Raw genomic sequence first — 115,343 nt, 5'->3', positions numbered from 1 at the left:
GTATGACGGGCGACTGGAGTACTTCGCCGCCTACCTTGAACAGCTGGAAATGGAGTCTAACGGTAAGTCTGTGACGCGCCAGGGCCAAGCAATTGATTACGCCACCTGCCCGGTATTGTGGGGACAGCTCGGCCCTAACGCGCAACACGCGTTTTATCAATTGTTGCACCAAGGTACGCAACCGGTGGAGTGCGATTTCATCGCCCCGTTGAAGCGTTACGATGACGTGGTAGACCCCGAAACCCGCCGCCATTTGAAAGCGCAGCATAAGCTCGCGCTGGCCAACTGTTTTGCCCAGTCGCGGGTGCTGATGTTGGGGGACGACGCGATAGACGACGATGGCCCACGCCCGTCGCACAAACGCTATCGTGGCAATCAGCCGTCTTCCACGGTGCTGCTTGACCAGCTTACGCCCGCTACGCTTGGCGCGCTGATTGCGCTTTACGAGCACAAAGTCTTTGTGCAAGCGGTAATTTGGGACATCAATCCGTTCGACCAATGGGGCGTGGAGCTGGGTAAGAAAATCGCAACCGATACGCAAAAAATTCTTGACCACGAAAGTAGCCTTGATTCCATGGATGTCTCCACGCGCGGCTTGATCGAGGCGTTTTGGGCAGCGGAGCGGGAAAGTTAATTGCCTTGGTTGATAGCCCAAGTTGATAAGGTGGCTGGATATACAGCTGTTGGCTTTTCCGCTATCCTATTCGCCTTTTGCTCGCTTTGACCCTTCAGGAAACGACGCGACATGACCCAGTTTGATGCCTCTCAGTATGGCGCCAGTTCCATTGAAGTCTTGTCGGGGCTTGAACCGGTGCGTAAACGACCCGGCATGTATACCGACACCTCGCGGCCTAACCACCTCGCCCAAGAGGTAATCGATAATAGCGTCGATGAGGCGCTAGCTGGCCACGCCAATGCCATTTCCGTGGTGCTGTTAAGCGACGGTGCGATTGAAGTGGAGGATAACGGCCGAGGGATGCCGATTGACCTTCACCCAGAGCACGGCGTGTCGGGCGTGGAGTTGATCTTTACCAAGCTTCACTCGGGGGGGAAGTTCTCCTCCACCAGTTACCGTTTCTCGGGTGGCCTACACGGGGTCGGGGTGTCGGTCGTTAATGCACTATCACGCCGGCTAGACGTCGAAGTCACCCGCGACGGTGCGCGTCATGGCATGGCGTTTGAGTTTGGTGAAAAAGTCGAAGAGTTGCACCCGATTGGCAAGGCCGCTAAGCGAGCAACCGGAACAAAAGTGCGCTTCTGGCCCGATGAAAGCTATTTTGATAACCCTAAACTCTCGATTAGCCGCTTAAAACACCTGCTACGCGCCAAAGCGGTGCTGTGCCCCGGGCTTGCCGTCACGCTGGTAGAGACCGACGGCACCAAGACCGAATGGGCTTACGCTGATGGCTTACGCGATTACCTGACTGAATCGACCGATGGTTACGAGGTGCTGCCTAGCGAGCCGTTTGTTGGCCACTTTAGCGACGATGAACACGGCGTTGACTGGGCCATTCAGTGGCTCCCCGAAGGCGGTGAAGCGCTGATGGAAAGCTACGTTAACCTGATTCCCACGCCGCAAGGCGGAACCCACGTCAACGGCTTTCGCGCCGGGCTTTTAGATGCGCTGCGCGAGTTTTGCGAATACAGAAGCCTTTTGCCCCGTGGTATCAAACTCACCGCTGATGATCTCTGGGAGCGGGTATCGTTTGTGCTTTCGGTGAAAATGCTCGACCCGCAATTTGCTGGGCAAACCAAAGAACGCCTTTCTTCGCGCACCATTGCCGGCTTTGTTTCCGGCGTGGTAAAAGACGCATTCTCTTTGTGGCTCAATCATCATATCGACCAGGCCGAAGCGCTGGCTGAGCTGGTGATTAGCTCGGCCCAGCAGCGCCAGAAAAAAGCCAAAAAAGTCGCCCGCAAGAAAGTAACCTCGGGGCCTGCGCTACCCGGTAAGCTCGCTGACTGCTCGGGTCAAGACCCAGCGCTGAGCGAGCTATTCCTCGTGGAAGGGGACTCGGCAGGCGGCAGCGCCAAACAGGCGCGTAACCGCGAAACCCAAGCGATTTTGCCTCTGCGCGGTAAGATTCTAAACACCTGGGAGGTCGACTCCCACGATATCTATAGCTCCCAAGAAGTTCACGATATCGCCGTGGCGATTGGCGCCGACCCCGGCATTGCGGATTTGGAAAAATTACGCTACCACAAGCTTTGTATTCTCGCCGATGCCGACTCCGACGGTCTGCATATTGCCACGCTCTTGTGTGCGCTGTTCGTTAAGCATTTCCCAAGTCTGGTCGACGCGGGCCACGTGTATGTCGCCATGCCGCCGCTTTATCGCATCGACCTGGGTAAGGACGTGCACTATGCCCTGGACGAGAGCGAGAAAGCGGCGATTCTTAAGCAGCTGGCCAAAAAACGCGGCACTCCGAACGTTCAACGTTTCAAAGGTTTGGGTGAAATGAGCCCGCTGCAGCTGCGTGAAACCACCATGGCGGTGGAAACCCGCCGACTGGTGCAGTTAACGCGTGATGAAGGCGATGGCACCCAAGAAATGATGGACATGTTGCTGGCTAAAAAACGCGCCGGTGATCGTAAAAAGTGGCTGGAAGATTACGGCAATCTCGCGGATATCGAGGTGTAAGCCTAGAGGCCACATTCTCATTGAAAAAACGTTTACTGTGTGTAGTTAACTTTTAACGCTACCTAGTTACTATCATTGAGACGGTGCGATGCGTTTAAAACGTTTTCTATTTGGAGAAACGATTTTGTTTAAGACAATATCTCGACAGCTAACGCTGTCTGCGGTGGTGCTAACGCTCTTAATGGGCATGGGTATTTACGGGGTAATGGCCTGGAGAGGCCAGCCACTTGTTATTGATGCAAGCCAGGCTTTTATAGAGCGCACGGGGGACTCGATTGTGAATGCGCTCAATGGCCAATTAGCCAGAGTCGAGGGCAATACGTCGAGTTTGGCAGCCTTGGCTGAGTCGTTGCCGCGCGAAGAAGCCATTTACCACGAGGCTTTGCCCAATGTGGTTGATGATAATGGCAATGCAACGATTGCGGGTGGCGGTATTTGGCCTGAACCCGGTGCATTTTCACCCAATGTCGAGCGCTTTAGCTTCTTCTGGGCACGCAATGCCGAGGGCGAGCTGGATTTCTTGGATGATTATAACGCAAGCAATATCGCGCCTTATCATGATGAGGCATGGTATAGCAGTGCTCGCGATGCGACGCCTGGGCAGTGCGTATGGTCTGCTGCCTACCGTGATCCGACGACCGGCGTTGCGATGGTGACCTGTAGCGTGCCTTACTACATTGATAATGCCTTTGCAGGCGTGGCCACGATTGATATGCAGTTGGATGGCGTTGCCTCGTTTCTCGCTGAAAACGGCGGCAGCACGGGTGGCTATGCCTTCGTGCTTGATAAAGACAACAACGTGATCGACTTGCCAGGCGTGGAGCAAGCGTCGGATGAGATGCAGGGCCTAGGTGATGCCGCACGTGATATGCCCTGGCTGCAGCCTGTTGTAGAGGCCGTTGAAGCTGGTCGAGAACAGGCTAGCGTAGAAACGGCAGGCATATTAGACAAACCTGCGGCAGTACGGTTGTTCGACATGCAGGACACCGGCTGGACGCTTGGTTTGGTAACGCCGAGCGAACAAGTCACGGCCTTGGCGCGTACCTTAACGCGTGATTTGCTGGTCTTCATCCTGCCGCTGCTGGTGCTGTTGCTCGCGCTTGGCTGGTGGGGCGGACGTATGTTGTTGCGCCAGATTCGTAGTACTACCACGCAAATTGACCAACTGGGCCAGGGGGGGTCCAGCCGTGAACTGACCATTTACCGTGACGATGAAATCGGTGAGCTACGCCGGGCTGTCAACCGCTATGCAGATAAGTTACAGCGCCTGTTTGGCGACGTGCGTGGTGTGGCGGAAGCGATCGCCAGCGAATCAACCGAAATTGCGGCGGGCAATACCGAGCTTTCTAGCCGTACCGAGCAGCAAGCGGCCTCTTTGCAGGAAACCTCTTCGACGATGGAAGAGATGGCGACGACGGTGAAGCAGAATGCTGATAACGCTCAAGAGGCAGAGCAGCGGGTGAAAGAGTCAGCGGAAAAAGTGAGGCAAGGCGGAACGCAGGTATCGCAACTCGCTCAATCCATGGAAGCGATCAACGAAAGTTCTGTTGAGGTCTCATCGATTGTCGATGTGATTGAAAATATCGCTTTTCAAACCAATATTCTGGCGCTCAATGCCTCGGTAGAAGCGGCGCGTGCAGGTGAGCATGGGCGGGGTTTTGCCGTAGTGGCAAGCGAAGTGCGTGAGTTGGCGTCACGAAGCGCCACTTCTGCTAGAAACATTAATGGGCTGATTAAAACCACCTCTGAGCAGATTAAGACAGGCAGTGGCTATGCCCAAGAGGCTGAATCCGCTATGAAAGATATTGTGGTGGCGATAGAAGAAGTGACCGCGCGTATTAGCGAAATCAGCCAAGCGTCTAGCGAGCAGACCAACGGTATTGACGAGATTAACCAGGCGGTAACGCAGATGGATTCGGTGACGCAACAAAATGCCGGCTTGGTCAGTGAAGCGGCGAGTGCCACCAAGGAACTGTCGTTGCAAGCTCAGCGCCTAAAAAGCTTGATTGATGAGTTTCATGGTAGTGGGCAGGAAGTATCCAACGCGCCGCCTAAAATTTCCAATGACTCTCATGACGAGTTTTAATTAATATCGCGTGCCATGTGACGTGGTAGCGTGTCTGCTTATTAGCCGCCCCAAATGGGGCGGTTTTGTTGTTAAGGTAGGATATGATCGACATGGATATTCAAGTCGCGGAGGGCGATGTCGAACGCCTCTCCCTGCGTGACTACACCGAAAAAGCGTACCTCGACTACTCGATGTATGTGATTTTAGACCGCGCTTTGCCCAACATTGGCGATGGCATGAAACCCGTGCAGCGACGCATTGTTTACGCTATGCGTGAGCTCGCGCTGAACGCCAATGCCAAGTACAAAAAGTCGGCGCGCACCGTCGGCGACGTGCTGGGTAAGTTCCATCCTCACGGCGATAGCGCCTGCTATGAAGCCATGGTGCTTATGGCGCAGCCGTTTAGTTATCGCTACCCGTTAGTGGACGGACAAGGCAACTGGGGCAGCCCCGATGACCCTAAATCGTTTGCGGCCATGCGCTACACCGAGGCGAAACTCTCGAAGTTTGCCGAGGTACTGTTAAGCGAGCTGGGCCAAGGTACCGTCGACTGGACGCCCAACTTTGACGGCACCATGCAAGAGCCCGTCGTGCTGCCTGCACGCCTGCCGCATGTGTTACTCAACGGCGGCAGCGGTATTGCCGTGGGTATGGCCACCGATATTCCGCCCCACAACGTGGTGGAAGTGGTTGAGGCAACCTGCCATCTTCTCAGAAACCCCCATGCCACCACGGCTGATTTGATGGCATTTGTGCCCGCGCCGGATTTCCCTACAGCGGCGGAAATTATCACGCCGCGTGCCGATCTGAGAAAGCTTTATGAGGCCGGGCGCGGTTCAGTTAAACTGCGCGCCCGCTACGTACGCGAAGACGCCAGTATCGTGATTACCGCGCTGCCGTATCAGGTCAGCGGCGCCAAAGTGCTGGAGCAGGTCGCCGCCCAAATGCAGGCTAAGAAGCTGCCCATGGTAGCCGATCTTCGCGATGAGTCGACCCACGAAGAGCCTACGCGCCTCGTGATTGAGCCGCGTTCTAGCCGTGTGGATGTGGAATCGCTGATGGCGCACCTGTTCGCCACTACGGATTTAGAGAAAAGTGCGCGCGTGAACATGAACGTGATCGGCCTGGACGGCCGTCCGCGTGTTATGCCGCTGCCCGACATGCTTAGCGAGTGGTTACGTTTTCGCCGCGCGACGGTGCGCCGCCGTCTAGAACATAGGCTAGGCAACGTTGAAGACCGCCTGCATATCCTGGAAGGCCTGCTGATCGCCTACCTTGATCTTGACGAAGTGATCCGCATTATTCGCGAAGAGGACGAGCCCAAGCCAGCGTTGATCCAGGCCTTTGGGCTGTCTGATCGTCAAGCTGAGGCGATTTTAGAGCTGCGCCTGCGCCACCTTGCCAAGCTCGAAGAAATGAAAATTCGCGGTGAGCAGGACGAGCTGGAGAAAGAGCGCAAGCAGCTGCAAAGTCTATTAAGCAGTGAAGCGAAGCTCACCACCTTGATCGAGAAAGAGCTTCGCGCGGCAGGTAAAGCGCACGGCGATGAGCGGCGCTCCCCGCTGGTCGAACGCCGAGAGTCCAAAGCGCTTTCCGAAGTAGAGCTTCTGGGCGCTGACCCGATTACCGTGGTGTTATCGGAAAAAGGTTGGGTACGCGCCGCTAAAGGCCACGATATCGACCCCGAAGGGCTTTCCTATAAAGCCGGAGATTGCTTCCACCTCGCGACTCGGGGTAAAACCAACCAGCCGTTGGTGCTTTTAGACGACACCGGGCGCGCTTATACACTGAGCGCGCACAATCTACCCAGCGCCAGGGGGCAGGGCGAGCCAGTCACCGGGCGCGTCAATGTGGCCGCCGGTGCGAAAATGGCGGGGGTGATGCTAGCTCCGCCTGAGAGCCGTTTTGTGCTTGCCTCAGACGGCGGCTACGGCTTTGTCGCCACACTCGGCGAGCTGACGGGTAAGAATAAAGCCGGTAAAGCCGTGCTCTCGGTGCCCAAAGGGTGCAGCGTAATGGCGCCGGTGGCCGTGCCCGATGGCGATGATCGTTGGGTGGCCACGGTGTCCAACGAGGGGCGCCTGCTGCTTTTTGCCCTTGATCAACTGCCCGAAATGGCTAAGGGTAAAGGGAACAAAATGCTCGATATACCCGGCCCACGAGCGGCCCAGCGAGAAGAATTTGTCCGCGATATTACCGTGTTAAGCGGCGACAGCGCGCTGGTGATTTACTCGGGCAAGCGCAAACTCACCCTCAAAGCGAGCGATCTTGCGTACTATCGCAGCGAGCGCGGGCGGCGTGGTAGCAAACTGCCCCGCGGCTTCCAAAAAGTTGACCGATTAGAGGCGGGAGAGTAATCCATGAAACGCTGTTTAATTCGCACCACCGGCGTGGCACGCCCAGGGCAGCTTGCTGAGCTTGGAAAAGCGCTAGCGAAAAGCGGTGCACGCCTTTTGGATATCAACCAGAGCGTGACATTCGGCATGTTGTCGCTGGAAGCGCTGGTGGGGCTGGATCACGACAGCGCATTGGAAACTACGCTTTCAGAGGCGGGCGATGCTCTGGGGCTAGATGTCCAGGCGATCACTGTCAGCGCCGAGGATTACCACCGCTGGAGCGTTGAGGCGAGCCAGCCGCGTTTCATTTTGACGCTCTTGGCGCCGCGCCTGCCCGCCGGCATTCTCGCCGAAGTGGGCGGGCTAACCGCTGAATTTGGTTTGACCGTGGAACTGATTCATCGCCTTTCCGGACGTGAGCCCCTGGACGGCGAGGCACCTGTTCACGGTGCCTGCGTGGAGTGCTGGCTACGCGGTGAAGAAACCAACCTGGAAGCACTGCGCGAAAAAGCACTGGCGCTAGGTGTGCAGCACGGGGTGGATATCGCCCTGCAGGAAGACTCCATATGGCGCCGTCACCGCCGCTTAGTCTGCTTCGATATGGATTCGACGCTGATTCAAACCGAAGTGATTGACGAGCTGGCGCGTCGCCACGGCGTGGGCGAGGAAGTGGCCGAGGTGACGGAGCGGGCTATGCGCGGCGAACTCTATTTTCAGGAGAGCTTCCGCGAACGCATGAGTAAACTGGCAGGGCTAGATGAATCGGTACTGGCGGATATCGCCGCGAACCTACCGCTGATGGAGGGCGTTGAGCGGCTGATGGTGAACCTCAAACACCTGGGGTATCGCACGGCGATTATTTCTGGTGGCTTCACCTACTTTGCCCGCCATCTGCAGGAAACGCTGGGCTTTGATGAAATTCACGCCAATGAGTTGGTGATCGAGAATGGCAAGGTGAGCGGCGAGGTGCAGACACCAATTATCGATGCGGAACGCAAAGCTGAGCTGCTGGAGCAAATCGCCCTGCGTGAAGGGCTCACGCTGGATCAAACCATTGCCGTGGGCGATGGGGCCAACGATTTGAAAATGCTGGCCCAGGCAGGGCTTGGCATTGCCTTTCGCGCCAAGCCAATGGTGCGTGCCCAGGCGCGGCAAGCGATCTCCACGCTGGGCATTGATGCAGTGCTGTATTTGATTGGCTATCGGCAGATCGATTTGCTGGATTAAATACATAACCAGGCGCTTGAGCTACCTTTGCTCAGGCGCTCATTTCAGGCCTCAGCGGGTTCATCCGTGGCCTTTGTCGGGGTGCGGTACCGGCTTTTGGGCCACTTCCTCATCGCGCAGCTCCACCGGGTCACCTTCGGTGATGTCGATATGATTCAACTGCATGTGCAGTCCGGCCTTGGAGAGCAGGTGCGCGCTCACTGGGGCGGTGATAAAGAGAAATAGCGTGATCAATAATTCCTGAATATCGGGCTTGCCGTCCTGGCTCCAAAAGAAGAGCGTTGAGGCAATCAGCATGCACCCGATCCCTAGCGTGGTAGCCTTTGTTGGGCCGTGAAGACGCATATAAAAATCGCGCAGGTGCACCATCCCCATCGAGCCAATAAACAGAAAAATTCCGCCAGCGATAAGCAGTACGGATGCCAGCACTTCAACGATCCAAGACATAGTCACTCCTGCGTTTACTCGATGATGTCACCGCGCAAAATGTATTTGCATACCGCTACCGTGCTGATAAAGCCCAGCATGGCGATTAAAAGCGCCGACTCAAAGTAGGTTTTGGTGTTTAGCCATAGCCCTAACAGTACGATAAGGGCGATGGCGTTGATGTACATGGTATCAAGCGCCAGTACTCGGTCGGGCAAATCAGGCCCTACCATGAGCCGGTAAAGGTTAAACAGCAGCGCCATGATGACAAGTGCTAGCGTGATATAAAGCGCAACGGTCAGCATTCGTAAATCTCCTTGAGCGGTTGCTCATAGCGCTGACGGATATGCTGGATCAACGCCTCTTCGTCGCCCACATCGAGGGCATGAATCAGTAGTGATTTGCCGTCCATGCGCAAGTTGGCTGACACGGTGCCCGGCGTTAAGCTGATGGTGCTGGCGAGTAGCGTGATCGTGAAACGGTCTTCCACCATCAGCGGATACTCAATAAAGTGGGGGCGTAGTTTGCGCCACGGATTGGCGATTAAATAGGCGACTTCAAAATTGGCAATCACAATATCTTTGAGGACGCGTAGCGCAAAACGCAGCAGCAATAATGGCTTGCGAATGTGAGGTCTTGCGTCCCAAAAACGGTGAGTGAGAAGAGGAATTGCAATCGCCAGCGCAGCGCCGAGTACGATTTGGCCAAATGCAGTGCTGCGCACCAAAAGCAGCCAAACGAAAAGCAGTAGCAGAGATAAAACCGGCGTAGGTAACCACGGGCGCGGTGCAATCATGGGGTATCTCCTGCGTCATGCAACAGCGTTTGAATCATTGGCTGCGGGTCGGCTAGTTGAGCGGCAGTGGCTTGAGTGTATTCGCTCACTGGCCCGGCAAAAATAACCATCAGTGGCGCTGCACTCATTAGCCAGATCACCGCAAACCATTGCTGGCGTGGGAGTATCTTGCCGCTTGCGCTGCCGCGATGACTGCGCCAAAAAAGCGTTGAGCCTGCGCGGGAAAGGGCAATTAACGAGCTCAATCCTGCCAGCAGTAATAGCGGCCACAGCCATAGTTGTTGGCTGCCTTCTGCTGCATTGAGCATCAAGGCTTTACCCAACGCACCCGAAAGCGGCGGAAGCCCTGCCACCGCAATAGCGCCGATGAAAAACATAAGCACAAGCCCGTTGCCCTGTACCATCGGGCGTCCACGCACGAGGCGAGTACCTGTTTTGCCTCGCTGCAGGCCGATCATCTCCGCGAGCAGAAAGAGGCCACCGGTAATCAGTGTGGTATGGATCAGGTAATAAAGTAGTGCTGATACCGCTTGAGGGGTGCGCATGCCGATACCAACAAGTAGGGTGCCTACTGAGACTAGGACAAGATACGCTACCAACAAACGCAAATCTCGTGCGGCGAGGACACTTATGCCAGCAATGGCAAGCGTTGCCAGTCCAAGCCACCATACCCATGGCTGCTCTAGTGCGGCGAGATTTCCCGCTTGATCGCTGAAAATTAGCGAGTAGACGCGCAAAATGGCGTAAATACCAACTTTTGTCATGATAGCAAAGAGGGCAGCTACCGGCGCAGGGGCAGATGCGTAGGCGCGTGGCAGCCAGAAATAGAGTGGCAAAATGGCGGCTTTCAAACCAAATACGACCAGTAGCATCAACGCGCCCGCTGTAACGAGCCCTTCACGCTCGGCAGGCAGGTCACCCAAACGCTGAGCCATATCGGCCATGTTGAGTGTTCCGGTAGCGCCGTACAAAATACCCACCGCAATCAAAAAGAGCGATGAGCCCGCCAGGTTTAAGACCACGTAATGCACGCTGGCTTGAATTCTGGCTTTGCCACCGCCGTGCAGCAGCAGCGCGTAAGAGGCCAGTAACAGCACTTCAAAAAAAACAAACAGGTTAAACAAATCACCGGTCAGAAAGGCGCCGTTGATGCCCATCAGCTGCCACTGAAATAGGCCGTGAAAATTGCTGCCCTTTTCATCGTCACCCGCGCAGGCAAAGATGACGGCGCCAATGGCAAGAATCGAGGTAACCAGCAGCATTAAAGCGGATAAGCGATCAAGCACTAAAGCAATGCCAAACGGCGGTTGCCAATCACCCAGTGCATAGTAGGTGATCTCGTCGTCGGCCGCTTTGGTAATCAGAACCATTGAGACGAGTAGTAAAAGTACAGTGGCCACAACGCTGACCCAACGCTTGTAGCGCACTAAACCTTGGCGTTGATAGAGCAATAGAATGCCCGCGATTAGTGGTAGGACCACAGGGAAAACAATGAGGTGTTGAGTCATTCGCGAACTTCCTTTTTGCCGTCCACATGGTCATTGCCCGCTTCACTGCGCGCACGCATGGCTAAAATCACCACAAAAGCGGTCATGGCGAAGCCAATCACAATGGCGGTGAGCACGAGCGCTTGTGGCAGGGGGTCGGCAAAGTGCCCGTCTCGGTTAGCGAGGGCCGCACCATCGGTGGTTAAGCCGCCCATGGAAAAGAGAAACAGGTTCACGGCATACGAGAGTAGCGTAAGGCCGACAACGACGGGGAAAGTACGCCCGCGCAAGGTGAGGTAAAGTCCGCAGGCGGTTAACACCCCAGTGGTTATGGCGTAAAGCATCTCCATTAGCGTGTGTCCTTTTTGGGCGCGGGTGTGTCTGTTTCTTGTTCCGATGACTCAAGCATGGGGCGGTGGGACGTGGTGACCTTTCCGAGGTTGGCGAGAATCATCAGCGTGGCACCGACCACCGCGAGATACACCCCAAGATCAAATAGTAGCGCGCTCGCTAGCTCGAACCTACCAATCAACGGCAAGGTGAAGTAGCTAAACGTCGAGGTTAGGAACGGATACCCAAACAGCCAGCTGCCCAGGCCGGTGAGCGTGGCAACGGCCACCCCGACAATTGCCACGGGTTGGAAGGGGAAGTTCAACCTGTCTTGTGCCCATTCCACGCCGCGCGCCATGTAGAGCAAAATGAGCGCCACGGCCGTGATAAGCCCGGCAATAAAGCCACCCCCCGGCATATTATGCCCGCGCAGGAAGATAAATGCTGACACGAGCAGTGCCAAAGGCAGTAGCGCCATGGAAATCGACGTTAAAATTGCCGGGTAGCGATCAGGCGACCAAACGCGGCCTTCGCCATCACTGTGCGGAATGAATAGCCGTAAGCGGTTGAGTAGTTTGAAAATCGCAAGGCCTGCCAGGGCCAGTACCGTAATCTCGCCCAACGTATCGAAACCACGGAAATCGACCAGGATAACGTTAACGACGTTATAGCCGCCGCCACCTGGCTTGCTATTTTCGATAAAGAAATCAGAGATCGATAGCGTCTCACGAGTTAATACCGCGTAGTTCAGGCTCGCGACCACAAGCCCAAGCGCGCTTGCGAGCAAAATATCGCGTACGTTGCGCAGTGGGCTCGATTCCTGCGGAGTTTTTTGCGGCAAGAAAAAGAGCGCTAGCATCAGCAAAATCATCGTGACCACCTCCACCGAGAGCTGTGTCAGCGCCAGATCGGGCGCCGAGAAGCGGGCAAAGGTCAGTGCGACAAAAAGGCCAACGACCGAGAGCATGAGCAGTGATACCAAGCGATAACGATGCGTCGCTGCGGTGGCGACGCCACCAAATATCAGCATGCCAGCGCCAAGCAATGCCATGGCGTCAACGGGTTGATTACCCAATGCGCCGGTGAGGTCAGTGATTTGGGCAAGGCCGATCACGCCCATCACAAAGGCTGCAAACAGCAAGAGCCCCATGTAGCGCTGAAGGGAGTTACCCTCGACGACGGCGACACATCGCTCGGCCCAGTAGCCTAATGCCACAACTGCGCGTTCAAATGTACGCCGTGCATCGACGCCGACAAAATGTTGCGTAAATTGGCGTAAATCGCTGTGGCGCCAGTACATGACGGTGCCGAACACCAGCGCCGCGACGCTCATCATCAGCGGCAGATTAACGCCGTGCCAAATAGAGAGATAAAAATCAAACTGCTCGCCTAGCACGGCTTGAGTCGCAAGCTTGAGAAGCCCTGTGGCCATTAGGCCGGGGAATATCCCAACAATGACACACAGTACCACCAAGATTTCGACCGGCAGGCGCATCAGGTGCGGCGGTTCGTGAGGCGTTTTTGGCGGCGCTTTGCGCGCGGGCTTGTAGAAAATGGCGTGAACCAAGCGCAGCGAATAGGCAACTGACAGAATGCCGCCAAGAGTTGCTAGGGCGGGTAGCAGCCAGCTTAGCCCGCCGAGAACCGGCGTAGCCACTGTCTCGGTAAAGAACATCTCTTTCGACAAAAAGCCATTAAATAGCGGTACCCCCGCCATAGCAGCCGCGGCAAGCGTGGTTAAAAGGGCCGTGACGGGCATGGTTTTTTTCAAGCCGCCGAGCTGTTTTAGTTCGCGTGTGCCTGTTTCATGGTCGATGATACCCGCACTCATAAAAAGGGCTGCTTTGAACGTGGCATGATTCAAAATATGAAACAGCGCGGCGACCACCGCCATGGGGCTTCCAATGCCGAGCAGCACGGTGATTAGCCCTAAATGACTGACGGTGGAAAAGGCCAAAATGCCTTTAAGGTCGGTTTTAAATAGGGCAAACCAAGCCCCGTAAAGCAGCGTCGCCGTACCCACCAGGGATACAATCACGACCCAAAGCTCGCTGCCGGCAATAGCCGGATGTAGGCGCGCCATTAAGAAAATACCGGCTTTCACCATGGTGGCAGAATGCAGGTACGCGGAAACAGGCGTGGGCGCTGCCATGGCGTGGGGCAGCCAGAATTGAAAGGGGAACTGTGCCGATTTGGTAAAAGCCCCCAGCAGTACCAGAACAAGCATGACAGGGTAGCGCGGGTCGGCGAGAACAGTGTCGCCACTGGCCAGTACCACGTTAAGGTCGAAACTCCCCACGATATTGCCGAGCAGCAAAAAACCGGCGAGTAGAGCAAGGCCTCCCGCGCCAGTGACGGTGAGCGCCATCCGTGCGCCTTTACGGGCATCGCTTCGGTGCGACCAAAAGCCAATTAACAAGAATGAGGAGAGGCTGGTCAGCTCCCAGAAAAGCCAAAGCAGAATCAAGTTGTCGGACATCGCAATGCCGACCATGGACGCCATGAATAGCAGCAAGTACGCGTAGAATCGCCCGTATGGCTCTTCAGGGCTCAAGTAGAAGTGGGCATAGAGTAAAATAAGTAGCCCAATCCCTAATATCAGTAGATTGAAGAGCAGCGTGAGCCCATCAAGCCGCAAGGCAAGTTCGAGCCCGAGTTCAGGTAGCCAAGCGGCCGAGAACCGCAGCGTTTCGCTGTCTAGCAGGGCCGGCACTTGGCTTAGCGTTAGCAGCAGGGCAATCGCAGGTACAATGGCGGTCAGGCGAGTGCACAATGCGCGCTCACGCCGTCCGAGTAGCGCCGGCACCACAACGCCCAGCAGAGGCAGTAAGGCTATCCACAGCAGTATCATGGGAGGCATCCAATGGAAATATCTAAAATCGCATTGCACCGCTTTCAAAAGCGATGCAGCGACGTAGGATACAGCAGTCAGGCTAAGAGAGTATCAGCTCTGTAGAGATTTTGAAGATTTCGCTATTTAACGCCGTTCCCCGGAGAAGAGACGTAAAAACGCATGAAACGCCAAACACAGGGCTCCCGAATAATCGGTTTCGTATAGACAGATAGTTACGTAACCTACCTCATCTTCAACAAGGTGAGGTGTGATATGTCTTCGGATCTGATTTCCCATCTATCGGTCATCAAGGACCCTCGCGCCGACAAAAACAAGCTATACCCCTTGGAAGAGATTCTACTGCTGTGTATCTGTGCTGTCGTGAGTGGCGCCGATGGGTGGGCCGCCATTGCCGACTTCGGGCGCGACAAGCTGGATTGGCTACGGCAATTTCTTCCCTATGACCACGGCATTCCCTCCGAAGATTGCCTCGGCTGGGTGATGGCGCGACTGCCCGCCCACACGTTCCAGGAGGCGTTTGCGGCCTGGACGCAGGCCGTGGCACAGATCCAGGACGGCGATGTAGTCGCTATTGACGGCAAACGCCTGCGTCGCTCGCACGATCGTCGTAACGGCCGAGCCGCCCTGCATGTCGTGAGCGCATGGGCGAACGAGCAGCAGTTGGCTCTGGGGCAGGTGGCTACCACGGAGAAATCCAACGAGATCACCGCCATCCCCGAGTTGCTGCGCTTGCTGGAGATCCGCGGTGCCATCGTAACCCTCGATGCGATGGGCTGACAGACGGTCATCGCGGAACAGGTCGTAAGCCAGGGAGCCGACTACATTCTTGCGGTCAAAGACAACCAGCCCACTCTGTACGAGGCGCTGCGCGACTACTTCACCACGGCGCATGGGGGTGGCTTTGCCGGTGTTCCTATGACGTATTATGAGGAAACCGATACAGGCCACGGCCGCTGTGAAGTCCGGCGTTGTTGGCTTGTCGAAGATCTTCGGACCCTACCTGATCCTACGCAGTGGTCCGGTCTCCGGCGCATTGTCTGGGTTCAAGCCGAGCGTCATGTCGGTGATCAGATCAGCCGCGAAGACCGCTACTACATCACCACCCTGAGCGGTTCGGCCCAGGCCGTCGGCCGTGCTGTGCGCAGCCACTGGGGCATAGAGAACCAACTACACTGGGTTCTGGATGTCACCTTCCGCGAAGACGACAGCCGCATCCGCTGCAATCATTCGCCGGCCAACTTCAACACCCTGCGCCAGTTCGCCCTGAATCTACTCAAACGCCATCCGGATCGTCGTAGCATCAAACGCAAACGCCTCAGCGCTGCCGCCAACGATGAGTTCCGCGCTAACCTCGTGTTCCAACAGGAATGATTATCCGGGAGCCCTGACGCCAAACAGCATTGACAAACAGAGCACAGACTGATTCTCTAGAGGTATGGAAATACCAATGATTCATCTCGCACTAGACCTACGACTACTTAGCGCCCGCCTCTGATATTTCAGGGTCGGGCAATGCTGAATGCTTCTGGCATTGTCGTACGTTTAATTTTGCGAGGTCGTCATGGTTTCAAACGTTATCTACCCCCAACCATCTCAGCGCTGCTGCCGTTCCGCCTTTGACGCGGTTCGAAGCTGTGCGAGTATTATTTACGCCCCTTGGCCGTTCGCGGCAAAGGGGCGTTTTTTGTTCCAGGAGAGCCGCTATGATGTTGTCTGATCCCGCCCAAAAATACCGTCCTTTTGTCGCCGTTGACCTGCCTGATCGCCAATGGCCCAATCGTCGTATCGAGAAAGCGCCGATATGGACCAGCGTTGACCTGCGCGACGGTAACCAGTCGTTGATTGATCCGATGGATCACGAGCGCAAACAGCGTCTTTTCGACCTGTTGGTTGACGTTGGTTTCAAACAGATTGAAGTGGGCTTTCCTTCGGCTTCGCAAACCGATTTTGACTTTGTGCGCGCGCTGATAGAGCAGGATAAAATTCCCGACGATGTGACCATTCAAGTGTTGACCCAAGCGCGTCCACACTTGATTGAGCGTACCTTCGAAGCACTAAAGGGCGCCAAAAACGCGATTGTCCACGTTTACAACGCCACTGATCCGATGTTTCGCCGCGTGGTTTTCCAAGTGAGCAAGGACGAATGTGTCCAGATTGCGATGGATGCCACGCGTCAAATTCGTAAGCTGATGGAAGCCAGCCCAGAGACTAACTGGACATTCCAGTACTCGCCGGAGCTTTTTACCACCACGGAGATGGATTTTGCCGTGGAAATTGTCGAAGCGGTGATGGATACCTATTCACCGAGTGTTGATAACCGCATGATCGTTAACTTGCCCGCGACGGTCGAGGTGGCAACGCCCAATAACTATGCCGACCAGATCGAGTGGTTCTGCCGTCACGTCAAAAATCGCGATACCTTGATTGTCAGTGTTCATCCGCATAATGATCGAGGTACTGGCGTAGCCGCGGCAGAACTGACCCTGATGGCTGGCGCTGATCGGGTAGAAGGCACCCTTTTTGGCAATGGCGAGCGTACGGGGAACGTGGATATCGTCACCTTGGCGATGAATTTGTATACCCAAGGCGTGCATCCGGAACTCGATTTCTCCAACATTACGCCGGTTATGCGCGAAGTGGAGTATTGTAACCAGCTGCCGGTGCATCCGCGCCATCCTTACGTGGGTGATTTGGTGTTTACCGCCTTTTCCGGCTCTCACCAAGATGCGATTAAAAAAGGCATGGCGGATCGCCGCGCCAACCCCGACGCAGTGTGGGATGTGCCTTACCTTCCCATTGATCCGCTTGATGTAGGCCGCAGCTATGAGGCGGTGATTCGAGTGAATAGTCAGTCGGGTAAAGGGGGTGTTTCCTACCTGCTAGAGCAAGAGCACGGCATTGAGCTGCCGCGTCGCCTGTCGATCGAATTCAGCCAAGTAGTGCAAGAGGTCGCTGATCGCACGGGGAAAGAGATTACCTCGCAGATGATCTACCAGGCGTTTGCTGATGAGTACCTGGAGCAGACCTCGCCGTTTGCGCTGATTAATCACCGCCTTTCATCCGAACCGGATAGCCCCAAGGTGACCCTAGAAGCGGTAATTGAAGAGAATAGCGAGCGCCAAACGCTGCAAAGTGAGGGTAATGGCCCGTTAGCGGCGTTTATTAAAGCGCTGGCGGCTGCTGGCCACGATGTGGAAATAATCGACTACCACGAGCACTCCCGCGGCCAAGGGGCGGATGCGGAAGCCATCGCCTATGTGGAAGTGCGCATCAATGGCGAAGCTATCTTTGGTGTGGGCACCGATGAGAGTATTACCAGCGCCTCAATGAAGGGCGTGCTTAGCGCTATTAATCGTCATCACTCTACACAGGCGCCCGCAGCGAACGTAACGGCGGAGACGTTGGTTTAGGCGAAGCAATAATACGCAACTAGCGTAGGTATTAATATGACCCGCTTAGATATCAATATGGCCAGCTAAGGTAACAATGAATAATAGCCCCCAGCAACGCACGCGCCACTACATCGCTGCTCGCAAGCAGCACCCCGCTTGGCTGTTGCTGGCCTCGCCCCGTGCACCTCTGGTGCTGGGCTGTTTGACCTCGCTGTTTGAGTTCAGCGAAGACGGTATTGCTGAGGCGAATGCCCTAGAGGCATTGGCGAAGATGCTAAGTAGCTATGCGGCTCAGGAAGAATACGCCATCGACCCAGATAATACGCGTCTACAGGCCGGGCGAGAACTGCGGGAGTGGATTCGGCGTGGTTTGGTCATTGAACGTGGTCAGCGCTTGTATGCCACGGACGCTTTGTCATCGGCGATTCAGTTCATCGACTCGCTGGATAATCGCATTATGACCTCCACCGCATCGCGGTTGTCGGTGGTGCAGCGCGAAATCGAAAACCTGGAAGTGGGCCTCAACCCCAACCCCGAGAGCCGTAAGGCGTCGATCCGGCGCAAAATCCAACAGTTGGAGAGTGAGCTGGCCGACGCCGAAGCCGGGCATGTGCCGGTGCTTTCCGAGGCGGGGGCTATTGAACGTATCCGCGAGGTGTTTAATTTAGCCACCGGGCTACGGGCCGATTTTCGCCGGGTGGAAGGCTCCTGGCGCGAGGCTGATCGCCTGTTGCGCCAGTCGATCATGTCCGAGCACTATCACCGTGGCGACATTGTTGACCGTTTGCTGGATGGTCAGGAAGCGCTGCTGGATACCCCAGAAGGGCGCGTGTTCGATAGTTTCCTACAGCAGCTACGCCAGACCGCCGCGCTGGATATGATGCGCCAGCAACTACGCACTATTCTCGTTCATCCCGCCGCCGAAAAAGCGTTGAATAGATTACAGCGACAGGACCTTAAGCTGCTGCGCATGCGGCTGATACTGGAAAGCCAGGCGGTATTACAGGCGCGTTCGCGAAGTGAAAAGGACGTCAAAGGGTTTATTAAGACCGGCCTAGCAGCCGAGCATCACCGCGTTGGTCAATTGCTCAACGACATTCTCAATACAGCCCAGGATCTCGACTGGCAGAGCCAGAAGGTACGCCGGTCAGAGGTTTTATCGCTACCGCCGTTGGGCTTTGCCTTGGGTAACTTGTCGGTGGTCGAGCGGGTGCGGTTTAAATCGTTGGAAAATGAGAAGGACGAGGTGCTGGATCTTGCCCAACAGGCAAGTGACTTAAGCAGCCTTGAGGCCGAATTCTGGGACTCTCTAGACGGTCTGGATCGCGAGGCCCTGGTGCAGGAGACGCTGGCACTGCTCGCAGCAGAAGGGCGCCCGCTCACCCTGGCGGAGCTGGCCGAGCGCCTGCCGCCTAGCCACGACCTGGAGACCCTGGCGCTATGGCTGGGTATGGCCCGGGAAGCGGGCATTGAGATAACCGAGCAGGATGTTCAAGAACTGGTCATCAGCGACGATGAACACTGCGACTGGCTGTTCCGAGTACCTGTGGTCGCTTTGAGTGAACAAGCCTTGAGCGATATTGAGTGGGAGTTTTAAGCATGGCAGGCGTGTTTGACCGAATTGTCCGGCAGCCGGAGACGGATGAGACCAACGAAGAGCAGTCGCCTGATCCGTTTGATGGACAAGCGGATCAAGCGCATAGCGGTTCAGCCATCGACGCCGCGGGCGACACGGGGTGGGAGCATCAGGAGCAGAGCAGCCGTGATGCCCCCGCCCGAACCGACGTTAAGCTGCGTGAAGTGGCTCAGGCGCTGCTCCGCATGGGGCTCTTGGAGGAGAGCCAACGGCCGTATCACTACCGTGCGGCTCTTGTTGCCATGGAGCGGCTCAATGCCACGCTTGAGCCGCTGGATTTATGCGCCCGCGCTGATGAAATCCGGGGGCTGGTATTTCTGGCGGTACGTCATGGGGATGCCGATGAGTCCCAGGACGACTGGTCGCACCCGCTGGTGCGCAAGCAGCGGCTGAATCTGGAACAGACGCTGCTGGTAGCGATTTTGCGTCAGTACTTTATTGCCCACGAGCAGGAAGCGGGCACCGGCGCCGAAGACGCCATGGTGGCGGTAGACGAGTTGATTCCACAAATGCAGGTTTACCTCGGCGAGAGTGGCAGCGAGGCCCGTGAGCGTACCCGAGTGCTTCAGCTACTGGATCAACTCAAAGGCCACGGCCTGGTGTCGGCGCCGGATAGCCACGAGCGAATCGCCATACGCCCGATGATTGCCCACTTGGCCAATCCGGAAAACCTGACCGCCTTGTTGTATGAGTTAAAGGCAAGAGTGGCAGCCGAGAGTAGTGACCAAGGGGAGAGCGCGTAATGGCCACCACCACGCTTACCCAGCCTTCTCTACTGGAGGAGAACCAAGAGAGCGGTTGGCAACTGGCGCCTACCTATATTTTGCAAGCGTTGGAACTGTTCAACTGGGGCGGCTTCAGCGGCATGCACCGGGCCGATATTGACGCCCAGGGCAGTGCCATCATTGGCCCCACCGGTAGTGGCAAGACTACTCTGGTGGATGCCCTGATGACCTTGCTAACGGCCAACCCAAAATACAATCTTGCCTCCACCGGTGGCCATGAAAGCGACCGGGATCTGGTCTCCTATGTGCGCGGGGTGAGTGGCCCGGGGGATGGCGGCGAGGGCCAGTCGCATATCGCCCGACCCGGCAAGACCGTGACCGGCCTGGTGGCGACGCTCAGCAACGGCGAAAGCCTGGTGCGCATCGGCGCACTGCTGTGGTTTGACGGTACCAGCATGTCCCCGTCGGATATGAAAAAGCTATGGCTGTTCAGTACCACCCCCGAGCACACCTTGCAACGCTGGCTGACGCTACAGCAGGAAGGTGGTATGCGCGCCTTGCGGCAACAGGATAAAACCGACACCGGGATTTGGACGTACCCCAGCAAAAAGGGCTTTCTGGCGCGTCTGCGCGACTTTTTTGAAGTGCGTGATAACGCCTTTAACCTGCTTAATCGAGCGGCAGGGCTGAAGCAGCTCAACAGTATCGATGAGATTTTTCGCGAGCTGGTGCTGGATGATAACGCCCAGTTTCAGCGCGCCCGGGAAGTGGCTGATAGCTTCGATGATCTCACCGCTATCCATGAAGAGCTTGAAATCGCCCGCCGCCAGCAGCGCTCCCTGGAACCCATTAAAACCGGTTGGGAGAAGTACCAGCGCAACCAAACGCTGCTTGATGATCAGGAGACGCTTAGCCGGGTACTACCGGTATGGTTTGGCGAGCAGGCTCACCGGCTGTGGAAGGGCGAGGTCGAGCGTCTCCAGCAACAAACCCAGCAGGCCGAGGCCGAGTTGGCGTCGGCCGAAGAGCAGCACGCCCATCAACTTCAAAGCTGCGAGCGATTAAATGAGGCGTATCTGCGCCTTGGCGGTTCCGATATTAAGACGTTGGAAGCGTTGGTCAGCGAGAAACACGCCAACCTGGAGCGCTGTCAGCGCCATGCAGCAGAGTACCAGCGGTTGGCGCGTTATCTATCGTTTGATGATGGCATAGACCGTGAAGCGGTAGCGACCAACCAGATGCTGGCCGCCGAGCAGCGGCAGCTAAGTACCCAAGAACTCGAGGACGCCAAGCAGGCCGCCTTTGAACAGGGCAGCCAACGTTACCAGATCAAGCGTGAATGCACTGAGCTGCAAGAAGAACTGGCCGAGGTAAAAGCGCGCCCAGGGTCTAATATTCCGGGCCGCTTTCAACAGTTCCGCGCCTTGCTGGCCGATGCCTTGGCGCTCACTGAAGATGAGCTGCCCTTTGTGGCCGAGCTAGTGCAGGTGAAAGAGGGCGAGCAGGCCTGGCGCGGCGCGATTGAGCGGGCAATCGGCAGCCACCGGCTGCGTATTCTGGTACCGCCTGATGCCAGCCGCCAAGCGCTAAGCTGGATCAACAGCCGCCATAACGCCCTACATGTGCGCATCCTGGAAGTGAAGACTCCACAAGGTCAAGCGCGCTTTTTTGAGGATGGCTTTACCCGCAAACTCGACTATAAAGAGCATCCCTACCGGGAGGCGGTCAAAGAGCTGTTAGCCGGGCTGGATAGGCACTGCGTTACCTCCCCAGAGATCCTGCAGGAAACGCCCCACGCCATGACGGTAGAAGGGCTGATGTCGGGCAAGGCGCGCTTTTTTGACAAGCAGGATCAAAAGCGGCTCAGTGACGACTGGCAAACCGGCTTTGATAACCGCGACCGGCTGGCGGCGTTAAGCGTGCAAATCACCCAAGCACAAGAGCGATTGCGTCGCGCCAAGGCGGCAGAGGAGCAGGCGAAGGCCACACAGTCCGAGCTTGAACAGCAGGTGGTGGTGTTAACAAAGCTGTCAGAATTGGACTATGAGAAGATCAACACGCCCCACGCAGAGCGTGAATGGCAGCAGCAGCAGGATAAACTGGCCGCTTTGACCTCACCAGATTCCGATGCAGCGTCAGCCAAACGCCAACTGGAGCAAGCCCGGGATGAGTTGGCCGCGCTGGAGCAGCAAAAAACGCAATGCATCAAGCATAGCGCTCAGTTAAATAATCGGCTGGAAACAGCCCAAAAAGAGCAGAACCGAGCGTTTCGAAAAAGTGAAGTGAGGCTGAAGGAGCAAGAACGGACGCTTGCCGATGGCCATTTTTCTCCCGTTTATCAAAAGCAGCTGGTGGACGTAGATGAGCTAGAGCGGCAGGCTGCCGCGCAGTTGCAACAGCAGCTAACCACCTTGCGCGCTACCCAAAGCCGCTTGGAAAAGGAATTGGTAAAAGCCATGTCGGACGCTCAGCGCGAAGACCGCGGGGCGCTATCTGAGGTCGGGCGGGAGCTTGACGATGTACCCGACTACCTGGCGCGGCTCAACGTGCTAACTGAAGAAGCGCTGCCCGATAAGCAGAAGCGTTTTCAGGCGTACCTGACCGACTCTTCCGACCAAGGCGTTTCGCAGCTGCTGGCCACCATTGATGGGGAGGTGGAGCGGATCGAAGAGCGGCTGGAAGATCTCAATAACACCCTGCGGCGGGTGGATTTCCAACGCGGGCGTTACCTGCAGCTGGTCGCCAACAAGGTCGTCCACGAAAGCCTGCGCACCTTTACCTGGGCCAATACGGCACTTGCCTCGTCGCGGTTTGTAGAGGATGGCGGCGAAAGCCAATACAAAGCATTGCAGCATATCATCGACCTGCTGCGCGATGCCTGTGAACGTCAGCGTACCTTAGGCGCGCGGGCGCTATTGGATCCGCGTTTTAGGCTTGAGTTTAAAGTCGCCATGATCGACCGCGCCGATGGCCATGTGATTGAAACCCGCTCGGGCTCCCAGGGCGGTAGCGGTGGTGAAAAAGAAATCATCGCCTCCTATGTGCTTACCGCATCGCTCAGTTATGCGCTGTGCCCGGATGGCAGTCCCCGGCCGCTGTTTGGCACTATCGTCCTGGATGAAGCCTTTTCGCGCAGTTCGAATGCGGTGGCTGGACGCATCATTGCCGCGCTCAGCGAATTTCATCTCCACGCGCTGTTTATTACCCCCAATAAAGAGATGCGCTTACTGCGTAAGCACACCCGCTCGGCGGTGGTGGTTCACCGGCGTGGCAATGCCTCCAACCTGACGCTGATCAGTTGGCAGGCGCTGGATGCCGTGCGTGAAAAACGGCGTAAGAGGCTTGATGAAGTCCCCCAGTGATATTTCTGTTCGCCTGGCTAAGCAGTGGCAGCAGCCTTTTTGGCGGGTACAGCGGCTGTTGTCCTCCGAGAGCTGGCCGCTGGTGGTCTCTATCGGTAAGCCAACCAGCCGCCAGTTCGCCGATCAAACCGCCATGGTGCAAGCTCACGCGCAACGTTGGCGGCAAGTAACCGTTGGCCAGGTGGTGTTTCAAGACATCAACTTTCGGGCTGCTGCTGACCCGGTGTCACTCCCAGTGCAGTGGCTATTGCACACGCCCACTGAATGGGCCGCCGCCACGGCGGATGCCGAGGTGCAACAGGAGTTTGCGCAGTTGGAAACGCTGGTGGGGAGCGTCAACCCCGTCTACCGGGAAGCGCTGGTTCGCGAGCGTGCGCTATGGCGCAACAAAGATATTGGCGAGCTTATTGACGCCGCCCGCCTAGCGGATTTACTGCAGCCGGGCATCGCCGAAGGCCGCCCACTAAGGCTGCTCAAAGGGCTGGGGGTGGACACCAAGTTTATCGAGCGCAATGCGGTTTTACTGACACGCCTACTTGATGAGCGCTACGACGGGATGGTTAGCCAACAAGGGTTAAGCGGCTTTCTCGATGCTCCCGACGATAAAGATCACTGGCTGCTGGTGGTGCCATTGGAGCAGGGGCTGCTGCCCTTTCAGCGCCAGCGCATTACCGCCAGAGAGCTGGCGGATACTTGCCTGCCAGGCTCGCGGGTCGTAGTGGTCGAGAATGAGCAGTGTGAGCACCTGCTACCCACTATACCCGCCACCGTGGCGATTCTTGGCGCAGGGCTGGATGTGCACTGGCTGGCAGGTGTGGCACTGCAACATAAAGCGGTCGCCTATTGGGGCGATATGGATACCTGGGGGCTATTGATGCTGGCCAGAGCTAGGCAGTCTTTACCCTCTATTACCCCATTAATGATGAGCGAGACACACTTCAAAGCATCTTGCCGCGACAGCGCAGTGCCTGAGCCGGTACCCGCCGAATTGCCTGCAGCCGGCCTGAACGAGCGCGAAGAGGCTTTTTTCCATTTTCTCAAAGCCCAGCCCCAGGGGCGCTTGGAGCAGGAGTATCTGCCAGTGGAAGAGGTACAGCGTGAGCTGCTGGGGTGGCTGAATGATTGAAAAAAATGCTATCTAAACTACGCCTAGTTGACAAAGTCGTGCCTATAGCCTTCAGAGAATGCTATGAAAGCTAGCAATATCCATGAACCCAAAACACGCTTGTTGCTCAGGCGGAAGCAGAAGATTTTTTATTGCTTACGGCCGATGAAAGGGTGGCTAAGTACGCTGGCCCAAGTAGACGGATATAAGCACGGCGGTCTCAATGATCGATACATAACTTGTTAAAGTGGCGTTTTACTCGCTTCGCCTGGAATTTCACGCACTAAACGCGGCAACAAAAAACCCGGTAGTACGTTACGCAAGTCGGCAAGAAGTTCGCGGGCCTGCTCATCGGTGACATCAAAGTGTGCCGCCCCTTGCACCGGGTCGAGTACATGCAAATAGTAGGGCAAAATACCGGCATCGAATAAGCGCTCGGAAAGTTCGGCGAGGGCGCTAACACTGTCGTTTACGCCACGCAGCAACACGCTTTGGTTGAGCAGTGTTGCACCAGCCTGTTTAAGGCGCGCGCAGGCGTCGACCACCGCTTGGTTGATTTCGTTGGCGTGATTGATATGCAGCACCACGACCTTTTGCAGCCGCGTGCTTTCCAGCCAGTCGAGCAGCGCGTCATCGACACGGTCGGGAATCACCACTGGTAGCCGGGTATGAATGCGTAGCCGCTTCAGGTGCGGGATTTGCGCTAACTCGCCGACAAGCCAGGCCAGCTGGCGGTCGTTAGCCGCAAGCGGGTCGCCGCCGGAGAAAATGGCTTCTTGAAGGGAGGCGTCAGCCCGCAAGTAGTCGAGCGCCTCTTGCCACTGCGCGCGAGAAGGGGCGTGATCGCCATAAGGAAAGTGACGGCGGAAACAGTAGCGGCAGTTCACTGCGCAGGTGGGGCTGGCGATTAAAAGCACACGCCCGGCGTATTTGTGAATTAATCCTTTGGCTGGCTGGTGGTCAGCCTCCGCAAGCGGGTCGGTGACAAAACCTGATGGCGTCACGGTTTCCTCGCCTAAGGGAAGGACTTGGCGCAGCAGGGGATCGCTAGGATCGCTGTGCGCCATTCGGCGTATAAAGGCGTCAGGCACGCAGATATCAAACAGCGCATGCCCGGCGCTGGCACCTGGCAGCCATGCTTCGGGCAAACCCAGTCGAGTGCAGAGTGCAGCCGGATCGCGGATAGCGTTTGAGAGCTGCCGCTGCCAGGAGGCCTGTTGGGCCGCCGGGCCTGACGGTGAGGTGGCTAAAATGATCTTATCCTGCAAAAGTACCCTCCTTCGGGTTATCATGCGGCACACTTTCTTGCATGTTTGTACATTAATCGAGAGACAGTATGGCCAATTATTCTACCAATGAATTCAAGGGCGGTTTGAAAGTAATGCTCGACGGTGATCCTTGCTCGATCATAGAGAACGAGCTGGTCAAGCCGGGCAAAGGCCAAGCCTTTAACCGCGTCAAGCTGCGTAACCTGATGACCGGCCGCGTAGGGGAGCGTACCTTTAAATCGGGTGATTCGTTAGAGGGTGCCGACGTTATGGAGTTGGAGATGGAATATCTCTATAACGATAGCGAAATGTGGTACTTCATGAAAACCGACGGCTCCTTTGAGCAGTATGCGGTGGAAAAGAAAGCGCTCGGCGAGACCGAAAAGTGGTTGAAGGAGCAGGTACCTTATACCGTTACCTTGTGGAACGATAACGCGATCCAGGTATCAGCCCCTAATTTTATTGAGCTGGAAGTGGTCGAAACCGACCCCGGTTTGAAAGGCGATACCGCCCAGGGCGGTTCCAAGCCTGCGACCTTGTCTTCTGGGGCGGTGGTGCGTGTGCCGCTGTTTATCAATGAGGGGGAAGTCCTCAAGATTGATACGCGTAGTGGTGAATACGTCTCGCGTGCCTAAGAAGGCGCCAAAAACGCAACATAGTGACAGCCACGCCCCTGGGCGTGGCTTTGTTTTTTGGAGAAAAGCCAATGACGGAAAGTTGGCGACCGACGGCAATGATCGAGACGCTGCGTGAGCGAGCCCGTTTACTGGCGAGCGTGCGCCGCTTTTTTGCGGCGCGCGATGTGCTTGAGGTGGAAACGCCGGTTTTAGGGCAGGGGGGCAGCACCGATGTTCATCTGGTCTCGCTTTCCACGATGGCGCGTACTGATAGAGGTCAACGTCGGCTGTGGCTGCAAACCTCGCCGGAATTTCATATGAAGCGGTTGCTGGCAGCAGGTAGCGGGCCCATTTTTCAGCTCGCAAAGAGCTTCCGCGATGGCGAGGTGGGCGCCCGGCACAACCTCGAATTCACTATGCTGGAATGGTACCGCCCAGAATTTAGCCTGGCAGATCTGATTGAGGAAACGACCACCCTGGTCGATAATATGTTGCCCCGTTTTCACGGGCCGGTGGTGCATTACCGCTATCGTCAGCTTTTTCATACCTATTTGGCGGTCGACCCGTTCACGACGTCACTTGAGGTGTTGCGCAGGCTCGCGGCTGAGCGCGGTCAGATGCCGACCGGGGCGATGGCGAAGGAGGGACGCGATACGTGCCTCGATTTGTTGATGGGGCTGGTGATTGAGCCTCAATTGGGAAACAACGAGCTGAGTGTGGTGATGGATTACCCAGCAAGCCAGGCGGCACTGGCCCGCCGCCATCAAGACACGGACGGTGAGTGGGTCGCCTCACGCTTTGAGCTTTATCTAAACGGCATTGAATTGGCCAATGGTTACGATGAACTGACCGATGCGGCTGAGCAGCGTGCCCGCTTCATTGAAGATAATGCCGAGCGCCGACGCTTGGGCTTGCCCGAGGTGGACGTGGATGAACGCCTGCTGGCCGCCCTTGAGCATGGCATGCCGGATGGGGCTGGGGTGGCGCTGGGTATTGACCGCCTGGTTCAACTGGCGCTTGGCAAAGCACGCCTGGAAGACGTGCTGGCGTTCTCGACGCCTAATTGTTAAACATCACCGCTATCAGCTATCAATAATTCCCAGCGACTCCCCCATGCTGACCATCGTGGCGAGGGGGCGCTCTTCGAAATAGACCGGTTTGGCAAAGCACATCACCACTGTGGAGCCGAGCTTGAAGCGGCCCATTTCAGCGCCTTTTTCCAGGGTGATGGGTTGGCCAAACTGCATGCGCTGAGGGTGGCCGGAAAGCGGCGTGACCTGGCCCAACCAGACGGTTTCAATCGCCGCGACAATCATGGCCCCTACCAGCACCATGGCCATTGGCCCCTGTTCGGTATCAAAAATGCATACCAGGCGTTCGTTGCGGGCAAAGAGGCCCGGCACATAGTTGGCCGTGGCCTGGTTGACCGAGAATAGCCTTCCCGGCACGTAAATCATTTCGCGCAACGTGCCGGTCATCGGCATGTGTACGCGGTGATAATCCTTAGGCGACAGATACACCGTGGCAAAACTGCCACCGAGAAATTCTTCTGCCAGTGCCGTATCGCCACCGAGCAGGGTTTGCGCGGAGTAGGTATGCCCTTTAGCTTGCACGAGCTGGCCAGCCTGGAGGCGGCCGTACTGGGAAAGCGTGCCGTCGGCGGGGCTGATGATGCCTTCGTGAATCGGGCGGGCATTGGCTTTGAGCGCGCGAGTAAAAAAGTCGTTAAAGGTGGTATAAGCCGCCGAGTCTGGCTCCAGCGCTTGGCTCATATCCACGTTAAAACGCTGGATAAAAGTTTTGATTAACGCATTTTTAAGCCACGGGGTGTCGCACTCGGCAAATTTACCCACCAGACGGGAAAGTCCGTGGTGGGGTAGCGGGTATTGCATCAACGCAAAGGCTTTTTGGGAAACGGTCACGGTCGTGTTATCGCTTTTTGATTGGATCACTTCTCGATCGGCGTGTCGTCGCGGTTGCCCCACTCGCCCCAGGAGCCAGCATAGCCGCGCATGTTATAGCCCAGCGCCTTGCCAACCAACCAGGTGAAGCTGCTGCGGTGGTGGCTCTGGCAGTGGGTGGCAATTTCCATCTCTGCGGTTAACCCCATTGCCTCAAGCTCGGTGACAAGCTCGGCGTAGTCGCGGATACGCAGATTGCGTTCGCGGTCCATCGCGTTGAGCCAATCCATGTTGACTGCGCCCGGGATATGACCTAAATGCTTGTTGTTGCCCAATTCGCCGTTGTACTCGCCGCTTGAGCGTGCATCCCAGATGGCGAACTGCTTGTCATCTAGCCGCTCTTTGATCTCATCGCAGGTAATGCGCACCTGGGGATTGAGAATCTCAGCGTGGTACTCGCTCGGGGTCGGAGCGCTGGGGGGCGTGCTTTCAGGCAGGCCCTTACCGCGCCACGCGTGAATGCCGCCATTTAAATAAGAGTAGCGGGTATGCCCGATCAGCTCTAATGTCCACAAAAGCCGTGCCGCCCAGCCGCCGCCTTCGTCGTCGTAGGCGACGACATGGGTATCGCGGGTAAGGCCGAGCGTGCTGAATAGCCGCGAAAGTGCCTCAATGCTAGGAACGTCGTTGGGAACAGGCCCTTCGCCGTGCATCAAGTAGCGGAAGTCTAGGAAAATGGCGCCGGGCACATGGCCCTGGCGATAGCTGTCAGCGCTTGCCGGTACATCGATGACGAGTAGCTGGGGATCGTCCAGGCACGCCTGAAGCTGTTCGGGCTCAACAATCAGCGGCAGCACGTTGGTTTCAGACGAATGGCTCTCGGTGCTCATGGGCGACTCCTTAGGGGTTCAGCGTTCAAGCTATCAACAATACGCCTGTAGCTGGCAAATCGTTCTGGATGGATATTGCCTGCCTCGACCGCTTCAAGTAAAGCACATCCCGGCTCAGCACGGTGGCGGCAGTCGCGAAAACGGCAGTGACCGATAAACGGCCGGAACTCAATGAAACCGTCGGTGACCGCCTTTTCATCAAGATGAATCAGGCCAAATTCACGAATCCCTGGCGAGTCGATCAATTCACCGTCGATGACTTCATCCGTACGCATGGCATAAAGCCGTGCCGTTGTCGTCGTATGGGTGCCTTTGCGCGAATCTTCAGACAGCGCCCCGATGCGCAGGGTTTCATCGGGCAGCAGCAGGTCGATGAGCGATGACTTGCCCACGCCGCTTTGGCCGACAAATACCGACGTGCGTCCTTCAAGCTGGCGACGCAGTGCATCCAATCCTGAATCTGTCGCGGTCGTCGCGCGTACCACGGTGTAGCCTAAATGGCGGTAGCGCTCCAGTAGCTGCCCCAACTCGCCACCATCGTCCGGTAGTAAGTCGGTTTTATTGAGCACCAGCACGGGTGCAATACCGGTGGCTTCGGCAGCGACTAAATAACGGTCGATCAAATTGGGATGAGGCGCGGGTTCGACAGCAAAAACGATGAGTATCTGGTCAATATTGGCCGCTACCGGTTTGAGCAAGCCGCGTGCATCAGGGCGCTTGAGCACGCTTGCGCGTTCGTCGCGGGCCACCACTACCCCGGAGCCTTCCTGACCGGCCCGCCAGATGACGCGGTCGCCGGTCACCAGTCCGTCCAGATTGGCACGCAAGTGGCAGCGCACAGGCACACCATCGGCATTGCGCACCTCTAGCGTGCGCCCAAAATGTGCCATCACGCGACCCGGCTGTTCGGCCCCGTATTCGCCAGCGGCAAGCTTCTCGGCATCCTGTGTATCGCGCTTTTCAGCGCGTTGGGCACGTTCTGACTGAACCTTCTCGACCCGCCAGCGCTGCTGTCGGCTTAATTTACGTTTGCTCATGGCCACCTGATCGTCGGTACCGCTTATCAGCACGTGTCGATGAACACGTATCCAAAAGGGTATTCATAGGTACAATAGTGCGTATTGTACGGATTTTTTTTGTCGGTGGGGCTATTTGGCCGCTACCGCGTGAAAGGGGAATTGAGCATGAGCGAAACGCGCGCGCCACGCAAAGATTTGCTGGTCTGGATTGATTTGGAAATGACCGGTCTTGACCCAGAGAAAGAGCGCATCATTGAGGTGGCTACGCTGATCACCGATGCTGATTTAAACGTTGTGGCAGAAGGCCCGGTCATCGCGGTGAAGCAGCCCGACAGCCTTCTCGATGGCATGGATGAGTGGTGCACCAAGACGCACGGAGAGTCGGGACTCACGGCGCGCGTTAAGGCGAGCCAAACCGATACGGCTAGTGCTGAACGTGAAACGTTGGCGTTTTTGCAGCACTATTCGGTGGCAGGCTCATCGCCAATGTGCGGTAACAGCATCCATCAGGATCGGCGCTTTTTAGAGCGTGAGATGCCCGAGCTTTTGGCCTTTTTTCACTACCGTAATTTGGATGTGTCGACTCTCAAGGAGCTTGCTAAGCGCTGGAATCCCGGCGCCACGGCTGGCTTTAAAAAACGTAATGCGCACTTGGCGATGGATGATATAAAAGAATCTATCGATGAACTAGCGCATTATCGCAATACTTTCTTGCGCGTGGACGTTACCTCCGACGAGGAGGAGGAGTGAGTGCTAGGCTAGTAGTGCGCGACTGTGGCGATGCGCGCGTGACGTTTTTGGCGCTGCTCGGCCAGCGCCCAGGCGACGTGTTCGCGCACTAAGGCATTGGGGAAGCTTCGGCGTGCCCAGAGGGCGGCGTTCACTGCCTCGCTCCATGGTGCATTTCCCAGTGCCACGGCAATGTTGCGCAGCCAGCGGGGATAGCCGATGCGGCGGATTGCGCTGCCGGCGGTTTTGTCCAAAAATTCTTCTTCGCTCCAGGCAAAAAGGGTGAGTAGCTCAGCGCGGTCAAGATCGTGGCGCGGGTGAAAGTCCGCTTCTTGCGTTGGCTGGGCAAAGCGAGTGAAGGGGCAAAAAAGTTGGCAGTCGTCGCAGCCGTAGATGCGATTGCCCATGGCGCGGCGATATTCGAGCGGAATCGCGCCGTGAAGCTCAATGGTGAGATACGAGATGCACTTGCGCGAATCGACGACTTTATCCGCCACGATGGCCCCGGTAGGACAAACGCGTTGGCAGGCATCGCAGCTGCCGCAGTGTTCGTGCGCGAAAGGTGAATCAGTCGGTAGCGGTAGATCGGTGTAGAGCTCGCCGAGGAAAAATAGCGACCCCGCTTTTGGGGTAAGCAGCATGGCGTTTTTACCAAACCAGCCGAGTCCGGCTTTTTGCGCTAAAGCGCGTTCCATCACCGGGGCAGAATCGACAAAGGCGCGGTAACCGAAGGAGCCGACCGCATGTTCAATCTTTTTGGCCAGTTGCGCCAGGCGTTTACGCATCAGTTTGTGATAATCGCGCCCTAGGGCATAGCGTGAAATATAGGCACGCTCGGGCGTTTGTAGCTGTTTGACGTTGTCGACCTCAGTCGGGAGATAGTCCATGCGCACGCTGATCACGCGCTGTGTGCCAGGTTCCAACTCAGCAGGGCGGGTTCGCTTAGTACCATGTTTGGCCATAAACCCCATGTCACCGTGGTAGCCGTGATCCAGCCACGTATTTAGGTGCTGCTCGTGGTCGGCAAGCTCGGTGTCGGTAATGCCGACCTGCTGAAAACCCAGTTCACCACCCCAGCGTTTGATGTCATCGGCAAGACCTGCAAGCGTCGCGGTGGAAAGCACCTCAGGCTGGCTTGCCAAAGAAGGTTGATTGGCACTGTGTGCGGGCTTAGCAGGATGGGATGCGCTAGGGTTGGGCATAATAGCAGTACAGCCGTAAACATGAGCACGCTATGCTAACGCTAACGTCACAGCATGCGAAAGGAGATTCCGTGAGCTTATTAAGATCTTCAGCGCTCAGGCCGCTCTACACGGCCGAGCAGGTAGGCGAGTTAGATCGTCGTACCATTGCCAGCGGTATCGATGGTTTTGCCCTGATGCAGCGCGCAGCATCGAGTGCCTGGCACAGTTTTCGCGCTCGCTGGCCGCAAGCGCGCACAGTCAGCGTGCTTTGTGGTGGTGGTAATAACGGGGGCGATGGTCATGTGTTTGCCGCACTTGCCGCACAGTCGGGGCTAAAGGTGCAGCGCGTCACGCTCAAGCCGATAAGTGAGCTCAAAAACGATGCGCTAAAAGCCGCTGAGCTCGCCACTGCTGCCGGTGTGTGTGATGAACCTTGGCGGCCAGATCTCGTGCTAAGCGGGGAAGTGGTTGTTGATGCGCTCTTAGGCACTGGCTTGAATGGCGAAGTGGCCGGGCGTTTTCGTGATGCCATTAAGGCTTTGAATGCTGCCGCAAAGCCGGTGTTGGCGATTGATATCCCGTCAGGGCTTGCCGCTGATACCGGGGCGGTGCTTGGAGTGGCCGTACAGGCCGCGTGCACGGTGACCTTTATCGGCGACAAAATCGGCTTACATACGGGCGAGGCACCGGCGTATATTGGCGAGATTGACTTTCGCCCGCTGGGAGTGAAGTCGCAGGCCTATTTTGATATCCCACCGACGGCTTGGCGCTTAAGCGAAACGCTGCTGGCAGAGGCGTTTACGCCGCGCAAGCGTACAGCGCACAAGGGCGACATGGGGCATGTGTTGGTGCTGGGCGGCGCACCGGGCTTTGGCGGTGCGGGGCTCTTAGCCTCTCAGGCGGCCGCGCGGCTTGGGGCGGGTAAAATCAGCCTGGCGACAGCACCTGAGCACGTGGTGGCGAGCCTTATGCGCTGCCCAGAGGTGATGGCCCACGGCGTACGGGGCGCGGCAGAGTTAGGCGAGTTGCCTGAGCAAAGCGATGTGGTGGTGGTAGGGCCCGGCCTTGGCCAAGGGGCATGGGGGCAGGCGATGTTGCAAAGCGCACTGAATACCGATAAGCCACTTGTGATTGATGCCGATGGGCTCAATCTTTTAGCCAGTCACTGGGCTGATACCCGTCGTGATAACTGGGTGTTAACGCCGCATCCCGGCGAGGCCGCGCGGCTGCTCGGAATTAGCCCCAAAGAGGTGCAGGCTGATCGGCCCGCCGCAGCACTCGCACTGCAGCAACAGCGTGGCGGCACGGTTATCTTAAAAGGCGCCGGTACGCTGATCGCAGGGTCGAGAGGTCTGTTGATTTGTCCGTACGGTAACCCAGGAATGGCCAGTGGCGGCATGGGCGATGTGCTAAGCGGTATGCTGGGGGCGCTAATAGCGCAACGACACGAGAGTGAAGAAAGTGCTTGGCTTGCGACGGTGGTACATGCATTAGCTGCCGATATGGGTGCCACAAAACACGGTGAACGTGGCTTGCTTGCCAGTGATCTGGCATCCTATGCACGTTCATTAATCAATTCGTGAGGTCTGCTCTCATGCAGGTGCCGCTGCCCAATGAAGATCTTCAGGTTGCCTTTGGTGAAGCGCTTGGTCGCGTGCTTCAAGGGCGTGGGCGCGTTTACCTAGAAGGCGAGTTGGGGACGGGAAAAACCACGCTCGCCCGGGGGGTATTGAGGGCGCATGGCTATCATGGAGCGGTCAAAAGCCCGACGTATACTTTGATTGAGCCTTATGAGCTTAACGACCAGCGGCTTTATCACCTGGATTTATACCGCCTCGGGGACCCTGAGGAGCTGGAGTTTATCGGTGGACGCGATGTGCTAGACGACGAGGCCTTGTGTTTGGTTGAGTGGCCGAGCCGAGGCGAGGGATGGCTCCCCACGGAAGATCTGCGTATTCACTTGTCAGTGGCAGATAGTGGCCGCGTGGCTAGCATTAATGCCGAAACCAAGCGAGGGGAGCAGTGGCTTTCTGCGTTGGAAAAAGCATGGGAGTCATCGGTTGGCACAAAATAGCGAGCAGTTATGACAAGGCGACTTGCAGATAGCCCAGCCCATGTATGGCGAAAGGTGGTAGCCGTTGCGGTGCTTTTTACCGTTAGTGTCGCAAGCGATAGCGTAAAGGCGGCCAACGTTGAAAGTATGCGCCTTTGGGCGGCACCCGACCACGCGCGGCTTGTGTTTGATCTTTCTGGAGCCGTTGACGCGAATGTCTTTAGCCTCGATTCGCCCTCGCGGCTGGTGATCGATATAGATACAAGCAAACTGGCTACCGATGTTAGCACGTTGCCGCTAGATGGCAGTGCCATTTCTACCGTGAGGACGGGGAGGCGTAACGGCGATGATTTACGTGTTGTGCTTGAGCTTAATCGGAAGGTAGAACCACGCCACTTTACGCTGCCTCCCAACGATCAGTACGGCCACCGTTTGGTGGTGGATTTGGAGTACCCGGGTGAAAACGCGATTGAAAACCCGATTGACCCGATCGAGTCGATGATTCGCGAACAGGAGATTGCGGCTCAACGTGCCAGCGCCCAGCGCGATATAGGTGGTAACTCGTCGACCGCACCTGAAGATACCACGGTGCAAAAAGCACAACCGCATCCTAAGCGCGATATTATTATTGCCGTCGACGCTGGCCACGGAGGTGAAGATCCCGGGGCGATTGGGCCTAGCGGCACCCGCGAAAAAGATATCGTGCTGGAAATCAGCCGACGCTTGGCCGATAAGGTCAATGCAACGCCTGGCTTTAAAGCGGTACTGATTCGCGACGGTGACTACTATATTGGTTTGCGTCAGCGCACCCAACTTGCTCGCGAGCAAAAAGCCGACTTTTTTGTTTCCATTCATGCCGATGCATTTTCCAGCCCACGCCCACAAGGGAGTTCCGTGTACGCGCTGTCTCAGCGCGGGGCGACTTCCGAGACAGCTCAGTGGCTGGCTAACAGTGAAAACCGCGCTGACCTAATCGGGGGTGTCGATGGTAACCTTTCACTGCGTGATAAAGACCAGGTGCTTCGCGGCGTATTGCTTGATTTGACGATGACCGCCACGCTTAACGATTCGCTATCGATTGGTGGTCAAGTGCTTGATCAACTCAGCCGGGTGAACCGGTTGCATAAATCGCGCGTTGAGCAGGCGGGCTTTATGGTGTTGAAATCGCCCGACATCCCTTCGTTATTGGTGGAAACAGGGTTTATTTCCAACCCGGACGAAGAGCGTCGGTTGAAAAGTGCGAGCCATCAAGAGCGTATCGCCACGGCGCTACTTAACGGCGTGAAAGGGCATTTTGAGCGTCATCCACCGCCGTCGAGCCTGCTCGCTTGGCAGCGCGACCATCAGCGCGGCCCGCTCGGCGATGAGTATCGTATTCAGTCCGGTGATACGCTTTCAGCGATTGCGGTGCAACACGGCGTGCCAGTGAACCATCTAAAGCAGGCCAACGACCTCAATGGCGATGTGATTCGTGTTGGTCAGGTGTTACGTATCCCCAACTCTTAGGGGGTCCGCGTTTTTTGTTAACCGTTTTGAGGTAACTGTGTCCGAAACGATCGCTACTCACGCGTCCCGTATCCATGTGCTTGATCCACGTTTGGCCAACCAAATTGCTGCTGGCGAAGTGGTCGAGCGTCCTGCATCGGTAACCAAAGAATTGCTGGAAAATGCCATTGACGCGGGTAGCCGACGTATTGAGCTAGACGTAGAGCAGGGCGGCACACGGTTGATTAAAGTACGTGATGACGGCGTGGGTATTGGGGAGGAGGATTTGCCCTTGGCGCTTGCTCGTCATGCGACCAGTAAAATTGAAAGCCTGGAAGATTTAGAAGGCGTCAGTTCGCTGGGTTTTCGTGGCGAGGCACTGGCGTCCATTAGCTCGGTGTCGCGCTTGGAATTGATTTCCAACGCCTCAGACGACCCACGTGATGGCTGGCGCGTCGTGGCGGAAGGGCGCGGTATGGAGTCGCGGGTTAGCCCCGCACCACATCCGCGAGGGACCAGCGTGAGCGTGCGGGATCTTTTCTTCAATACGCCCGCAAGGCGCAAGTTTTTGCGGACGGAAAAGACTGAATTCGCCCATGTTGAAGAAGCTTTTCGACGTCAGGCGCTCTCCCGCTACGATATTGCCTGGGTATTGCGACATAATCAGAAAACCGTGCACCAGCTTCCTCCAGGTGATTCACCGGCGGCCCGCGAACGGCGTATTGCGTCACTGTTAGGTAAAAACTTTATTGAGCATGCCCGTTTTATCGAGCGCGAGGCGGGGGCGCTGCGACTTTCTGGCTGGGTGGGCTTACCCACACACTCGCGCGCCCAGGCGGATCAGCAGTACTTTTTTGTTAATGGTCGCGTGGTGCGTGATCGCTTAGTGGCGCACGCGGTACGCCAGGCTTACCGCGATGTCCTCTATAATGGGCGCCATCCGGTGTTTGTGCTCTATTTGGATTTAGATCCCGATGTGGTCGACGTTAACGTACACCCGACTAAGCATGAAGTGCGCTTTCGCGATGGGCGCATGGTGCACGATTTTTTATATTCCAGTTTGCACCACTGTTTGGCGCATACGCAGCCGGTTGCTGAGAATTCAGTAGGCGAAGAAAATGCCCTACCTCCCACTGTCGAACAAGTGCAGGAGACCACCACGCTAGCGGATGAGCCATCAGCAGCACCACATCGCTGGGAACAGCAGGGTATCGCGCTAGCGCCTGCGTCAGATCGACATCCGGGGGCGGCGCGGGTTCGCCGTTTTATGCAGGGTTACCAGGCTCTCCATCCCGATCACGAGGAGACACTGCTTACGCCCCAAACAACAGCCGACACCGCTTCTCCCAACGCCGTGCACGAGGTTGCGGTAGCCCCGAGTATGCCGCCGCATGACCCTGCGGCTGCGCCGCCTCTCGGCTACGCGTTAGGGCAGCTGCACGGGGTGTATATTCTGGCGCAAAATCGCGACGGACTGGTATTGGTGGATATGCATGCGGCCCATGAACGCATCGTTTATGAGCGGATGAAACACCAGTGGGCGCAAAACGGCATAGACACCCAGCCGTTGCTTGTGCCGGTGTCGCTAGCGGCTAGTCGTGCGGAGGTGGCAACGGTAGAAAGTGAATACGAAGCCATCACTAAGCTGGGTGTGGAGCTTGATATCGCCGGGCCCGAAACACTGTTGGTGAGGCAGCTTCCAGCGCTTTTGGCACAGGCCGACCCCGAGCCGCTTGTGCGTGAGCTTTTAGAAGAGTTGGCGCACTTTGGTCGCTCTCAGCAGGTAGAGATTCGTATCCATACGTTGCTTTCCACCATGGCGTGCCACGGAAGCGTCAGAGCGAACCGTCGCCTCACGCTTGATGAAATGAATGCATTACTGCGCGATATGGAACGCACTGAGCGTAGTGATCAGTGCAACCATGGCCGCCCCACCTGGACGCAAATGGATATGAGAGCGCTGGATAAACTGTTTTTACGTGGGCAATAAGATGACTCAGAAGCCGTGTTTAGCATGAGTGATTCTCGCCCTTTGGCCGTCTTTCTCATGGGGCCGACCGCCGCGGGTAAAACCGATGCGGCCATTGCGTTACATGAGCGTTTAGGCTGTGAGCTGATCAGCGTCGATTCCGCCATGGTGTATCGCGGCATGGATATTGGCAGTGCTAAGCCTAGCGCTTTGGAACTAAAACGCGCGCCGCATCGTCTGATCAATATCCGTGACCCGGGCAGCCCGTATTCAGCAGCGGACTTTCGACAAGATGCGCTTTGTGAGATGCGGCAAATTAGCGCGGCAGGCAAAGTGCCGCTGCTCGTGGGTGGCACCATGCTCTATTTCAAGCAGCTGGTAGACGGCGTGGCAAACCTGCCGGCTGCATCTCCTGCGATTCGCACTCACCTTGAGCGGCGCTGCAGGGAAGAGGGGCTTTTGGCGCTTCATCGCACCTTGGCAGAAATTGATCCTGAAGCGGGACAACGAATACATCCCAATGATCCGCAGCGTACCATGCGAGCGTTAGAGGTGTATTACGCCAGTGGACGGCCAATGAGTGAGCTCTGGGCTGAGCAAGAGGCCCCATCCTTTTCATGGCGTGTGGTGTCGATTGCTCTGGCGCCAGAAAGCCGTAGGGTGCTGCATCAACGCATTGCGCAGCGCTTCGCCTTAATGCTAGAAGAGGGGTTAATTGACGAAGTGGCCGCCCTTAAGCAGCGTGATGACCTACACTTGGGTTTGCCGGCAATGAAAAGTGTTGGTTACCGCCAAGTGTGGGAGTACTTGGATGGCGACATGGACCGCGCAGCGCTTTTTGAGCGTGGTGTTATCGCCACTCGCCAGCTGGCTAAGCGTCAGCTCACTTGGCTCAGGCGTTGGAAAGAGCTGCACTGGGTTGATTCACAACAAGCCCATGCGTTAGATAACGTACTGAAACTCGTGCGTGAAAGCGGTGCTTAGCGTAAGATAGTCTGTTCATAGAAAATGTTTTCGAGCGGTCGGCTTAGCCGACCTTTCGGGTAACAAGATCAACCAACCCCAACGACAGTTTTAGGGAGAGTAAGATGTCCAAAGGGCAGTCCCTTCAAGACCCATACTTGAATATTTTGCGCAAGGAGCGCATTCCGGTCTCCATCTTTTTGGTGAACGGTATTAAGCTGCAGGGCCAAATTGAGTCGTTTGACCAGTTTGTGATTCTGCTTCGTAACACCGTCAGTCAGATGGTTTACAAACATGCCATTTCGACCGTGGTACCGTCTCGCAATGTACGCCTGCCTGCTCAAGATCCGGTGGCAGCGGATGACGAGGTTTAAAGTCACGTTGAAAAGGCAAAACAGTCCATGAGGTATTGATTGTTTTTTGAGCGCCCCGACGCCGGTGAAACGGCCCTACTTGTGCATGTCGATTTTCATGATGAGCGCGAGCGCGAAGACGCAGGTGAGTTTCTAGAGCTTGTTCGCTCTGCTGGTGCAGTGCCTGCGACGCTGTTAACCGCTAGTCGACAACGCCCTGACTCGAGAACGTTTATCGGCTCAGGCAAGCTTGAAGAGCTGCGAGCAATGCTTGCGGCTCATCAAGCTGAGCTGGTAATTTTTAATCACGGTTTAAGCCCTTCGCAACAGCGCAACCTGGAACACGAACTGAAGTGCCGGGTGTTGGACCGGACGGGATTAATCCTGGATATTTTTGCGCAGCGGGCTCGAACACACGAAGGCAAGCTGCAGGTCGAGCTTGCTCAGTTAGAGTACATGTCCACCCGTCTTGTGCGAGGGTGGACACACCTTGAACGTCAAAAAGGTGGGATTGGCCTTCGCGGCCCGGGTGAGACACAGCTAGAAACTGACCGTCGCTTGTTGCGTGCGCGAATTAAAGCTATCCATAAGCGCCTGGACAAAGTACGTAGCCAGCGCGAGCAAAGTCGCCGAGCCCGTTCCCGTGCCGAAATTCCCAGTATTTCGCTCGTAGGTTATACCAATGCGGGTAAATCAACGCTGTTTAATTCACTGACTGATTCTTCGGTGTATGCAGCAGACCAACTTTTTGCCACGCTAGATCCCACGCTTAGACGCATAGAAATCGACGATGTTGGTTCGGTTGTTATGGCGGATACCGTGGGGTTTATCCGCCACTTACCCCACAAGCTGGTCGAGGCCTTTCAAGCGACGTTGCAGGAAGCTGCAGACGCTACGCTTTTGGTGCATGTGATTGATGCCGCCGACCCTGATCGTGACATGAACGTAGAGCAGGTTGAGCGTGTACTGAAAGAGATCGGCGCCGACGACGTACCAATGCTTAAGGTCATGAACAAAATTGATCAGTTGGACAGCGCGCCACGTATTGAACGCGATGGCAATGGTATGCCAGAAGTGGTATGGGTGTCGGCGCAAGAACAGCGGGGGCTAGATCTGTTAGAGCAAGCCTTTAGTGAGCGTCTCGCCAATGATGTCATTGACTTTTCTATGACGCTGCACCCCGAGCAGGGCAAGCTGCGTGCGGGGTTGCATGAGCTCAATGCTGTTCGTGAAGAATTCTTTGACGAGCAGGGGCGCTCGGTGCTGGAAGTTCGCTTGCCTCGGCGGGATTTTAATCAGCTAATGGCGCAGCTTGGCGAGCGCGCCAACACATATTTACCTAAAATATTACAAGAACCCGCAGAGTGGTAAGCCGCTTTTTATTGTTTTTGTAATGGATTTGTATAGGTTTTTCGGCAACAATAGCTATGTACACAGCGCCTTATTTCGTCGCAGGTACAGCTGAACACCTTAGTGGAGAAAACGTATGGCCTGGAATGAGCCCGGTGGTGGCAACCAGCACGACCCTTGGAGTAGCGGTGGTCGACGCGGTGACGGCAATCGTGGTGGCAACAACGGAGGGAATAACCAAGGACCTCCAGATCTTGATGAGGCGTTGAAGAAATTTCAGGACAAGCTTAACGGCATGTTGGGTGGCAAGGGTAAGAAAGGTAATGGTGGCGGCGGTAAAAAAGGCGGTGGTGGTAACAAACCGCGTAACGTTTTTGCGCTACCAGGCCTTCTTATTATTGTCGCGTTGGCGATTTGGGCGGCGTCGGGTTTCTACTTAGTCGATCAATCCGAGCGTGGTGTGGTGCTGCGTTTTGGTAAGTACCAAGAAACCGTGATGCCCGGTTTGCAGTGGAATCCGCCGTTGGTCGACGACGTGCGCATGGTGAATGTCACCCGTGTTCGTTCGTTAACGCAAACCAAATCGATGCTGACTCGCGATGAAAACATCGTTGAAGTGGAAATTTCAGCACAGTACCGAGTGGCTGATCCACGTAATTATGTTCTCAACGTACGTGACCCGAGTCTCTCTATCGCAAATGCGCTCGATTCCTCGCTTCGCCACGTCGTAGGGGGAACCGATATGATTGAAATACTAACCTCTGGGCGTGAAGTGCTAGGTAGCTCGGTGGCAAGTCGATTGCAAAACTATCTCAACACTTACGGCATCGGCATTGCGCTGCAAACGATCAATATTGAGTCAACGGCAGCGCCTGATCCTGTTATTGATGCCTTTGACGACGTTATTCGTGCGCGTGAAGATAGGCAGCGGATCATCAACGAAGCAATCGCGTATGCCAACTCGGTAATCCCCGAAGCACAAGGTCAAGCGCAGCGCATCATTGAGCAAGGCCAAGGGTATCGTGAATCCGTCGTGGCAGAAGCACAAGGCCAGGCTAACCGCTTTAATTCGCTGCTTAGTGAGTATCAAAATTCCCCTGAGATCATGCGTGAGCGTATGTACCTTGATTCTCTTCAAGAAGTCTATGAAGGAACGCCAAAAGTCCTCATGGACGTAAGCGACAATGCACCGCTGATGTATCTCCCGCTGAATCAAATAAGTGGCGGCAGTAGTGGCGGTTCGTCAAACCAAAACAGCCGTAACAGTCTCGATCCACGTGTACTTGAGCGCTTAAGCAGTGGTCAAAGCAGCCAAAATAGTCGTAGTGGATCATCTTCGAACAGCAGTAACTCTATTCGCAGGGAGGGCCGGTAAATGATTAATAATCGTTCCCTGCTGATCGTTGGTGGCTTGGCTGCGGTCGCCTGGTTAGCCAGCAACAGTTTGTACGTCGTGGATGAAACCGAGCGTGCGGTAAAGTTACGCTTTGGTGAAATCATCGAAGAGAATATCCAGCCGGGTCTGCACGTGAAAGTGCCGATCACACAAACGGTGCGTACATTTGATACGCGCTTGTTGACGCTGGATACGGATACAAGCCGTTATCTCACGCAAGAGCAAAAAGCGGTAATCGTAGACTCCTACGTCAAGTGGCAGATTGTTAATCCGACACGTTACTATGAGGCTACCTCGGGTGACGAAATGGTCGCTGAGCGTCTGATTCAGCCGCGTGTTGATGAAAGCTTGCGTAACGAATTTGGCCGCTTGAAGTTGCAGCAAATTATCGCTGAGCGTCGTGATGACATAATGACTGGGCCGACCGAAGAGCTCGATAAGCTCATGCGTGAGGAACTGGGCGTTGCGATACGCGATATTCGCATCAAACGGATTGACCTGCCCGATGACGTGACTTCTGCGGTTTTCGAGCGGATGCGCTCTGAGCGTGAAAGGGAGGCGCGTGAGTGGCGTGCACAAGGCCGAGAAGAGTCGGAGCGCATTCGCGCTAATGCGGATCGCCGCCGTCAGGTCCTGCTGGCCCAGGCTAATGAGCGTTCTGAGACACTGCGCGGTGAAGGGGATGCACAAGCCGCGTCTATCTTCTCTGAGGCATACAGCCAAGATGGTGAGTTTTTCGCTTTCTGGCGTAGCTTGGAAGCCTATCGTGAAAGCTTCTCGGGTGATGGCAACTTGTTGGTGCTAGAGCCGGATAGTGAGTTCTTCCGCTACCTTCGTAGTGCTTCACCGAGCAATAATGCACAGTAGCATTGCATAGCGTTGTCTGTACCGGGTGGACCTTTATTGCGGGGTTCACCCGAGCGGCAAACATGGTAAACTTCGTTAACCGGGCGATGCCCGGTTTTTTTGTGGCCCGGTTTCCGTGGCTTAGATTTGTCGACTCAGGCTTTTTGTGGCCCGTTTCTTGACGTCTAATTTTTGTCGCTTGTACCGAGGCTTTATATTGTCGTCTCGCAGGATTGTTCATATGACCATCGCTGACCGCTGGCTATTGCCTGATGGCATGGATGAGGTGTTACCGCCTCAGGCAAGCCGTATGGAAGAACTGCGTCGTACGCTGCTGGATCTCTACCACGGTTGGGGTTACGACCAAGTCATGCCACCCCCCGTGGAATTTCTAGATTCGCTGTTAACGGGCACGGGTACTGATCTCGATTTGCAAACGTTTAAGCTCACCGACCAGCTGACTGGCCGGATGATGGGTGCCAGTGCCGATGTGACGCCTCAAGTGGCGCGTATGGACGCCCACTCGTTGCGCCGCCAAGGGCCGGTACGGCTTTGCTACTGCACCAACGTGCTTCGCGCTAAAGCGGATCAGCATCAAGGTGGTCGTAGCCCGGTTCAGGTCGGCGTCGAGCTTTTTGGTCACGCAGGCTTAGAGGCGGACAGTGAGATTATTCACCTTGCATTGACGAGCTTGACCGCCTCGGGCGCGCGTGAAATTCACCTCGCACTGGGCCATATTGGTATCTATCGGAGTTTGGTTGAAGCGGCAGAACTTAACCACGATCAAGAGCGTGCCCTATTTGACGCCCTGGCGTTAAAATCACCTGGGGCGCTTGCCGAACAAGTCAGTGCGAGTGTTACTGACCCGGCGCTGGGCGCCATGTTCAACGCGTTGGGTGAGCTGCATGGGGATGTCAGTATTATACAACAGGCGCGTGATGTCTTTGCCGGCGCACCGGTGTCGGTCAAAACCGCACTTGACGAGTTAGATGCCCTCCACCAGAGCGTGCTGGCGCATTTTGAGGTGGATCTTTACGTGGATCTGGCTGAGCTACGTGGCTACGAATACCACACGGGTATGATGTTTGCCGCTTACGTGCCAGGCTACGGTCAGGCGCTGGCGAAAGGCGGTCGCTATGATGATACAGGCAGAGCCTTTGGGCGTGCACGCCCTGCAACGGGGTTTTCAATGGACCTTAAGCAGCTTGCCTCTCTCGCCCAGGTTTTGCCTAAAAAGGGTGCTATCTGGGCGCCATCACCAGCGGATGAAGCACTTAGTTTAGCGATTGCCTCATTACGTGAGCAGGGTGAACGTGTAGTACAGGCGCTGCCAGGGCAGCGTACCGGGCCGGCGGAGCACGGGTGTGACCGCCGACTTGAGTTTATCGACGGTCGTTGGCTGCCAACGACACTGGCACAAGAGACGAGAGCATAATGGGCAAGAATGTCGTAGTACTTGGTACCCAATGGGGTGACGAAGGTAAGGGAAAAATTGTTGATCTGCTGACAGAGTCAGCATCAGCGGTCGTCCGCTTTCAGGGAGGGCACAATGCCGGTCATACACTGGTGATTGATGGGGAAAAAACCGTTCTCCACTTGATTCCTTCCGGTGTCCTGCGCCCTGATAAAACCTGCGTTATCGGTAATGGTGTCGTGCTCTCACCAGAAGCGCTGATTAAAGAGATCCGTGAGCTGGAAGACAAAGGCGTACCCGTACGCCAGCGCTTACGCCTGTCGCCCGCATGCCCATTGATTTTGCCTTACCACGTGCGTCTTGATCAGGCGCGAGAAAAAGCTCGCGGCGTGGCGAAGATTGGCACTACTGGCCGGGGCATTGGTCCTGCCTATGAAGATAAAGTGGCGCGGCGTGGTCTGCGTTTGGGCGACATGATGCACCGTGAGCGCTTTGCTTCCAAGTTAGGTGAAGTGTTGGATTACCACAACTTCGTGTTGACGAATTATCATGGCGAAGCTGCGGTAGACTTCCAAGAAGTCCTTGATAGCGCCATGCAAATGGCGGAAGAGTTGCGTCCTATGGTGGGCGATACCGTGGGGCTTGTGCATGGCATGCGCAAAGAGGGTGAAAATATCCTGTTTGAGGGCGCTCAAGGCTCGTTACTTGATATCGACCACGGTACTTATCCTTTTGTGACCAGCTCCAACACCACCGCCGGTGGTACTGCGACTGGCTCGGGTGTCGGGCCGCTTTATTTAGATTATGTGCTGGGTATCACCAAGGCGTACACCACGCGCGTGGGGTCTGGCCCGTTCCCAACCGAGCTGTTTGACGAGCATGGTCGCCACTTGGCAGAGAGAGGCCATGAGTTTGGTGCTACCACGGGGCGTCCGCGTCGTTGCGGTTGGTTTGACGCCGTAGCACTGCGTCACGCGGTGCAGATCAACTCAGTCTCTGGGATTTGTCTGACCAAACTTGACGTGCTTGATGGGCTAGAGAACATCCGCGTTTGTATCGGTTATCGCAGTAAAGACGGTGACGTACTGGATACCCCGGTGGATTCCGAAGGTTACGAAGCGATTGAGCCGCTCTACCAAGATTTACCAGGGTGGAAAGAATCCACCCTGGGGGTTAAACGCGTGGAAGATCTGCCCACTAATGCGCGCTCATATATCAGTTTCCTAGAAGAGCAAGTCGGTACTAGTATTGATATAATTTCCACCGGCCCAGATCGTATGGAAACCATCGTGCTTCGCAATCCATTCGACTAGCGCTTGCTTGTCGTACGCTAGCCGAGCCTCAGTAATCGATGCCGCGCCGTGCCTGAATACCGTTATTGAAGGCATGGCGCACTTCCTGCATTTCCGTCACGGTATCCGCCATTGCCATCAGGTCTCGATGAGCGTTTCGCCCGGTAATGATGACCGTTTGCTCGTGTGGGCGATTTTCTAGCGCTTGTTTAACCGTCTCGACATCCAAGTAGCCAAACTTCAGCATGTAGGTGATCTCATCGAGTACCACGAGATAAACGCTGGGATCTGACAACATGCGGGCGGCCTCTTGCCAAACCTCTTGGCAAGCGCGAGTGTCTTCTTCGCGGTTTTGAGTATCCCAGGTAAAGCCGGTTGCCATGATAGCTACCTGAAGGTTGGCGTCGTCTTCCAGGCGGTTGCGCTCACCGCATTCCCATAAGCCTTTAATGAACTGCACTACGCCCACCTTGTAGTCATAACCCAGTGCGCGCGTAACGGTCCCCCACGCGGCAGTAGTTTTGCCCTTTCCGTTGCCGGTATTAATGAGCAGTAATCCGCGCTGCTCGTTAGCATTGGCGACTTTTTCATCGATGTGGGTTTTGAGTTTTTGCATTGACGCTTTGTGGCGCGAATCACGATCACTCATGTTCTGACTCCTAGAGGTGAAAATTGACGGCCAGTATGCATCAGGCTGGGATGGAAATGCATCCAGATAGAGAGGTTTTGTATAGAAAATTCCTCGTTTTTGCTCTGGTTATAAAATATTTGTCTAATAAAACTTTTTCATTATCAAGACAGTGGATGAGAAGATTGGCAGATAAGCGGGTAGCTGCTCTAGAATGGTTGGCTATCTTTATTCAGGAATTGCCATATGCCCTCGTTTGATATTGTGTCCGAGTTCGACCAACACGAAGCTACCAACGCGGTCGACCAAGCTAACCGCGAGGTTCAGTCGCGTTTCGATTTCAAAGGCGTTGATGCCAACTTTCGTCTTGAAGGCGATAGCGTTCACCTTGAAGCCGACGTCGATTTCCAGCTTAAGCAGATGCTTGATGTTCTTCGCAACCGATTGATTGCCCGCGGGATTGATGCACGCTGCATGGATGCCAATGAGCCGGAGCTTTCCGGTGTCAAAGCGCGACAAACGGTGGCGCTTAAGCAAGGGCTAGATGCGGCAGAAGCAAAAGATATCGTTAAACGCATCAAAGCGAGCAAAGCCAAGGTGCAAGCGCAAATTCAAGGCGAAAAAGTTCGTGTGACGGGTAAAAAGCGTGACGACTTGCAAGGCATTATGGCGCTACTTAGAAGTGAAGAGGGACCCGATTTGCCGCTGCAGTTTGATAATTTTCGCGATTAACGCGCTACCAGTACGATTAATTCGTGACTGGCCTGCGCCGCGCTGTCATTTAACGCTTACATCTAAAGCTGCTTTTAACAAGGAGTCATGCATCATGTCCGCCCCCCAGCCGGTTTATCTTAGCGACTACCAGCCGCCCACTTATCGGGTTACCCATACCGAGCTGACGTTTGATCTTGACCCCGCCCAAACGCGTGTCAAAGCGCGCTTATCCCTTGAGCGTCACCCGGACGTTGATGCCGCCACGCCGCTATTCCTTAACGGCGAACAGCTGACGCTAACGTCTCTTGCGATTGACGGTAAAATGCTGGATGAGAGCACCTATCGCGTTGATGGGCAAGGCCTGAGCATTGATAACCCCCCTTCAGCGTTTACCTTGGAGAGTGAGGTCACGCTCGCGCCAGAAGCCAATAAGGCGCTAGAAGGGCTGTACCAATCCAGCGGCATGTACTGCACCCAGTGCGAGGCGGAAGGGTTTCGCCGCATTACCTATTACCCGGATCGTCCTGATGTCATGGCAACATTTCGCGTCACTGTGATCGGCGATAAAACCCGCGAGCCGGTGCTGCTGGCCAATGGCAACCCGGTAGAGCAGGGCGAACTGGAAGGCAATCGTCACTTTGTTACTTGGGAAGACCCGCATCCTAAGCCCTGCTATCTCTTTGCCCTAGTGGCCGGTGATTTAAACAAAATTGAAGATTACTTCACCACCATGAATGGCCGTAAGGTAACGCTGCAGTTATGGGTAGAAGCGGAAAACGTGGCGAAGACCGATCACGCTATGGCCTCGCTCAAGCGCGCAATGACGTGGGACGAAGAGACGTATGGTCGCGAGTATGATCTGGATCTTTTCATGATTGTCGCCGTCAACGACTTCAATATGGGCGCCATGGAAAATAAGGGGCTCAACATTTTTAACTCGGCGGCGGTGCTTACCCACCCTGATACCGCCACCGATGCGGCATATCAGCAGGTGGAAGGCATCGTGGCGCACGAGTACTTTCACAACTGGTCGGGTAATCGCGTGACCTGCCGCGACTGGTTTCAGCTCTCATTAAAAGAGGGCTTTACGGTCTTCCGCGACCAGTGTTTTACTGCGGATACCAACTCGGCGCCAGTCAAACGTATCCAAGACGTGTCGTTCTTTCGTACCGCGCAGTTTGCCGAAGACGCTGGCCCCACCGCACACCCGGTACGGCCGGATCATTACATCGAGATCACCAATTTCTACACGCTCACGATCTATGAAAAAGGCGCCGAGATCGTACGGATGCTTCGCAACCTGGTTGGCTGGGAAGCGTTTCGCCACGGTAGCGATCTTTACTTCTCGCGCTTTGACGGTCAAGCCGTGACGATTGAAGACTTCATCACCTGCATGGAAGAGGGCTCGGGTGTGGACCTCGGCCAGTTTATGCGCTGGTATGAACAGGCCGGTACGCCAGAAATCGATGCCCACGGCGAATACGATTACGCCCAAGCAACATATCACCTAACATTGCGTCAGCGCACGCCGGCGACGCCTGGCCAAACGGATAAAGAGTCACTGCATATCCCGGTGCGCATGGGGCTTGTCGGGACTAAATCAGGGCAAGATCTGACACTGACGCTTGATGGTGAAAAGCAGGGTAAAGATACCGTTGTGCATTTGCGCGAAGATGAGCAGACTTTTGTATTTACTGACGTTGCGGAGGCACCTGTACCATCACTGCTGCGCCATTTCTCCGCGCCCGTGAAGATACACTTCCCATATTCGCGAGAAGATTTGGCCTTTTTGTTGACACACGATAGCGACGGGTTCAACCGTTGGGATGCTGGCCAGCGATTAGCGATGCTTGCTTTGGATGATTTGATTGCGGCCCACCGTAACGGTGTGGAAAAAGTGATGGATAGCCGCGTAACAGACGCCTATCGCGCACTGCTCACCAGTCCAACCGATGACAAAGCGGTGCTTGCGGAGATGTTGGCGTTGCCTACTGAAGCTTATATCGCTGAGCAGCAGCCGCTGGTGGATATCGATGCCATTCATGCCGCCCGAGAATTTGTGCGCCAGTCGCTGGCCATGGCGCTACGCGATGAGTTTATCGCCGTTTATGAGGCGAATCAGTCTAATGAGTGTTATGCGCCAACGCCTGAGCAAATTGGTCAGCGCAGTCTCAAAAACGTGGCGTTGTCATATCTCATGTCGATTGAGGATGAGCAAGCGATTGCGTTCTGCCAGACGCAATTTGAGGCCGAGCACAATATGACCGACGTGCGCCACGCTTTGACCTTGCTGGTGCATAGCGACCGCGATGATCTCGCCTCTCCAGCGCTGAAGGCGTTTGGTGAAAAGTGGGCTACCGACCCGCTGGTGATGGATCAGTGGTTTACCCTTCAGGTTACGCGTCCTCAGGAGGATGCGCTGGAACGGGTGAAGCACCTGATGCAGCATCCTGCCTTTTCTCTCAAGAACCCTAATAAGGTGCGCGCGTTGATCGGGGCTTTTGCCCAAAACCGTATTAACTTTCACCGTCTGGATGGTGCCGGTTATGCGCTATTGGCAGACGTAGTCATTGAGCTTAATCGCTTAAACCCGGAAATCGCCGCTCGCTTGATTACACCGCTAACTCGCTGGCAGCGCTTTGATGAAAAACGTCAGGCGTTGATGCACGAACAGTTAGAACGGATTAAAGCGCAGCCGTTATCGTCAAACGTTTATGAAGTGGTGGAAAAGGCGCTCGCGTAGGCGGCTAGCATCACGGCACCTTGGCGAGCCCCGCTACTGGTTCCACAAAATCTAGAGGGAAAGAGTGCTTGAACATAATGCAGGCAAATAGTGTGACGCGAAAACATCGCGTGACTTAATACGGAAGGAGACAAGCGTAATGGCAAACCGGTTTTGGATCCCTACGCTCATGGCAGCGGCACTGCTGCTAAATGCGTGTGGGGAGAGTGAAGAAGCGTCGAATTCTGTCCCGGAAGATGGCGCAACCGTAAGTGAGAGGGCAGAGCAAGACAATGCCGCAGCGTCGAATAACAAAGAAGTTGAGGAGTCCTCCGAGCAGCCGACGCAAGTTGAGCAGAACACGCAAACTGGGCCCTCGACTCAAGCGGAGCAAGAGAAAGAGGCTCGCGAAGAAACGCAGGCAATGACCGCCGAAGATGTTCAGGCAGATGAAGATACGCTATCCGCTGATCCTTCAGAAACGCTAGAAGAAGATGGGCTGCCAGGTGAGGTAACGTCTTCAGACGTGGATGACGTTATTGCCGAGACGGAACGCCGTTTTAACGAGGCACAACAGCGCTTAGACGAGCAGTTCAAAGAAGTCGAAAACCAGGCAGAGGCGCTGACCGCTGAAGAGTTAGATCTCGATAAGCTAGAGGAGGATGTTTCAACGGATTGGGAAACCGACATGGAACTACCCGATAGTAGTTTTCCTGATTCCATTCAGCAGGAGGGAGAATTAGGCGAAGATGATGTTCAAGCTATGATCGAAGAAACCGAACGCCGCTTTGAAGAGGCGCAGCAGCGCTTAGACGAGCAATTTCAAGAGTTAGAAGAAGAAAACCCGGTAACCCAAGAGTCGATGGTGGAAGAGAATAGCGTTGATACCACGGGTGAGAGCGGGGAAGCCTCTGTCAAAGGCAAGTCGCCATAAAGGGTGAAAGGTGAGTTTAAACGTAAACAGGCCCGCAGATGCGGGCCTGAGCATTTTTTCTTCCGCAGGTTTTACGCAGAATTAGTAACTGCGCTTATTCAGGGCGGATATTGGAGGCCTGAAGGCCTTTTTTGCCTTGGGTGACTTCAAAAGCCACTTTTTGTCCATCTTGTAAAGACTTAAAGCCTTCAGCCTGAATTTCGGAGAAGTGGACAAACAGATCGTCGCCGCCATCATCTGGTGAGATGAAGCCGTAACCTTTCGTATCGTTAAACCACTTAACTGTACCAGTTGCCATTATCGAGTTCCTTACTTGCTTAATAGTAATGCGAACAACGCGTTTGCCTGCTCGCTATTTACAATGTAGATGCAAAAAAAACAGACGTCCAGCACTTACTCCATGAATTTTGCATGAGGAGAAAGCTGCTTTCATCAACCGAAAGCGGTATGTTGGCAGCAGCAAAAAGTAACATCCAATAGTCTATCAAGTGGGGTAGCAAGATGGTTGAGTGGGGCTTTATCGATAGCCAGTTTTGGCCTTTTTTGATCGCAATTACGCTGCTTTCGTTAAGTCCCGGTGTGGATACGTTGCTGGTGATTCGCAATACGGCTCGCGGTGGCGTGGCGGACGGTGTAGCAACAAGCGTAGCCATCTGTTGTGGGTTGTTTGTGCATGCCACGATTTCAGCGCTGGGCATTTCGTTCATTCTGCTGCAATCCGCATGGGCGTTCCAAGTGCTGAAAATGCTGGGGGCGGCGTATTTGATTTGGTTAGGTATCAAAAGTCTGGCGGCGGCGAGGAGCGGACAGAGGTTACCGGTAGAGGGCATGCTGCAGTCACGCTCGCCGGTGCCTCGGTGGCAGCCCATGAAAGAGGGTCTGCTCTCCAATGTGCTCAATCCGAAAACGGTTGTCTTTTATATGGCATTTTTGCCGCAGTTTATCGCCCCGAGCGACCCGGCACTGCTTAAATCGTTGTGGCTTGCCAGTGTCCACTTTGTGGTCGCCAATCTGTGGCAAATCAGCGTGGCGGTGATGGTCGGCGGGGCAAGTAAGTGGCTTGCCTGTACGCGCTTTGCCCAATGGCTTAATGGGCTCACAGGCGGTGTGCTGGTGCTATTTGGTATCAAATTGGCGCTGGAACAGCGCCCGGCTTAGGCGCTGCGGTGAAAGTGCTTAGTGTCTGGCTAGCAGTGAATCGTCGTAACGCACGTGTCGCTCAGCCGGATTGAGTAGCGAAATAGGCGCGGTATCGCCGTCTTTTGCTAGCGCGGAAAAAATCACCCGATAGGCTAGAACGGCCTGAACGTAATCGCGGGTTTCGCGATAAGGAATGCGTTCGACAAAAAGGTCAAAGGCTTCCACACCTTGCTCTTCGAGCCACCGGTCGACACGGCTCGGCCCCGCGTTGTAGGCAGCAGTAGCGGCCAAACGGTTACCGCTATAACGCTTAAGTTTGTCGCGCAAGTAAGTGCTGCCCAGGCGAATATTGAGTTCGGGGTCTAACACGCCATACGGGCCAGGGTCGGAGAGCCCGATCTCTCGGCTGACTTGCGCCGCAGTACCAGGCATTAACTGCATCAACCCTCGCGCGCCAGCCGGGGATAGTGCTTGGGGGTTATATGCGCTCTCGCGGCGCGCAATCGCCATCAATAAGTAAGGATCGACGCCACTTAAACGACCCCAGTGCGAAAACTGCTCCGAATAGGCTTGGGGGAAACGCCACTCAAGAGCATCCCAGAGGCCCCCGGCGATAGTCGTTTGCACAAGCAGTGCGTGCCACTGCTGATGGTCTGCGTAGTCTGCGATGGCAAGAGCCTGCTCACGCGTGGCGTTGCGTACGGCATGTAGCCACTCGCTATTGGCTAAGCCTTTTTCGCCAATACGCATCAGCGCCTCGGCGCGCTTGATGGCAGGCAGTGCTGCCACGGTTTCGCGCGATGCGCTATCAAACCGGTACTGTGCTGAATTCAAGCTAAATGGCTGATTGATACGCTCGGCGGCGGCAAAACCGTAAAAGCTGCGGTCGCTCGCGGCGTTTTGATAATGCGCTTGTGCTGCCTTGTGGTTATCAAGCTGCTCGTTGGCACGGGCAAGCCAGTACTGCCAGCGGCTGGAAGCTTGCTGCTCGCTTGGCATGGCGGCAATCCAGTGCAGTGCATCAGCCCACTGGCGCTGGCCAAGCGCCCGGCGTACACGGAGCTCGAGAACGCGTTCGCTATCAAGCTGGGTAAGCTGGCGGTCAACCCACGTTAATGAGTCGGGCGTTTCTCTTACCAGAACGTAAAACGCAAGCTCTTCTTCTATCGCGTGCTCTACGTCATAGGGTAACGTAAGCGCTGGGGCAATCTCACGCCACGTCTCCAAGGCGGAAGCGGTGTCTTCACGGATCAAACGCCACATAGCCGCGCGGTAAAAACTCGGAGTGGCGGCGCAGCGGGGGCCAAGACAGGCGGGCGCTTGGCGCAACGCCGCGGCATCATCCGTATTGCTTACGGTTTCTTTAGCTGTCTGCCAGTTATCATCGAGTAAGCCACCCAGGTACTTTTTTAAACGTGTCTCGTCGGCCTGCCAAGCGAGCATCTTGCGCTCCCAAATAGCGGTGGCGTCGATATCGCCATTAGCACGTAGCTGGTTGAAAAGCGTGTCGCAGGCACTTGGCTGCGAGTGGTCAACTTTCCATAGTGCTTGGCCACCCTCAGTCGCGCGGATGGGGTTGGTTTCCAAAAGCGCGGTATAGTAGTAACACTGACGCTCACTGCCGTTGGGTTCGCCTTTAGCCACTGCGCGAAGGTCAGCCCACTGTTCGGCCTCTCCGTACTGGGAAATCGTTTGGCCGCGGAGCCACTTGCTCAAGGGCGAATCCCGGTGGGTGTCGATATAGGCGTTGACGCGTTCGGGGGGTACCGCAGGCAGTTGTCCGCGCAGTCGATGGTAGTGGATGTAGCCGCTTAAGATATGATCGTCGACCGCTTCAAGGTCAATACGCTCCCAGCGCTGATCGCGGGCATTGGCGAGTGCCTTGCGCATGTCGTCATCAGAGAGTGCAAAAGCGCTGTTGGGCGCGCCTAGAGCCACGATGCTTAGCACCGTGGTTGCTTGCAGTACCCAGCGATCAAGCCTGAACAGAGAAACTAAACGTGAGCCGCGCATTAAAGTGACCTCAACATGGCGAGTAGATAGTCAGAATGAACGAAAACAGCCGCAGCGTTTCTCATCCGTAAATGACAGAGAGCAAAGAGAGACTATGAACCCATTATCAAGCTGGTGGCTAGTGCGTCGAATAAAATCTCGGGCTTGGGTCGATGGTGCTGGCAGTAAGCGACTTGATATTGCCGCTTGAAAAGCGCTGACTTAGCCCCATATTGGCTTTCACTTAACCCATTTAGCGGCGCGTGAGGCCCCGCTTTTACTCGTCGCATGTGAAACACCCATTTAACACTCCATTTAACCGTTGAGGGCTAAGAAAATGACCACCGCGACCCACGAAGAAACGCTAGGTTTTCAAACGGAAGTGAAGCAGCTTCTTAATTTGATGATCAACTCGCTGTACTCCAACCGGGAAATTTTTCTGCGCGAGCTGATCTCTAACGGCGCTGATGCTTGCGATAAGCTACGTTATGCCGCACTCGATAATGATGCGCTATATGAAGGCGACAGCGAGCTTCGCATCGAGATTGAGCACGATACAAAAGCGGGCACGGTAACCGTACGCGACAACGGTATCGGCATGGACCGTGACGATGTGATCGCCAACTTAGGGACGATTGCGCGCAGTGGCACGGCAGAGTTTCTTAATCAACTTTCCGGCGAGCAGCAAAAAGACGCCAAGTTGATCGGCCAGTTTGGCGTTGGCTTTTATTCTGGCTTTATCGTCGCTGACGAAGTGACGGTGCGTACCCGCAAGGCCGGTACCGCCGCCGATGCCGGTGTAGAGTGGCACTCTAAGGGCGAAGGCGAGTTTACCGTTGCCGATATCGAGCGTGATATGCACGGCACGGAAATTGTCCTGCACCTAAAAGCGGATGCTCAAGAGTTCGCTGACAATTTCCGTCTGCAAAACCTCGTACGCAAGTACTCTGATCACATCGAAGTGCCGGTACGCATGCCCAAGACCGAGACCGCCAAGGATGACGAGGGCAACGAGATCGAGGGAAGCGAAGTCACGACCTGGGAGACTGTCAACGAAGCCACAGCGCTTTGGGTGCGCCCTAAAAGCGAGATTTCCGACGACGAGTATAAGGCGTTCTACAAGCACGTTGCCCATGATTTCTCCGACCCGCTGACGTGGAGCCACAACAAGGTAGAAGGCAAGCTGGAGTATACGAGCCTTCTTTATGTGCCGAGCCGTGCACCGTTTGACCTTTATGAGCGTGATGGGTCGCGTGGGGTAAAACTCTATGTTCAGCGCGTTTTCATCATGGATGACGCAGAACAGTTCTTGCCGCTTTATTTGCGTTTTATTAAGGGCGTGCTGGATACGCGTGACCTGTCGCTTAACGTTTCACGCGAGATTTTGCAGCAGGACCCGAAAGTCGACAAGATCAAGTCTGCGCTCACCAAGCGCGCGCTGGATATGCTCAAAAAGCTCGCCAAGGATAATGAGCAGTACCAGACTTTCTGGAACAACTTCGGCAGTGTGCTGAAAGAAGGCCCAGGTGAAGACGTTGCAAACCGCGAGAAAATCGCCGGGCTTCTGCGCTTTTCGACGACCCACACTGACAGCACGACCCAAGACCAGTCGCTGGCCGAGTATGTCGAGCGCATGAAAGAAGGTCAGCAGAAGATTTACTACATCGTTGCTGAGAGCTTCAATGCGGCGAAAAACAGCCCGCATCTGGAGATTTTCCGCAAGAAAGGCATTGAGGTGCTGCTGCTCAATGATCGCGTCGATGAGTGGTTGATGAATCATCTTACCGAGTTCGACGGCAAGGCATTGGCCGATGTCGCCAAGGGTGAGCTTGACTTGGGCGATGTGGAAGACGAAGAGGAAAAGAAAGCCCAAGAAGAGACCGCCAAAGCGAAAGAAGACCTCGTTAAGCGCGTGCAAGAAGCGCTCGGTGATGGCGTTCAAGAAGTGAAGGTGACGCACCGCCTGACCGATTCGCCCGCTTGCGTTGTGCTTCCCGAGCACGAGATGGGCTTTCAGATGCGCCGTATCATGGAAGCCGCCGGTCAGCCGCTGCCCGAAGTGAAGCCGATTTTAGAGCTTAACCCCGAGCACGCGCTGGTATCGCGCTTAGAGAACGCGGACGGCGATTCCTTTAATGAACTCGCCCATATCTTGCTGGATCAGGCGATTATCGCCGAAGGTGGACACCTGGATGACCCAGCGGCGTACGTTAAGCGCCTAAATAGTGTTTTGACGGCATAAGCACGCTGGCTGTCCGATCCGGCCCGTCAGGTTATCCTGGCGGGCCGTTTGTTTTGGTAAAGTAGCAGTCAGCGAAATAGCAACACACCAATACACGGCTTGAGTCAGGGCATTTTTATGGCAGAACAACAGATAAAAGTGGCGGTGCTGGGTGGCGGCAGCTTCGGGACGGCGCTAGCAAGTATTGCCGCAGATAACGGCGCAAAAGTGCGCCAGTGGATGCGTGATGGGGCACTGGTGGAACAGATCAACCGCGAGCATCGTAACGGTCGCTACCTGCCTAACTACGCCATTAACTCGGCGGTGAAGGCCGCCACCGACATGGCTGAGGTGTTGAAAGAAGCGGAGTTGGTGCTTATTGCCATCCCCTCCAAAGCATTTCGCAGCGTCGTCCAGGCAGCCAAACCATGGCTCACTTCAGAACAGATACTGGTGAGTACCACCAAGGGCATTGAGCAGGAAAGCTTTATGCTAATGAGCGACGTGCTGGCGCAAGAAACCGGCTCTTCACACATTGGCGTGATTGCTGGGCCCAACTTGGCTTCGGAAATTGCCGATAAGCAGCTTACCGCAACCGTGGTGGCGAGTGCCGATGCGCTTACCCGTACTCGCGTTCAACAGGCGCTGGGGTGTCGCTATTTTCGCGTATATGCCAGCGATGATCGCCACGGCGTCGAGCTTGGCGGGGCACTAAAAAATATTTACGCCATTGCGGCGGGCATGGCCGCCGCGCTAGGCATGGGCGAAAACACGCGTAGCATGCTGATGACCCGGGCCTTGGCGGAAATGAGCCGTTTCGCCGTTGCCCATGGCGCCAATCCGATGACGTTTCTTGGCTTGGCGGGGGTGGGCGATTTAATCGTCACCTGCTCGTCGAATCTTTCTCGCAACTACCGCGTCGGCTTCGCCATGGGCGAAGGGCGCACGCTGGAAGAGGCTGTCGATGCCCTAGGCCAAGTGGCTGAGGGCGTGAACACGGTGAAGCTGGTGTGCGCCAAGGCTGCTGATATTGGCGTTTATATGCCGCTGGCCGAAGGGCTTTACCACGTGCTTTTTGACGGTGTGCCGGCAAAAGACATGGCGCGCATGCTGATGATGGGGGAACAAAGCAGCGACGTGGAATTTGTTCTGCCTCGCGAAGCTGTACAGCAAGCTCACCGCGAAACCGGAGGTTGGCATGGCCAGTAGCCTGTTCATCATGCGCCACGGCGAGGCGTCACCAGGCTCGCCGGACAGCGCGCGGCGTTTGACCTCACAAGGCGAGCAAGAGGCTACCATTATGGCAAGCTGGCTTGCCAGCCGCCAAAACCGTGGCCAGCTAGGGGCGCTAAAGGTGGTTGCAAGCCCCTTTGCACGAGCTCAGCAAACCGCCAGCACCGTGGCCAAAGCGCTTGACGTTAGTGTGGAAACTTATCCCGGCATTGCCCCGGAGGATTCGCCACAGGCCGTGTGCGATTGGCTGGTAGAGCAAGAAGGCGATATCTTACTTGTTAGCCATATGCCGTTGGTGGCTGCACTTGCCGGGCTTTTGGTAGAGGGTCGCACGGATCGTGGTGTTGGCTTTCCCACCGCCGCCATCGCCGAGCTGGAAGCCGACGTCTGGGCTGGCGGCTGCGCGCGGCTAACCCGCTTTACAGAACCCCGGCAGGTGGTGGGGTGAAGGTTAAGCGGATGAGAAAGGCTAATGCAACCCCCCCGCTCGCGAAACGCGGCGGGGGCGTCAGGTAACGCTCAAGCGCATTAGAGCTTAGCGTCGAGTTTCTCTTTCAGTAGCTTATTGACCTGCTGCGGATTGGCGGTGCCGCGGGAGGCTTTCATCACTTGGCCAACGAAGTAGCCGATCATCTTGCCGCGTTTTTCGGGCTCGGCGTCGCAGTATTGCGCGACCTGTGCGGGGCTATCGGCAATAACCTCATTGATCATCGCTTCGATTGCGCCGGTGTCGGTCACCTGTTTTAAGCCTTTGGCCTCGATCACCTCATCGGCGTTTTTGCCTTGATGATTCCATAGCGCCTGGAAAACTTCTTTGGCGGCCTTACCGTTGATGGTGTCGTCGATGACGCGACTAATAAGCTCGCCGAGCTGGCGGGCATTGATTGGGCTCTGTTCGATGCTGAGGTTTTCACGGTTTAGGGCGCCGGAAAACTCGCCTTGTACCCAGTTGGCTGCCTGCTTGGCATCGCCGCAGACCCCTTTGACTTCTTCAAAGAATTCAGCCATCGAGCGGCTAGCGGATAGCACGTTGGCATCGTACGCGGAAAGCCCAAGTTCCGTCTGGAAGCGCTCTCGCTTATCGGCGGGTAGCTCCGGTAGTGCCTCACGCAGGTGGTCGACGTAGGCTTGGTCGAGCACCACCGGTAGCAAATCCGGACAGGGGAAGTAGCGGTAGTCGTTGGCTTCCTCTTTGGTGCGCATGCTGCGGGTTTCATCGCGTTCGGGATCAAAGAGCCGTGTTTCTTGCACGACCTTGCCACCGTCTTCGATCAGTTCTATCTGGCGGTCGACTTCAAAGGCAATAGCGCGCTCGACAAAGCGGAAAGAGTTGACGTTTTTGATCTCGGCGCGAGTACCGAACGCTTCCTGACCAACGGGCCGCACTGAGACGTTGACGTCACAACGCATGGAGCCTTCGGCCATATTACCGTCGGAAATACCCAAATAGGTCACGATCGAGTGGATAGCTTTAAGGTAAGCCGCAGCCTCTTTGGCTGAGCGCATATCCGGTTCGGAGACGATCTCCAAAAGCGGCGTGCCAGCGCGGTTTAAATCAATGCCGGTCATGCCGTGAAAATCTTCGTGCAACGATTTCCCCGCATCTTCTTCTAAATGCGCGTGGTGAATGCGCACGCGCTGGATGGTGTCGTCATCCAAGGTTATTTCTACCTCGCCCGGCCCGACAATCGGGTGATACATCTGGCTGGTCTGGTAGCCTTTGGGTAGGTCGGGGTAGAAGTAGTTTTTACGGTCAAATACTGATACGTCAGGGATCTCAGCGTGCACCGCCAGGCCAAATTGCACGGCCATGGCCACCGCTTGTTCGTTCAAAACGGGTAGGACGCCGGGTAGGCCAAGGTCAACAGCACAGGCTTGGCTATTGGGCTCGGCGCCAAAGGCAGTGGAAGCGCCAGAGAAAATTTTCGATTTGGTGGCAAGCTGAACGTGGACTTCCAGCCCGATCACGGTTTCCCATTGCATTAAGCAGTCTCCTCAGCGAAAGCGGGGCGTTTTTGGTGCCAATCGGTGGCTTGCTGGAATTGGTGCGCTACGTTTAAAAGCTGTGCCTCGGCGAAGTGAGTGCCGAGGATCTGAAGACCTACCGGGCGATCGCCGACAAAGCCAGCGGGAACGCTAATACCTGGAATGCCCGCAAGGTTAACCGCGATGGTGTAAATATCCTGCAGGTACATCGAAACCGGGTCCTTCTTGGCGCCGAGGTCAAAGGCGGGTGTCGGCGAGGCAGGGCCCATGAGCACATCCACGTCTTCAAAGGCGGTAAGGAAATCCTGACGAATCAAGCGGCGCACTTGCTGCGCTTTCTTGTAGTAAGCATCGAAGAAACCTTCGGAAAGCGTGTGAGTGCCGATCAAAATGCGGCGCTTGACCTCGTCGCCAAAGCCTTCGTCACGCGAGCGCTTGTAAAGATCGATCAAGTCCTCTGGGTTTTCACAGCGGTGGCCAAAGCGAACACCGTCATAGCGAGAAAGGTTCGAGGAAGCCTCGGCGGGGGCAATGACGTAGTAAGCTGGGATCGCGTAGTGGGTATGTGGCAGGCTAACGTCGCGCACGCTCGCGCCTAGCGATTCATATACCTTGACTGCCTCGCGGACGGCTTTTTCTACGTTGGGGGCAAGGCCATCGCCGAAATATTCGACAGGCAGGCCGATCTTAAGGCCTGAGAGCGGCGCATTGAGCGCTTCCGCGTAATCAGGGACCGCGCGCGCGACACTGGTGGAGTCGCGCGCATCATGTCCGGCGATCACGTTGAGTAGGTGGGCGCAATCTTCGGCGGTGCGTGCCATGGGACCAGCCTGATCAAGGCTCGAGGCATAGGCGATAATGCCGAAGCGCGAGACACGCCCATACGTCGGCTTTAGCCCTGTAATGCCGCAAAAAGAGGCCGGTTGGCGGATTGAGCCGCCGGTGTCGGTGCCGAATGCGGCAGGCGTTAAGCCCGCCGCGACGGCAGCGGCACTGCCACCTGAGCTACCACCGGGTACCGCGCTGAGATCCCAGGGGTTTTTCACCGGGCCGTAGTGGCTGTTTTCGTTGGAAGAGCCCATCGCGAACTCGTCCATGTTGGTTTTACCTAACGTAATACCGCCGGCTTCGTTGAGTTTTTCCACCACGGTAGCGTTATACGGGGCGACGAAATTATCCAGCATTTTGGAGCCGCAGCTGGTCTTTACCCCTTGAGTGCAGAAAATATCCTTTAGTGCGAGGGGAATCCCGTTTAGCAGGCTGGTTTTCCCGTTAGCACGTGCTTCATCAGCCGCATCGGCTTGGGACAACGCTTGCTCGGTGGTCACGCTGATAAAGCTATTGAGCGTTGCACCAACCTTTTCAATGCGCTGAAGATAGTGAGCCGTTAACTCTCGGCTAGAGAGCTCGCCATTTTGTAGTGCGGCGGCGAGTTGCGTTAGCGTTTTGTCATGCATGACCCGGAAGCTCCGTTCGGGTGATGAGTAAAAAGTCAAAAGACGAAATGTGGGCAGGGTTACTCAGCTGCTTTTTACTCGACGACGCGAGGCACTAAGTAGAGGCCGTCTTCAACCGCCGGGGCGCAGCGTTGGAACGCATCGCGCTGATTGGTTTCGGTGACTTCATCCGCGCGTAACCGCTGAGTGGCATCAAGCGGGTGTGCAAGAGGCGCAACACCGTCAGTATCGACACGTTGAAGCTGATCAACCATGTCAAGAATTTGGCTTAAGTCATCGACAAAGCGGCTGGCCTGGTCATCGCTAATGGCGAGCCGGGCTAAATGGGCGGCTCTACGCACATGGGTCTGTTCAAGCACCATGATCGAAAATCCTCTAAAATGAAAAGTGCGCGGGCATCAGCCTGCGCGGTGAACGTAAATAGTCCCAAAAGGTACCATATCTTGGCTTGTGCGGGCAGTGTTAAGCGCGACTCGTGCTTGCTGCCAAGGGGTTGCGGTGATACCGTTTGCACCCGCACAGGGTTCCCGGTCTGCACTAGGTAACAACATCCATGTTCAAACGTTTGAGGGGGCTGTTTTCCAGCGATCTGTCGATCGATCTGGGTACGGCCAATACGCTAATTTATGTCCGCGGTCGCGGTATCGTTCTTGATGAGCCGTCGGTGGTAGCTATTCGCCAGTCAGGCAATATGCGTAGTGTTGCCTCTGTCGGGGCCGATGCCAAGCGAATGCTTGGTCGCACGCCCGGCAATATCACCGCGATTCGTCCGATGAAAGATGGCGTCATTGCCGATTTTACTGTCACCGAGCAGATGCTTCAGCACTTTATCCGTAAAGTACATCAGAGCACCTTCTTGACGCCAAGCCCGCGCGTGCTGGTATGTGTTCCTTGTATGTCAACGCAAGTGGAACGCCGCGCGATTCGCGAATCAGCGGAAGGTGCCGGGGCTCGCGAGGTCTTCTTGATAGAAGAGCCAATGGCTGCCGCTATTGGCGCTGGCTTGCCGGTGGAAGAGGCGCAGGGCTCGATGGTGGTCGATGTCGGTGGTGGTACTAGCGAAATTGCGATTATCTCGCTCAACGGGGTGGTCTACTCCGAATCTATTCGGGTGGGAGGGGATCGCTTCGACGAGGCGATTACCGCCTACGTTCGCCGCCATTATGGAAGTTTAATCGGTGAAGCGACTGCCGAACGTATTAAAGAAGAGATTGGTTGCGCCTATCCCGGTGGTGAACTGCGCGAGATTGATGTGCGCGGACGTAACCTAGCCGAGGGTATTCCCCGCAGCTTTACGCTCAACTCCCACGAGATTTTGGACGCCCTTCAAGATACATTGGGCGCTATTGTGGCCGCCATTAAAAGCGCGCTGGAACAGTCACCGCCTGAGTTGGCGTCAGATATCGCCGAACGTGGCTTAGTGCTTACCGGTGGTGGGGCGCTTCTTCGCGATCTAGATAAGCTGGTTTCAGAAGAAACGGGGTTACCCGTGATTGTGGCAGAAGACCCGCTGACGTGCGTGGCACGTGGTGGCGGCAAAGCGCTGGAAATGATTGATCAGCACACCTTTGAGTTGCTGTCGAGCGACTAACGTCAGCGGTTAATTTGCGGGGTATTGCCTATTAAACCGCTGTTTTCGCACGGTCCGTTGCCTGGGTATCGCCTTTTTTTCTGTGCGGTGGCGGCAAGCATGTTAATGTTTGCCGACCAGCGCTTTACCCGCATGGAGGAGGTGCGTGCGAATCTCTCAATGGTGGTGGCGCCCATTCAATGGGTGGTAAGTTGGCCCAGCGACTTACTGAGTTGGGGGACCGTTGCGCTTTCTGACCAGCAGGCCTTGGTAGATGAAAACCAGCGTCTGCGTGAGCAAATTCTAATGCTCTCGCACCGCGGGCAGCGCATCTTCAGTTTAAGAGCGGAAAACGCCGAATTGCGTGAGCTTCTCAATGCCGCTGCCCGGCGCGATGTGCCGTTTATTAGTGCCGAGCTGCTCTCGCTCGATAACGACCCGTTCAGCCACCAGATGGTAGTGGATCGCGGTCATCGCAACGGTGCCTACGTGGGTCAGCCGGTGATTGATGCGTTCGGCCTTGTCGGACAAATTACCGCGGTTTCGGCTTATTCAAGCCGTGTGCTCTTGGTGGCGGATGCGAGCCACTCTTTACCCGTACAAGTTAATCGCAACGGCTTACGTTTTATCGCGCAAGGCGCCGGAAATTATCAAAGTCTTAACGTGCTACATGTACCCGATACGGCGAACATTCGTGAGGGAGACTTGTTGATGACTTCAGGCCTTGCCGGGCGTTTTCCGTCAGGGTACCCAGTCGCGCAGGTTACTGAGGTTGTGCACGACCCGGGCGAGCCTTTTGCCCAGGTGAGCGCAGAGCCGCTGGCGAGATTACAACGTTCACGCCACTTTTTGTTGCTTTTCCCTCCTCCGCGCGAAGACGTCAATGAAAGCGTGTGGGACGAAAGCTTTGGTCTTTCCTCCAGCGCCTTGCAATGTGTAGAGGAGCTAACAGTGACCCTCCAAGCCTCTTCGTCCTTAAAGCAAGTAAGGGGAGCTCTCTGATGGCTCGTGCACCTTTTGTGCCGCTATTGGTGGTGTGGCTGACCCTTTTGTTTGCCTTGTGTCTACAGGCAATGCCTCTGGCAGAAGGTTGGCAGGTCTATCGCCCTGATTGGTTGGGGTTAATGCTGATCTACTGGTGTATGCGTGTACCTGATCGCGTCGGCGTACTGCATGGTTTTGTGCTCGGTTTGCTCCTTGATCTGCTTGAGGGCGTTCCATTGGGGCAAAATGCGATGACGCTTTCTTTATTGGCGTTTTTATGTGCCTTAGTGTATCCGCGTTTTCGCGCGTATTCGTTGGTTCAGCAGGCCGTTATCGTGTTGGTGCTACTCGGGATTGTGCAATTATTGGAACAGTGGGTGCGCACCTTTTGGGGGGATTTTTCCATTCATTTGGCGTTCTTAATTCCTTCGTTGATCAGCGCGCTGCTATGGCCGTGGCTGGCCACGATGTTTTACGCGCTGGAAAAGCGCTTAGCAGGTTCATAGTGCGTGTATCACTCAGTTGCGCCGCATTTGGCGCTCAACCACACAAACGAACGTCTGTGATAAAGCCTTATGAAGGCAGTGCGATATGAAAAAAGTATCGCCACAGTTGTGCTTGGCGTCGGCCTCACCGCGTCGGCGGGATTTGCTTGCATCGATTGGCGTCAGCGTAGAAGTTCACCCATGTGATATTGACGAAACACCTTACGCGGCCGAATCAGCGCGAGACTACGTTGTGCGCTTGGCACGTGAAAAAGCCTTGGCAGCTGCGCCCGTAACATCGCTGCCAACATTAGGTTCCGATACGGCCGTGGTATTAGACGATGAGATTTTGGGCAAGCCGACTGATCAGCACCATGCGACCAGCATGCTCAAGGCGTTATCCGGGCGGACGCATCAAGTGCTCACAGGGGTGGCCGTGAGTGGCTCGCATGGTGTTTTGGTCCGCTGTGTTGAAACTCGCGTCACCTTTCGCACACTAAGTGATGTGGAAATGACGGCATATTGGCATACCGGTGAGCCGTTAGATAAGGCTGGGGGTTATGCGATCCAGGGGCTTGCCGCGGTATTTGTTGCCTCCCTTCAAGGAAGCTATTCCGCTGTTGTTGGGTTGCCCTTGTATGAAACCGCAGCGCTTTTGCGTCAGCAAGGTGTCGCGCTGTGGGGCGGAAAACTTACGTAAAGCATCCTCGTACAAATCGATAAGGAAATGGGCATGAGTGGTGAGGTTCTCATCAATTTAACACCGATGGAAACTCGCGTGGCGCTGGTCGAAAACGGTGTGCTACAGGAAGCGTTGATTGAGCGTTCTCGACGTCGTGGAATCGTAGGCAATATCTACAAAGGCAAAGTGGTGCGCGTTTTGCCTGGCATGCAGGCTGCCTTTGTCGATATTGGCTTAGAGCGCGCTGCGTTTATCCACGCCCATGAAGTTATGCCCTCGGGAACGCCAAGTGAGGACCAGCAGACCATAGGTCAATTGCTGCACGAAGGGCAGGCACTGGTGGTGCAGGTTACGAAAGATCCCATCGGTAGCAAAGGTGCTCGGCTGACGACGCATTTATCCGTACCTTCCCGCTATCTCGTGTATATGCCGGACTCCCCCCACCACGGCGTTTCCCAGCGTATAGAGGATGAAAACGAACGTGACCGGCTCCGCGTGCTTTTAGAGCACGGCGTGACTCAGCAGACGCTCGATGTCACGGGTGGCTTTATTGTACGCACAGCGGCAGAAGGCGTAGGTGACGAAGAGCTTGCAAGCGACATGTATTTTCTGTTGCGCTTATGGCGCAAGGTTGGCGAGCGTAAAATTACTGCGACCCCGCCAACCGTCATTTATGACGACTTGCCGCTATTTATGCGAACGCTGCGCGACGTGATGCGCGATGATATCGAAAAAGTGCGTATCGACTCGCGGGAAAACTTCGCTAAGCTCGTCGAGTTTGCCGAGGAATTTATGCCAAATGCCGTCGAGCGGATTGAATACTACCCTGGTGAGCGGCCAATTTTTGATCTCTATAGCGTAGAGGATGAGATTCAAAAAGCGCTGGGGCGCAAAGTACAGTTGAAATCCGGTGGCTATTTGGTGATCGACCCCACCGAAGCGATGACTACGATTGACGTTAATACCGGCGGCTATGTGGGGCATCGCAACCTAGAAGAGACGATATTTAAAACCAACCTTGAAGCCGCCACGGCTATTGCGCGTCAGCTGCGGCTGCGCAATTTGGGCGGTATTATTATTATCGATTTCATCGATATGGAAGATGTTGAACACCAGCGCCAAGTACTGCGGGTGTTGGAAAAAGCGCTGGAGCGAGACAACGCTAAAACCAAATGCACTGGCGTCACTGAGCTTGGCTTAGTGCAATTGACTCGCAAACGTACGCGTGAAAGTTTAGAGCAAACGTTGTGTGAAGCTTGCCCTACCTGCTCAGGCCGCGGCACGTTAAAAACGCCAGAAACCGTGTGTTATGAAATTTTCCGGGAAATTCTTCGTGAAGAGCGCGCTTATAGCGCTGAGACATACATGGTGCTCGCGTCTCAGCCGGTAGTGGACCGGTTGCTTGATGAAGAATCGGCGTCGGTGGCCGATTTGGAAACCTTTATTAATAAAACCATTCGCTTTCAAGTCGAGCAGCACTATTCACAAGAGCAGTATGACATCGTACTGATGTGAGCCGATGACCTTTTCGATGCTGCGTAAATGGTTGCTGTTAGTGCTGGCGTTCTGCCTAGGTTCGCTGGCTGTCACCCTACTGCTTTTGCGTCTGCTGATGAGTCAAGCTGACTACCTGACGCCGCGTGTAGAAGCACTGTTAGAAGCTCGAATAGGAGCGCCGGTCAGTATTGATGGGCTCTCTTTGTCATTAGCGCGTAATGATCCGCAGTTGCGCCTTTCGGGCGTCACGGCTACCACGGCAGAAGGGGAGGCGCTTTTTACCCTTGAACGGCTGAACCTGCAGCTGGATAGCTGGGCCACCTTCTCGACCCGTACGCCCGTCTTCAACCATGCCTACGTGCAAAATTTTGTGGTGCACCTTTATCAAGGCAATGGCATGCAATGGCAGTGGCCTGAGCCGGCGACACTGCCGATTGCACCAGAGCCAACGGTAAATCTAGAAAAGCTGGATACGTGGGTGGGATTTTTATTGCGTCAGCGCTTACAGGTGCAAGAAGCCCGCATTATTTTGCACGGTCGCGAGGAGAGTGTAACCCTCCAGGCACCTTCGCTTGTGCTCACTGGCGATGAACGGCGTACGCAATTAGAAGGAGACGTGTCTATTGCCTCGGGTGCCGTAGGGGAGGCATCGGATGCGCTGCCTGCGGCGTATATGCGCGCTGAAGTGCAGCCGGGCAACCAAGGCATGCGAGACTTCTCTGCTGCGTTACAACTCGATATGCAGCTAGATCACCTGGCGACACTGATGGAGATCTTACAGCCGGTGGAGGCGCCGCAGTTTGCCGAGATCGAGGGTGATGTGCGCTTATGGGGGCGTTGGGGTGAGGGTGTGCTGCAGGAGGTACGCCTTGACGCAGATATTCCTGAACTAACGCTGCGCCAATCACATCAGCTAGCGTTACTGCGCGGTATTAGCGCCCAAGGAATCTGGCAGCGTAGTGGCGATGGCGGGCAAGCATGGCTGAGTGGGGATGCCGAAAATATCGAGTGGTCACGCCCGGAGCAAGTGGGGGATCGGCCAGCGCTGCCACGCCACTGGTATCTCTCCCACCAGCCAGGGGAGTGGGAGATCCGAACCAGTGGGTTTGAGCTAGCATCATTAGCCGCTTGGCATCGCTATATCACGCTACCCGAATCACTCACTCGCGTGTTAAAAACGCTAAACCCGCGCGGCAATGTCACAGGCTTTAGCTTAGGGCAAAGGGCGGGCGAGTGGCGAGTGGATGCAGCCGTGCATGATCTTAAAGCCTCAGCTTGGGAAAGCGCCCCCGGGGGCGGGCCCTTTGACGCTTGGGTCCGGGCTCGCGACCAACGCGGGCGCGTGCTCTTTTCAAGCGCGGGGAAGAGCTCGCTCAATTTTCCTGAGCTGTTTGACGAGCCGTTGTCGCTAGATCATGCCCAGGGGGAAGTGCAATGGGTATATGACGGACCGACCGCGCTGGTAAGTGGCAAGCAGCTAGAAATGGAGTGGAACGGCGCTTCGCTGACAGGTGGCTTTGGCTTGGTTAACGCCAAAGGGGGAGGGCGTTTTGGGTTGGATTTGGCGTTTAGCGATGTCGATGCGCTAAATCACCCATTGAGATCGTGGTTACCGATGGCGCTATTGGGGCCTGATCTGACCAAGTGGCTGAGCCGCGACATCAACGGCTATGTGGACCACGGCAGCCTGACCGTTGGCGTCCCCTATGGTCCGCAAATAGAAGATACGTCCACAACCACTGAACTGGATCTTGCTATTGAGCAAGGCACGATCCCCATTGCCCCCGGCTGGCCCATGTTGACGGACGTCGTAGGGCAGCTCCACTGGGACTCAAGCGAGGGCCTTAGCGCTATGGTAGATCATACCTATAGTGAAGGCGTGGAGGCGAAAAATACCCACATTACCTTGCGTGACGAGGCGCTCCGTGTCGATGGCGATGTAGCAGCGACGGGCGCGTCGCTGCTTCGTTTCTTGCAAGCCTCCCCGCTGATTTCCTCGGCCGTATTGGAACAAATCGAGGCGAGTGGCACTATTGATGCTGCGCTGACGCTCTCTTTACCGCTGAAAAATCCTGAGGCGCTCAGCGTGGATATTGCCGCAACTCCCAACCTCTCTACGTTGCGCTATCAACCTTTGGCGTTGTCGGTTAATGATGTCAACGGGGATCTTCGGTGGCACCAGCAAGGGGCGCGCAGCGATTTACTAGGTAGCGTCACCGGGCGGCTATTCGGTAACGACCTTAGCGCAACATTTCAGCCGAATAAAAACATTGCCTTTGAGGGCGAAGTGGACGTTCGCGAATTGTTAGCGGTTGCCGGTGCCAACAGTAGCGCATTGCCGTTATCCGGGCAGGCGTCCTGGCAGGGCCAGCTTGATTGGAGAGGCATGCCGCATTTACACATCGAAAGTGATTGGCACGGCGTGAGTATCGATTTGCCTCCTCCGTTACGTAAAACGGCGGACGAGCGCTGGCCGTGGTCGCTCAACGCAGATCTTGCCCGCGCGCGAATCGAGAGCTATTTGGGAGAGTTTGCCCATTTGCGTGCTCAGTTGCTAGGGGGAAATATTGCGGGTGCACTGCATCTTGGTGATACAGCCAGCGCTGCGCCGCAATGGCCGGAACAGGCGGGATGGCGCATTGACGTCTTAACTGACGCGCTCAATGGGCAGTTGCGCTATGATGCCGGTGAGCACGGTCCCGTCGATATCACGGTCAGCCAGCTCAACTTGGATGAGCTGTTAGCACTGGTTAACCAACCCAGTCGAATCTCGTCAACGTCAGTGACTGATGAACCGGAGGCTTGGTTGCAACAAGTGCAAACCCAAGTGCCGGCGCCGACTTCGCTGCCTGGCTGGCTGGCTGAGCTTCCTGGTGGACGGCTGCGTATCGCCGATATTACCTTCGGCCCTGAGCGCTTTGGCCCGTTGACGGCCTATTGGCAAAGCGACGATAACGGCCTTTCTGTTTCACCGGTGGGGCTTACTCTTGGGCAGATTTCCGCGCGCGGGGAGTTATTTTGGGCTGGCACCTCCATGGCGAGTGACTCTCGAGCTGATATCACCCTACAAGGAGCTGATATTGGCACTGTGTTTGAGCGGTTGAATCAACCGGTGGCTTTACGCAGCCAGCGCACCGATGTCACGGCAAACCTCACATGGCCGGGCGCGCCGTGGCAATTTTCTCTTGACCGCGCCGACGGCGATATTACCCTTGAACTACGCAATGGACGCTTTGTGACCCTCAATTCAACACCGGCGCGCCTCGTCGGGCTTTTGAATTTGGACAATATCCTGCGCCGTCTGCGCTTGGATTTTTCCGATGTAACTGGCGAGGGAACTGCTTTTGACTTTGTTCAAGGTGAAGCCGATGTGGCAGGGGGCGAGCTCTTGCTTCGCGGGCCGCTGAAGATAGAGGCGCCTTCGGCCTCCATTCGCCTGAGGGGTAGCGTGGATTTGATTCAGCGTGAACTTGATCAACGTCTTGGCGTCTCACTGCCTATCAGCCAAAGCTTACCTTTTGCTGCCATTGCCGCTGGCGCGCCGGTGGTTGGTGGCGCACTGTTTATTGCGCACTCGCTGTTCGGTGATACGCTAAGCCGAGCGACAACGATTCACTATCGTGTGACCGGTCCCTGGGCCGCACCGATTGTTACTTTAGAAGGCTCTTGATGACACAACACACCTCTAATCTTGATCAGGCGGTAGCAACGCTTTTGACGCCTGGCGGCTTAGATCTCAACGGGTTAGAAACCGGCCTTAGCCACGCGATGGGCGCGGGTATTGATTATGCTGACCTTTATTTCCAACGCTCCTGGCAAGAGGGCTGGGTGCTGGAGGACGGTCAAGTCAAAGAAGCCAGCTACAACATTGATGGGGGCGTTGGCGTGCGCGCCCTGGCCGGTGAGAAAACTGGCTTTGCCTACTCCAACCAGATCACCGCGGATGCCCTAATGGATACGGGGAAAACGGCAGCGAGTATTGTGCGCAGCGGCCAAAAGCTACCTGGGCAAGCGGTAACGCCGGTGAATGCGGTGGCAAGCTATGCTGGTGTTGACCCTATTGCTGGGCTCACAGCCGACGAAAAAGTCGCCATGCTGAAGCAGGCAGACCGTGTAGCGAGGGCTTCAGATTCCAGTGTGAGCCAGGTGAGCGCGTCGTTGTCGGGTACCTATGAAGTGGTTCTCGTGCGTGCAAGTGACGGTACGCTTGCGGCGGATATTCGCCCACTGGTGCGCTTTAACGTTAGTGTAATTGCGGTGAAAAACGGCCGTCGTGAGCGCGGTAGTGCTGGTGGTGGCGGGCGCTACTCAATGGCGAAACTGCGTGATGCAGGTGTCGCTGAACGTTATGCCGAAGAAGCCGTGCGTCAGGCGTTGGTGAACCTGGAGGCCGTTGATGCCCCCGCCGGGCAAATGCCGGTTGTCTTAGCGTCTGGTTGGCCGGGTATTTTGCTGCACGAAGCCGTCGGCCACGGGCTTGAAGGCGATTTTAACCGCAAGGGTAGCTCCGCTTTTGCCGGCAAAATGGGCCAGCGTGTCGCCGCCAAAGGCATCACGGTGGTTGATGATGCCACCATTGCTGATAGTCGTGGCGCCTTGAGCATTGATGATGAAGGCACACCGGGGCAGAACACGCCGTTGATTGAAGATGGCATCTTAACCGGCTACATGCAGGATAAGCTCAACGCACGCTTGATGGGCATGGCGCCGACCGGTAACGCGCGACGTGAGTCGTTTGCCCACTTGCCCATGCCACGCATGACCAACACAGTAATGCTGGCCGGCCAAGATAATCCCGACGATATTATTAAGAGCGTGAAACGGGGAATTTACGCCGTTAGCTTTGGCGGTGGGCAGGTCGACATTACCTCAGGCAAGTTTGTGTTTTCCGCCAGTGAAGCCTATCTGATTGAAGATGGTCGTATTACCGCGCCGGTGAAAGGCGCCACACTGATTGGTAATGGCCCCGAGGTGATGGGGCGTGTGTCGATGGTCGGCCATGACATGGCACTCGACCCGGGTATTGGGGTGTGCGGCAAAGAAGGGCAGGGTGTGCCGGTAGGCGTCGGTCAGCCGACGTTAAAAATCGACGAGCTGACCGTCGGCGGCACGCAGTCGTAAGATGTTGTGCTCGGGCTACAGCGCGGCGCTGTCGCGCAGATGTTTGAATAGTTTACGTGCGCTAACAGGCGTTTTGCCTTGCTCACGTTCGCGTTGCGCGTTACGTACTAGCTGGCGCAGGGTTTGGCGGTCAGCATTGGGGTAGTTAGCCATAAAGCGCTCAATGCCGTCATCGCCTTCGTCAATAAGACGATCGCGCCACTTTTCCAAGCGGTGGAAGGCGTGGTTACGTTGTTCGCGCTCTTGCTCAATGGCATCAAACACAGCGTGGATGGCGGGCAAATCTTCTTTGCGCATGAGCTTGCCAACATATTGCATGTGACGACGACGGCCTTCGTGCGAACGAATACGCGCGGTCTCGTCGATGGCACGTAGTAGGTCATCCGATAGCGGAAAGCGGGCACGCTCGGCAGGTGACATAGCAATCAGGGTTTCGCCTAGCTGCTGCAGTTCATGCATCTCGCGTTTGAGCTGGGATTTGCTTGGGCGGATGTCCTGTTCATCCATTTCGATGGGGGTCGGGCGTTTTTTCGGCATGGTGGCTCACAGCAAACAGTTAAATGAAAGACGGCATTATAGCAGTCCGCCAGAGAATGACAGGGGTATCGCCTAAGAGCGCGGTATCCGTAAAGGAGAGTGAAGTATGGCACAGGCATTCGATGCAAATGCTCAGCAAAGCGTGCTGGCATCGCGCGCGCAAGAGGCGCTCGCACTGGCAAAGCATTTAGGGGCTGATGCGGCAGAAGTGGGTGCAAGCGTCGATCAAGGTGTCGGCGTGAGCGTGCGTCTTGGGGAAGTTGAAACCGTTGAGCTTTCGCGCGATCAAGGCATTGCGGTAACGGTCTACGTTGGACAGCACAAAGGTAGTGCGTCTTCCACCGATGCGGGAAGCGACTCGATTCGTGCCACCGTTGAAAAGGCCATGTCGATAGCACGTTATACCGGCGAAGACCCGGCAGCGGGGCTGGCCGATGCCGAGCTGATGGCGCGCGACGTACCGGATTTAGACGTTCATCATCCTTGGGCCTTAAGCACCGAGGAGGCCACCGAGTTAGCGTTAAGTTGTGAACGTGCCGGGCGTGAGGTTTCAGGCATTACCCACTCGGACGGCGCGTCGCTATCTACGGGGGAAGGCGTGCGTGTGTATGCCAATAGTCACGGTTTTTTAGGCACGCAAAAAGGCAGCCGACATTCGCTTTCCTGCATGTTGATTGCCGAAGATGACAATGGCATGCAGCGCGACTATGACTATACGTCGGTTCGTCATCCTAAAGAGCTTCGCGACCCGGCAGGTGTGGGGCGCGAAGCCGCACGGCGCACATTGCGGCGTCTCGGGGCCAAGCGACCGGCTACTGGGTCCTTTCCGGTGCTATTTGATCCCTCAATGGCGAGTGGGTTAGTGGGCCATTTAATGAGCGCTATTGCCGGTGGAGCCCTGTATCGTCAAGCCTCATTTTTGTGTGACCGACTAGGAACGCCGCTGTTTCCTGAATGGTTTAGCCTGGAAGAGCGGCCTATGGAGATGGGGGCGATGGCGAGCTCACCTTTCGACGGCGAAGGCGTGCAAACGCGCAACAATCGCTTCATCGAACAGGGCAAGCTAGCGAGCTACATGCTCTCTTCCTACAGCGCTCGTCGCTTAGGGATGCAAACCACGGGGAATGCCGGTGGCGCGCGCAACTTGCGCCTTAGTGCGCCGCTAAGCTCGTTCGAAACCTTATTAAAAGACATGGGCCGTGGTATTTGGGTAACCGAGTTAATGGGACAAGGCGTTAATGGTGTGACAGGCGATTATTCACGCGGTGCAGCAGGTTTCTGGGTGGAAAATGGTGAGGTACAGTTCCCTATTGAGGAGTTCACGATTGCGGGAAACTTGGAGCAAATGTTTGCTAATTTGCGTGCGGTAGGAAGCGATACCGATACACGGGGCAGTATCCATACCGGTAGTTGGTTGATTGATAATATGACGGTTGCGGGAAGCTAAGCGAGGTTGGTGCTACTGATCTTCATCGAACCGGGCGTCGAATAGCGCTTCAATGGCATCCAGTGCTTGTTCGGCGTCGTCGCCTTCGGTTGTCACAGTGAGTTCGGTGCCACATGGCGCTGCGAGCATGAGCAGTGCCATAATATTGGCAGCATCGGCTTCTTTTGCGCCTTTATACACTTTAATGTGCGCACTAAATTGCTGACCGCAGTTAACCAGTTTGGTGGCGGCGCGTGCGTGTAAACCACGTCTATTATTAAGTGTTAATGTTTTCTTTGGCACCCTGGTTCCTTCTTCCAAGCGGTGTCGTTTTGATACTAGGCTTGCGTTACGTCGCGGGCGCGGGTAATTCACATCCCCGTCTTATAGCGCTTCTCATTGTTGGGCAACGCCGCTTTCATTTAGGATGTATTGTAGGCCAAGCTCGCGGTGGCGCAGATGGGCTTCGCCGGTCGTGGCAATAATGCGCTGGGCAAGCTGCTCGACTAAATAGACCGAACGGTGTTGCCCCCCTGTGCAGCCGATGGCAACCGTCATATAGCTGCGTTGACTGCTTTGGTAAGCCGGTAACCAACGGATTAGCCAATCGTGAATATCTTGGCACATTGACTCCACGATGGGGTAGGCGCTTAAAAAGGCTTGAATATCGTCGTCGCAACCATTTGATTGGCGTAGTGCAGGGTCCCAATAGGGATTGGGCAGGCAGCGCACATCAAACACGAGATCTGCATCGAGTGGGACGCCGCGTTTATAGCCAAATGACTCGAACGTAATGGTAAGTTGGTCACGTTGGTGATGGGCTACTTGGTCGGTGATTCGACGGCGTAAATCATGAGCCGAAAGACGCGATGTATCAATGGTGAGATCTGCTAGGTCGCGTACCTCGCTTAGCGCATTTTCCTCTTTTATGATCGCTTCCTCAAGCGTTAGGTCGCTGTTTCGCGTTAGCGGATGGCGTCGGCGCGTGGCGGAATAGCGCTCGAGCAAAATTCTGGCATCGGTGGTAAGAAATACCACTTGAAAGTGAATGCCTCGCTGCTCTAAATCGCTGAGTAGGCGTGGGAGCTTCTCCAGCGCACCGGGTAAGTTACGGGCATCAATGCTAACGGCTAAACGCGCTTGGTCACCCTGATCGCGGATTTCATCTACCAGTGAGCCAAGCAAAACGGCCGGTAAATTATCTATCGCATAGTAGCCAAGATCTTCCAGTGCCTGAAGGGCAATTGACTTACCCGAGCCTGAGCGACCACTGATAATGACCAGTTGCATAGGGTATCCCTTTGTGGGGGCAGCAAGAAGTTTTAGCTGATGTATTGAGCGACGATCTTATGTAGCTGAATGAGTGCGTATTTTCTCGCTAATTAAGTCGAGAAGCTCTCGCTGGCTGCCTGCTTTGCGAAGTTGGGCGCGGGTGTCCACGTCGTTCATTATCGTGGCGACTTGACCGAGTAGTGCAAGGTGCGTGTCATCCGCTTCTTCAGGTACAAGTAGGATAAACACAAGGTCTACCGGGTCGCCATCAATGGCATCGAAATCAACCGCTTCGGTCAACTTCAAAAAGCTCGCAATAGGCGACGTGCAGTGAGGGCTGCGCGCGTGTGGGATCGCTACCCCGTTACCAATACCCGTGCTGCCAAGCCGCTCGCGGCTTATCAGGCGGCTGAACACTTCTTGGCTATCAAGGCTGGGTGTGTTTTGCGCAATGAAGGTGCTGAAAAACTCCAGCACCCTTTTTTTGCTGCCCCCCGGAACATCGTAAAGTACGCGTTCCGGGGGGAGGATCGTTTTCAATGTCATTGATTTACCGTGCGCCGGCGCCTTGGGCGCGGGCCTGGGCTTTTTCTTTATGCTTGACGAGTTGACGGTCAATTTTATCCGCCAAAGCATCAATAGCGGCATACATGTTGATATCGGTTGCTTCAGCATGCAAATCCGCACCGGCTGCATGAAGTGTGCATGCCGCTTGTTGGCGCTCTTTTTCTACCGACAATGTCACTTGAACGGTCGTTATATTGTCGTAATGGCGCTCAACGCGGGCCAACTTTTCGTTGACATAGTCACGCAAGGCGTCAGTCAGTTCTACGTGATGACCGGTGATATTGACTTGCATTGACGTACTCCTTATCCGTCGGACTGTCTCTCGATTGTAACCCTTTTTTCTATTAAGCAAAGCCCTTTACGGCAGATTCCGATTAACTAGCGTAATCGGCGTCGCTCGCTCGAAGAAGGAATGCCGATGGATTCGCGATATTTCGCGACGGTGCGCCGTGCTACGTTAATGTCCTCATTGCCCAATAGTTCGACTAGGCGACTATCTGATAAGGGCTTTTTGGCCGGTTCATTTTGTATGAGCTTTTTGATTCGCGCGCGTATTGCCGTGCTGGAATGAGAGTCGCCATCTTGACCGCCGATTTGGCTAGAGAAGAAGTACTTTAGTTCAAATACACCGCGGGGCGTATGCACGTACTTCTGGGTTGTGACGCGCGAGATGGTGGATTCGTGCATCTCGACGGTTTCTGCAATATCGGCCAAAATCAGCGGTTCCATGGCTTCCTCCCCGTGTTCAAGAAAGCCAATCTGGCGAGCGATAATCTCGCGTCCTACACGCAACAAGGTATCATTACGGCTCGTCAGGCTTTTAATTAGCCAGCGTGCCTCCTGTAGATGCTCTTTGAGGAATTGATTGTCCTGGCTTTTGTCGGCACGCTTGATCAAGCTGGCGTAGTCGGGTTGAATGCGCAACCTCGGTATGGCGTCGGGGTTAAGGGTTAAGTGCCAACCTTGTTCGTCATGGTGAACCACAAGATCGGGTATCACGTAACTGCTTTCGGCGTTGCCAAACGTACCGCCCGGACGCGGGTCTAGGCTTCTAATCAGCTGTATCACGTCATCAAGTTGTTCGTCATTAAGCCCTAAGCGGCGTTTTAATAGGCGCCGATCATCACGGCCAAGGGCTTCTAAAAATTGCCGTGTTAGCCTTCGTGCGGGGATTAAAAGCGGAGTGTCATCCGGTAAAGTGGCAAGCTGGAGCATCAAGCATTCACGCAAGTCACGAGCAAACACGCCGGTAGGCTCAAACTGCTGGAGGCGAAGGAGCACGCTTTCGATATCACGCTGGTTTAGGCTGCCCAACTGCTGTTGTCGTAGTCCATCGCGCAGCTCGTTAAGTGGCTGTAGCATGTAGCCATTATCGTCCACGGCGTCTATCAATGTTTCCGCGATGAGCTGCTCACTCGAGCCGAAATCCGTCATTGCCAGCTGCCAGATCAGGTGGCTTTTCAGACTTTGGCTGGGCGTGTCACGCTCAAAATCGTGGGTGTTACTGCCCATGCTTGCGCTGCTAACGTCTTGGTAGGTATCTGACCATTCGCTATCCACGGAGAGTTCGCTGGGGATGTTTTCTTCCCAGTCAGCTTCTTGCTGCTCGGTGGTGGCTTGCTCGCTAAACTCCTCTTCTTGCTCAAGCATCGGATTGGCATCAAGCGCTTGCTGAATTTCCTGGCGAAGCTCCAGCGTCGAGAGCTGCAACAGGGCGATGGCCTGTTGCAGTTGGGGTGTCATCGTTAGCTGGGTACCGACACTCAGTTGAAGAGACGCTTTCATGACCATTCGCAGGTAACCACTACATAGGGAAAAACTTCACCCTAATGCCCGTTTAACAGAGGTGCAATTAGCAATAAGCATGCCATTGGCAAAATGCGTGCCACGATTGGTGTTAGTCAGTGTGTTAGAGACGAAAATCCTCACCAAGATAGACTTTGCGCACTTTCTGGTTGTCTAAAATGGTGTGGGGAGAGCCGCTAGCAATAATGTGACCGTCACTGACGATATAGGCGGTATCGCAAATATCCAGCGTTTCGCGCACATTGTGGTCTGTGATTAATACGCCAATATTGCGTGCTTTCAGGGTGCGAATAATCGATTTGATGTCGCCCACCGAAATGGGGTCGACGCCGGCGAAGGGTTCATCGAGCAAGATGAAGGCGGGTTCTGTGGCTAGCGAACGGGCAATTTCAACCCGACGTCGCTCCCCACCGGAGAGGCTCATTCCTACATTGTCGCGGATATGAGTGATATGGAAATCGTCTAGCAAGTGCTCAAGATGCTTTTTGCGCGCCGCATGATTAAGGTCTTTGCGGGTCTCCAGAATCGCCATAATGTTATCGGCGACGGAGAGCTTGCGAAAAATCGAGGCTTCTTGGGGAAGGTAACCAAGCCCGGCAGTCGCGCGTTCGTGCATGGGTGCGCGGGAGAGGTCTCGATCGTCAATGCTGACTTTTCCCGCATCAGCTTTAACTAGCCCGACGATCATGTAAAACGAGGTGGTTTTGCCAGCACCATTAGGGCCGAGAAGTCCGACAATACTGCCCTGTGCGATATCGAGGTTGATATCCTTGACGACGCGGCGGCGTTTGTAGCTTTTGGCTAGATGGCGTGCGCTAAGCGTTTTGCCCGGCGTTGGCATTTGGCTCGTAGCGGTAATATCGTCGAAAGACACCCTGTCGCCCCCCCCTATTCAGTCGGCTGCTCTGGTTGTAGCGTCATGCGGATACGTTGGTTTTCGCTACCTTCAACGTCAGAGCGAGCCTGGACGACCTTGCGGTCGATAAAGTACTCCAGTCGACCACCGGTAAAGTGATCACCTGCTTGGGTTAATTCGGCGCGGCCGATGAGTTCGACGCGGCGTTCAGTGAGATGGTAAATAATACGTCGCGCTTTGCCTTCCATCAGTTCCTCTTGCCCATCGGGGCGATGGCGCATGTAGGCGCGATCACCGATGGCAGTGGCGCGAGAAAGCTCGCCAGCCTTGTTGCGCTCAATTTCGACCTGATCGCCACGTAGGCGCATTTCGCCCTGACGAATCTCGACATTACCGCGATAAACGGCAGTGCCTGCGCGCTGGTCAATATCTAGCTGGTCGGCTTCAACCTCAACGGGGTCGCTAGGTGCTGCGTAAACAGGGTTTGCTGACAACCCTAGCGCCAGAACAAGTAGTGACCCATAGAAAAAAACGTTGGCTTTCATGGGGTGTCGTCCTCGTTGTCAACTTCTACGGGATGATAGCCGCGCACGTTGCCGGTTAAGCGCAAGGCATCTTCATTGAGCCATACATCCATGCGCTGAGCTTGCATGTGTTGCGGCGGTTGTTGTAAGCGCACGGGTAGATCGCTATAAGCATGTGCCGTATTGCTATCGTAATGTAATCGCTCGGTATCTAGTTTCCAGCCTTCCTCAGGGGCACGGATTTGCGCGCTTCCTGAGAGTGTCAGACGCTCTCGCCGATCAATGGTGCCGTGCTCCGCACTGAAGTGCCAGCGACGTTGCTGGCTATCAAAAAGCGTCGCGTGAGGGTCGGTGAGCTGTGTGATGTCACGTTCGGGCGTGTGCGTTAATTGCGTCGTCTTGAGGACTTGATGACGCTCACCGCTTTCATCGAAAAGCGCTAGTGTGGCGTTTCTCACCACGTGACTGGGCTCTTGTGCCCGCGCTGTTGGGTCCTGGGCGACGGGATCTACGTCATACACATCCAACCACGCGAGTAAGGCCCCTAGTCCCACTACAAGCGCTAGTAGCAGAAAACGTTTCCGCAATAACCGTATCCGCATGGACATTATGCAGACGGTAAGCCGTGTAAATAGGTATCCACTACCGCTCCCCAATGACCCTGAGCGTCAAGCAGTGTATCGCAGATTTCACGCACCGCACCGTGTCCGCCCAAATGCTCGGTTACCCAATCAGCATGTTTATGCATGTAGTCAGGGGCATTAGGTACGGTGATGCCGACACCGGCCCGCTTGATAGCGGCCAAATCGGGTAAATCGTCACCACAGTAAGCGGTTTGATCTAACTCGAGACCCAACCGCTGACAGAGGCTACGCAGGGTGGCAAGCTTATCTTCGCAGCCTTGGTAAACATGTGAGATGCCGAGTGCCGCCGCCCGTTGGCTTACCATGGGGGAATCACGCCCGGTAATGATGGCGACGTGAAGGCCAGCACGCTTGAGCAATTTTAGCCCGTGGCCATCTTGGGTGTGGAACGCTTTGATTTCGACACCGTCGGCCTGAAAATAGAGACGCCCATCGGTTAAAACGCCGTCAACGTCCAAAGCGACTAAGCGCACGCGGCGCAGCTGATCAACAAGCGGGACAGGTAGGGGCATACAGACTCCAGTTAAAAATCGATATCAAGGGCCGTTAAATAACGCCACTGACGAGTAAATCGTGCATATGGAGGGCGCCGATGGGGCGCTGCTGGTCATCCACAACGGCAAGCGCTGTGATCTTGCTCTCTTCCATCAAGTGTACGGCTTCTGCTGCCAGAACGTTTGCTGCAATGCGCTTGCCAGGGCGTGTCATTACCTCATCGACACAAAGTGTGCGTAGGTCTTGGTGTTGGTCCAACGTGCGGCGCAAATCGCCATCAGTGTATACCCCGGCCAGGCGTCCCTGATCATCAATGACACAAGTAAAACCGAGTCCTTTGCGTGTGATTTCTAACAGTGCATCGCGTAATGGGCTGCCAAGCGAGACTTGGGGCAGGCGTTTACCCGTGTGCATGACGTCTTTGACCCGTAGTAATAAGCGTTTGCCCAGCGTGCCGCCCGGATGGGAAAGGGCAAAATCTTCAGCTGTAAAGCCCCGCGCTTCAAGTAGTGCCACCGCAAGTGCGTCGCCTAGCGCCAGCGCTGCAGTCGTTGAGCTGGTGGGAGCTAGGTCCAACGGGCAGGCTTCGCGCTCAACGCCGCTATCTAAATGCGCCTCCGCATGGCGTGCAAGCGTTGAGTGCGTACGCCCAGTCATGCTGATAAGTGGCACACCCAAGCGTTTTAGCAGGGGCAGAAGAGCGGTGACTTCAGCCGTTTCCCCCGAATTGGACAGGGCAAGCACGACGTCGCTGCGCGTAATCATGCCCAAATCGCCGTGGCTGGCTTCGCCAGGATGAACGAAAAATGCCGGGGTGCCCGTGCTCGCCAGTGTAGCGGCAATTTTGCCTGCGATGTGGCCCGATTTGCCCATGCCCGTCACCACAACGCGCCCGTGGCAGGCGAGGATCAGTTCACAGGCACAGTCAAACTGAGCGTCGAGTTTGCCCTGCAACCCCCCGATGGCGGCTTGCTCAATTTGTAGCGTGCGCAGCGCGCTCTCGCGTAGTGGACTCATCGTCATGGTGGTATAAGCCAAGTGGAGAAAGAGCGTGATAAAATATCACATGATAATTGCCGCCCCCTTAAGACAACAATTGTTTTTAGAGGCGATTGTTTTGGCAGCGTCCGGCAGAGTTAGGATACAATGTTCGATAATCTTTTTGAACGCTGTTAATGCGGAAGACGCATAGCGTTGACGTCGAAACAGCGCCATGCGCCTGGAACGAGTGTTTTTTGCTATGACGGATGCTGGCTTTATTGAAATTGAAAATGTTCACTTTTCCCGCGGAGATAATGAAATATTCCGCGACGTCAGTTTATCCATCCCGCGTGGCAAGGTTACGGCCATTATGGGGCCTAGCGGTACGGGAAAAACCACGCTTTTGAAGTTGATTGGCGGGCAATTAACGCCCGATAGCGGCCGCGTCATTATCGATGGTCATGATGTGCATCAGCTTTCACGCAAAGCGCTTTTTAGGTTGCGTAAAAGGATGGGGATGCTATTTCAGAGTGGGGCGCTGTTCTCCGATTTGGATGTGTTCGAAAACGTGGCGTTTCCCATCCGCGTGCATACCGACCTTCCCGACGCCATGGTGCGAGATATCGTGCTGTTGAAATTGCAGGCTGTTGGGCTGCGCGGTGCCCGCCATTTGATGACATCGGAGCTCTCCGGCGGGATGGCGCGCCGTGTGGCATTGGCTCGCGCGGTGGCGCTCGACCCGGAGCTGATACTCTACGATGAGCCATTTGTGGGTCAAGACCCGATTTCTATGGGGGTGTTGGTGCAATTGATCAAGCATTTGAACCAAGCGCTGTCGTTGACGTCAGTCGTGGTATCTCACGATATTAAAGAGACGCTAAGTATCGCTGATTACTTGTACTTAATCGCCGATGGCGAGGTAGTGGCTCACGGAACGCCACAAAGCTTAGATGTTCATGACGACCCGCGTGTTAGTCAGTTCATGCACGGTGAGCCGGATGGCCCGGTTCCTTTTCACTACCCAGCGAAATCGCTTTACGACGATATTCTCAGTGAAGATGCAACCATAAGGGTCGGCTAAATGCCTGAATACGTTTCACACGCGCTCGCGCGAATTACCCGCCTTGGACGTAAAAGCTGCGATGTATTGGAGGCACTTGGTCGCGCGGGCCTTTTTTTGGTGCAATCGGCTTTTAGCATACCTTCGCGCGAAGGGGTTAGGCTATGGCTATGTCAGGTGCATTTTGTGGGGGTGTTGTCGCTAGCAATTGTGCTGGTGTCAGGGCTTTTCATCGGTATGGTGCTGGCGCTACAGGGGTACACTATTTTAGTCGACTTTGGCGCTGAACAAGCCTTGGGCCAAATGGTGGCGCTCTCGCTTTTGCGCGAGCTAGCCCCGGTCGTGGCGGCGCTATTATTTGCCGGACGGGCTGGGTCAGCGCTAACAGCAGAAATTGGCCTGATGAAAGCGACTGAGCAGCTTACCAGCATGGAAATGATCGGCGTTGATCCGCTACGGCGAGTGGTAGCGCCGCGGTTATGGGCCGGTTTTGTCTCATTACCCATTTTGACCGTCGGCTTCAGCGTGGTAGGTATCTGGGGTGGGCATCTTGTCGGGGTTGAGTGGCTAGGGGTTTTTGAGGGCTCCTACTGGAGCAATATGCAGGCGAACGTGACGTTCATAGACGATATTGGCAACGGCATCATCAAAAGCTTGGTCTTTGCGGTCGTCGTCACCTGGGTTGCGGTGTTTCAAGGTTACGATTTGGTGCCAACCTCGGAAGGTATTTCGCGTGCTACGACACGTACCGTGGTTTACTCGTCGCTGGCCGTGTTGGGCCTAGATTTTGTTTTAACCGCCGTCATGTTCGGCGGCCTTTAAATGCTGGAGCAGATGCATGAAACGCAGTAAAACCATGGAATTTGGCGTGGGGCTCTTTATGCTGGCAGGCATTGTAGGGCTCGTTTTCTTGGGCTTGCGCGTTAGCGGGCTAAGCCTTTCTGCCCCGACGGAGACGTTCCGCTTAGAGGCTAATTTCGCCAATATTGGCGGATTAAAGCCGCGCGCGCGGGTCACAATGGCGGGTGTTACGGTCGGGCGAGTAGAAACTGTTGAGCTGGATACCGAGTGGTACGACGCCCGTGTGGTGATGAGCCTGGATAGTGAACTCGAAGGGCAGCTTTCACGCGACACCACGGCTGCCATACTAACCGCCGGGTTGCTCGGCGAGCAGTACGTTGGATTAAGCGTGGGCGGTGATCCCGAGGTGTTAGAAAACGGTGATAGTATTCGCGATACGCAGTCCGCCTTGGTGTTAGAAGAGCTGATCCAGCAGTTTGTCTCCACGATGGCTAAAGGTTAAGTCAGGACGACGCGTTGCATTAAGCATCGGCGCCTTAAATAGAGTGAGGAAGCTATGAATACGTTAAAAATTAAAAGGTTAAGTATAGTGCATGGCTTGGTCGCCTTCTGTGCTGCATTGATGTTGGCATTGCCGCTCACGCTGTACGCTCAAGAACAAGGGCCAGTGGAGGTCGTGCGCGATAATATTGAGATCTTTGTAGCTAAGTTAAAGGAACGCGAGTCGTATTACCAAGAGAACATCGACGAGCTAAAGAAAGAGGTAGATAAAAGTCTTGAATCCGTCGCGGATTTTCGCTATATCGGCGCCAGCGTTATGGGTAGCTACTTTCGCAATGCAGCACCGGAGCAGCGCAGCCGTTTCGTGAAGGTTTTTCGACAAACGCTGATTGATACCTATACCCAGGGGCTTGTGACGTTTGACTATGACGAAATTCGCGTGCTTGAAAATCAAAGTGAGCAGCGTTACGAAGACCAGGCCAGCGTCGATATGGAAATAGTGGCCACCAACGGCGACGTTTTTCCGGTGAGTTATACGTTGCGCCTTTCCGATGGTGAGTGGCGCGTGGTTAATGTCATCGTGAACGGTATCAACTTAGGACTAACCTTCCGCAATCAGTTTGACCAAGCGATGCACGATAATAACCGTGACTATGATGCTGTCATTCAGGGATGGTCACCGGATGTTGGCGTTGACGAGCTCGAACAAGGAGGCGGCGCGTGAGCGCGTTGTTCTTTGAGCAAGACGTAAGGCTTGACCAGCAAGAGGATACGTTGAGCGTCAGCGGCGACGTGGGGACCAATGCCGCCGCGGCCTTAGCCGAAGCAGGAGGGTTGTGGATAGCCGATACCTCACTTAGTGCGCTGCATATAAACTTTGATGGCGTTGAGAAGGCCAGTAGTGCAGCAATCAGTGTGCTCTTGCAGTGGTTGCGGATGTGTCAGCAACACCACATCGCTATTCTTTCAGTGTCGCTATCGGCTCCCCTTCAGCGCTTGGCGCATCTGGCAGAGTTAGAGGCATTGTTGCAAAACCCCACACGTGCAATGGCCACTTCGGCAACACAATAGCCTATTTTTCGCTGACAATGGCCTCCTAGCCGCGCCTATCTTGACGGGCGTGTTACAACGCATCGCCAAAGCGGCGGCTTTTCTTTATCATTGCCACCACTTTCCCCGACGTTTTTCATAGGAGTTTTCTACTCATGCAACCTAGTGAGGTAAAAGCACTACTTGAGTCGCGCCTTGACGGATACCAGTTTCACATCCAAGGCGAGGGCTGTAATTTTCAAGTGGTTGCAGTTGGTGAGGCTTTTGAAGGGCTATCGCCGGTTAAGCGTCAGCAGCTTGTCTACGCGGCATTAAGCGATGAAATCGCCTCTGGTGCGCTTCACGCGATTAGCATCAAAACCTATACGCCGGCGCAGTGGGAAAATGCGCCAGAAAACGCCCAATAACGGCGGCCTGTATGGATAAATTACTGATTACAGGCAATGGGGTGGTAGACGGTGAAGTGTGGGCCAGTGGCGCAAAAAATGCCGCGTTGCCTATTCTGTGTTCCAGCTTGTTGGCCGATGGCCCCGTGGTGATCGGCAACTTGCCGCACCTGCAGGATATTACCACCACGCTTGAGTTGCTCGGTCGCATGGGCGTGGAGCCCGTGATGGGCGAAAAAATGAGCATTCAGCTCGATGGCTCCCAGGTGACCCACTGCCATGCGCCGTATGAGCTGGTAAAAAAAATGCGTGCTTCCATCTTGGTGTTGGGGCCATTGCTGGCTCACTTTGGTCATGCAGATGTGTCGCTACCTGGCGGCTGTGCGATAGGTTCGCGCCCGGTCGATTTGCACATTCGTGGCCTTGAGGCGATGGGCGCGGAAATTCGCGTTGAAAGCGGCTACATTCGCGCACGAGTCGATGGTCGCCTTAAAGGCGCGACGATCTTTTTCGATACCGTCACGGTGACAGGCACTGAAAATCTGCTGATGGCCGCGACGCTGGCTGAAGGTAAAACGGTGCTGGAGAACGCCGCACGCGAACCCGAAATCGTTGATTTGGCCGAGTGCTTAATCAAAATGGGGGCGCGAATCGAGGGGCACGGCACCGATACCATCGTGATTGAAGGCGTCGAGCGCTTGCACGGCTGTGAGCATGACGTGATGCCTGATCGTATCGAAACCGGGACGTTTTTGGTCGCTGCAGCGATGACGGGCGGCCGGGTCAAAGTGACCCGTACCCGGGGCGATATTCTTGAAGCCGTGTTGGCTAAGCTTGAGGGCGCTGGTGCCAACATTACCACGGGTGATGATTGGATCGCGCTAGATATGCAGGGTAAGCGTCCCAAGGCTGTTAATATCCGCACAGCGCCATACCCGGCGTTTCCAACGGATATGCAGGCACAGTTTGTGGCGATGAACGCGGTGGCAGAAGGTAGTTCACGGGTCGTAGAGACAATTTTTGAAAACCGCTTTATGCATGTGCAAGAGCTTAATCGCATGGGTGCCAACATTGCCTTGGAAGGCAATACGGCAATGATCACAGGGGTTGAAAAGCTCTCAGGTGCGCCGGTGATGGCAACCGACTTGCGCGCCTCTGCATCGCTTGTGATCGCCGCGATGATGGCTGAAGGGGACACCCTGGTTGACCGCATTTATCACATTGATCGTGGCTATGAGTGCATCGAAGAGAAGTTACAGCAGCTAGGGGCGCGTATTCGCCGTATTCCGGGCTAAGCCACGCACTAACCATTGGCAATGACGATGAGTAAGCAACTGATTTTGGCGCTCTCTAAAGGGCGCATTTTGCAAGAGACACTTCCCTTATTGGCCGATGCGGGTATCACGCCGGTAGAAGACTTGGGCAAAAGTCGAAAGCTTTTATTTGATACTAACCTGTCCAATGTGAAGCTGGTGGTTATTCGTGCGACTGACGTGCCTACGTATGTACAGCTCGGCGCCGCCGACTTGGGTGTCGCGGGTAAAGACGTGTTGCTTGAACATGGCGCTGAGAACCTTTATGAGCCGCTAGATTTAGACATTGCCCGTTGCAAGCTAATGACCGCAGGTACAGCCGGTGAAGCGCCTGGCCGTGCTCGGCGTCGTGTGGCGACCAAGTTCGTTAACGTGGCACGGCGCTATTACGCTGAACAGGGAATTCAGGCGGAAGTGATTAAGCTCTACGGTGCGATGGAGCTGGCGCCAATAATGAACCTCGCTGATGAAATCGTCGATATTGTGGATACCGGTAATACCTTGCGTGCCAATGGTATGGAGCCGCGCGAGTTAATCGCACCGATCAGCACCCGTCTGGTCGTGAACAAAGCGTCAATGACGATGAAGCATGCGTATATTAAACCGCTTATTGCGCGTTTAGATGAGGCGGTGAAAAAACGTCAAGCGCAACCGGTCAACCCCTAACACCGAGGAGTGGTAGCGATGAGTGATACGGTAACAACGCCTACGGTGGCGCGGCTTTCTACCCGCGATGCCGATTTTGCACAGCGTTTAGATACGTTACTCGATTGGGATGGCGTGTCAGATCATGCGGTTCAACAGCGCGTGGACAGCATTTTGTCTCAGGTAAAGCAGCAGGGTGATGTCGCGGTGGTTGAGGCCACTAATCGGTTTGATCGGTTGTCAGTTAGCTCAATGAGCGAGCTGCAGTTGACTCAAGAGCAGTTGAAGCGTGCTTATGATGGGCTTCCTGAGTCACAGCGGAAGGCGTTATCCGCCGCAGCAGAGCGTATCCGCCGCTACCACGAACGGCAAAAGCCTGAATCGTGGCAGTACACGGAAGCCGATGGCACGGTGCTAGGGCAGAAGGTCAGTCCGATAGACCGGGCAGGGATTTATGTTCCAGGTGGCAAGGCGGCTTACCCCTCCTCGGTACTGATGAACGCGATTCCGGCGCACGTGGCGGGTGTTGACGAAATCGTGATGGTGGTGCCGACCCCCGGGGGTGTGCTTAATGATATGGTGCTCGCAGCGGCTCATTTAGCGGGCGTGGACTACGTTTTTACCATTGGTGGAGCCCAGGCGATCGCCGCGCTTGCGTATGGCACTGAAACAGTCCCGCGCGTGGATAAAATTGTGGGGCCAGGTAATATTTACGTGGCCACCGCTAAGCGTGCGGTATTTGGCCAAGTCGGCATCGATATGATTGCTGGGCCATCGGAAATTTTGGTGGTGAGCGATGGGTTAACAGACCCTGATTGGCTGGCCATGGATCTCTTTTCCCAAGCGGAGCACGATGAAGATGCGCAGGCGATCCTGGTCAGCTGGGATACCGATCACCTGCAAGCGGTAGAGGCCTCAATCGAGCGTTTACTGCCTACGCTTGAGCGTGAAGAGATCGTTCGTGCCTCACTGCGTCGGCGGGGCGCGCTGGTTGCATGCGAGGATAAGCAAGAAGCCATTACGCTTATCAACCGTATTGCCCCTGAGCATTTGGAGCTTTCTGTTGCCGAGCCGCAAGACTGGCTAGAGGGTATCCGTCACGCCGGTGCGATCTTTATGGGACGTTATACCGCTGAAGCCCTTGGCGACTACTGTGCCGGGCCCAATCACGTGCTGCCGACCTCCGGCACCGCCCGTTTTTCCTCACCGCTTGGGGTCTATGACTTCCAGAAGCGCTCATCCATTATCCACTGCTCAGCAGAGGGGGCGTCATCATTGGGGGGGATAGCCTCAGAGCTAGCCCGAGGTGAGTCGCTAACCGCGCATGCGCGCTCAGCAGAATATCGTATTCGCCGTTGAAGAAATCCGACATGCCGACCGGGCGTCTTAAGGTGTGTCGGGTAAACGGCGAGGCTTGGGGGGCGCTGGTACGGGGCGCTCCCCGACTTCGAGTGTGAATTCCATAATTTCGCCGCCGCGAACAATCGTCAACGGTAGTGTTGTGCCAGGCTCAATAGCGGCGATCTCGCTCATCGTGGCGCGGGCATCCAACACGGGCTGGTCGTCGACGGCGAGCAGTACATCGCCGGGCTGCAGGCCAGCGAGATCGGCAGGGCCGTTTTGGATAATGCCTGCGATAATAACGCCTTGCGGTGTGCGTAGCCCAAACGAGGCCGCAAGCTCCCGCGACAAGGCCTGAGCTTCGATACCTAGCCATCCGCGGATGACTCTTCCTTGAGTGACCAGCTCATTGAGGATGCTGTGCGCAAGATTGGCAGGAATCGCGAATCCAATTCCCTGCGAACCACCTGATCGAGAAAATATCGCGGTGTTGATACCCACTAAGGCGCCATCTGTGTTGACGAGTGCGCCGCCTGAATTTCCTGGGTTAATAGCCGCATCGGTCTGGATAAAATTCTCGTAGGCGTTCAAACCTAGGTGACTGCGCCCCGTGGCACTGATAATACCCATGGTGACCGTCTGGCCAACGCCAAAGGGGTTGCCAATGGCGAGTGAGACATCCCCTATGGCAACATCGGTAGAGTCGGTTAGCGCGATAACAGGAGGATTGTCTAGCGGAATATGAAGAACGGCCAAGTCGCTTTCCGGGTCGGTGCCGATGACTTTGGCAAGTGTTTCGCGACCGTCACGCAGTGCGACCTGTATTTCATCAGCGCCGTTAATCACATGATGATTGGTCAAAACGTAGCCATTTTCACTCACAATGACGCCGGAGCCGAGACTTGAAAGCATCCGTTGTTGCTGTGTGCCATCGTCACTATCAAAAAACTGCTGGAAGAACGGGTCTGACATTAAGGGGTGTTGGTCGCGTTCGACAATGCGCGATGAATAAATATTGACCACGGCCGGTGCGGCGCGGTTAACCGCGTCAGCGTAACTCGAAGGCCCTTCGTTGCGTGCTAAAGGAGGCGCTTGCTGAATGTCCGGCTTGGGCCGCTGGTTTTCTGACTCTGTTTCTGACGAGGTGATAAGCGCGGTATCGGCGGTTTCATCGGGTGTAAAGGATGACGATTCGAAGGGGATCGAGTCGGGAAATACCGCAAGAAACAGTACTGCGAGCAATATGCCGGTAATAATGGGCCATATATAAGGCAGCACGAAGCGTTGCATGGATATTCCTTAGTTCGCAGTGTTGTTAGGCGCCGCTGTTTGCGTTGAAAAGTGCCTGTTGAAAGTAGGTGATGATAACATCTCTTGCGGATATTCCGCAGGTGTGGCTATTGGTTAATCAAACGCGTTGGAGGAGAACAAAATGGTGGAGCGGGGTTTGCTAGTGGCCGCATGTGAGCACAAACTAAGCGCCAGTCGCTTTAAAGATTTTACCCTGAATGGGCTCCAGGTCGAAGGACGAGGCCGTATTCGGCGTGTTCTCACCGGCGTGACAGCGTGCCAAGCGCTGTTGGATGAAGCCGTGGCTTGGGAGGCCGATGCCGTTGTCGTGCATCACGGGTACTTTTGGAAAAATGAACCGGTTGCACTAACGGGAATGAAGCAGCGGCGGGTCAAAACACTGCTGACCCACGACATTAATTTGTTGGCGTTTCATCTGCCGCTCGATGCCCACCCAGAGCTTGGCAACAATGCACAGCTAGCTAAGCGGATGGGATGGCAGTTTGAGCGCTGCCTAGATGGTGAATTAGGCGAAGGGCTTCTGTGGTTGGGTAATATCGCTCCGGCGTCGCTTTCCGCCTTATCGCAACGCGTTGCGAGCGAGCTTAAACGGGACCCCTTGATAATTGAGGCTGCTGCGGGTACCGGTGATATCGAACGCGTGGCGTGGTGCACTGGTGGGGCGCAGGATATGATTACCCAAGCGTATGAAGGGGGTGCTCAACTGTTTCTTTCAGGCGAGATATCAGAGCGCACCACCCACCTAGCGCGCGAAATGGGCATCCACTATATGGCGGCAGGTCACCATGCGACTGAACGTTATGGCGTACAGGCGTTAGGCGAGTGGTTGGCCGCAGAATTTGGCATTGAGCATCGCTTTGTGGATATTGATAATCCTGCGTGATGCAAGGTGGGTTTTTGCACGTTATGAAGTCGTCGACGAAGAGCTAGTAGCGTGGCGGCTGTGGCGAAGTGTCAGTCTCTTTTAGGCGTTTGGGACAATCCGCCCATGTGCTTTGTGTGTCTTCAGCGTATAATCCTGCGTCGTTGAGTAGTGAGGAACTGACAAGATCGGCTCAAAACGCGCTGCAGGAGATAAATGCTATGCCATCCACCTCTGCCCACGGAGACAATGTGATACGACCGGCCCCCCCTATGGAGCGCTACCACGCAGACCTTGAAAGGGATGGCTTTCAATACGATGCCGCGCAACAAAAGGCCGTCGAACATCTGCAGAGGTTGTATGACGATCTCATTCGTACGCCTACCACCAAGCCTAAAAGTGTGGCAGCCAAGAAAGGTATAAAAGCAAAGATGGCGGGATTAATGGGGAAATCCTCGCCAGTGCGCTCGCAACCTGCTATGCCCAGGGTTCAAGGGCTCTATTTTTGGGGTGGAGTGGGTAGAGGCAAAACGTATCTCGTTGATACTTTCTACGAAGCGCTGCCATTTGCCGATAAGATGCGTACGCATTTTCATCGGTTCATGCAACGTGTACATAATGAGTTGAACCACTATAAGGGTGAAAAAGACCCCCTGATGCTGATTGCGGGGAAGTTTGCAGCAGAGGCTCGCGTTATTTGTTTTGACGAATTTTTTGTCAAAGACATTACCGATGCGATGATCTTGGCTAACTTGCTAGACGCGCTTTTCGAGCGTGGTATTGTACTGGTTGCTACTTCCAACATTGTCCCGGACGATCTTTATAAAGAGGGTCTGCAGCGTGCGCGTTTTATTCCGGCGATTGAGCTTCTCAATCGTCACTGTGAGGTCGTGAATGTTGATTCAGGGGTTGACTACCGCTTACGCGTTCTCGAACGAGCCGAGATTTTTTACTCCCCGCTCAATGCTGAGGCCGAAGCCGAGCTACTGCGCAGTTTTCGTGAAATATCCGGCCACGAAGGGGAGCTTGATGCGCCGCTGGAAGTGAACCACCGTGTGCTGCATACGCGCAGAGTGCATGACGATGTCGTCTGGTTCGAGTTTCGAGAGTTGTGTGATGGCCCGCGTAGCCAAAATGACTATATTGAGTTGGCACGCGAGTTTCATACCGTGTTGGTCTCTAATGTCACGCAAATGGGCGTGAAAAAGGACGACCAAGCTCGGCGCTTCATCAATATGGTGGATGAATTTTACGATCGCGGCGTCAAGCTTCTAATGTCGGCAGAAGTGCCGATCGCCTCGCTTTATACTGACGGCAAACTCAGCTTTGAGTTTCAGCGTACGCTGTCGCGCTTGCAAGAGATGCAGTCGCACGATTATCTCGCGTTGGCCCATAAGCCATAAGCTGGTAGGTTCGTATTGGCTTTAGGTGGGTAGGTAATCAGGTCACAAACGTGAAAAAGCCTTTAACTGGGCACTTCTCTTACTGTAGAATACTGTCTCGCTCAACGTTGCTTTGCTAGTTTTGGCAAGCAACCAAGAAAAATAGGGATGGTGCTAAGCTTTTGCGTTTTTAGACGAAAAGCTGATGACACCCAACACATTTAATCTGGTGAATTTCATTCATGAAGACGTTCAGTGCTAAGCCGCAGTCCGTCCAGCGCGACTGGTATGTCGTCGACGCGACGGATAAAACGCTCGGTCGTCTAGCTACCGAGATTGCTCGCCGCCTACGTGGCAAGCACAAGCCCGAATTTACCCCTCACGTTGATACCGGCGACTATATCGTCGTCATCAATGCTGAGAAAGTCCAAGTGACTGGCAACAAAGCCAAGGCGAAGACTTACTACCGTCACACCGGTTATCCGGGTGGTTTGCGCTCAATGACGTTCGATAAAATGATCGATCACGCGCCTGAGCGCATTATTGAGTCTGCCGTTAAAGGTATGCTGCCCAAAGGCCCACTGGGCCGCGCTATGTACACCAAGCTGAAAGTCTATGCTGGTGCCGAGCATCCGCATGCAGCTCAACAGCCGCTTGAACTGAATATCTGAGGAAATCTTCGCCATGACACAGCAGTATTACGGTACCGGGCGCCGCAAGACTTCTACCGCCCGTGTTTTCCTTAAGCCGGGCTCCGGCAAGATCACTGTCAATAACCGCGAGCTGGATCAATTTTTTGGTCGTGTAACTGGCCGCATGGTAGTGCGTCAGCCTCTCGAATTGACTGACACCCTTAACCAGTTCGACGTTTATGTGACGGTTGCGGGTGGCGGTGGTTCAGCGCAAGCCGGTGCGATTCGTCACGGAATCACTCGCGCATTGATGAGCTATAACGAAGACTTACGTCCGGCGCTGCGCGAAGCGGGTTACGTCACCCGCGACGCTCGCCAGGTAGAGCGTAAGAAAGTCGGTCTGCGTAAAGCACGCCGTCGTCCGCAGTTCTCTAAGCGTTAATCTGAGCGCAATGCGGCAAAACGCCCAGGTCACAGGCCTGGGCGTTTTTTTGTTTAAATATCAGGTAGTTGTACATTCTCTTCCACCTTGGTCAAGGGCGGTTGTTCTTGTGCAGAGCGCTTAGTTTTTTTACCATAGAGCGTATTTGATATTTGTCGCTGCAATATGCCTTTGTGGCGGTACGAGTAAGCTGATGGGAGAAACCAGAAATGGCAGATAACGGCGTAAACAAAGGTCGGCGCCGTTTCCTCGTAGGTGCCACCTCCGTAGTGGGTGCGGTGGGTGCTGTCGGGGTTGCGGTTCCCTTTGTGGCTTCTTGGCAGCCTAGTGCCAAGGCAAGAGCGGCGGGCGCCCCCGTCCAGGCGGATGTGTCCAAGTTAGAACCAGGTCAGCGAATGACATTGGAGTGGCGTGGGCGTCCTGTATGGATTATTAATCGTACGCCCGAAATGATTGAGCGTATGAAATCAATAGATACCGGTCGTTTGGCTGATCCGAATTCTGAGGTGCCTCAGCAACCTAGCTATGTGACCAACACGCTGCGTTCTATCAAACAAGACATTGGTGTCTTGATTGGTATTTGTACGCACTTAGGCTGCTCTCCGCTTTATCGTCCCGAACCTGATGCAGAAGGGGTAGGTACGAATAACTGGCCGGGTGGTTTTTTCTGCCCTTGTCACGGTTCTCGGTTTGACTTGGCTGGACGTGTGTTTACCAATGTACCTGCGCCAACCAACCTTGAAGTGCCGCCGTACCGCTTTGAAAGCGACGATATTATTATCGTTGGCGAAGATGAGGAGACTGCCTGATGGGTAATCCAAATAAAGCCAAAGCTGAAAGCGGCATCATGCGGTGGGTGGATGACCGTTTTCCCGCTACGCAAATGTGGCAAGAGCATCTATCGAAATACTATGCTCCGAAGAACTTTAATTTCTGGTATTTCTTTGGCTCGTTAGCACTACTTATGTTGGTTAACCAAATTTTAACCGGCGTATGGCTGACCATGAGCTATAACCCTTCTGCAGAAGGTGCATTTGCTTCTGTTGAATATATTATGCGCGATGTGGAGTGGGGTTGGTTAATCCGCTATATGCACACCACGGGCGCATCCGCTTTTTTCCTCGTCATATACCTGCATATGTTTCGTGGTCTGCTCTATGGCTCATATAAAGCGCCGCGAGAGCTGGTATGGATCTTCGGTATGACGATCTACTTGGCGTTAATGGCTGAAGCTTTTATGGGGTATTTGTTGCCATGGGGGCAGATGTCTTATTGGGGTGCTCAGGTCATTATTTCGCTGTTCTCTGCTATTCCGGGTATTGGTCCTGATCTTGCGCAGTGGGTTCGTGGTGACTTCCTTATTTCCGGCATTACGCTCAACCGTTTCTTTGCGCTCCATGTTGTTGCGGTGCCTATCGTCATTTTAGCGTTAGTGGTGCTGCATATTATCGCGTTGCACGAAGTTGGGTCTAACAACCCTGACGGCATTGATATCAAGAAGAAAAAGGATGAAACCGGTAAGCCGCTTGACGGTATCCCGTTCCATCCGTATTACACCGTGAAAGATATTGCCGGTGTGGCGGTTTTCCTGTTTGTCTTCTGTGTGGTGGTCTTTTACTTCCCTGAAGGGGGTGGCTATTTCATTGAAAAGCCCAATTTTGAGCCCGCGAACCCGCTTAAAACCCCAGACCATATTGCGCCTGTTTGGTACTTTACGCCGTTCTACGCCATCCTGCGTGCGATTACATTCTCGATCTTTGGCCTCGATGCTAAGTTCTTGGGTGTTATCTTTATGGGCGCTGCGATTGCCGTGCTGTTTGTCTTGCCGTGGCTTGATCGTAGTCCGGTACGCTCTATGCGCTATAAGGGCTGGATATCAAAACTGATGCTTCTTTTGTTTGCGATCAGCTTTATTATCCTCGGAGTACTGGGTGTGTTGCCGTCGACCGGTGCTCGTACTATCCTGGCTCAAGTATGTACAGCCATTTACTTCGCTTTCTTCCTGCTTATGCCGATTTATACCAAGCTGGAGAAGACTAAACCCGTTCCGGAAAGGGTGACTGGCTAATGAAAAAACAACTATTTGCACTGCTATTTGCGCTGCTCCCGGTAACGGTAATAGCCGCTGGTGGTGCCAGTGTGCCGTATTCCATGGAGCCAGATCTGGCAGATAAGGAATCTTTGCAAAACGGCATGCAGATCTATACGAACTACTGCATGGGGTGTCACTCCTTAGAGTATCAGCGCTTCTCCCGTGCGGCAGAGGATCTGGATATGCCGCGGGATCTAGTGGAAGAGAACCTGATCTTTTCGCCAAACCTTGGGTTCAACGACCAGATGCACATCGCTATGAATAGCGGCGATGCAGAAGGTTGGTTTGGCGCGGCGCCGCCCGATTTGTCGCTTGAAGCCCGTCTGCGCGGCACAGATTGGATCTACTCTTATTTACTGAGTTTTTATAAAGATCCGAGTACCGCGACAGGTGTTAATAATGCGGTGTTCCCTTTGGTCTCAATGCCTAATGTCTTAGAGCCTTTGCAGGGCGTCCAAGAGAAGGTTTGCGCCCAGACAGACCGACACGTTGAAGGATCGGAGCTTGATCCGTTAACAGGCAAGTATCAGTCCTGCGAGGTGTTGCAAGTTACACAGTCAGGCGAGTTAGAGCCGGAAGAGTTTGAAAAGGCCGTTTACGACTTGACCAACTTCCTGGCCTACGTGGGTGAGCCATCTAAGCTTCAAGCGCAAGCGCTTGCGCCGAAAGTACTGATTTTTATCTTTATTTTTGGTGTGATTGCTTACTTGCTGAAGCGTGAGTATTGGCGCGATATTCACTAAAAAGGGGTGGCGCGTAGCAGGGGCGTGCGGCATGTGTCGCGCGCCCTTTGTGTTATTGACGGTAATACATTCGTCTGTTTTACCCTGTAAAGATAGTTGCGTGTTATGATCTTAAGTTGGTTTGATGCGAGGATGATTTTATGGGTGTAGTGGCCAAACGGTCGTCGATGATCTTTTATTCAGGTAATGATGATCACTTTAGCCATCGGGTACGTATTGTGTTGGCTGAAAAAGGTGTTGCAGTAGAAATTATCGATGTAAATGAAGAGCAGCCACCGGAAGAACTAGCGGACTTAAATCCCTATAACAGCGTGCCGACACTGCTGGATCGTGATTTGGTGCTCTACGAATCTAAGGTAATGATGGAGTACCTAGACGAGCGTTTCCCGCATCCGCCGCTTTTGCCGGTGTACCCAGTCGCGCGTGCGCAGAGCCGCTTGTGGATGCATCGTATTGAACGCGAGTGGTGCCCAAAAGTTGAGCAGATTCGTACCGGGGGGAAGAAAGAGGCGGATAAGGCACGTAAGGAGCTGCGTGAAAGCTTAGTAGGTATTTCGCCGATTTTTGAAGATATGCCTTTCTTCATGAGCGACGAATTCACGCTGGTTGATTGCTGCTTAGCCCCCATTTTGTGGCGTTTGCCGGAGCTCAATATCGAGTTGCCGGAAAAGCAGGTGCAGCCGCTGATGAGTTATATGGCGCGTGTCTTCGAGCGTGAGGCATTTAAAGCCTCGCTAAATGAGCACGAAAAAGAGATGCGTGCATAATTTACTGATGTAAGCGATAGGAGGGGAACCCGATGCGTTCCAGTCGCCCCTATCTGGCGAGAGCACTTTACGAATGGCTAGTCGATAATGAGTTGACGCCTTACCTAGTGGTTGATGCCACTCAGCCGGACGTGGAAGTGCCCCAGCAGTTTGTGCAAAACGGTCAGATTGTTCTCAACGTGGCGCCAACGGCGGTGCGAGATCTTTTTATGGAGAATCAGGCTATCGGCTTTAATGCACGTTTTGGTGGCCAGCCTATGCAGGTGATGATTCCTACGCCTGCGTTAATTGCCATCTATGCGCGTGAAAATGGTGCTGGTATGGTCTTTGGTCATGAGCCAGAGCTTGAAGCTGAGGCGCCAGAAGAAGAGCGTGCTGAGTCTGAGTCTCACAGTGGTGCGTCCGGTAAGCCCGAGCTTTCGGTTGCGGAACCTGCCGAGCAAACCAGTGATGAGGAGGGTGCAAGTAAAGATAGCAAGAGCGCAGATAAAAGCTCGTCGTCTTCTGAGGCAGCGTCTTCAAAATCCGGCGCTTCTAGCAAAAAGAAAAAGCCTACGCTGCGAGTCATTAAATAAGGTAGCCGACGGAACTTACGATTATCGCCTCAAACACCTAGGCCTCGATATAGTATCGAGGCCTAGTTGTTTGAAAAGAGAGAGCTATTTTAAAAGCGAGAAAAAAGCCTCTTAAGAGCGAATGGTGCGTTAGTCTAGGTATTCAAAGACTTTAACAATTCGTTGTACACCTCTTACGTTCGATGCGGCAGCCACAATACGGTCTGCTTCGCTGCGAGAAACAATGCCCATTAAGTAAACGCTTGCATTTTCGGTTGTTACTTTTAGCTTAGAGGAGTCAATACGCTCATTTGTGGCTAGCTGGCTGACGACATTGGTTGTTAGCCAGCTATCGGTCAAACGCTGGCCTGCAGGTAAGCGAGCAGCGATCGTTAGTTCATTGTGAACCTCCTCAACGCCGCGTATATCACGGGTGACGTTGCTGGCCATCTCACGAAGCTCTTCACTTGGGACTTGACCCACTAACAAAACAACACCGTTGTAGCTGTGTGGGCGTATGCGTGCGTCGTCAAGGCGGCCGTCGGTGCGTGCCAGGGCTTTATCGACTTGTTGCTCGATAACTGAATCAACCGCCTCTACATCGCTACCTCTGTTGCCGTAGTTAGAGGGATTTGACGCAGTATGGGTCGCGCATCCACTAAGAGTTAATAGCCCGCAAAGCAAGGCAGTCGTTAACCAGCGTGAAGAAGAAGAGGCAAAGGGCATAGAAAGCTCCTTAAAAATGATGAAGTATTGAGTTTTAACCAATGCGATACATGTTGGTGGAGCAGGTGACCATATTAGACGGCACCACCAAAGAGTTGTTCATCAATTAAATCACATAAGCAGTGAATCGCTAATAGGTGTACTTCTTGGATGCGTGCGGTAGACGTGGCAGGTACGCGGATTTCACAGTCATCTTGACCTAGCAGCGAAGCCATATCGCCACCATCACGCCCGGTTAGTGCGACAACGGTCATCTCTCTATCGTGCGCGGCTTGTATCGCCTGGACAATATTGGCTGAATTGCCGCTGGTGGAGATGGCGAGTAAAACGTCACCCGGCTGCCCAAGCGCACGAATTTGCTTGGAAAATACCTCGTTGTACGTATAGTCGTTGGCAATCGACGTGAGTGTTGAGGTGTCTGTGGTGAGTGCTAGCGCGGGAAGACTTGGGCGCTCACGCTCAAATCGGTTCAACAGCTCTGAGGAGAAGTGTTGACTGTCGCCAGCGCTTCCGCCGTTGCCGCAGGCTAGGATTTTTCCCTCGTTGACCAGACTCTGCACCATCATTTGGCTGGCAACTTCAATGAAAGGCGGCAGAACTTCACTGGCATACGTTTTAGTGTCAATGCTGGCGTTAAAGTGGCCAAGTATTCGTGACTGAAAATCCATCAGAAGGTCCTGATTGCTGGCGTCAAAATGCGTCGAAGGCGGCTTTTACCCACTCGAAAGTTAAATCAGGTGGCGAGCCAACGACGCTTAGGATATCAAAGCGGCACGGGCAGTAAAGCTGCCGTTTGGCGAGGTAAACCCGAGCAGCATGCACGAGGCGACGCTGCTTTTGTGCCGTCACGGTTTCGAGCGGATGGCCATACTGGGTGGTAACACGATGCTTGACCTCGACGAACACCAGGATGTCGCCGTCTTGCATGACCAAGTCAAGCTCACCGCCTTTGGCGTGCTGATTGCGGCCTAAAAGCGTTAGCCCGCGCAGCTGCAGCCATTCGGCTGCTTGCTGTTCCATCGCCGCTCCGCGAGCCCGGGCCGTTTGTGCGCTATTCCTCATCAGGTGTCGATAGCCCCGGAATAAGAATTGGCGCTGGCGTCCCATTTTGAAACTTCGCCCACGGCAGTTCGCGATAGATGCGGCCGTCTGCGGTTAAGTAAAGCCGCCCGGTTGCGCCATTAAGGCTTTCTGCGCCGGTTAATACTGTCAAATTGGTTGCGATTTCGAAGGCATCTACCCCCATGGCCATTAGGCTGAACATTGAGGCATCACCCTCTTCGCGCATTGTTCGGTATGTGGTGTAAAAGGGTAGGACTTCTTCGCCTCCTACGGCCGCGTCTGGAATTTGCCAAGGGATATCCATAAACATTACGTCGTCGAGGTCTTGGTCCAAGCGAGGCTGGTGCTGACCATCGTGTAGATGAGAGGTGGCGTAAATAGGTAAATTCGGCGCGTAGTAGTAGTCGAGGGTAGGGGGAATTTGACGTGCATAATCGGGAACGGCGAGAAGAAAGAGCGCATCAATATTATTCAGTTGAGCGCGCTCACCGCGAACGTTAAGCGCGGTTTTAACTGAATTGGAGACCGAACTCTTGGGGTTATAGCGCACGGCGTTAGCAACGTCTCCTCCTTGCGCGCTCCACTCGTTCCAGAAGGCTTCGCCTACCCGGCGGCCCCAGTCATTATCAGGCACCATGATCACCATTTGCCGATGGCCATCTTGCCATGCGCGCTGTGCCGCTTGACGGGCTTCGTCTTCTGCGGAAAGGCCGAACTGAAATAGCCGTGTCGCTTGGTTATTTCGACTCTTGCCGTAATTGAGTGCCAAGGTGGGTAGCGGCACGCTTTGGCGCTGTTCAAGCGCTGTCACTTGATTTTTGTCGAGTGGCCCGATGACGATTTGAGCCCCCATTTGCTCGGCGCGGTCGTAAAGCGCGTCAAGGCTGTGTCGAGAGGCATCGATAAAATGTAGCTGCACATCGCTATTTTGCACGTCGTGATGCTGGCGCATCGCAGTGGCAATCACCGAGGCGACATTGTCCAGCGGTCCTGATTCGGGTAAATACACGGCAATACGTTTTACGTCTGCACTGAATTCAGGGAGGGAAAAGCGTTCGGGGTCAAGTTGGTCAACCGCATCCTGCGCCCAGCGTCTGCGCTCTTGCAGGGTTTGCTGCTGCTCAGCCGACATGCCTAATTCCTGATTGAGCACAGTGGCGGCCTTCAAAACAGCGCGAGGCTCATCAAGCGCGCGAGCAAGCCCGGAGTAGAGTAGCGCCCAGCGCACGCGGTCAGGTTCGGACAACTTTTGTGGATCCAATTCATCCGCTGTGACAAAGGCTTTATTGCGCTGCCCTTGGCGAGCGTAGATGTTAGCGGCTTCTAGGCGGGTTTGTGCCGCTTGGGCAGGTGTTTGCTCTTGGGCCTGGCTAAGTAGGCGGTTCGGGTCCTGATCCGGAACGCGGTCGACTACGCCAAGTGGTTGCTGAACAGCGCATCCCGCCATAAAAAGGGCAGTAAGCGTCAGGGTGAGTAAGCCACGATATAGCGGTTTCATGTATCCTTCCTTAGTTGCCATTGGCGCTGCCATTTTTTCGTTCATCAGGAGTTTAGATGACACACGGTCATACGGGTACATCGCATTCAGGGTCGCATCAAGGAACATTGTACGTGGTTGCTACACCGATTGGGAATTTGCAAGACCTCTCGCCCCGCGCTGCCCAAACGCTGGGTAGTGTAGCGCGAATTGCCGCTGAAGATACGCGCCACAGTGGGCGGCTTTTAGCGCATCTGGGGCTCAATGTGCCGATGCTATCCTTGCATGACCACAATGAGTCCCACCGTGTAGAGCAACTCGACCGCTATCTCGCGGCGGGCGAAGATATCGCCTTGATTAGCGATGCTGGCACACCGCTGATTAGCGATCCCGGCTTTGTGCTTGTGCGAGCGCTGCGCGAGCGGGGACGGCGTATCGTACCGGTGCCCGGCCCTTCAGCGCTGATTACGGCGCTATCAGGAGCAGGGCTACCCACTGACCGATTTACCTTTGCGGGTTTTTTGCCTGCCAAGCCTACGGCGCGGAAACAGGCGCTTGAGCAGTGGTTGGCGCACGAAGCCACGCTTGTGTTTTACGAATCTCCACATCGTATTGTACATACGCTAACGGCGCTCAATGAGGTGATGGGAGAGCGTGACGTAGTGCTCGCTCGCGAGCTAACCAAGGCATTCGAAACTTTTTTGAGCGGTACCCCTGGTGCGCTACTGACTCAATTAGAAGAGGACCCCAACCAAGCCAGGGGCGAGTTTGTGGTGATTGTTCAAGGTGCGCCACCCAATGGCGAGCAAAACCAGCAGGCATTTTCAGAAGATATGCTGTTAAATGCGCTATTAGCCGAGAGTGTTGGCGTTAAACAAGGCGCCGCTGTGGCGGCCCGTGTGTTCGGCGGACGCAAGCAAGCGTGGTATGCCCGTCTACAAGCAATGAAAAGCGAGGATTGAGGCTGGGCGGGGGCACTGGTATGCTTATTGGCGGAGTTGGCCAGACAGTCGCCGCTGCCTTTACGGGCAGGGGAGGAAAGTCCGGGCTCCATAGGGCAGAGTGCCAGGTAACGCCTGGGCGGTGTGAACCGACGGAAAGTGCAGCAGAGAGTAGACCGCCTAAGCCTTTCGAGGCCGGTAAGGGTGAAAGGGTGCGGTAAGAGCGCACCGCGCGCCTGGCAACAGTGCGTGGCAAGGTAAACCCCACTCGGAGCAAGACCAAATAGGGACCCAATGGCGTGGCCCGCGCTGGGTCCGGGTAGGTTGCTTGAGCGTTGCGGTAACGTAGCGCCTAGAGGAATGACTGTCCACGACAAAACCCGGCTTATCGGCCGACTCCCCCATCTATAAGGGCGTGCCTTGGCGCGTCCTCTTATTACCTTGTGAGTGTACTATGCCGTCATCCGACGCTGACCCTGTTACTTCTTCCCAATTTCAGCATACCAGCGTGCTCCTCGACGGTGCCGTCGATGTGCTCGTGCATCAACCGGAGGGTATCTACCTGGATGGCACCTTTGGGCGGGGCGGGCACTCGCGAGTGATTTTATCGCGCCTGAATGACAGCGGGCGTTTAATTGCAATGGATCGAGATCCTCAGGCGGTTGCGGCGGCGGCGGATATTACTGATTCGCGTTTTGCTATGGTACAGCGCGACTTTGCGTGCTTAGTCGATGTTGCCCGCGAACAAAACGTTTACGGCAAGCTTGCTGGGATTCTGCTCGATGTGGGGGTTTCTTCGCCGCAGCTTGATGACCCTGAGCGCGGTTTTAGCTTCATGCGCAATGGTCCGCTTGATATGCGCATGGATCCTGCTCATGGCGAAAGTGCAGCAGAATTCCTCGCCTATGCCAGTGAAACCGATATTGCCCATGTATTCAAAACCTACGGCGAAGAGCGCTTTGGTAAACGCCTTGCCCGTGCCGTTGTAAATCGGCGCCGTGAGCAGCCTTTTACCCACACCGTTGATCTTGCCGAGGTGCTCAAAACCGCCCACCCGGCATGGGAAAAGGGTCGCCATCCAGCGACCAAAGCGTTTCAAGGCTTGCGTATTTACTTAAATGGTGAGTTAGAGCAGCTGGATGCCGCCCTTGATGCCGCCCTTGAAGCGCTTGCTCCTGGTGGTCACTTGGTGGTGATCAGTTTTCACTCGCTGGAAGATCGGCGTGTGAAGCGTTTTATCCGTCATCACGTGCGTGGTGACACACATTTACCGCGCGGTGTGCCTATTCGCGACGATCAGCTCAACCGCCGCTTAGAGGCGCTGGGGAAAGGTCAGCGCCCCTCTCAGGAAGAGGTGGCGGAAAACCCACGTGCGCGTAGCGCGGTTATGCGTGCAGCGCGTAAACGGGCGTAACTAATGGCTAGGGTCAATGTTCAGCAGTGGGCGGCATCAATGCGAGCCGAGTGGCCATTTCGCTTACGCTGGCGGTTTTGGCCCATTTTTAATGCGCTATTGTTTTTGGCTTGCCTTGGCAGCGGCCTAGCCGTGGTCCTCACCACGCATCAAACGCGCGTTGCGTTTGCTGAGCTTCAGCGCTTAGAGCAGGAAAAAAATCAGCTGCACACCGAGTGGGGGCAACTGTTGCTTGAAGATGGTGCGTGGTCGACCCCGGCTCGGGTGGAGAAAATTGCGACCGAACGGTTAAATATGCGCATTCCTGATGTCCATGACGTTGAGGTGATTCGCCCGTGAGTCGCCGAGCCCGTGGTGTCTCCTCGCGTGCCGCTCCCATCGCGCCGCCGCTTGCTGGCGGACGCTTTCTGTTAGTGTTATGCGCCATTGTCGTGGTTGCCGCGGTGCTCATTGGGCGTATTACGCTGCTACAAGTCATTGACCGCCCTTTTCTCCAAAGCCAAGGCGACGCTCGTACACTGCGCCATGAAGCTATTCCTGCACACCGCGGCATGATCACTGATCGCAACGGCGAACCGTTGGCGATTTCAACGCCGGTAGTGACGCTATGGGCGAATCCGCAAAAGTTGACGGAAGACCCCGTGCGCCGAGTCGTGCTGGCGCAGGCATTAGGTATGAACCTACTGGATTTTGAAGCGCGTTTGACACGTTTTAGCCAGCATGAATTCATGTACTTGCGCCGCCATATGACCCCTCAGGCCGCTCAGCATATTTTAGATTTACGCACACCTGGTGTGTACGCCCAGCAAGAGTACAAGCGTTATTACCCCGCCGGCGAGGTCGCTGCTCAACTTCTGGGCGTGACCAACGTAGATGATGTAGGGCAGGAGGGGTTGGAGCTTGCGTATCAATCTTACTTGGCTGGGCACCCTGGGCAGCGACGCGTTCTTAAGGATCGTCGCGGCCGTTTGATCCGCGAGCTTGGCGTGGTGAAAGAGGCAGAGCCTGGCGGGGAGCTCACCCTTGCTATTGATCAACGCCTTCAGTATATGGCGTACCGCGAGTTACGCGCGGCGGTCGCGGAGCATCGCGCGGATGGCGGTGTGGTGGTAATGATGGATGCGCGAAATGGCGAAGTGTTGGCGATGGCGAACTTGCCATCCTATAACCCTAACAACCGTGCCGGCCTTGACCCACGCGGGCTGCGCAATCAAGCCGTGGTAGATGTGTTTGAGCCAGGGTCTGTGGTGAAACCGTTAGCCATGGCGGCTGTATTGGAAAGCAGCCAGTTTGACCTCGCTACCGTCGTTGACACCTCGCCCGGTTGGATGCGCTTGGATGAGTTCACCATTCACGACATAAGTAACTATGGCAAATTGGATTTAGCCGGAGTTCTAGAAAAATCTTCAAATATCGGGATGTCCAAACTGGCATTGGCGCTTGGTGATACGGCGATTTGGGAGAAATACAACAACCTGGGGTTTGGGCATAACCCAGGAACAGGTTTTCCCGGCGAGTCGTCAGGAAGTTTGCCTGCACCCATTCGCTGGTCACGCAGTGAAAAAGCCGCGCTATCGTATGGTTACGGTTTATCTGTCTCAGCGTTACAGCTGGCGAGTGCGTATACGGCGATTGCCAACGACGGCGTTAGGCTGCCGCCTTCCTTGCTACGCTTAACGCAAGCGCCTGAAGGCATCCCCTCTATTGAGCCTGATGTGGCGAACGATTTGTTGCATATATTGGAAACATCAATTGGTCCTTACTCAGGCGGGCGACGTGCGCGAGTGGAAGGTTATCGCGTTGGGGGCAAAACTGGCACAGCGCGTAAAACGGGGGTGTCAGGGTATACCGACAACGCCTACCGAAGCGTATTTGCTGGCGTAGCCCCGATTTCTGACCCGCGCATTGTTACCATTGTTATGATTGATTACCCCAAAGCCGGTGAAATTTACGGCGGCGCTGTGGCCGCACCGGTGTTTTCAAGTGTCACTGGCAACGCGCTGCGGCTGTTGGATGTTCCGCCGGACCATGAGGCGCCTTAGGTTGGAAGGAGAAAGCATGACGTTAAGTTCACGCGATGTAATCACGGCGCTCAAGCGGGTATGGCCAGCAGCGAAGTTGCCTGACACATTGCCAGAGTTAGCCGATAGCGTGCGGCTGATCACCGATTCACGTTTAGTTAAGCCGGGTGATATTTTTGTCGCGGTTCCAGGGAGTCAGCGCGACGGGCGCGATTTTATTGAGACAGCGCTAGAGGCCGGTGCAGCGTTGGTGCTAAGTCACGCGCGCAATGGCGAGGTGCATCTCGATGGGCGCGTACTGGTTATGCCCTATTTGTCGCTACGCTTAGGTGAACTGGGCCGTGCTTTATTTAACGTGCCAAGCAGCATTGATGTGATTGCAGTAACCGGCACTAATGGCAAAAGCTCGGTGACACATTATATCGCCGGTTTGAGTGAGCAGTTGGGTGTGCCCGCTGGCGTGGTGGGTACGCTGGGGGTGGGGCGTGTCGGTGCGCTCGCGGACAGTGGTTTAACCACACCAGGGCCGCTGGCGCTACAAGCGACTCTTGGTGAAATGGCGCATGAAGGCATACGCCGTATTGCCTTGGAAGCCTCTTCCCATGCGCTTGATCAAAACCGACTTGATGCGGTGGATGTCAAAGTCGGTGTTTTTACTAATCTCACCCGCGACCATCTAGATTACCACGGCAGCATGGCGGCTTATGCCGCCGCGAAATCCAAGCTCTTTCGTCGTGCCGAGCTTGAGAGTGCGGTGGTTAACGGCGATGACCCCTTGGTGCGTTTAATGCTTGCGGGGTGTGCCGATTCAGTGCGGGTATTAGCCACTGGGCAAGATGAAGCGGTGACGTTACGTGTGCTTGAATGGCAACCGCACGCCAAAGGGCAGCATGCCGTTATCGCCACGCCTGATGAAGAAAAAGTGCTCAATCTAGGGCTAATGGGGCGCTTTAACCTCGATAACATATTACTGGCCATGGCTACGCTTTATGGCTTGGGTGAGACCATCGATTCGCTAGTGGAAGCCGCCGCGAAGACAGCCCCGGTGCCGGGGCGCATGGAGCTATACCAGCGCGATGGCGCTCCAAGCGTGGTGGTGGATTACGCGCATACGCCGGATGCGTTACATAACGCGCTTGAAGCATTAAAGGCGCATTTGGGCCATTCCAGCCATCTGTGGTGCGTGTTTGGCTGTGGCGGTGACCGTGATACCGGCAAGCGGGCCGATATGGCGCGAATCGCCGAGGTACATGCCGATTACTCTGTAGTAACCGATGACAACCCACGCAGCGAGTCCGCAGCGGCGATTCGCCAAGAGATCATGGCGGGCTTTTATCACCTGGAAAGCGTTACCGAGATAGGCGATCGTCGTGCAGCGATCGCGTATGCGGTGGCCAGTGCCGCACCCAATGATGTCATTTTAGTCGCCGGCAAAGGGCATGAAACCTACCAAGAGATTAATGGCGTGCGTGAGCCGTATCTAGATAGCGACGAAGTACAAAAGGCGTTAGATGAAAGAGGTCAGGCATGACAGCGTTATCGCTGGGTGATGTCGCTATCGCGGTGGGGGGCAGCTGCCCTGCAGGCGATGTCGCGCTTAGGGTGGCGACGGTGGTGACGGATTCGCGTCAAATCGTACCGGGGTGTTTGTTTGTTGCCCTTAAAGGCGATCGGTTTGACGGCCACGTGTTTATTGCCTCGGCGTACGAGCAGGGCGCTGTAGCGGCGCTGGTGGCCGAGCGCGATGAGCATTGCCCGCTACCCCAAGTTACCTGTGCGGATACGCGTTTGGCATTGGGGTTACTGGCCCAAGCGTGGCGAAGGCGCTGGCAGGGGCTGGTGGTGGCCATCACGGGCAACAGCGGCAAGACCACGGTCAAAGAGATGACTGCTGCGATAATGAAAGCGCACGGCACGGTACATGCAACGCATGGAAATCTGAATAACGACATTGGCGCACCGTTAACCCTTTTGGGGTTAAACGATGAGCATCGTGCGGCCGTCGTCGAGTTGGGGGCCAATCACTTGGGTGAAATCGCTTGGACGGCCCCCTTAGTGTCGCCCCAGCTTGCGGTGATTACCAATGTGACCGGGGCGCACGTGGGTGAGTTTGGTGGGATGGGACACATTGCCCAGGCCAAAAGCGAAATTCTGCACGCTTTATCGGCCGACGGTATCGCGGTGCTTAATCGTGATGATCGTTACTTTCATTTTTGGCAGCAGTGTGCCGCGCCAAGGCAGGTGGTGAGTTTCGGTCTGCACCCTGACGCCGAGGTGACGGCCAAGGCGCTTTCTTGTGATGCCCAAGGGCGTTATGCTTTTACGCTTGTAAAAAAAAGGCAAACGTTAGGCCATGTGACGCTGGCGCTGGTGGGCGAGCATAATGTGCTCAATGCCCTGGCCGCCGCCGCTGCAGCGCTGAGTTTGGCCGTGCCTAGCGATGAAGTCGTTGCCTGTTTGTCGTCTTTATCGGCGTTGCCGGGGCGCCTACAGGTAGTGTCGCACCAACGAGGCGGACAGCTGTTGGATGACTCCTATAACGCTAATCCTGGTGCGGTGAAAGTAGCGCTAGAAGCGCTCATGCGTTTTCCAGGGCCACGTTGGTGCGCTTTAGGCGCGATGGGAGAGCTGGGGGCTGATTCGTCGGCATTACACGCGGACGTAGGGGCTTATGCGGCAAGGTTAGGCGTTGATCAGTTGCTGACCTTGGGTGAAGCGGCCAAGCCTGCCAGTGAGGCGTTTGGTAAGGGGCAGCATTTTGACGATTATGCGGCGCTAGAGCAGTATCTTATGAGTACGTTGCCGCCCAACGCCAGTTTATTGGTTAAAGGTTCACGTAGTGCCGGCATGGAGCGCCTGGTTAAAGCGCTGCGTCACGACACTACACAATCAGACACATCATGTTAACCATGTTATAAGGTAACCGCCGTTCATGTTACTTCATTTGGCAAATTTTCTAACGCAGTATCAGCCGGGTTTGCAAGTATTTAACTATCTGACCCTGCGCGTTATTTTAGCATCGCTCACCGCGCTGCTGCTTTGTTTATGGCTTGGCCCTTGGGTCATTCGTCGCCTGGTGGAAGGACAAATCGGTCAGGCGGTTCGTGATGATGGCCCGCAATCTCACTTGTCTAAAGCGGGTACGCCTACCATGGGCGGGGCGATGATATTAATCGCAATCGCGGTGAGTACGCTGCTTTGGGGCGATCTCACCAACCACTATATCTGGGTGGTGCTTGGGGTGACGCTGGGGTTTGGCGCTATAGGCTGGGTGGATGACTACCGCAAAGTGGTGGAGAAAAACCCGCGTGGCTTGCCGGCCCGCTGGAAGTATTTTTGGCAGTCTGTCGTCGGGCTTGGCGCCGCCGGGGTGCTTTACTTCACAGCGGCGTCGCCGGTGGAAACGAGCCTTTTAGTGCCATTTTTTAAAGATATTGCGATACCGCTGGGCGTTTTTTATATCGTCTTAACCTATTTTGTCATTGTCGGCAGTTCCAACGCAGTGAATTTAACCGATGGCCTGGACGGTCTTGCCATTATGCCTACCGTTTTGGTGGCAATGGGGCTTTCCATTTTTGCCTATACTGGCGGCAATACCGTATTTGCCAACTACTTACATATTCCCTTCATTGCGGGAACCGGTGAGTTAGCGGTTTTTTGTGCCACGATTGCAGGGGCGGGGCTGGGTTTTTTATGGTTCAACACCTACCCCGCACAAGTCTTTATGGGTGACGTGGGCGCGCTAGCACTGGGTGCTGCACTGGGGGTTGTCGCGGTCATCGTTCGTCAAGAGATTGTGCTATTTATTATGGGAGGTATCTTTGTTCTTGAGACTGTCTCGGTCATTTTGCAGGTTGGCTCCTACAAGATGACGGGGCGGCGTATCTTCCGTATGGCGCCGTTGCACCATCATTACGAATTGAAAGGGTGGCCTGAGCCTCGGGTTATCGTGCGCTTTTGGATTATCACCGTTGTGCTGGTGCTGTTTGGCTTGGCCACGCTAAAAGTTCGCTAGGGGGGTCATGATGATCGCCGTGCCAAAAGGCACCACCGTTGTGGTGGGGTTGGGGATTTCAGGGCGAGCTATCTGCCGCCATTTGGCGCGTCTCGGCGTGCCTTTTGCGATTGCTGATACGCGAGCCGAGCCTCCGGGGCTTGATGAAGTTAAGCGCGCTTATCCCGATGTGGCCATTTACTGCGGCCCACTGACAGAGCTCGATTTTAGCCAAGTGGAAGAAGTGGTTTTGAGCCCCGGTATTGACCCGCGTGCCCCCGGCCTTGACGCATTAATTGATGAGATCAACCCGCTCACTAGAGCGCCACGCGTCGTGGGAGAAACCGCGCTTTTCGTGCGCGCCGCCACGGCACCGATTGCCGCGATCACGGGCTCCAATGCGAAATCGACTGTCACCACGCTTTTGGGGGAAATGGCTTTGGCCTCAGGGATTGACGCGGCGGTGGGCGGTAATTTGGGTACGCCAGCGCTGGATCTTTTGGAACAAAAGCCCGAAGCGGCGCTTTATATTCTTGAACTTTCAAGCTTTCAGCTAGAAACCACGCCAACGCTTGCCGCCAAATGCGCAGCATTTCTTAATTTGTGCGAAGACCATCTTGATCGCCACGGTGACATGGCCGCTTATCGCGCGGCTAAACAGCGTGTTTTTTTCGCCGCAGAGCACGCCGTGGTCAACGGCGATGATCCTAACACCTGGCCGGACGCCTCTCATCGCGTTGCCCATGTCACTCATTTCACTCGGTATGCTCCTGAAAAAAACTCTCCTGGCAATAATACCTGGGGGCTTGAGGAGTTCGACGGCGAGCCCTGTTTAGTGCATGGTACAACGCCTTGGTTGCCCACGCGCGAGTTAGGCATGGCTGGAGAGCACAATCAGCTCAATGCGTTAACGGCTTTGGCCATGGGGCAAGTGCTAGGGTTTGAACGTAAGGTAATGTGCGATGTGCTACGTCGGTTTAAAGGGCTGAAACATCGCAGTGAGGTGGTCGCGACCGTCAAAGGCGTCCGCTGGGTCAATGACTCCAAAGGCACCAACGTAGGGGCGACACTGGCGGCGATTGAAGGTATCGGCCCCACGCTTGGCGGCAAACTCATTTTGCTTGCCGGTGGCGATGGCAAAGGCGCAGACTTTACGCCTTTGGCCGCACCGCTTGCGAGCTACGCATGCCAAGCGCTGTTATTCGGCCGCGATGCTCTGCGCCTTGACGCGGCGCTAAAAGCGCATGTGGAAACGCACCACTACGCTGATTTAACGCAGGCGATGGAAGCTGCCGCGCACGTCGCCACACCAGGTGATTGCGTGCTGCTGTCGCCTGCGTGTGCAAGCCTCGATCAGTTTCCCAATTATCAGCGCCGTGGTGACGTGTTTTGCCGTTGGGTGGAAGAGTACGCGACCTTTGTGGAGGCGTACTCATGACCCGCTGGTTTACGCGGTGGCAAACGGCTCTTTCAGCGCGCGATTTGCCCTGTGATATTTGGCTCGTAATGGCGGCGTTAGCGCTGGCGGCACTGGGTTGGGTCATGGTCAGTTCCGCATCAATTGGCTTAATCGACAGCAGCTTCCACTATGTGCGCCAGCACGGCATTTTTCTCTTAGTAGCCGTGTTGGCGACGCTTGCCGTCGTAAGCCTGCCGCTAGATGCATGGCGGCAAAATGCCGGTTTGCTGATGCTCGTCACACTTTTTCTACTGGTGTTGGTTTTGTTCATTGGCCAAGAAATCAACGGTAGTAAGCGCTGGATTTCTCTGCCTGGTCCGTTTCCGAGTATTCAGGTCTCTGAGTTTGGCAAGCTGGGGTTGGTCATCTATTTGGCGACGTTTATGTCGCGTTTTACCTACGAGTTACGCCGCCGAGCGCTGAGTATATGGCGGCCGCTAGCCGTTTTAGCCTTGCCGGTGGGGCTGTTGCTCGCCGCCCCGGATTTTGGTGGGGCGGTTGTTTACAGTGTCGCCGTCATTGGGATGCTGGTGATGGCGGGCGCGTCGATGCTGTTGCTACTGCTGATTGGCCTACTGTTAGGCAGCGGTGCGGTGTTAATGGTGGCCATAGAGCCGTACCGCTTAGCGCGTTGGACGAGCTTTTTAGATCCCTGGGCGGATCAATTCGCCACGGGGTATCAGCTCACTCAGGCGTTAATCGCCTTTGGCCGGGGGCATGTAACCGGCACCGGGCTTGGTAACAGCGTGCAGAAGCTTCACTATCTGCCCGAAGCGCATACGGACTTTATTTTTGCTGTGATAGCGGAAGAACTTGGAATGATCGGTGCCATCAGCCTGGTATTGCTCTTTACGCTGCTGATTATACGAGCGCTGCTGGTGGCGCGGCGTGCCGAGCTAGCCGGGCACTTGTTTGGTGCCTACGTGAGCTACGGATTTAGCTTTATCATTGCCGCGCAGGCGTTTATTAACATGGCGGTGAGCTCAGGTCTGCTGCCTACTAAAGGGTTGACCCTGCCACTGATTAGCTATGGGGGGTCTAGCCTACTGGTAACGGCTATTATGATCGGCCTATTGCTGCGCACCGATGTCGAAACCCGACGGCAGCCGCGGCGTAAACCGACACCTTATAAAGCACGTCGAGAGCCGCGTCTTTCGTAAGTAAAGTGAACGAGAATAAATAGCTTATAAATCAGTAGTTTATAGATAATTAACTGAGAAATAAGTAGCTAAGAACTGAGTCGCTAAGAACTGAGTCGCTAAGAACTGAGTCGCTAAGAACAAGTGGCTGCGAAACAGAACCAAGGAGCCGTGAGACGATGACAGCATGTCGACGCGTATTAATCATGGCAGGAGGCACCGGTGGCCATGTGATCCCGGCGCTTTCGTTGGCTAAGGCGTTGAAGGCGCAAAATGTAGAGGTTCAGTGGTTAGGCAGCCCGCGAGGTATTGAAAACCAACTGGTACCCGAGGCAGGTATTATTTTGCATCAATTGCGCATCAGCGGGCTGCGTGGCAATGGTGTGAGCGGTTGGCTGAAAGCACCGGTCAATATCACCCGCGCCGTATGGCAGGCGCGCGCTATCATGCGCCGTTTTCGTCCTGATGTGGTGGTGGGGCTGGGCGGTTTTGCCAGTGGTCCCGGTGGTATTGCGGCGTGGTTGGGGCGTATTCCGCTTGTCATTCACGAGCAAAACGCTATCGCCGGGCTGACTAACCGTGCCTTATCGCGCTTGGCTAAGAAAACGTACGCCGCGTTTCCGCAGGCCTTTGGTCAGCGCGCCGAAGTGATTGGTAACCCCGTACGCGACGATATTGCGACACTGGGTGAAACGCCGCGCCAAGCGGACGAGATGCGCGAGCGCCGCCTACGTCTCTTAGTGGTGGGCGGCTCGCTGGGGGCCGTCGCGCTCAATGAACGTCTACCGCCTACGCTTGCGAAAATGGCGCCAGAGCAGCGCCCAGAGGTGTGGCATCAGGCGGGTAAAAACCGTGAAGAAGCCACCCAAAGTGCATATCGCGCACAAAATGTCGAGGCTAAGGTAAGTCCCTTTATTGACGATATGGCTGCGGCTTACAAATGGGCTGACCTTGTGGTTTGTCGCTCGGGAGCCCTTACGGTGGCGGAGTTGGCGGCGGCGGCCAAGCCTGCGCTGTTTGTGCCGTTCCCGTTTGCAGTGGATGACCATCAACGAATTAATGCGCAAGCCCTGGTCGATACACAAGCGGCCGTTTGCGTGGTTCAGTCTGATTTGACTGAGGCGCGGCTTATTCAAGCGCTTAATGACTTACTGCGCCCTGACACGCTGGCCGAGATGGCAGCAAAAGCGCGTCAGGCCGCCTATCTCGATTCGACCGAGCGGTTGATGCAAGGCTGTTTAACGCTTGCCCAGAAGGAGAGAGTGCGTGACTGAAACAACGCCCAAAGCCCCCATTCCGCGCCGCGTCAGTGGCTCCGGTATGCGCCGAATTCAACGGATTCACTTCGTGGGTATTGGCGGCGCTGGAATGTGTGGCATTGCCGAAGTATTGGCGAATCAAGGCTATCAAGTTAGCGGTAGCGATCTTAAGGAGTCGCCGGTTGTCGAGCGGTTGCGTCAGTGCGGTGTTAACGTCGCCATTGGACATGCCCGTGGACACGTTAAAGGCGCCGATGTGGTCGTGGTCTCTAGTGCCATTGATGCGACTAACCCTGAAATTGACTGGGCTCATGAGCATCGCGTGCCCGTCGTTCGCCGGGCGGAAATGCTCGCTGAACTGATGCGCTTTCGTCACGGTATTGCGGTGGCTGGCACTCACGGTAAAACCACAACCACGAGCATTACCGCGACGCTGCTCGCCGAAGGCGGGCTTGACCCCACTTTTGTTATTGGCGGCAAGTTGACCAGCGCGGGCACTAACGCGCGTCTTGGGGAAGGCGACTATCTCGTGGCGGAAGCGGATGAGTCTGACGCCTCATTTTTGCATCTGCAGCCTATGGTGTCGATTGTGACCAATATCGACGCTGACCATATGGCCACCTACGGTGGGGACTTTGAGCGCTTAAAACGTACGTTTATCGAATTTCTGCACAACTTGCCCTTTTACGGGCTCGCGGTGTTGTGCATCGACGACCCGCACGTTCGCAAGCTGCGTGATCAAGTGAAGCGGCAGTTCGTCACCTATGGATTTGAGGAGGATGCCGATTACCGTATCGTCGATTTTTCCCAAGACGGTGGTGAGGTGACGTTTACCGCGCTGCGACCGGAGGGTGCCGAGCCACTAAGCGTTCGCTTAGCGATGCCGGGGCGCCACAATGCGCTTAACGCAATGGCCGCCATCGTGGTAGCGACCGATGCCGGCGTGAGTGATGCCGCGATTCAGCGTGGGCTTTCTAGTTTTGCTGGCGTGGGGCGTCGCTTTCAGGTCCATGGTGATTTCTCCGCACCGCATAATAATGGTGAGGTCATGCTAGTGGATGACTATGGTCACCATCCCCGCGAAGTCGACATGATCATTCAAGCGGTGCGCGCCGGTTGGCCTGATCGGCGCCTGGTCATGCTCTATCAGCCACACCGTTATACTCGTACGCGCGACCTTTACGAGGACTTTGTTCGCGTGCTCTCGCAGGTCGATATACTTGTGCTTTTAGATGTCTACAGCGCCGGGGAAGCGGTGATTCCCGGTGCCGAAGGGCGAACACTTGCCGGCTCTATCCGCCAGCGTGGCGACGTCGATCCCCTCTTTGTCGAAGACAAAAAAGAGTTGCCAGGGTTGTTAAAAAATGTGCTGCGTCCGGGAGATATTTTGATAACGCAAGGGGCAGGGGATGTAGGGGGTATCGCTTTGCACCTTGCACAGGCGAAGCTTTCGTTCGATGAGGTGGCGCTGTGAGAGAACCGTTACCGACTCAAAAAATGCCGCAAGAAAGTGTGGTCGTTGTGTATGGCGGCACCTCGTCAGAACGCGAGGTCTCGCTAAAAAGCGGTGCGGCTGTACTGGCCGCGCTTGAGCGTCAAGGCCTTAACGTGGTGGGTTATGATCCGCGTGAACGTGGCTTGACCGGTTTGGAGCAGCTAGCGCCGGATAAAGTGTTCATTGCATTACACGGGCGTGGTGGTGAGGACGGCTCGCTACAGGGTGCGCTTGAGTTGCTGGATATTCCTTATACAGGTAGCGGTGTGATGGCATCCGCGCTAGGCATGGATAAACAACGCACCAAGCTCGTTTGGCAAGCGCTAAATCTGCCAACACCGGAAAGCACTATTCTGGACGATCACTCAGATTGGACGGGCGTTGCTGAACGTTTGGGGCTTCCGCTGATTGTAAAGCCAGTGCATGAAGGCTCAACCCTCGGGATTAATATTGTGCGTACAAAAGCCGAGCTGGTATCGGCTTATCGCGATGCTGCATGCTTTGATGCCCAGGTCATGGCCGAGCGTTTTGTCGTGGGCGAAGAGTACACAGTGGCGCTGCTCGGCGATACGGCGTTGCCTGCCATTCGGGTCGAAGTCCCTGGCGGGTTTTACGACTACGAAGCGAAGTACCTTTCCAATACCACGCAGTACCATTTGCCTTGCGGCCTGTCGGCGGCGGACGAGGAAGCGCTTTCAGCGCTTTGTCAGCGTGCTTATGCGGCGATTGGCGGATCCGGTTGGGGGCGTGTCGATGTGATGCGCGATGGCGAAGGCAAGTTTTGGCTGCTCGAGGTTAACACTGTCCCCGGGATGACGGATCATAGCTTGGTACCTCAAGCGGCGGCGTACGCGGGAATGGGTTTTGATCAGTTGGTTGTGGCTATTTTATCTACCGCAGTGCGGCCAGCCTCGTCCATAACGGATGGCCATGAAACGGCGTAACGCTTGGTTTGGCCTGCTACTATTGGTGCTGCTTGTCGGCGCGGGTAGTCGGGCGATGTGGCTATGGTTAGACAGGCCGGTGGAGCGGGTCTCCATTCGTGGGGAGTGGGATTACGTCAGCGCTGAGTACCTACGTACCCAGTTAGCGCCACTGGTCAGTGATGCAACATGGCTCTCAGTGGATCTGGGTGAATTGAGGGAGGGTGTGCTGGATATCGGGTGGCTTTATGAAGCCCGGGTCTCGCGTGAGTGGCCCAATAGCTTGGTGTTTGAGCTGGTTGAGCAGGAACCTATCGCACGCTGGAACGATGAGTACTTATTAAACCCCGATGGAGAGCCCTTTGCTTTTGCTCCGCTGCAGGCGCCAGAGGTGCTGCCTGACTTGGCAGGGCCGACAGGCAGCAGCGAAGAAGTCCTAGGCTATTACCAGTCGCTTAAGCTGCGTTTTTCGCGGTTATCGCTGGCGCTACATCAGCTTCGTCTGGAGCCGCGCGGGGCTTGGCGGTTGCAGGTTAATGACGATACGTGGATCATGCTGGGTCGTCGCCAGCATGATATTCGCTTGGCGCGGCTTGCGGCCTCGTGGCAGCGTGAATTACATCGCTTCACCGACGCTATTCGCTATATTGACCTACGTTACCCTAATGGTGTAGCCGTTTCATGGCATGGCGAAGAAACGTTTGAAGTATTAGAAGAAGAGTAACGCCAAATGAATATAAACAGTATTTGATTGCAATGATTTCCCTGATGCCATTCCCTCAACGCTCTTTACACACCGTTATTGCTTGTATTCCCAGATATCACTTTGAGTCTATTTGTATAGACGCAAAGTAAGTCAGCGTAAAAGTAAGTGGTTGCCAACGTGGAGCCCACCATATTCGGGCTTTAAATTATGCCGCGAGAGCAGTATTGTGGCGGATAGTGGTCGTTATATCCGTACCATTGCGATACTATACGCTTTTGTATAGGCATCATTAATTTTGGTGTCGGATATTGCCGTTTGGTCTAAATAGCGCTTTTTTGTAACGCGTAGCGATAAGGAGATATCCCGACTCATGGCAGGTTCACCTAACGCATCCAATATGGTGGTCGGGTTGGACATTGGAACGTCCAAGGTAGTCGCTATTGTCGGGCAGCCGACGGATGATGGCGGTATCGAGATTGCTGGCATCGGTGCACACCCGTCACGAGGGATGAAACGTGGCGTCGTGATTAATATTGAATCCACAGTCCAGTCGATTCAGCGTGCCGTGGAAGAAGCGGAACTCATGGCTGGTTGCGATATTCACTCGGTTTACGTTGGCGTCGCGGGTAGCCATATTAGCTCGATGAATTCAGATGGTGTCGTTGCCATTAAAGAGCGCGAAGTCACGACATCAGATATTGATCGTGTGATCGACTCGGCGCGCGCGCGCGCTATTTCTGAAGGGCAGCGTGTTTTACACGTGTTGCCTCAAGAGTTTGCGATTGACGCACAAGGCGGTATTCGTGAGCCGTTGGGTATGTCGGGTGTGCGCCTTGAGGCTCAGGTCCACTTGGTCACCGCGGCACTTAATGCTGTGCAGAATATTGAAAAGTGTGTACGTCGCTGCGGCCTTGAAGTCGACGCAATTATTCTTGAGCAGCTCGCTTCTAGCATGGCGGTGCTAACCGAGGACGAGCGCGAGCTAGGTGTTTGTATGGTCGATATTGGTGGCGGTACGACCGATATGGCGATTTTTACTGAAGGCGCGATTCGACACACCGCAGTGATTCCTATCGCGGGCGACCAAGTGACAAACGATATCGCGATGGCGCTGCGCACGCCCACACAGCATGCTGAAGAGATCAAAGTGAAATACGCCTGCGCATTGACGCAACTTGCGGCAAGCGACGAAATGATAAAAGTACCCAGTGTAGGCGACCGCCCGGCGCGGGATCTATCTCGTCAAGCATTGGCCGA

The 115,343-nt window shown here is 55.1% G+C and carries 104 protein-coding genes, 1 other RNA gene and 1 pseudogene (2 of these 106 only partly in view); 73 read left to right on the top strand and 33 right to left on the bottom strand.

The window, feature by feature from the left end; translation table 11 throughout:
• The 5 genes from pgi to serB form a co-directional block, all read left to right on the top strand.
• Positions 1-634 carry the 3' end of a glucose-6-phosphate isomerase gene (gene pgi, locus M8006_RS03055; RefSeq protein ID WP_250079925.1) on the top strand. Its footprint begins 1,076 nt before the window's first position, so the window shows 634 of its 1,710 coding nt (coding positions 1,077-1,710); its start codon lies beyond the left edge, outside the window; the stop codon is at positions 632-634.
• 111 nt (positions 635-745) lie between these two features.
• The gene (gene parE / locus M8006_RS03050; RefSeq protein ID WP_250079924.1) at positions 746-2,641 is read left to right on the top strand and encodes a DNA topoisomerase IV subunit B; all 1,896 of its coding nucleotides are present in this window, start codon (positions 746-748) and stop codon (positions 2,639-2,641) included.
• Positions 2,642-2,765: 124 nt separating this feature from the next.
• Positions 2,766-4,727: a methyl-accepting chemotaxis protein gene (locus tag M8006_RS03045; RefSeq protein WP_250079922.1), complete on the top strand. Its 1,962-nt coding sequence runs from the start codon at positions 2,766-2,768 to the stop codon at positions 4,725-4,727.
• A gap of 83 nt (positions 4,728-4,810) precedes the next feature.
• Positions 4,811-7,066 carry a DNA topoisomerase IV subunit A gene (parC, locus tag M8006_RS03040; protein WP_250079919.1) on the top strand — a complete coding sequence of 752 codons (2,256 nt, stop codon included), beginning with the start codon at positions 4,811-4,813 and terminating at the stop codon, positions 7,064-7,066.
• 3 nt (positions 7,067-7,069) lie between these two features.
• Positions 7,070-8,272, top strand: coding sequence for a phosphoserine phosphatase SerB (serB, locus tag M8006_RS03035; RefSeq protein WP_250079918.1), 1,203 nt, complete (start codon positions 7,070-7,072; stop codon positions 8,270-8,272).
• A gap of 60 nt (positions 8,273-8,332) precedes the next feature.
• Here the strand turns inward: serB and M8006_RS03030 are convergent, their stop codons facing one another.
• Genes M8006_RS03030 through M8006_RS03005 form a run of 6 tightly spaced genes read right to left on the bottom strand, consistent with a single transcriptional unit; the run spans position 8,333 to position 14,162 of the window.
• Entirely contained in the window at positions 8,333-8,719 is a 387-nt protein-coding gene (locus M8006_RS03030; protein ID WP_250079916.1) for a Na+/H+ antiporter subunit G, read from the bottom strand.
• A 14-nt stretch (positions 8,720-8,733) separates the two neighbouring features.
• A complete protein-coding gene (locus tag M8006_RS03025) occupies positions 8,734-9,003 on the bottom strand; it encodes a K+/H+ antiporter subunit F (RefSeq protein ID WP_250079914.1) in 270 nt (89 codons plus the stop codon).
• Entirely contained in the window at positions 8,997-9,494 is a 498-nt protein-coding gene (locus tag M8006_RS03020; RefSeq protein ID WP_250079912.1) for a Na+/H+ antiporter subunit E, read from the bottom strand. Before M8006_RS03020 ends, M8006_RS03025 begins: the two co-directional genes overlap by 7 nt.
• Complete coding sequence (locus M8006_RS03015) at positions 9,491-11,002, bottom strand: monovalent cation/H+ antiporter subunit D (protein ID WP_250079910.1); 1,512 nt, start codon at positions 11,000-11,002, stop codon at positions 9,491-9,493. Before M8006_RS03015 ends, M8006_RS03020 begins: the two co-directional genes overlap by 4 nt.
• Positions 10,999-11,331 (bottom strand): Na+/H+ antiporter subunit C, encoded by a 333-nt coding sequence (locus M8006_RS03010; RefSeq protein ID WP_250079908.1) that lies wholly within the window; start codon positions 11,329-11,331, stop codon positions 10,999-11,001. The genes M8006_RS03015 and M8006_RS03010 overlap by 4 nt, the downstream gene beginning before the upstream one ends.
• Positions 11,331-14,162 (bottom strand): monovalent cation/H+ antiporter subunit A, encoded by a 2,832-nt coding sequence (locus M8006_RS03005; protein WP_250079905.1) that lies wholly within the window; start codon positions 14,160-14,162, stop codon positions 11,331-11,333. Before M8006_RS03005 ends, M8006_RS03010 begins: the two co-directional genes overlap by 1 nt.
• 255 nt (positions 14,163-14,417) lie before the next feature.
• Here M8006_RS03005 and M8006_RS03000 point away from each other — a divergent pair.
• The 6 genes and pseudogenes from M8006_RS03000 (at position 14,418) to M8006_RS02975 (ending at position 24,406) form a co-directional block, all read left to right on the top strand.
• Positions 14,418-15,536, top strand: a pseudogene (locus M8006_RS03000) (ISAs1 family transposase).
• Positions 15,537-15,868: 332 nt separating this feature from the next.
• Entirely contained in the window at positions 15,869-17,575 is a 1,707-nt protein-coding gene (leuA, locus tag M8006_RS02995; protein WP_250079904.1) for a 2-isopropylmalate synthase, read from the top strand.
• A gap of 76 nt (positions 17,576-17,651) precedes the next feature.
• Complete coding sequence (locus tag M8006_RS02990; RefSeq protein WP_250079903.1) at positions 17,652-19,154, top strand: DUF3375 domain-containing protein; 1,503 nt, start codon at positions 17,652-17,654, stop codon at positions 19,152-19,154.
• 2 nt (positions 19,155-19,156) lie between these two features.
• A complete protein-coding gene (locus M8006_RS02985; RefSeq protein ID WP_250079900.1) occupies positions 19,157-19,936 on the top strand; it encodes a DUF4194 domain-containing protein in 780 nt (259 codons plus the stop codon).
• Positions 19,936-23,280, top strand: coding sequence for an ATP-binding protein (locus tag M8006_RS02980; protein ID WP_250079898.1), 3,345 nt, complete (start codon positions 19,936-19,938; stop codon positions 23,278-23,280). The genes M8006_RS02985 and M8006_RS02980 overlap by 1 nt, the downstream gene beginning before the upstream one ends.
• Complete coding sequence (locus tag M8006_RS02975; protein ID WP_250079897.1) at positions 23,264-24,406, top strand: Wadjet anti-phage system protein JetD domain-containing protein; 1,143 nt, start codon at positions 23,264-23,266, stop codon at positions 24,404-24,406. Before M8006_RS02980 ends, M8006_RS02975 begins: the two co-directional genes overlap by 17 nt.
• A 221-nt stretch (positions 24,407-24,627) precedes the next feature.
• Here M8006_RS02975 and epmB read toward each other — a convergent pair whose 3' ends face one another.
• Entirely contained in the window at positions 24,628-25,653 is a 1,026-nt protein-coding gene (gene epmB / locus M8006_RS02970; protein WP_250079896.1) for an EF-P beta-lysylation protein EpmB, read from the bottom strand.
• Between the two features lie 68 nt (positions 25,654-25,721).
• Between epmB and efp the strand changes: the two genes are divergently transcribed.
• Complete coding sequence (gene efp / locus M8006_RS02965; protein WP_186255407.1) at positions 25,722-26,288, top strand: elongation factor P; 567 nt, start codon at positions 25,722-25,724, stop codon at positions 26,286-26,288.
• 71 nt (positions 26,289-26,359) lie between these two features.
• A complete protein-coding gene (gene epmA / locus M8006_RS02960) occupies positions 26,360-27,340 on the top strand; it encodes an EF-P lysine aminoacylase EpmA (protein WP_250079894.1) in 981 nt (326 codons plus the stop codon).
• 12 nt (positions 27,341-27,352) lie between these two features.
• On the opposite strand, the gene asd is transcribed toward epmA, so the two are convergent.
• Genes asd through rsgA form a run of 3 tightly spaced genes read right to left on the bottom strand, consistent with a single transcriptional unit; the run spans position 27,353 to position 30,098 of the window.
• Positions 27,353-28,192: an archaetidylserine decarboxylase gene (gene asd, locus M8006_RS02955; protein ID WP_250079892.1), complete on the bottom strand. Its 840-nt coding sequence runs from the start codon at positions 28,190-28,192 to the stop codon at positions 27,353-27,355.
• 26 nt (positions 28,193-28,218) lie between these two features.
• Positions 28,219-29,061, bottom strand: a complete 843-nt coding sequence (locus M8006_RS02950; RefSeq protein ID WP_250079890.1) for a sulfurtransferase — start codon at positions 29,059-29,061, stop codon at positions 28,219-28,221.
• Positions 29,058-30,098, bottom strand: coding sequence for a small ribosomal subunit biogenesis GTPase RsgA (gene rsgA, locus M8006_RS02945; protein ID WP_250079887.1), 1,041 nt, complete (start codon positions 30,096-30,098; stop codon positions 29,058-29,060). The genes M8006_RS02950 and rsgA overlap by 4 nt, the downstream gene beginning before the upstream one ends.
• Positions 30,099-30,245: 147 nt before the next feature.
• On the opposite strand from rsgA, the gene orn reads away from it, so the two are divergent.
• Complete coding sequence (gene orn, locus M8006_RS02940; RefSeq protein WP_250079885.1) at positions 30,246-30,830, top strand: oligoribonuclease; 585 nt, start codon at positions 30,246-30,248, stop codon at positions 30,828-30,830.
• Positions 30,831-30,838: 8 nt separating this feature from the next.
• Here orn and queG read toward each other — a convergent pair whose 3' ends face one another.
• Positions 30,839-32,011: a tRNA epoxyqueuosine(34) reductase QueG gene (queG, locus tag M8006_RS02935; protein WP_250079883.1), complete on the bottom strand. Its 1,173-nt coding sequence runs from the start codon at positions 32,009-32,011 to the stop codon at positions 30,839-30,841.
• Between the two features lie 32 nt (positions 32,012-32,043).
• Between queG and M8006_RS02930 the strand changes: the two genes are divergently transcribed.
• From M8006_RS02930 to M8006_RS02880, 11 genes are all read left to right on the top strand, one after another.
• On the top strand, positions 32,044-33,576 hold the full coding sequence (locus M8006_RS02930; protein ID WP_284046900.1) for an NAD(P)H-hydrate dehydratase: 1,533 nt from the start codon (positions 32,044-32,046) through the stop codon (positions 33,574-33,576).
• An 11-nt stretch (positions 33,577-33,587) separates the two neighbouring features.
• Positions 33,588-34,067 (top strand): tRNA (adenosine(37)-N6)-threonylcarbamoyltransferase complex ATPase subunit type 1 TsaE, encoded by a 480-nt coding sequence (tsaE, locus tag M8006_RS02925; protein ID WP_250079879.1) that lies wholly within the window; start codon positions 33,588-33,590, stop codon positions 34,065-34,067.
• 126 nt (positions 34,068-34,193) lie between these two features.
• Positions 34,194-35,552 (top strand): N-acetylmuramoyl-L-alanine amidase, encoded by a 1,359-nt coding sequence (locus M8006_RS02920; RefSeq protein ID WP_250079955.1) that lies wholly within the window; start codon positions 34,194-34,196, stop codon positions 35,550-35,552.
• 37 nt (positions 35,553-35,589) lie between these two features.
• Positions 35,590-37,521, top strand: a complete 1,932-nt coding sequence (gene mutL, locus M8006_RS02915; RefSeq protein WP_250079877.1) for a DNA mismatch repair endonuclease MutL — start codon at positions 35,590-35,592, stop codon at positions 37,519-37,521.
• A gap of 24 nt (positions 37,522-37,545) precedes the next feature.
• Positions 37,546-38,484, top strand: a complete 939-nt coding sequence (gene miaA / locus M8006_RS02910; protein ID WP_250079875.1) for a tRNA (adenosine(37)-N6)-dimethylallyltransferase MiaA — start codon at positions 37,546-37,548, stop codon at positions 38,482-38,484.
• A 104-nt stretch (positions 38,485-38,588) separates the two neighbouring features.
• Positions 38,589-38,837, top strand: a complete 249-nt coding sequence (gene hfq, locus M8006_RS02905) for an RNA chaperone Hfq (RefSeq protein ID WP_250079873.1) — start codon at positions 38,589-38,591, stop codon at positions 38,835-38,837.
• A gap of 39 nt (positions 38,838-38,876) precedes the next feature.
• Entirely contained in the window at positions 38,877-40,187 is a 1,311-nt protein-coding gene (hflX, locus tag M8006_RS02900; protein WP_250079871.1) for a ribosome rescue GTPase HflX, read from the top strand.
• Between the two features lie 115 nt (positions 40,188-40,302).
• Complete coding sequence (gene hflK / locus M8006_RS02895) at positions 40,303-41,541, top strand: FtsH protease activity modulator HflK (RefSeq protein WP_250079869.1); 1,239 nt, start codon at positions 40,303-40,305, stop codon at positions 41,539-41,541.
• Positions 41,542-42,429 (top strand): protease modulator HflC, encoded by an 888-nt coding sequence (gene hflC, locus M8006_RS02890; RefSeq protein ID WP_250079867.1) that lies wholly within the window; start codon positions 41,542-41,544, stop codon positions 42,427-42,429.
• Between the two features lie 220 nt (positions 42,430-42,649).
• Positions 42,650-43,843, top strand: coding sequence for an ATP phosphoribosyltransferase regulatory subunit (locus M8006_RS02885; RefSeq protein WP_250079865.1), 1,194 nt, complete (start codon positions 42,650-42,652; stop codon positions 43,841-43,843).
• Positions 43,843-45,135, top strand: a complete 1,293-nt coding sequence (locus M8006_RS02880) for an adenylosuccinate synthase (RefSeq protein WP_250079863.1) — start codon at positions 43,843-43,845, stop codon at positions 45,133-45,135. Before M8006_RS02885 ends, M8006_RS02880 begins: the two co-directional genes overlap by 1 nt.
• Positions 45,136-45,163: 28 nt before the next feature.
• Here M8006_RS02880 and cobO read toward each other — a convergent pair whose 3' ends face one another.
• Positions 45,164-45,763, bottom strand: a complete 600-nt coding sequence (gene cobO / locus M8006_RS02875; protein ID WP_250079861.1) for a cob(I)yrinic acid a,c-diamide adenosyltransferase — start codon at positions 45,761-45,763, stop codon at positions 45,164-45,166.
• A 225-nt stretch (positions 45,764-45,988) separates the two neighbouring features.
• On the opposite strand from cobO, the gene M8006_RS02870 reads away from it, so the two are divergent.
• From M8006_RS02870 to M8006_RS02860, 3 genes are all read left to right on the top strand, one after another.
• Entirely contained in the window at positions 45,989-46,474 is a 486-nt protein-coding gene (locus M8006_RS02870; protein ID WP_250079859.1) for a YajQ family cyclic di-GMP-binding protein, read from the top strand.
• Between the two features lie 94 nt (positions 46,475-46,568).
• Positions 46,569-49,199, top strand: a complete 2,631-nt coding sequence (gene pepN, locus M8006_RS02865) for an aminopeptidase N (RefSeq protein WP_250079858.1) — start codon at positions 46,569-46,571, stop codon at positions 49,197-49,199.
• 139 nt (positions 49,200-49,338) lie between these two features.
• A complete protein-coding gene (locus tag M8006_RS02860; RefSeq protein ID WP_250079856.1) occupies positions 49,339-50,112 on the top strand; it encodes a hypothetical protein in 774 nt (257 codons plus the stop codon).
• A gap of 94 nt (positions 50,113-50,206) precedes the next feature.
• Here M8006_RS02860 and M8006_RS02855 read toward each other — a convergent pair whose 3' ends face one another.
• A complete protein-coding gene (locus M8006_RS02855) occupies positions 50,207-50,410 on the bottom strand; it encodes a cold-shock protein (RefSeq protein WP_250079854.1) in 204 nt (67 codons plus the stop codon).
• Positions 50,411-50,613: 203 nt separating this feature from the next.
• Here M8006_RS02855 and M8006_RS02850 point away from each other — a divergent pair, with 203 nt between their 5' ends.
• A complete protein-coding gene (locus M8006_RS02850) occupies positions 50,614-51,270 on the top strand; it encodes a LysE family translocator (RefSeq protein WP_250079853.1) in 657 nt (218 codons plus the stop codon).
• An 18-nt stretch (positions 51,271-51,288) separates the two neighbouring features.
• Here the strand turns inward: M8006_RS02850 and M8006_RS02845 are convergent, their stop codons facing one another.
• Complete coding sequence (locus M8006_RS02845; RefSeq protein ID WP_250079851.1) at positions 51,289-53,265, bottom strand: transglycosylase SLT domain-containing protein; 1,977 nt, start codon at positions 53,263-53,265, stop codon at positions 51,289-51,291.
• 316 nt (positions 53,266-53,581) lie between these two features.
• Here M8006_RS02845 and htpG point away from each other — a divergent pair, with 316 nt between their 5' ends.
• The 3 genes from htpG to sixA all read left to right on the top strand — a co-directional run bounded on the left by htpG (position 53,582) and on the right by sixA (position 57,146).
• Positions 53,582-55,486 (top strand): molecular chaperone HtpG, encoded by a 1,905-nt coding sequence (gene htpG, locus M8006_RS02840; RefSeq protein ID WP_250079849.1) that lies wholly within the window; start codon positions 53,582-53,584, stop codon positions 55,484-55,486.
• A 117-nt stretch (positions 55,487-55,603) separates the two neighbouring features.
• The gene (locus M8006_RS02835; RefSeq protein WP_250079847.1) at positions 55,604-56,674 is read left to right on the top strand and encodes an NAD(P)H-dependent glycerol-3-phosphate dehydrogenase; all 1,071 of its coding nucleotides are present in this window, start codon (positions 55,604-55,606) and stop codon (positions 56,672-56,674) included.
• Positions 56,664-57,146 carry a phosphohistidine phosphatase SixA gene (gene sixA / locus M8006_RS02830; protein WP_250079845.1) on the top strand — a complete coding sequence of 161 codons (483 nt, stop codon included), beginning with the start codon at positions 56,664-56,666 and terminating at the stop codon, positions 57,144-57,146. Before M8006_RS02835 ends, sixA begins: the two co-directional genes overlap by 11 nt.
• 80 nt (positions 57,147-57,226) lie before the next feature.
• Here sixA and gatB read toward each other — a convergent pair whose 3' ends face one another.
• The 3 genes from gatB to gatC form a co-directional block, all read right to left on the bottom strand.
• On the bottom strand, positions 57,227-58,681 hold the full coding sequence (gene gatB, locus M8006_RS02825) for an Asp-tRNA(Asn)/Glu-tRNA(Gln) amidotransferase subunit GatB (RefSeq protein WP_250079844.1): 1,455 nt from the start codon (positions 58,679-58,681) through the stop codon (positions 57,227-57,229).
• Positions 58,681-60,141 (bottom strand): Asp-tRNA(Asn)/Glu-tRNA(Gln) amidotransferase subunit GatA, encoded by a 1,461-nt coding sequence (gatA, locus tag M8006_RS02820; RefSeq protein WP_250079842.1) that lies wholly within the window; start codon positions 60,139-60,141, stop codon positions 58,681-58,683. Before gatA ends, gatB begins: the two co-directional genes overlap by 1 nt.
• Before the next feature lie 74 nt (positions 60,142-60,215).
• Positions 60,216-60,503 carry an Asp-tRNA(Asn)/Glu-tRNA(Gln) amidotransferase subunit GatC gene (gene gatC, locus M8006_RS02815; protein WP_250079840.1) on the bottom strand — a complete coding sequence of 96 codons (288 nt, stop codon included), beginning with the start codon at positions 60,501-60,503 and terminating at the stop codon, positions 60,216-60,218.
• A gap of 191 nt (positions 60,504-60,694) precedes the next feature.
• Between gatC and M8006_RS02810 the strand changes: the two genes are divergently transcribed.
• The 7 genes from M8006_RS02810 to tldD all read left to right on the top strand — a co-directional run bounded on the left by M8006_RS02810 (position 60,695) and on the right by tldD (position 70,480).
• Positions 60,695-61,732: a rod shape-determining protein gene (locus M8006_RS02810; protein ID WP_250079839.1), complete on the top strand. Its 1,038-nt coding sequence runs from the start codon at positions 60,695-60,697 to the stop codon at positions 61,730-61,732.
• A 24-nt stretch (positions 61,733-61,756) separates the two neighbouring features.
• Positions 61,757-62,713, top strand: coding sequence for a rod shape-determining protein MreC (gene mreC, locus M8006_RS02805; protein WP_250079836.1), 957 nt, complete (start codon positions 61,757-61,759; stop codon positions 62,711-62,713).
• Entirely contained in the window at positions 62,713-63,201 is a 489-nt protein-coding gene (gene mreD / locus M8006_RS02800; RefSeq protein WP_250079835.1) for a rod shape-determining protein MreD, read from the top strand. Before mreC ends, mreD begins: the two co-directional genes overlap by 1 nt.
• Positions 63,202-63,286: 85 nt before the next feature.
• A complete protein-coding gene (locus M8006_RS02795) occupies positions 63,287-63,880 on the top strand; it encodes a Maf family protein (protein WP_250079833.1) in 594 nt (197 codons plus the stop codon).
• A gap of 33 nt (positions 63,881-63,913) precedes the next feature.
• The gene (rng, locus tag M8006_RS02790) at positions 63,914-65,377 is read left to right on the top strand and encodes a ribonuclease G (RefSeq protein WP_250079832.1); all 1,464 of its coding nucleotides are present in this window, start codon (positions 63,914-63,916) and stop codon (positions 65,375-65,377) included.
• Positions 65,378-65,381: 4 nt separating this feature from the next.
• The gene (locus M8006_RS02785; RefSeq protein ID WP_250079830.1) at positions 65,382-69,029 is read left to right on the top strand and encodes a YhdP family phospholipid transporter; all 3,648 of its coding nucleotides are present in this window, start codon (positions 65,382-65,384) and stop codon (positions 69,027-69,029) included.
• A complete protein-coding gene (gene tldD, locus M8006_RS02780; protein WP_250079828.1) occupies positions 69,029-70,480 on the top strand; it encodes a metalloprotease TldD in 1,452 nt (483 codons plus the stop codon). The genes M8006_RS02785 and tldD overlap by 1 nt, the downstream gene beginning before the upstream one ends.
• 15 nt (positions 70,481-70,495) lie before the next feature.
• On the opposite strand, the gene yjgA is transcribed toward tldD, so the two are convergent.
• Positions 70,496-71,017, bottom strand: a complete 522-nt coding sequence (gene yjgA / locus M8006_RS02775) for a ribosome biogenesis factor YjgA (RefSeq protein WP_250079826.1) — start codon at positions 71,015-71,017, stop codon at positions 70,496-70,498.
• Positions 71,018-71,123: 106 nt separating this feature from the next.
• On the opposite strand from yjgA, the gene pmbA reads away from it, so the two are divergent.
• Entirely contained in the window at positions 71,124-72,464 is a 1,341-nt protein-coding gene (gene pmbA, locus M8006_RS02770; protein WP_250079825.1) for a metalloprotease PmbA, read from the top strand.
• Positions 72,465-72,476: 12 nt separating this feature from the next.
• Here pmbA and M8006_RS02765 read toward each other — a convergent pair whose 3' ends face one another.
• The 10 genes from M8006_RS02765 to M8006_RS02720 all read right to left on the bottom strand — a co-directional run bounded on the left by M8006_RS02765 (position 72,477) and on the right by M8006_RS02720 (position 79,630).
• Positions 72,477-72,746 carry an HPr family phosphocarrier protein gene (locus M8006_RS02765; protein WP_250079823.1) on the bottom strand — a complete coding sequence of 90 codons (270 nt, stop codon included), beginning with the start codon at positions 72,744-72,746 and terminating at the stop codon, positions 72,477-72,479.
• 93 nt (positions 72,747-72,839) lie between these two features.
• Positions 72,840-73,733, bottom strand: a complete 894-nt coding sequence (rapZ, locus tag M8006_RS02760; protein ID WP_250079820.1) for an RNase adapter RapZ — start codon at positions 73,731-73,733, stop codon at positions 72,840-72,842.
• 57 nt (positions 73,734-73,790) lie between these two features.
• Complete coding sequence (locus M8006_RS02755) at positions 73,791-74,261, bottom strand: PTS sugar transporter subunit IIA (RefSeq protein WP_250079818.1); 471 nt, start codon at positions 74,259-74,261, stop codon at positions 73,791-73,793.
• Positions 74,262-74,265: 4 nt separating this feature from the next.
• Positions 74,266-74,574: a ribosome hibernation-promoting factor, HPF/YfiA family gene (hpf, locus tag M8006_RS02750; protein WP_250079817.1), complete on the bottom strand. Its 309-nt coding sequence runs from the start codon at positions 74,572-74,574 to the stop codon at positions 74,266-74,268.
• An 86-nt stretch (positions 74,575-74,660) separates the two neighbouring features.
• A complete protein-coding gene (locus M8006_RS02745) occupies positions 74,661-76,073 on the bottom strand; it encodes an RNA polymerase factor sigma-54 (RefSeq protein ID WP_250079815.1) in 1,413 nt (470 codons plus the stop codon).
• Positions 76,074-76,191: 118 nt separating this feature from the next.
• Positions 76,192-76,929: an LPS export ABC transporter ATP-binding protein gene (lptB, locus tag M8006_RS02740; RefSeq protein WP_250079953.1), complete on the bottom strand. Its 738-nt coding sequence runs from the start codon at positions 76,927-76,929 to the stop codon at positions 76,192-76,194.
• Positions 76,930-76,976: 47 nt separating this feature from the next.
• Positions 76,977-77,489, bottom strand: coding sequence for a lipopolysaccharide transport periplasmic protein LptA (gene lptA, locus M8006_RS02735; RefSeq protein WP_250079813.1), 513 nt, complete (start codon positions 77,487-77,489; stop codon positions 76,977-76,979).
• Entirely contained in the window at positions 77,486-78,055 is a 570-nt protein-coding gene (gene lptC, locus M8006_RS02730; protein ID WP_250079811.1) for an LPS export ABC transporter periplasmic protein LptC, read from the bottom strand. Before lptC ends, lptA begins: the two co-directional genes overlap by 4 nt.
• A gap of 20 nt (positions 78,056-78,075) precedes the next feature.
• A complete protein-coding gene (locus tag M8006_RS02725; protein WP_250079809.1) occupies positions 78,076-78,624 on the bottom strand; it encodes a KdsC family phosphatase in 549 nt (182 codons plus the stop codon).
• 34 nt (positions 78,625-78,658) lie between these two features.
• Positions 78,659-79,630: a KpsF/GutQ family sugar-phosphate isomerase gene (locus M8006_RS02720; RefSeq protein ID WP_250079807.1), complete on the bottom strand. Its 972-nt coding sequence runs from the start codon at positions 79,628-79,630 to the stop codon at positions 78,659-78,661.
• 217 nt (positions 79,631-79,847) lie between these two features.
• Between M8006_RS02720 and M8006_RS02715 the strand changes: the two genes are divergently transcribed.
• From M8006_RS02715 to hisD, 9 genes are all read left to right on the top strand, one after another.
• Positions 79,848-80,669 carry an ABC transporter ATP-binding protein gene (locus tag M8006_RS02715; RefSeq protein WP_250079951.1) on the top strand — a complete coding sequence of 274 codons (822 nt, stop codon included), beginning with the start codon at positions 79,848-79,850 and terminating at the stop codon, positions 80,667-80,669.
• Positions 80,670-81,470: a lipid asymmetry maintenance ABC transporter permease subunit MlaE gene (gene mlaE, locus M8006_RS02710; protein ID WP_250079806.1), complete on the top strand. Its 801-nt coding sequence runs from the start codon at positions 80,670-80,672 to the stop codon at positions 81,468-81,470.
• A 16-nt stretch (positions 81,471-81,486) separates the two neighbouring features.
• Positions 81,487-81,951, top strand: a complete 465-nt coding sequence (gene mlaD, locus M8006_RS02705; RefSeq protein ID WP_250079804.1) for an outer membrane lipid asymmetry maintenance protein MlaD — start codon at positions 81,487-81,489, stop codon at positions 81,949-81,951.
• 54 nt (positions 81,952-82,005) lie between these two features.
• Positions 82,006-82,674 (top strand): MlaC/ttg2D family ABC transporter substrate-binding protein, encoded by a 669-nt coding sequence (locus M8006_RS02700; RefSeq protein WP_250079802.1) that lies wholly within the window; start codon positions 82,006-82,008, stop codon positions 82,672-82,674.
• Positions 82,671-83,021 (top strand): STAS domain-containing protein, encoded by a 351-nt coding sequence (locus M8006_RS02695; protein ID WP_250079800.1) that lies wholly within the window; start codon positions 82,671-82,673, stop codon positions 83,019-83,021. The genes M8006_RS02700 and M8006_RS02695 overlap by 4 nt, the downstream gene beginning before the upstream one ends.
• A 134-nt stretch (positions 83,022-83,155) precedes the next feature.
• Entirely contained in the window at positions 83,156-83,407 is a 252-nt protein-coding gene (locus tag M8006_RS02690) for a BolA family protein (protein ID WP_250079798.1), read from the top strand.
• Positions 83,408-83,418: 11 nt separating this feature from the next.
• A complete protein-coding gene (gene murA, locus M8006_RS02685) occupies positions 83,419-84,681 on the top strand; it encodes a UDP-N-acetylglucosamine 1-carboxyvinyltransferase (protein ID WP_250079795.1) in 1,263 nt (420 codons plus the stop codon).
• Positions 84,682-84,708: 27 nt separating this feature from the next.
• Positions 84,709-85,365: an ATP phosphoribosyltransferase gene (gene hisG / locus M8006_RS02680; RefSeq protein WP_250079793.1), complete on the top strand. Its 657-nt coding sequence runs from the start codon at positions 84,709-84,711 to the stop codon at positions 85,363-85,365.
• An 18-nt stretch (positions 85,366-85,383) separates the two neighbouring features.
• Positions 85,384-86,703 carry a histidinol dehydrogenase gene (hisD, locus tag M8006_RS02675; RefSeq protein ID WP_250079791.1) on the top strand — a complete coding sequence of 440 codons (1,320 nt, stop codon included), beginning with the start codon at positions 85,384-85,386 and terminating at the stop codon, positions 86,701-86,703.
• Positions 86,704-86,730: 27 nt separating this feature from the next.
• Here hisD and M8006_RS02670 read toward each other — a convergent pair whose 3' ends face one another.
• Entirely contained in the window at positions 86,731-87,975 is a 1,245-nt protein-coding gene (locus M8006_RS02670) for a Do family serine endopeptidase (protein ID WP_250079789.1), read from the bottom strand.
• 142 nt (positions 87,976-88,117) lie between these two features.
• On the opposite strand from M8006_RS02670, the gene M8006_RS02665 reads away from it, so the two are divergent.
• The 9 genes from M8006_RS02665 (at position 88,118) to M8006_RS02625 (ending at position 95,491) form a co-directional block, all read left to right on the top strand.
• Positions 88,118-88,879, top strand: coding sequence for a Nif3-like dinuclear metal center hexameric protein (locus M8006_RS02665; protein ID WP_250079788.1), 762 nt, complete (start codon positions 88,118-88,120; stop codon positions 88,877-88,879).
• A 200-nt stretch (positions 88,880-89,079) separates the two neighbouring features.
• On the top strand, positions 89,080-90,261 hold the full coding sequence (zapE, locus tag M8006_RS02660; RefSeq protein ID WP_250079786.1) for a cell division protein ZapE: 1,182 nt from the start codon (positions 89,080-89,082) through the stop codon (positions 90,259-90,261).
• A gap of 221 nt (positions 90,262-90,482) precedes the next feature.
• On the top strand, positions 90,483-90,911 hold the full coding sequence (gene rplM, locus M8006_RS02655; protein WP_179928574.1) for a 50S ribosomal protein L13: 429 nt from the start codon (positions 90,483-90,485) through the stop codon (positions 90,909-90,911).
• Positions 90,912-90,924: 13 nt separating this feature from the next.
• Positions 90,925-91,314 carry a 30S ribosomal protein S9 gene (gene rpsI, locus M8006_RS02650; protein WP_250079784.1) on the top strand — a complete coding sequence of 130 codons (390 nt, stop codon included), beginning with the start codon at positions 90,925-90,927 and terminating at the stop codon, positions 91,312-91,314.
• Positions 91,315-91,523: 209 nt separating this feature from the next.
• Positions 91,524-92,123, top strand: a complete 600-nt coding sequence (petA, locus tag M8006_RS02645) for a ubiquinol-cytochrome c reductase iron-sulfur subunit (protein WP_250079781.1) — start codon at positions 91,524-91,526, stop codon at positions 92,121-92,123.
• Positions 92,123-93,382, top strand: coding sequence for a cytochrome b (locus M8006_RS02640; protein WP_250079779.1), 1,260 nt, complete (start codon positions 92,123-92,125; stop codon positions 93,380-93,382). The genes petA and M8006_RS02640 overlap by 1 nt, the downstream gene beginning before the upstream one ends.
• Positions 93,382-94,149 (top strand): cytochrome c1, encoded by a 768-nt coding sequence (locus tag M8006_RS02635; RefSeq protein WP_250079777.1) that lies wholly within the window; start codon positions 93,382-93,384, stop codon positions 94,147-94,149. The genes M8006_RS02640 and M8006_RS02635 overlap by 1 nt, the downstream gene beginning before the upstream one ends.
• Positions 94,150-94,289: 140 nt before the next feature.
• Positions 94,290-94,916, top strand: coding sequence for a stringent starvation protein SspA (sspA, locus tag M8006_RS02630; RefSeq protein WP_250079776.1), 627 nt, complete (start codon positions 94,290-94,292; stop codon positions 94,914-94,916).
• Positions 94,917-94,948: 32 nt separating this feature from the next.
• Entirely contained in the window at positions 94,949-95,491 is a 543-nt protein-coding gene (locus M8006_RS02625) for a ClpXP protease specificity-enhancing factor (protein WP_250079774.1), read from the top strand.
• Between the two features lie 129 nt (positions 95,492-95,620).
• Here the strand turns inward: M8006_RS02625 and M8006_RS02620 are convergent, their stop codons facing one another.
• The 4 genes from M8006_RS02620 to M8006_RS02605 all read right to left on the bottom strand — a co-directional run bounded on the left by M8006_RS02620 (position 95,621) and on the right by M8006_RS02605 (position 98,756).
• Complete coding sequence (locus M8006_RS02620) at positions 95,621-96,196, bottom strand: BON domain-containing protein (protein WP_250079773.1); 576 nt, start codon at positions 96,194-96,196, stop codon at positions 95,621-95,623.
• Between the two features lie 74 nt (positions 96,197-96,270).
• On the bottom strand, positions 96,271-96,864 hold the full coding sequence (locus tag M8006_RS02615) for a phosphoheptose isomerase (RefSeq protein WP_250079772.1): 594 nt from the start codon (positions 96,862-96,864) through the stop codon (positions 96,271-96,273).
• A gap of 22 nt (positions 96,865-96,886) precedes the next feature.
• Positions 96,887-97,258 carry a YraN family protein gene (locus M8006_RS02610; protein WP_250079770.1) on the bottom strand — a complete coding sequence of 124 codons (372 nt, stop codon included), beginning with the start codon at positions 97,256-97,258 and terminating at the stop codon, positions 96,887-96,889.
• On the bottom strand, positions 97,248-98,756 hold the full coding sequence (locus M8006_RS02605; RefSeq protein WP_250079769.1) for a penicillin-binding protein activator: 1,509 nt from the start codon (positions 98,754-98,756) through the stop codon (positions 97,248-97,250). The genes M8006_RS02610 and M8006_RS02605 overlap by 11 nt, the downstream gene beginning before the upstream one ends.
• 56 nt (positions 98,757-98,812) lie before the next feature.
• On the opposite strand from M8006_RS02605, the gene rsmI reads away from it, so the two are divergent.
• The 15 genes from rsmI to ftsA form a co-directional block, all read left to right on the top strand.
• Positions 98,813-99,697, top strand: coding sequence for a 16S rRNA (cytidine(1402)-2'-O)-methyltransferase (gene rsmI, locus M8006_RS02600; RefSeq protein WP_250079767.1), 885 nt, complete (start codon positions 98,813-98,815; stop codon positions 99,695-99,697).
• Between the two features lie 32 nt (positions 99,698-99,729).
• An RNA gene (rnpB, locus tag M8006_RS02595) (RNase P RNA component class A) lies at positions 99,730-100,080 on the top strand.
• Positions 100,081-100,130: 50 nt separating this feature from the next.
• On the top strand, positions 100,131-101,090 hold the full coding sequence (rsmH, locus tag M8006_RS02590) for a 16S rRNA (cytosine(1402)-N(4))-methyltransferase RsmH (RefSeq protein WP_250079764.1): 960 nt from the start codon (positions 100,131-100,133) through the stop codon (positions 101,088-101,090).
• 3 nt (positions 101,091-101,093) lie between these two features.
• Entirely contained in the window at positions 101,094-101,429 is a 336-nt protein-coding gene (gene ftsL / locus M8006_RS02585) for a cell division protein FtsL (protein WP_250079763.1), read from the top strand.
• Positions 101,426-103,132 carry a peptidoglycan D,D-transpeptidase FtsI family protein gene (locus tag M8006_RS02580; RefSeq protein WP_250079762.1) on the top strand — a complete coding sequence of 569 codons (1,707 nt, stop codon included), beginning with the start codon at positions 101,426-101,428 and terminating at the stop codon, positions 103,130-103,132. Before ftsL ends, M8006_RS02580 begins: the two co-directional genes overlap by 4 nt.
• Before the next feature lie 16 nt (positions 103,133-103,148).
• On the top strand, positions 103,149-104,642 hold the full coding sequence (locus M8006_RS02575; protein ID WP_250079760.1) for a UDP-N-acetylmuramoyl-L-alanyl-D-glutamate--2,6-diaminopimelate ligase: 1,494 nt from the start codon (positions 103,149-103,151) through the stop codon (positions 104,640-104,642).
• Positions 104,639-106,018, top strand: coding sequence for a UDP-N-acetylmuramoyl-tripeptide--D-alanyl-D-alanine ligase (locus M8006_RS02570; protein WP_250079758.1), 1,380 nt, complete (start codon positions 104,639-104,641; stop codon positions 106,016-106,018). Before M8006_RS02575 ends, M8006_RS02570 begins: the two co-directional genes overlap by 4 nt.
• Before the next feature lie 25 nt (positions 106,019-106,043).
• Positions 106,044-107,126: a phospho-N-acetylmuramoyl-pentapeptide-transferase gene (gene mraY / locus M8006_RS02565; protein ID WP_250079757.1), complete on the top strand. Its 1,083-nt coding sequence runs from the start codon at positions 106,044-106,046 to the stop codon at positions 107,124-107,126.
• 10 nt (positions 107,127-107,136) lie between these two features.
• Positions 107,137-108,543, top strand: a complete 1,407-nt coding sequence (murD, locus tag M8006_RS02560) for a UDP-N-acetylmuramoyl-L-alanine--D-glutamate ligase (RefSeq protein ID WP_250079949.1) — start codon at positions 107,137-107,139, stop codon at positions 108,541-108,543.
• The gene (gene ftsW / locus M8006_RS02555; protein WP_250079754.1) at positions 108,540-109,724 is read left to right on the top strand and encodes a putative lipid II flippase FtsW; all 1,185 of its coding nucleotides are present in this window, start codon (positions 108,540-108,542) and stop codon (positions 109,722-109,724) included. Before murD ends, ftsW begins: the two co-directional genes overlap by 4 nt.
• 158 nt (positions 109,725-109,882) lie before the next feature.
• Entirely contained in the window at positions 109,883-110,977 is a 1,095-nt protein-coding gene (gene murG / locus M8006_RS02550; protein ID WP_250079753.1) for an undecaprenyldiphospho-muramoylpentapeptide beta-N-acetylglucosaminyltransferase, read from the top strand.
• Positions 110,978-111,023: 46 nt separating this feature from the next.
• Complete coding sequence (gene murC / locus M8006_RS02545; protein WP_250079946.1) at positions 111,024-112,436, top strand: UDP-N-acetylmuramate--L-alanine ligase; 1,413 nt, start codon at positions 111,024-111,026, stop codon at positions 112,434-112,436.
• A 23-nt stretch (positions 112,437-112,459) separates the two neighbouring features.
• A complete protein-coding gene (locus tag M8006_RS02540) occupies positions 112,460-113,401 on the top strand; it encodes a D-alanine--D-alanine ligase (RefSeq protein ID WP_250079945.1) in 942 nt (313 codons plus the stop codon).
• Entirely contained in the window at positions 113,388-114,104 is a 717-nt protein-coding gene (locus M8006_RS02535; protein WP_250079751.1) for a cell division protein FtsQ/DivIB, read from the top strand. The genes M8006_RS02540 and M8006_RS02535 overlap by 14 nt, the downstream gene beginning before the upstream one ends.
• 352 nt (positions 114,105-114,456) lie before the next feature.
• Positions 114,457-115,343 carry the 5' portion of a cell division protein FtsA gene (gene ftsA, locus M8006_RS02530; protein WP_250079748.1) on the top strand. The gene runs 400 nt beyond the window's last position, so the window shows 887 of its 1,287 coding nt (coding positions 1-887); it begins with the start codon at positions 114,457-114,459; its stop codon lies beyond the right edge, outside the window.

The sequence above is a fragment of the Halomonas llamarensis genome (assembly GCF_023555005.1).
Lineage (GTDB): Bacteria > Pseudomonadota > Gammaproteobacteria > Pseudomonadales > Halomonadaceae > Vreelandella > Vreelandella llamarensis.
This window is presented reverse-complemented; position numbering and strand designations above follow the sequence as displayed.

Bases quoted from the DNA above. Each gene is read 5' to 3' on its own strand.
- parE (WP_250079924.1), top strand. From the start codon at position 746: ATGACCCAGTTTGATGCCTCTCAGTATGGCGCCAGTTCCATTGAAGTC.
- parC (WP_250079919.1), top strand. From the start codon at position 4,811: ATGATCGACATGGATATTCAAGTCGCGGAGGGCGATGTCGAACGCCTC.
- serB (WP_250079918.1), top strand. From the start codon at position 7,070: ATGAAACGCTGTTTAATTCGCACCACCGGCGTGGCACGCCCAGGGCAG.
- M8006_RS03030 (WP_250079916.1), bottom strand. From the start codon at position 8,719: ATGTCTTGGATCGTTGAAGTGCTGGCATCCGTACTGCTTATCGCTGGC.
- M8006_RS03025 (WP_250079914.1), bottom strand. From the start codon at position 9,003: ATGCTGACCGTTGCGCTTTATATCACGCTAGCACTTGTCATCATGGCG.
- M8006_RS03020 (WP_250079912.1), bottom strand. From the start codon at position 9,494: ATGATTGCACCGCGCCCGTGGTTACCTACGCCGGTTTTATCTCTGCTA.
- M8006_RS03015 (WP_250079910.1), bottom strand. From the start codon at position 11,002: ATGACTCAACACCTCATTGTTTTCCCTGTGGTCCTACCACTAATCGCG.
- M8006_RS03010 (WP_250079908.1), bottom strand. From the start codon at position 11,331: ATGGAGATGCTTTACGCCATAACCACTGGGGTGTTAACCGCCTGCGGA.
- M8006_RS03005 (WP_250079905.1), bottom strand. From the start codon at position 14,162: ATGATACTGCTGTGGATAGCCTTACTGCCTCTGCTGGGCGTTGTGGTG.
- leuA (WP_250079904.1), top strand. From the start codon at position 15,869: ATGATGTTGTCTGATCCCGCCCAAAAATACCGTCCTTTTGTCGCCGTT.
- M8006_RS02990 (WP_250079903.1), top strand. From the start codon at position 17,652: ATGAATAATAGCCCCCAGCAACGCACGCGCCACTACATCGCTGCTCGC.
- M8006_RS02985 (WP_250079900.1), top strand. From the start codon at position 19,157: ATGGCAGGCGTGTTTGACCGAATTGTCCGGCAGCCGGAGACGGATGAG.
- M8006_RS02980 (WP_250079898.1), top strand. From the start codon at position 19,936: ATGGCCACCACCACGCTTACCCAGCCTTCTCTACTGGAGGAGAACCAA.
- M8006_RS02975 (WP_250079897.1), top strand. From the start codon at position 23,264: ATGAAGTCCCCCAGTGATATTTCTGTTCGCCTGGCTAAGCAGTGGCAG.
- efp (WP_186255407.1), top strand. From the start codon at position 25,722: ATGGCCAATTATTCTACCAATGAATTCAAGGGCGGTTTGAAAGTAATG.
- epmA (WP_250079894.1), top strand. From the start codon at position 26,360: ATGACGGAAAGTTGGCGACCGACGGCAATGATCGAGACGCTGCGTGAG.
- M8006_RS02950 (WP_250079890.1), bottom strand. From the start codon at position 29,061: ATGAGCACCGAGAGCCATTCGTCTGAAACCAACGTGCTGCCGCTGATT.
- rsgA (WP_250079887.1), bottom strand. From the start codon at position 30,098: ATGAGCAAACGTAAATTAAGCCGACAGCAGCGCTGGCGGGTCGAGAAG.
- orn (WP_250079885.1), top strand. From the start codon at position 30,246: ATGAGCGAAACGCGCGCGCCACGCAAAGATTTGCTGGTCTGGATTGAT.
- queG (WP_250079883.1), bottom strand. From the start codon at position 32,011: ATGCCCAACCCTAGCGCATCCCATCCTGCTAAGCCCGCACACAGTGCC.
- M8006_RS02930 (WP_284046900.1), top strand. From the start codon at position 32,044: ATGCTAACGCTAACGTCACAGCATGCGAAAGGAGATTCCGTGAGCTTA.
- tsaE (WP_250079879.1), top strand. From the start codon at position 33,588: ATGCAGGTGCCGCTGCCCAATGAAGATCTTCAGGTTGCCTTTGGTGAA.
- M8006_RS02920 (WP_250079955.1), top strand. From the start codon at position 34,194: ATGCGCCTTTGGGCGGCACCCGACCACGCGCGGCTTGTGTTTGATCTT.
- miaA (WP_250079875.1), top strand. From the start codon at position 37,546: ATGAGTGATTCTCGCCCTTTGGCCGTCTTTCTCATGGGGCCGACCGCC.
- hfq (WP_250079873.1), top strand. From the start codon at position 38,589: ATGTCCAAAGGGCAGTCCCTTCAAGACCCATACTTGAATATTTTGCGC.
- hflK (WP_250079869.1), top strand. From the start codon at position 40,303: ATGGCCTGGAATGAGCCCGGTGGTGGCAACCAGCACGACCCTTGGAGT.
- hflC (WP_250079867.1), top strand. From the start codon at position 41,542: ATGATTAATAATCGTTCCCTGCTGATCGTTGGTGGCTTGGCTGCGGTC.
- M8006_RS02885 (WP_250079865.1), top strand. From the start codon at position 42,650: ATGACCATCGCTGACCGCTGGCTATTGCCTGATGGCATGGATGAGGTG.
- M8006_RS02880 (WP_250079863.1), top strand. From the start codon at position 43,843: ATGGGCAAGAATGTCGTAGTACTTGGTACCCAATGGGGTGACGAAGGT.
- cobO (WP_250079861.1), bottom strand. From the start codon at position 45,763: ATGAGTGATCGTGATTCGCGCCACAAAGCGTCAATGCAAAAACTCAAA.
- M8006_RS02870 (WP_250079859.1), top strand. From the start codon at position 45,989: ATGCCCTCGTTTGATATTGTGTCCGAGTTCGACCAACACGAAGCTACC.
- pepN (WP_250079858.1), top strand. From the start codon at position 46,569: ATGTCCGCCCCCCAGCCGGTTTATCTTAGCGACTACCAGCCGCCCACT.
- M8006_RS02860 (WP_250079856.1), top strand. From the start codon at position 49,339: ATGGCAAACCGGTTTTGGATCCCTACGCTCATGGCAGCGGCACTGCTG.
- M8006_RS02855 (WP_250079854.1), bottom strand. From the start codon at position 50,410: ATGGCAACTGGTACAGTTAAGTGGTTTAACGATACGAAAGGTTACGGC.
- M8006_RS02850 (WP_250079853.1), top strand. From the start codon at position 50,614: ATGGTTGAGTGGGGCTTTATCGATAGCCAGTTTTGGCCTTTTTTGATC.
- M8006_RS02845 (WP_250079851.1), bottom strand. From the start codon at position 53,265: ATGCGCGGCTCACGTTTAGTTTCTCTGTTCAGGCTTGATCGCTGGGTA.
- htpG (WP_250079849.1), top strand. From the start codon at position 53,582: ATGACCACCGCGACCCACGAAGAAACGCTAGGTTTTCAAACGGAAGTG.
- M8006_RS02835 (WP_250079847.1), top strand. From the start codon at position 55,604: ATGGCAGAACAACAGATAAAAGTGGCGGTGCTGGGTGGCGGCAGCTTC.
- sixA (WP_250079845.1), top strand. From the start codon at position 56,664: ATGGCCAGTAGCCTGTTCATCATGCGCCACGGCGAGGCGTCACCAGGC.
- gatB (WP_250079844.1), bottom strand. From the start codon at position 58,681: ATGCAATGGGAAACCGTGATCGGGCTGGAAGTCCACGTTCAGCTTGCC.
- gatA (WP_250079842.1), bottom strand. From the start codon at position 60,141: ATGCATGACAAAACGCTAACGCAACTCGCCGCCGCACTACAAAATGGC.
- gatC (WP_250079840.1), bottom strand. From the start codon at position 60,503: ATGGTGCTTGAACAGACCCATGTGCGTAGAGCCGCCCATTTAGCCCGG.
- M8006_RS02810 (WP_250079839.1), top strand. From the start codon at position 60,695: ATGTTCAAACGTTTGAGGGGGCTGTTTTCCAGCGATCTGTCGATCGAT.
- mreD (WP_250079835.1), top strand. From the start codon at position 62,713: ATGGCTCGTGCACCTTTTGTGCCGCTATTGGTGGTGTGGCTGACCCTT.
- M8006_RS02795 (WP_250079833.1), top strand. From the start codon at position 63,287: ATGAAAAAAGTATCGCCACAGTTGTGCTTGGCGTCGGCCTCACCGCGT.
- rng (WP_250079832.1), top strand. From the start codon at position 63,914: ATGAGTGGTGAGGTTCTCATCAATTTAACACCGATGGAAACTCGCGTG.
- M8006_RS02785 (WP_250079830.1), top strand. From the start codon at position 65,382: ATGACCTTTTCGATGCTGCGTAAATGGTTGCTGTTAGTGCTGGCGTTC.
- tldD (WP_250079828.1), top strand. From the start codon at position 69,029: ATGACACAACACACCTCTAATCTTGATCAGGCGGTAGCAACGCTTTTG.
- yjgA (WP_250079826.1), bottom strand. From the start codon at position 71,017: ATGCCGAAAAAACGCCCGACCCCCATCGAAATGGATGAACAGGACATC.
- pmbA (WP_250079825.1), top strand. From the start codon at position 71,124: ATGGCACAGGCATTCGATGCAAATGCTCAGCAAAGCGTGCTGGCATCG.
- rapZ (WP_250079820.1), bottom strand. From the start codon at position 73,733: ATGCAACTGGTCATTATCAGTGGTCGCTCAGGCTCGGGTAAGTCAATT.
- M8006_RS02755 (WP_250079818.1), bottom strand. From the start codon at position 74,261: ATGACATTGAAAACGATCCTCCCCCCGGAACGCGTACTTTACGATGTT.
- hpf (WP_250079817.1), bottom strand. From the start codon at position 74,574: ATGCAAGTCAATATCACCGGTCATCACGTAGAACTGACTGACGCCTTG.
- M8006_RS02745 (WP_250079815.1), bottom strand. From the start codon at position 76,073: ATGGTCATGAAAGCGTCTCTTCAACTGAGTGTCGGTACCCAGCTAACG.
- lptB (WP_250079953.1), bottom strand. From the start codon at position 76,929: ATGCCAACGCCGGGCAAAACGCTTAGCGCACGCCATCTAGCCAAAAGC.
- lptA (WP_250079813.1), bottom strand. From the start codon at position 77,489: ATGAAAGCCAACGTTTTTTTCTATGGGTCACTACTTGTTCTGGCGCTA.
- M8006_RS02725 (WP_250079809.1), bottom strand. From the start codon at position 78,624: ATGCCCCTACCTGTCCCGCTTGTTGATCAGCTGCGCCGCGTGCGCTTA.
- M8006_RS02720 (WP_250079807.1), bottom strand. From the start codon at position 79,630: ATGACGATGAGTCCACTACGCGAGAGCGCGCTGCGCACGCTACAAATT.
- M8006_RS02715 (WP_250079951.1), top strand. From the start codon at position 79,848: ATGACGGATGCTGGCTTTATTGAAATTGAAAATGTTCACTTTTCCCGC.
- mlaE (WP_250079806.1), top strand. From the start codon at position 80,670: ATGCCTGAATACGTTTCACACGCGCTCGCGCGAATTACCCGCCTTGGA.
- mlaD (WP_250079804.1), top strand. From the start codon at position 81,487: ATGAAACGCAGTAAAACCATGGAATTTGGCGTGGGGCTCTTTATGCTG.
- M8006_RS02700 (WP_250079802.1), top strand. From the start codon at position 82,006: ATGAATACGTTAAAAATTAAAAGGTTAAGTATAGTGCATGGCTTGGTC.
- M8006_RS02690 (WP_250079798.1), top strand. From the start codon at position 83,156: ATGCAACCTAGTGAGGTAAAAGCACTACTTGAGTCGCGCCTTGACGGA.
- murA (WP_250079795.1), top strand. From the start codon at position 83,419: ATGGATAAATTACTGATTACAGGCAATGGGGTGGTAGACGGTGAAGTG.
- hisG (WP_250079793.1), top strand. From the start codon at position 84,709: ATGAGTAAGCAACTGATTTTGGCGCTCTCTAAAGGGCGCATTTTGCAA.
- hisD (WP_250079791.1), top strand. From the start codon at position 85,384: ATGAGTGATACGGTAACAACGCCTACGGTGGCGCGGCTTTCTACCCGC.
- M8006_RS02670 (WP_250079789.1), bottom strand. From the start codon at position 87,975: ATGCAACGCTTCGTGCTGCCTTATATATGGCCCATTATTACCGGCATA.
- M8006_RS02665 (WP_250079788.1), top strand. From the start codon at position 88,118: ATGGTGGAGCGGGGTTTGCTAGTGGCCGCATGTGAGCACAAACTAAGC.
- zapE (WP_250079786.1), top strand. From the start codon at position 89,080: ATGCCATCCACCTCTGCCCACGGAGACAATGTGATACGACCGGCCCCC.
- rplM (WP_179928574.1), top strand. From the start codon at position 90,483: ATGAAGACGTTCAGTGCTAAGCCGCAGTCCGTCCAGCGCGACTGGTAT.
- rpsI (WP_250079784.1), top strand. From the start codon at position 90,925: ATGACACAGCAGTATTACGGTACCGGGCGCCGCAAGACTTCTACCGCC.
- petA (WP_250079781.1), top strand. From the start codon at position 91,524: ATGGCAGATAACGGCGTAAACAAAGGTCGGCGCCGTTTCCTCGTAGGT.
- M8006_RS02640 (WP_250079779.1), top strand. From the start codon at position 92,123: ATGGGTAATCCAAATAAAGCCAAAGCTGAAAGCGGCATCATGCGGTGG.
- M8006_RS02635 (WP_250079777.1), top strand. From the start codon at position 93,382: ATGAAAAAACAACTATTTGCACTGCTATTTGCGCTGCTCCCGGTAACG.
- sspA (WP_250079776.1), top strand. From the start codon at position 94,290: ATGGGTGTAGTGGCCAAACGGTCGTCGATGATCTTTTATTCAGGTAAT.
- M8006_RS02625 (WP_250079774.1), top strand. From the start codon at position 94,949: ATGCGTTCCAGTCGCCCCTATCTGGCGAGAGCACTTTACGAATGGCTA.
- M8006_RS02620 (WP_250079773.1), bottom strand. From the start codon at position 96,196: ATGCCCTTTGCCTCTTCTTCTTCACGCTGGTTAACGACTGCCTTGCTT.
- M8006_RS02615 (WP_250079772.1), bottom strand. From the start codon at position 96,864: ATGGATTTTCAGTCACGAATACTTGGCCACTTTAACGCCAGCATTGAC.
- M8006_RS02610 (WP_250079770.1), bottom strand. From the start codon at position 97,258: ATGAGGAATAGCGCACAAACGGCCCGGGCTCGCGGAGCGGCGATGGAA.
- M8006_RS02605 (WP_250079769.1), bottom strand. From the start codon at position 98,756: ATGAAACCGCTATATCGTGGCTTACTCACCCTGACGCTTACTGCCCTT.
- rsmI (WP_250079767.1), top strand. From the start codon at position 98,813: ATGACACACGGTCATACGGGTACATCGCATTCAGGGTCGCATCAAGGA.
- rsmH (WP_250079764.1), top strand. From the start codon at position 100,131: ATGCCGTCATCCGACGCTGACCCTGTTACTTCTTCCCAATTTCAGCAT.
- ftsL (WP_250079763.1), top strand. From the start codon at position 101,094: ATGGCTAGGGTCAATGTTCAGCAGTGGGCGGCATCAATGCGAGCCGAG.
- M8006_RS02575 (WP_250079760.1), top strand. From the start codon at position 103,149: ATGACGTTAAGTTCACGCGATGTAATCACGGCGCTCAAGCGGGTATGG.
- M8006_RS02570 (WP_250079758.1), top strand. From the start codon at position 104,639: ATGACAGCGTTATCGCTGGGTGATGTCGCTATCGCGGTGGGGGGCAGC.
- mraY (WP_250079757.1), top strand. From the start codon at position 106,044: ATGTTACTTCATTTGGCAAATTTTCTAACGCAGTATCAGCCGGGTTTG.
- murD (WP_250079949.1), top strand. From the start codon at position 107,137: ATGATCGCCGTGCCAAAAGGCACCACCGTTGTGGTGGGGTTGGGGATT.
- ftsW (WP_250079754.1), top strand. From the start codon at position 108,540: ATGACCCGCTGGTTTACGCGGTGGCAAACGGCTCTTTCAGCGCGCGAT.
- murG (WP_250079753.1), top strand. From the start codon at position 109,883: ATGACAGCATGTCGACGCGTATTAATCATGGCAGGAGGCACCGGTGGC.
- murC (WP_250079946.1), top strand. From the start codon at position 111,024: ATGCGCCGAATTCAACGGATTCACTTCGTGGGTATTGGCGGCGCTGGA.
- M8006_RS02540 (WP_250079945.1), top strand. From the start codon at position 112,460: ATGCCGCAAGAAAGTGTGGTCGTTGTGTATGGCGGCACCTCGTCAGAA.
- M8006_RS02535 (WP_250079751.1), top strand. From the start codon at position 113,388: ATGAAACGGCGTAACGCTTGGTTTGGCCTGCTACTATTGGTGCTGCTT.